This window comes from Tsukamurella hominis (genome assembly GCF_965137015.1).
Taxonomy (GTDB): domain Bacteria; phylum Actinomycetota; class Actinomycetes; order Mycobacteriales; family Mycobacteriaceae; genus Tsukamurella; species Tsukamurella hominis.
In genome coordinates this window covers 110948-224411 of record NZ_CBCRZG010000005.1, presented here as the reverse complement: position 1 = coordinate 224411, position 113464 = coordinate 110948, and the positions used below count along the sequence as shown (strand labels likewise).

Sequence of the window (113464 nt, the reverse complement as noted above, 5' to 3'; positions counted from 1 at the left end):
ACAGCTACGCCGCGGACGGGTGGGGCGGCGAGGCCACGCGGATCACCGTGCCGACCGCGATGGCGATCTACCCGCGCGAGGCCCAGTCGCCCCGCAGCTGGTGCGAGCGGGCCGCGAACGTGGTCCAGTACACGACGATGCCGCGCGGCGGCCACTTCGCGGCCCTGGAGGTGCCGCAGGACTACGCCGGCGACCTCCTCGCGTTCGTCGAGGAGCTCGGCTAGGAACGACGAACGGCCCGGCGGGGAACCGCCGGGCCGTTCGGTCTCGTCGCCTAGTCCAGGTAGTCGCGCAGGACCTGCGAGCGCGACGGATGCCGCAGCTTGCTCATCGTCTTCGACTCGATCTGGCGGATGCGCTCGCGCGTCACGCCGTAGACCTGGCCGATCTCGTCCAGGGTGCGCGGCTGGCCGTCGGTGAGGCCGAACCGCAGGCGGACCACGCCGGCCTCGCGCTCGGACAGCGTGTCGAGGACCGACTGGAGCTGGTCCTGGAGCAGCGTGAAGGACACCGCGTCGACCGCGACGACGGCCTCCGAGTCCTCGATGAAGTCGCCGAGCTGGCTGTCGCCCTCGTCGCCGATGGTCTGGTCCAGCGAGATCGGCTCACGCGCGTACTGCTGGATCTCCAGCACCTTCTCCGGCGTGATGTCCATCTCCTTCGCCAGCTCCTCCGGGGTGGGCTCGCGGCCCAGATCCTGGAGCAGCTCGCGCTGGATGCGGCCGAGCTTGTTGATGACCTCCACCATGTGCACCGGGATGCGGATGGTGCGGGCCTGATCGGCCATGGCGCGGGTGATGGCCTGGCGGATCCACCAGGTGGCGTACGTGGAGAACTTGTAGCCCTTGGTGTAGTCGAACTTCTCCACCGCGCGGATCAGGCCGAGGTTGCCCTCCTGGATCAGGTCCAGGAACGCCATGCCGCGGCCGGTGTAGCGCTTGGCCAGCGAGACCACGAGGCGCAGGTTGGCCTCGAGGAGGTGGTTCTTGGCGCGGTTGCCGTCGCGGGCGATCCAGTTCATGTCGCGCCGGATGCCGATCGCGGGCTTCTCGCCGCGCTCGAGCCAGCGGTTGATCTGCTGCTCGGCGAACAGGCCGGCCTCGATCCGCTTGGCGAGCTCGACCTCCTCCTCGGCGTTGAGCAGCGCGACCTTGCCGATCTGCTTGAGGTAGGCGCGCACGGAGTCCGCCGAGGCGGTGAGCTCGGCGTCCTTGCGGGCCTGCCGCAGCGCCTCGGACTCCTCCTCGTCCCACACGAAGTCGCCGGAGGCCTTGTCCTGCTCGGACGGCTCCTCGTCCTCCGCGTCCGCCGGGGCGGGCTTGGTGACGGCGCTCTTGCCCTTCGTCTCCGGGGTGTCGTCCGCGGTGTCGTCCGCGTCGAGCGTGACGTCCTCGTCCGCGAGCTCCGTGGGATCGGGATCGCCGTCGAGCTCGGGATCGACCTCGTCCTCGGCGCCGCTCTCGGCACCGGCGGCAGAGGCGTCCTTCTTACCGGCGGCCTTCTTCGCCGTGCGCTTCGCCGGTCCGGCGGCCGCCTTCTTGGCCGGTGCCTTCTTGGCGGGGGCCTTCTTCGCCGCCGCCTTCTTGGCCGGCGCCTTCTTGGCGGGGGCCTTCTTCGCGGGTGCCTTCTTGGCGGTGGTCTTCTTGGCGGGGGTCTCCGCCGAGGTGGCCGAACCGTCCACGCCGTCTGCCGACGGTGCGCTGGAGCTGGTCTGCGTCGCTGCCACGTACGCCCTTTCCTACTGTGCCTGCGTGCGCCGGAACCGCTTCCCGGGCGCGACAACAGCACCGGTTCCGAGCCGTGCGCGGCGTCGGTGGTGGCTGAGGCGTCCGGAGGCGAGGGAGTCCGGCGTCTGTTCCGGCGTTTCGACGCCGGCACCCCATTGTAACGATTCGGTCGCTCCGCCCGCATTCACCTGCGGTCAAAGCGCCCGAACCGGACGGCTCAGTCGCGTTGCGATGCCATCGCCGCGCCCACGATGCCCGCGGTGTTCAGCAGCTTCGCGGGAATCACCGGTGTCTTCACCTCGAGCAGCGGCACCCACTTGTCGGCCTTGCGGCTCACGCCGCCGCCCACGATGATCAGGTCCGGCCACAGCAGCTTCTCGTACTCGCGGAAGACGCGGCTGACCTGACCGGCCCACTTCTCGTAACTCCACCCGCGGCGGTCCTTCACCGAGCTGGCCGCGCGGTGTTCGGCCTCCTTGCCCTCCACCTCGATGTGCCCGAACTCGGTGTTGGGCACCAGGGTCCCGCGATAGATGAGCGCCGAACCGATGCCCGTGCCCAGCGTCAGGAGCAGGATCACCCCGTCGAAGTCGCGGCCCGCTCCGTACCGGTCCTCGGCGAGGCCGGCCGCGTCCGCGTCGTTGAGCACCGTCACGGGGCGGTTCAGCGTGGAGGTGAAGAGCTCGCTCGCGTCGGTCCCGATCCAGCCCGCATCGATGTTCGCCGCACTGCGGACCGTGCCCTTCGTCACCACCGCCGGGACGGTGATCCCGACGGGGCCCTCCCAGTCGAAGTGCCCGATCACTTCGCGGACCGCCCCCGCGCACGCACCCGGCGTGGACGGTTGCGGCGTGGGCACCTTGTACCGCTCGCCGATCAGTTCGCCCGTGTCCATGTCGACGACGCCGCCCTTGATCCCGCTGCCGCCGATGTCGACACCGAACCCCAGATTCTCCGCCATTCCCGCTCCGCATTCCTCGACGTGCCGGACAGTGATCCTCCGCCCGGGTGCCCTCGGCGCTGTCAAAGTACCGCGGATTGTGGTTCTGTGGAGGACGTGCAACTTAACCGATGGGAGTTGTCCGAGATCGCCGTCACCGTCGTCGCGGAGGCCGCGCAGCGCGTCGCGGCGCGCCGGGCGGAGGTCTTCGGCGCCAATGCATTCGACGGTGCCGACGGGACGCGTCCGGAGGGTGTGACCACGAAGTCGACGCCGACCGACCCGGTCACCGTGGTCGACACCGAGACCGAGCGCTTCGTCCGGGAGCGGCTCGCCGAGCTCCGGCCGGACGACACCGTCCTCGGCGAGGAGTTCGGCGGTGACCAGGGGGAGCGCGGCGCGGTCCGGTGGGTGGTCGACCCCATCGACGGCACCGTCAACTTCCTCTACGGCGTGCCCGCCTACGCGGTCTCCCTCGGCGCCCAGGTCGACGGCGTGTCCGTGGCCGGGGCCGTCGCCGACGTGGTGCACGGCACCGTCTACGCCGCCGCCCTCGGTGAGGGGGCGCGCGAGATCGCGCCCGACGGCACCGTCCGCGAGCTCCGCGCGAACCCCATCACCGATCCCGCCCTGGCCCTGGTCGCGACCGGCTTCGGGTACGCCCGCGAGCGCCGCGAGAAGCAGGGCCGCGTCCTCGCGCAGCTGCTACCGGCCGTCCGCGACGTCCGGCGCATCGGCTCCGCCGCCCTCGACCTGTGCATGGTGGCGGCCGGCCGCGCCGACGCGCACTTCGAACACGGCCTGAGCCCGTGGGACTGGGCCGCCGGCGCCCTGATCGCGCAGGAGGCCGGAGCGGTCGTCATCGTGCCCGCCCCGGACTCCACGAGCGACGACGGTGCACTGACCCTCGCTGCGGCGCCGGGGATCGCCGACGACCTGATCGCGCTACTGCGGGCGGCGGGAGGGCTCGAGGCGCTCTAGGCCGGCGTCGCCCGTTCCGGGCTGCTCAGCGGTTGCAGGACTGACTGTGGACCGCCGAGACCAGGGCGGGGTTCGCCCCGCCGTCCGCCGCGCCGGACGGGGCCGCGCGCAGGATGCGCAGGATCTCCTGCGCATCGGTGCTGGGCTCGAGATCGGTGAAGAAGGTCCCCAGGACGAGATCGACCGAGTTGTCGCGACGCCCGTCGTTGACCAGTTCGGCGCACGGAGCGATGATCCAGGCCGCCGCGGCCGCCGCCGTCCCCGAGTCGCCGAACCGGAGCTGCGCCTGGCAGGCCATCTCCGGGTACACCGGATCGTTGCCGTACGCGCCCGTGGTGGGCGCGCCGAAGCCGTAGTCGGCGAGCTTGTTCAACGTCGTTTCCGCGCGGCCCGCTTGGCCCGAGGCGTTCAGCACGCGCACGGTCGACGCGGCGAGCGGTGCGGGCCGGACGGAGACCAGGTCGTCGGGGGAGACGACCTCGAACTTCCCCGGCGCGGGCGCCGGCGCGGTGGCACCCGCGCGCGCCGCGGCACCGGTCGTCGCGGTCGCCGACGCCGACGGCGCGGGCGGCGGCGGGCAGGACACGGGCGCGGCGGTCTCCTCCTGCGAGGACATGGCGCGGGCCCAGGTCGCGATGGCGACCACGGCGAGGACGGCGATCACGATGAGGATCGGGAGCGTGTTGCGCCGCCGGAACGGTTCACCGTTCCGGTCGAATCGCCGGCCCGTGCCGGTGAGCTGGGAAACCACGGCCCCGACTGTACGGGAGCGCGCAGCCACGGCAGGGGAGGCGGCGCGGGAGTCGTCGCGGGAAACTCGTCGGGAGCCGCGGGAATCATCTGGCCCCATCGCGCGTTGGAGGGGCAACGAGCGGTGGTATCGGCAACCGTCCCGGAAAGTCCGTGACAACCGATTTCGAGTGCGCTACACTCTGGCCGCTCGCGCGGGACACAACGCGCCCGGCGGTCTCGGAAACCCCGAGGCCGGGGGCACGAGCAAGGATGGGGATGACACGGCATGGCAACTGATTACGACGCTCCACGGCGCTCCGAGGCGGACGAGATCTCGGAGGATTCGCTGGAGGAGCTGAAGGCCCGTCGCAACGAGGGCCAGTCCGGCACGGTGGACGTGGACGAGGGCGAGACCGCCGAGTCCTTCGAGCTCCCCGGTGCCGACCTGTCGGGCGAGGAGCTCAGCGTCCGGGTGGTGCCGAAGCAGGCTGACGAGTTCACCTGTACCAGCTGCTTCCTGGTGTACCACCGCAGCCGGCTCGCCGATCCCGACGGCAGCGAGCTGATCTGCATCGACTGCGCCTGACGGCGATCTCTCCGCGGCGGCCCGCTCGTTATCCGAGCGTGGTCGCGGCGGGGATCAGCGCGAGCATCTTCTCCGGGCGCCGGGTGGAGACCATCCAGTACGGCGTCGGGTCATCGGGATCGTCGAGGACCACAACGATCATCGTCTTGATCCATCCCTTGTGGTACACGAACGCCGCGGGATCGAGCTGGCGGCCCAGCGCCGCGCTCTTCGCCTCCGCCGGCACGGCCGCGGCGCGGGAGATCAGCTCCAGCGGCAGGTGGGCGTTGCCCGCCCAAAGCTCACCGTCGCGCACGCCCACGCTGCCGCGGCCCATGGACCAGAGCAGGACCGCGATCACGGCGACGATCAGCACGAACGCGCCGATCATCCAGTCGCCCCAGCTGGCGGCGAGAGTCACCTCGAAGCAGAGCAGACCCGCCACGACCGCTCCCGCGAGCCACCAGTACCACGGCACCGTCAGCCTCTCGGTGTAGCCGTTCTCCGGCTTCGAGGTCTTCACTGTTCGATCGTCCGACACGGCTTCAGCGTAGTCTGCATCCCATGGTGAGCCAGATACCCCTACTGCGGCTCGACGAGGGCCTCCCACTCCCCAAGCGCGCACACCCCGGCGACGCGGGCGTGGACCTGTACTCGACGACCGACGTGCGGATCGAACCGGGCGCCCGCACGCTCGTCGCCACGGGCGTGGCGATCGCGCTGCCCCACGGCACCGTCGGACTGATCCACCCCCGGTCCGGCCTCGCCGCGAAACATGGTCTCACCGTGGTCAATACGCCCGGCACCATCGACGCCGGCTACCGCGGCGAGATCAAGGTGTGCCTGCTCAACACCGACCGCGAGACGGCCGTCGACATCAAGCGCGGCGACCGCATCGCCCAGTTGCTCGTGCAGCGCGTCGAACTGCCCGACTTCAAGGAGGTCTCGTTCCTCGACGAGACGGTCCGCGGCGCCGGCGGCTACGGCTCGTCGGGCGGGCACGCCAGCCTCGAGTCCTCCCACTGACCTCCCCCCCGAACCCTCGAAGAACCAAGGAGCACCGTTCATGGCCCTCGGCCGCCGCAAGTCCAAGCAGCGCAGCACCGCGAGCGTCGACCCGTACGCCACGATCGGGCAGCCCGAGCACCACACGGTGCCGGTCCCCGCGGACGACGACGAGGTGCAGGAGCTCGGCACCGGCGCCGGCCCCTACGACCTCAACTCCCTGGAGAGCACCGAGGGCCTCGACGACGGCCGCCTCGACCTCGGCTCGATCATCCTGGCCATGCCGGCGGAGTCGCAGCTGCAGGTCGAGATGAGCCCGGAGGGCGTCCCCGTCGGCGTGCACCTCGATACCCCGGTCGGCCGCATCACCCCGGGCGTCTTCGCGGCGCCCAAGTCGGGCGGGCAGTGGCGCGAGGTCGTCACCGAGCTGGCGGATTCGCTCCGCGAGAACGGCGCCCAGGTCACGATCGAGGACGGCCACTGGGGCCGCGAGGTCGTCGGCACCCAGCCCGACGGCGTGCTCCGCTTCATCGGCGTCGACGGCCCGCGGTGGATGGTGCGGATCGTCGTCGCCGCGCCGCTCGAGAACGCCGATCAGGCCGCGCAGCTCGCGCGCGCCATGCTCGCCGAGACGGTGGTGCGCCGCGGTACCGATCCGCGCCCCGCCCGCGACCACCTGGAGATCGAGCTCCCCGCCGAGCTTGTGCAGCAGCTGCAGGAGGCCATGGCCGCGCAGCAGGCGCAGCAGGAGCAGGCCGCCGCGGCCATCGCGGCGCAGGTGGCGCAGCGCGCCGCCGCCGAGGGCCCCGCCGCCCTGCGGCAGAGCAATCAGGACCGGCTCACCCAGGGGTCCGCGCTGACCCGGCTCAACAACCAGCAGTAAGGCCGTCGAGCCCCGCCCGGCCCAGGACGGCAGGGTCGGGGCCGAGGTCCGCGAGATCGACCACGACGCCGGTGGCGTCCGGGATCGCCGACGCCCAGGCGCGCGCCGTGGCGACGGGGTGGATCAGGTCGCCCTCGGCGCCGACCACGACGGTGCGCGCGCCCAGCCCGCCGAGCGCGGACTCCGTCGGAGCGGCGAACCCCGCCGCCTCCCGCAGGGCGGGTGCGAGGAAATCGCCGTGCGCGGCCCACGAGCGGCTCAGCTCCCGCGCCAGCCACGGCGGGCTGCCCGCCCGCATCCGGGCGATCGCCTCGGCCGAGCCCACCTCGTCGACGGTGTCCGCCGTGACCCGCGCCGACATCGCCGCGGGGACCTCCGGCCCGGCCGCGCCGCACCACGGCGGCAGGGTGAGCACCAGCGTTACCTCCGCGTCCGGGTGTTCCAGCGCCCAGTCCGCGGCGACCGCCGACCCCAGCGAGACGCCGCAGACCAGCACCGGACCATCGGCGGCGGCCGCGTCCAGCGCCGCGCGGTAGCCGGCCACCACCGACGGCGGCGTCGCGTCGACCGCCACGGTGTGCGCGCACAGCGCGGTGAGCGGCGCGAACGCACGGAGGACGAAATCGGCGTCCGAGCCCGAGCCCGGCAACAGGACGGCGGTGGTGTGCGCGGGGAACTGCATGCGCCGAGCATGCCAGGGGCCGTCCCGGCCGCGATGGCGGCATCGGACGCCGGATCGCGGCCCGGCCCGGCCACGTACTGTGTTCCTGTGACGGATGGTGCTGAGCAGGAGCCGGCGACGGCGGAGCAGGAGGCCCCCGAGCCCTCGATCAAGGATCAGGTGCTCGAGCAGATGGGCGGCTGGCAGGGGATGGTGTACTCCACCCTGCCCGTCGTCGTCTTCGTCCCGGTGAACGCCGTGTGGGGCCTGTGGCCCGCGGCCGGCGCCGCCCTCGGCGCCGCCCTGCTGATCCTGGTGGTCCGATTGGCCACCCGGACGAGTGTGCAGCCCGCGATCTCCGGATTCATCGGAGTCGCTGCCTGCGTCGCCATCGCGCTGATACTGGGCGGACGCTGGTACTTCCTGTACGGCATCGTCAGCCAGGCCGCGTTCGCGCTGGCGTTCGCCGTCTCGATCGTGATCGGGCGACCGCTGGTCGGTGTGCTGTGGCACTTCTTCCGTGGAGGCGAGGGGCCGACGTCCGACTGGCGGAACATTCCCGTCGAGAAGCGCATGTTCACTTGGCTGACCGTCCTGTGGATGCTCCTGTTCCTGGCGCGCTTCATCGTGAAGGGGGCGCTCTTCCTCAAGGACGACGTGAACTGGTTGGGTGTCGCGACGATCGTGATGGGCTGGCCGATGTTCGCCGCAGTGCTGCTGCTCACCTTCCTCGGCGTCCGGCGCGTCGAGGCGACCACGAACGCCGCCGCGCCCGCGACCACCGCGGACGGCGGCACTCGGGCGGACGAGGCATGAGCGCGCTCAGCATCGGGGACGAGCTGGAACTGACGTGCGGGGCACCGGGGCACGGCGGGTTCGTCATCGCCCGGCACGAGGGCTGCGCCGTGTTCGTGCGCGGAGCGCTCCCGGGGGAGACCGTGCGCGCCCGGGTCACCGAGGTCAAGAAGTCCTACGCCCGCGCGAGCACCGTCGAGGTCCTCGTGGCCTCGCCGTACCGCGTGCCCGAGGCGTGCGCCGCGGCCGCCGCCGGCGCCGGGTGCTGCGACCTGACGTTCGCCGACCCCTCCTACCAGCGTGAGCTCAAGGCCGGCGTCCTGCACGACCTCCTCGTGCGGTTCGGAGGATTCGATCCCGACGCCTTCGAGCCCGCCGTCGAGCCGATGCCCGGCGCCCCGGTCGCCGGCTGGCGGCACCGCGCCCGCCTCGTTGCCGACGGCGCCGGTGCGCTCGGACAGCACGCGCATCGCAGCGACGCCGTGGTCGTCGCGCCGTGCGCGCAGCTGCCCGACGTGCTGACCGACCTCGCGGCGGGACTGCGCGCCGAGCCCGGCACCGAGGTCGCGCTCGTGCTCGACGACGCCGGTGCCGCGCACGCGGCGGTGCCCGCTCGCCGCGGCCGGGCGGCGCAGATCCTCGCCGGCGATGCGCTCGCCGAGTACCGCGTGGGCGGACGGTCCTGGAGGATCCCCGTCGGCGGCTTCTGGCAGGCGCATCGCGACGCGGCGCCCCGATACGCGCAGCGGGTCGCGGCGTACACCGGAAGGTACGGGGGAGAGCCCGGCCGGGCCTGGGACCTGTACGGCGGCGCGGGTGTCCTCGCCGGTGCGCTGGTCGACGAGGGCTTCGCGGTCGATGTGGTCGAGACCTCCGGCGGAGCGATCGCGGCGGGCAAGCAGTCCTTCGCGGACGAGCCCGTCGCCTTCCACCGCGGGGACGTGGCCTCCCGCCTCAAGGGGCTCCCGGCGCCGTCGGTCGTGGTGCTCGATCCGCCGCGCGCGGGCGCCGGCGCGGCCGTCATGGCGGCGATCGCGGCGGCCGGGCCGCGCGCGATCGTGCACGTCGGTTGCGATCCGGCGGCGTTCGCACGCGACCTCGGCGTCGCCTGCGAGAACGGTTACCGCGTCGCTGAGCTGGACGCATGCGACGCCTTCCCCGGGACGCACCACCTCGAGGCGTTCGCGGTGCTGGTGCCCGGACGCGAAGACCGTCGCGGCCGGTAAAGTGGCAAAGGCACCTCTCACGGGAGTAGACACGAGGGATATGAACCTGCTGCGCACCATCGAGTCCCCACGCGACCTGCGTCGGCTGGATCAGGATCAGCTCACCGAGCTGGCCGCGGAGATCCGTGACTTCCTCGTGGAGAAGGTCTCGGCGACAGGTGGGCACCTCGGCCCGAACCTGGGCGTCGTCGAGCTGACGATGGCGATCCACCGCGTCTTCGACTCACCGACCGACCCGGTGCTCTTCGACACGGGCCATCAGGCCTACGTGCACAAGATCCTCACCGGCCGACGCGACGGCTTCGACACCCTGCGCCAGGCCGGCGGCCTGTCCGGGTACCCGTGCCGTGCCGAGTCCGAGCACGACTGGGTCGAGTCCTCGCACGCGTCGGCGGCGTTGAGCTACGCCGACGGCCTGGCGAAGGCCTTCGCCCTCAAGGGTGAGCAGCGCACCGTCGTCGCCGTCGTCGGCGACGGCGCCCTCACCGGCGGCATGTGCTGGGAGGCGCTCAACAACATCGCGGCGTCGGACCGCCCCGTCGTCATCGTGGTCAACGACAACGGCCGCTCCTACGCGCCCACGATCGGTGGCCTCGCGACGCACCTGTCGGGCCTGCGCACGCAGCCGGAGTACGAGCGACTGCTCGGCGAGGCGCGGGCGCGACTGCGGAAGATGCCGGTGGTCGGCGAGCCCGCGTACTCCTTCCTGCACGGCATGAAGGCCGGCATCAAGGACATGGTGAGCCCGCAGGCGCTGTTCGCGGACCTCGGCCTCAAGTACGTCGGCCCCATCGACGGGCACGACGAGCTGGCGCTCGAGGCGGCCCTGCGCCGCGCCAAGGACTTCGGCGGCCCCGTCGTGGTGCACGCGCTCACCCGCAAGGGCAACGGCTACGAGCACGCCGAGAATCACGAGGCCGACCAGATGCACGGCATCGGCGTGATCGACCCCGCCACGGGCCTTCCGGTCGGGGGTGCCGGCGGCGCCCGCGACTGGACCTCGGTGTTCGCGGAGGAGCTGGTCGCGCACGGCGAGCGGCGCGACGACCTGGTCGCCATCACGGGCGCGATGGCCGAGCCGACGGGCGTGGCCGACTTCGGGCGCAAGTTCCCCGACCGCATGTACGACGTGGGCATCGCCGAGCAGCACGCCCTGACCTCCGCCGCCGGCCTCGCGCTGGGCGGCATGCACCCCGTCGTGGCCCTGTACGCCACCTTCCTCAACCGCGCCTTCGACCAGTTGCTCATGGACGTCGCGCTTCTCGGCCAGGGCGTCACCGTCGTCCTGGACCGCTCCGGCGTCACCGGTCCGGACGGCGCGAGCCACCACGGCATGTGGGACCTTTCGCTCGCCGCGATCGTCCCGGGCCTGCGCGCTGCGGTGCCGCGCGACGCGGCCCGCCTCCGCGAGGAGTTCGCCGAGGCCCTCGCCGTCGACGACGCGCCGACCCTGATCCGCTACGGCAAGGGCGCGGTGCCCGCGGACCTGGAGGCGGTGCGCCGCCTGCCCGACGGTGTCGACGTGCTCGTCGAGGACGGGCCCGGCGCCGCGGACGTGCTGATCGTGGCGGTCGGGGCGTTCGCGCACGTCGCGGTCGACGTGGCCGCGCGGCTGCGCGGCCAGGGCATCTCGGCGACCGTCGTGGATCCGCGCTGGGTACTGCCGGTGCCGGCGTCGATCGTCGACCTGGCGCGCACCCACCAGCTGGTCGTCACGCTCGAGGACAACGGCGTGGCGGGTGGCATCGGTGCCTCCGTGACCGCCGCACTGCAGCGCGCCGAGGTCGACGTGCCGACGCGCGTCCTCGGGATCGAGCAGGCCTTCCTCGATCACGCCTCCCGCGGCGAGATCCTCACCGACCTGGGGCTCACCCCGTCGGAGATCGCGTTCCGGATCACCGGCTGGGCCACCGCGTGCGCCCACGTCGCCGTCCCCGTGGAGAAGTCGCCGGCCACGCCCGAACAGGTCCGCTGAGCGGGACCCGGATCGGTCTCAGGCGGAGGCGAGCGCGGCGGCGACGGCGGTGACCGTCAGACGTCGCTGCCAGTCCCGGGCGCCCGAGGCGGCGAGGGCGTCGTCGACGGCGTCGGCGCCGCGGGCCGTGCCGTCCCAGCACAACTGACGGACGGCGTCGGTCGGGAGCAGGTTCTCCACCGGCACCGCCACCTCGTCCGAGATCTCGGCCAGCGCCGCGCGCACCGCGGCGAGGCGCTCGGCGGCCTCGGGGTTCGACTTGGCCCAGCGATTGTTCGCGGGCACCCCGTTGCGCGGGCCGTGCAGCGGGGGGAGCGCGGCGTCGGAGAGGGCGTTGGCCCGGTGGATCGCCCCGAGCCAGCGCTTCGCCGACCGTCGCATCCGGGGGCCGCCGAACACGGGCAGCGCGGTGAGCTCGGCCTCGGTGGTGGGGTTCTTCGCGGCGGCGTTGACGATCGCGGCGTCCGGGAGGGTGCGCCCCGGCGCGACGTTGCGCTGCTCGGCCATCTCGTCGCGGGCCATCCAGAGTTCCCGCGCGCGGGCCAGCTGGCGCCGGTTGCGCAGGGTGCTCAGGCCGGAGAGACGGCGCCACGGATCGGGTTTGGGCGCTGGGTCCGGGCGGGTGCGCTCGTACTCGAACTCCTCGAGCGCCCACTCCAGCTTCCCGGCGTCCTCCAGCCGCTCGTAGGCCTCGTCACGCAGGTCGACGAGCACCTCGACGTCCAGTGCCGCGTAGTTGAGCCAGTCGTGCGGCAGGGGCCGGGTGCTCCAGTCGGCGGCGCCGTGCCCCTTCGCCAGCGCGTAGCCGGTGTACTCGGAGGTCATCGCCGCGAGGTTCACCCGCGGCGCGCCCAGCAGGCGGCCGGCGAGCTCCGTGTCGAACAACTCGTCGCACTCGAAGCCGTCGTCCCGCAGGCACGGCAGGTCCTGGTCGGCGGCGTGCAGCACCCACTCGACGCCGCGCATCGCCTCGATCACCGGCGCCAGGCCCTCCGGCTCGTGGATCGGGTCCAGCAGGAACAGCCCGGATCCCGTCCGCTTGATCTGGATCAGGTACGCGCGGGAGGAGTACGTGAAGCCCGACGCCCGCTCGGTGTCGACGGCGATGGGGCCGGTGCCGCGGCGCAGCGCCGCCGCGCACGCCGCGAACTCCTCGACGGTGGTGAGTGGCTCCGGAACGCCCTCGGCGGGTTCGGTGAGCGGAATGCCGGGGACCGGTTCCGATGAGGCCTTGCCCACGGCGGTGCCTACGCCGAGCCGAGCCGGGTGATACCGGCCGGGGGGAGTCCGGCGGCTGTCTCGAGCACCGCGCAGAACGCCTCGACGTGCCCGGACAGGTCGTCGCCCAGCGGCGTCCACGACGCTCGCAACTCGAGCTGGTGGGCACGAGGGGGGCCGGCGATGTCGCCGTAGCGCACCGACGCGGTCGCTGTGACGGTGCCGCCCAGCGCGGTCACCTCCTGGCCCCGCTCGGCGAGCGCGTCGGTCAGCCAGCTCCAGGCCACCTCGGGGAGGAGCGGATCGGACGCCAGGGACTCGTCGACCTCGGACTGGACGTAGGCGACCAGCCTCATCAGGCCGTTCCACGCCTCGTGTCCGTGCGGATCGTGGAGCAGGATCAGGCGCCCGAAGGTCTCGCCGTCGGAGTGCTCGGGCACCACGTCAGATTCGGGGTCGCGCACCTCGGCGCCGAGCGCGTAGCTGTACGGAGCGAGTCGTTGCGGCGGCCGGATGCTGCCGATCTCGATCTCGGGGCGGACCGTCGCCGTGTGCAGGGACTCGACGGCGACGCGGAAGGACTCCGGCTCGGCGCCGCGCGTTCCCGCACCGCCTGCCGCTTCGTCACCCGTTCCTGGTTGGCTCACAAACCGTGACCGTAGCCGCTCGGAGGGCCCCGCAGGCGGAGGCGCGCCGCAGGCCTCGGCCTACGGGCGCGGAGGTCATGACATGATCGTTGACGATGAGTAACGAGGATCGATCGACGACGGCCGCGGCGACGGCGTACCCGCTGCTCGACGCGGCGGCGGGGCGCGCTCCGGAGCACCGCCCGGTGTGGTTCATGCGGCAGGCCGGGCGCTCGCTGCCCGAGTACCGGAAGGTGCGCGAGGGGATCGGCATGCTCCAGTCGTGCTTCCGCCCCGACCTGGTGTGCGAGATCACCCTGCAGCCGGTGCGCAGGCATCGCACCGACGCCGCGATCCTGTTCTCCGACATCGTGGTCCCGCTCAAGGCGGCCGGGATCGATCTCGACATCGTGAGCGGGATCGGGCCCGTCATCGAGCAGCCGGTCCGGGACGCCGCCGCCGTCGCGGCCATGTCGAAGCTCGACGCGGCCCAGGTGGAGCCGATCGCCGAGGCGGTGCGGTTGCTGCGCGGCGAGCTGCCCGCGGGCGTCGCGCTCATCGGCTTCTCGGGCGCTCCGTTCACGCTGGCCTCGTACCTCGTGGAGGGCGGTCCCAGCCGGAACCACGAGCGCACCAAGGCGCTGATGTACACGCAGCCCGACACCTGGCACGCGCTGCTCGATGCGCTGGCCGACATCGCGATCACCTTCCTGCGGGTGCAGGCCGACGCGGGCGCGCAGGCGTTCCAGCTCTTCGACTCCTGGGCCGGCGCGCTCTCCCTCGCCGACTACCGGCAGTACGTCCAGCCGCACTCCGCCCGGGTCTTCGCGGCGCTCCGCGAGAGCGCTCCGGACCTGCCCGCCTTCCACTTCGGCGTGGGCACGGGCGAACTGCTCGGCGCCATGGGCGAGGCCGGCGCCGACGTCGTGGGCGTCGACTGGCGCGTCCCGCTCGACGTGGCCGCGGGTCGCGTCGGCAGGAAGGCGCTGCAGGGGAACCTGGACCCGGCCACCCTGATGGCCGACCGCGACACCGTCGACGCGCACGTCCGGCGGGTCGTCGCGGATGCCGACGCCGCACTCGCCGCGGGCGCCACGGGGCATGTCTTCAACCTCGGTCACGGGGTGCTGCCGTCGACCGATCCGGACGCGCTCACCCGCGTCGTCGACCTGGTGCACGCGCTATGAGCAACGTCGCCGTCGTCGGGGCGGGTATCTCAGGACTGGTCGCCGCGCTGCGGCTGCAGCAGGCGGGCGCGCGCGTCACCGTGTTCGAATCGGGCAACCGCGTGGGCGGCAAGCTCCGGTCGGAGACCATCGGCGGCGAGCGCCTCGACGTGGGCGCCGAGGCCTTCGTGCGCCGCCGCCCCGAGGTGATCGACCTCGCGACCGAGCTCGGTCTCGCCGACCAGCTCGTCGAGCCCGCCGGTCGCCGCCCCGCCCTGTTCGCCGACGGTGCGCTCCGCGGCGGCTTCGGCCGCACGGTGATGGGCATCCCGGGCGACGCCGACGAGGTGCGGATCCCGTTGCGCTGGAATCCCGGCGCCGACGCGTCGATCGGCGCACTGGTCCGCTCCCGGCTCGGCGACGAGGTTGTGGAGCGCAGCGTCGACCCGATGGTGGCGGGCGTCTTCGCCGCGCACGCCGACGACGTCTCCGTGCGGGCCGCGCTGCCCGCGCTCGCCGCCCGCCTGGATGCGGGGGCGGCGTCGCTCGGCGAGGCCGTGCGCGACGTGCTGGGCGAACCCGACGACAGCCCCGTCTTCGGCGCCTTCCGCGGCGGGTACCAGCAGCTGCTCGATGCGCTCGCCGAGCGGCTCGGCGACCGGATCATGCTCGGCGCACCCGTGCCCGAGGTGCGGCCCGGGTGGAGCCTGCGCGGCTCGATGTTCGACGCCGTCGTGCTCGCGGTGCCCGCGCCGCAGGTGGGTCGCCTCGTCGGGCTGAGCCTGCCCGAGCTCGGCACCGCCGTCGGCACGATCCCGGCGGCCAGCTCCGCCCTGGTGACGATGCGTTTGCCGGAGGACGTCGAGCTGCCCGACCTTTCGGGCGTGCTCGTCGCGAGCCGCGAGCAGGTCAGCGCCAAGGCGCTGACGCTCTCCGGCCGCAAGTGGGAGCACCTGCCCGGCGGCACGGTGCGCCTGTCGTTCGGGCGCCTCGGCGTCAGCAGGATCGTCGACGACGTCGACGCGGGCCTGGTGGCCGCCGCGCGGGACGACCTCGCGAACGTGCTGGGGATCACGACCGAGCCGACCGTCACGCACGTGCAGCGCTGGTACGAGGGCATCCCCGTCTACCTGCCGGGCCACCGCGACACCCTCGCGGCGATCGAGGCGGCCACGCCGAAGGGCCTGGCCCTCGCGGGGCCCTACTTCGACGGTGTCGGGGTGCCCGCGTGCATCGCCCGCGCGGAGGCGGCGGCGCAGCGGGTGCTGGCCGACCTGTCCTGAGCCGGTCCCGCGCGCGGGACTACGATCGAGGCCATGGCCAAACTGGATTACGCGGAGCTCAATTCGACCGTCCGATACCTCATGTTCTCGGTGTTCTCGATCTCGCCGGGGGAGCTGGGCGACGACGAGCAGCGGGCCGCGGCGGCCACGGAGGCCGAGGCCTTCCTGGCGAAGATCCAGGAGGGCGACCTGGTGGTGCGCGGCGTCTACAACGTCGCCGGTATGCGCGCCGACGCCGACTTCATGATCTGGTGGCACGCCGAGAAGCTCGAGGACCTACAGGCCGCGTACAACGACTTCCGGCGCAGCACCGCGCTGGGCCGCGCGAGCGACCCGGTGTGGTCGAGCACCGCGCTGCATCGTCCCGCGGAGTTCAACAAGAGCCACATCCCCGCGTTCCTCGCGGGGGAGGACCCCGGCGCGTACATCTGCGTGTACCCGTTCGTGCGCAGCCTCGAGTGGTACCTGCTGCCCGACGACGAGCGCCGCAAGATGCTCGCCGACCACGGCCGCGCCGCGCGCGGCTACCCGGACGTGCGCGCGAACACCGTGCCCGCGTTCGCCCTCGGCGACTACGAGTGGCTGCTCGCCTTCGAGGCCCCCGAGATGCACCGCATCGTCGACCTCATGCGCGACCTGCGCGCCACCGATGCGCGCCGGCACACCCGCGAGGAGACGCCGTTCTTCTCCGGTCCGCGCACGGACGTCCGCGCGCTCGTCACCGTCCTACCGTGACGGCGGGCCGGGCGGGGTTCAGGCCTCGTCCGGCTCCAGGCGCATGGAGATGCTGTTGATGCAGTAGCGGAGGTCGGTGGGGGTGTCGTAGCCCTCGCCCTCGAAGACGTGGCCGAGGTGGCTGCCGCAATTGGCGCACAGCACCTCGACGCGACGCATGCCGAGCGAGGTATCCACCCGCTCGATGATCTTGTCGCCCGCCAGCGGCGAGAAGAACGACGGCCAGCCGCAGTGCGACTCGAACTTCGCGTCCGACCGGAACAGCTCCTCGCCGCAGGCGCGGCAGCGGTAGACGCCCGACGTCTTCGTGTCGGTGTACTCGCCGGTGAACGGCGCCTCGGTGCCCGCCTGCCGCAGGACGCGGAACTCGGGCGCCGTGAGGCGCTGCCGCCACTCCGAATCGCTCAGCTGCAGTTTGGGCTTGGGGGCACTGGCCTCACTCATACCTCCACGCTAACCGCGCGCGGCGGATGGTGCCAGCTCGTGCTTGCCGGGCTCCTCCTCGGGCGGGATCGGCCGGTCGATGCCCTCCTCGAGCCGGTTCTCGGCTTTCGCGTCGAGATACCGGAACAACAGCACGCAGAACGGCACGACGATGAGCAGCGACCAGCCGAGGGTGCACTTGAGGTACGCCAGCGATCGCCCGAACGCCGGCCACTTGCCGGACAGCCAGTTGTCGTAACTGAGGAAGCCGTACACCGCGACCCAGGACACCCAGTTTCCCATCACCGAGCTGCGGTAGACCACCGTCATCAGCATCGGGAACAGCAGCATCGAGTAGTAGCCCTGACCCAGCGAGCCGACGAGCCACGACATCGTCAGCAGAGTGCCGGTGGAGGTCGCCAGCCACAGCAGCTCGTTGCTCGTGCGGTAGTACTTCCAGAGCAGCCACAGCGTGACCGCGGCCATCACGACCACGGCCGCGCGGAGGAAGTAGTCCAGCCACGGGGGCAGCCCGAAGTACTGCGCGTTCCCGGCGATCGAGCTGTTGTAATAGTCGCGCGCACCGCTGAGGTACGGCAGCGTCTTGTGGAAGAACTCCGTGCGGTCCGCGGAGAGCGCCATGCCCGCGCCCATCAGGACGATGGGGATGCCGATCGCCGTGATCAGTGTCTTCCACTGTCGGTTGACGACGATCAGGACGAGCATGACCGCGAGCAGCGGCTTCACCGCGAAGGACAGCCCGAGCGGGACGCCCGCCCAGAGGTCCTTCCGCTTGAGCAGCAGCGCCATCGCGGCCACCTCGGCGAGCAGGACGAAGCAGTTGAAGTTCGTGTAGACCAGCGTGCTGGTCACGGCCTCGGTCGTCACCGCGAAGAACAGCACCACCGGCGCGACCACGGAGTTCAGGCCGTAGCCGAACATCCGCAGCAGGATGTACAGCGCGAGCAGCAGCGCGACGGCGCTCAGCCCGACGAAGATGTAGCGCGCGGTCTCCGGATCGAAGTACCCGAACGGCGCCATGAGCAGCGTGCCCGACGGCGGGTACAGGTAGTGCGGATCCACCGTGTCGTAGTTCTCGGTGTACACCGCCTCGTGGCGCAGGAAGCGCACCGCGGCCGCGTAGACGGTGGTGAAGTCGTCGGTCTTGTTCCCGTTCGGGACCAGGACGATCAGCCGCTGCAGCAGCGTGAGCAGGGCGAGCGGCCACAGGATGGCCTTGACCACGAGACCGGGATCGGACTTCATCCGCGCGAGGGCTACTGACGACACGGCTAAACCGTACCCAACGGGCCCGCGGGCGCAGGGAGGCCCGCCCGCCACGCGCGGGCCGGGCCGGGACCGGTCACGCGGGGCAGGCTCGCGTCGACGGGGCGTCGAGCTTGTCCAGGTACCCGATCAGCGACTTCTGCACGCACGACGACCGGATCGCGGCACCGTCGCCGATCCCGGCCCACGTGACGGCGGAGGGCTGCGCCCCGACGACGGTGAGCTGCCCCGTCAGGGTGTCGAGCGCGGTGCGGGCGGTGAGCGGGTCGGCGGCGGAGGTGGCGACGACCGACTTCACCCCGAGGTCGGTGAGCTTCGGGGGTGCGGCCATCGTCGGCCACGCGGCGCAGGTACCGAGGTCGAGGGCGGTGGCCGCGCCGAGCCGGAACTCCGGGCCCCACTTCCGGGCGGACGCGAGGATCTGGTCGGGGGAGGCCTTGGTGACGGCGTCCGAGCACCGCCCGACGAACTGGCCGTCGGTGCCGAGGGCCTCGTCGGCCGTGCGGAGCAGGGCCCGTAGCGGCGCGGCGTCGCCGGACCGGGCGCCCTGCAGGGCGGTCGCGAGCCGGGTGATGCGCGCGTCCCGGTCGCCGGGGCCGATGCCGAGGGTGACCACCACGGCCCGTCGGATGTCGGAGTCCGTGAACGAGCCCAACCGCCCCGTGGCCGCGTCGTCGATGATCCCGCGCACGGCGCCGGCGGGGTCGGTGCCGAGGGCGCACGAGGGGCCGCACTGCGCGGCGAAGGCGTCGACGGTGGCGGACGTGCCGCGCGCGGCGTCCTCGGCGCGCTGGAGCTCGGTGCCGCCGTAGCGGACGGGGGAGTCGAGGACGAGGCGCGCGACCTGCTTCGGGTGCTCGGCCGCGTACGCGAGGGCGGTGGTGGAGCCGTCGCCGACGGCGAGCAGGCCCAGGGCGGGAACGTTCCAGGTGGTGCGGAGCTTCTCGAGATCGTCGGCCGCGGCGGGCGCGGTGAAGTCGGAGATCGCGTCGGCGTACGCGTCGCCGCACGTCGTGGCGGCCTTCTGCGCGGACTCGCCGACCTTCGCCACCCGCGTCTCGAGGCTCTGCCCCGCCGCGCCGCCGCTGCGGAGAACGGCCTGATCGGCGGCGGTGCGGCAGGTGAGCGCGCCCGACGTGCCGATTCCCCTGCGCTCGACGGTGACCACGGGCCGGGCCGCCAGCACGGGGCTGTCGGCGGAGGCGAGGGTCGCCAGGGCGCGCTGGCCGGTGAACTCCGTCCCGCCCACCAGCACGAGCGGTGCGGCGGTGTCGGGGGTGCCCGGCACTGTCGCCCGCGTGACGGAGAGCTTCAGGGGCGCCTCCGCCTGGCCGACGCCGACGGTGAGTGTCGCGCACTCCAGGGTGGCGTTCGCCGCGGGCGGGGTGCCGTACCGCGCGGCGATCCGGCTCGTGCAGTCCTGCCAGGCGAGCGGATCCTTCGCGGATGCCTTCCACTCCGGGCCCTGAGGCGTGGTGTTCGCGGAGGCCGACGGGGCGCCGCCGCCCTTCCCGAAGTCCGTGACGTAGTCGGGGGTCGGCGCCGGGACCGGTGCGCACGCGGAGACGGCGACGATGGCGCCGACGGCGATCCCGGCGGCGGCGAGGGCTCGGGTGCGCGCGGAGGGCATGCCGTTCACAGTAACCAGATCGCTGAGCCCGGGGCGTCAGCGCGCCCAGCGCGTGTAGAGGTAGCCCTCGTCGTCGCCGAGGACCGGGCCGCGTCGCCAGTGGTCGAGCGGAAGGTCGGGTCCCCGGACGATCCGCGCGCCGTCGCCGCCCGCGAGCACGGGCGCGACGGTCAAGCACAGCTCGTCCACGAGGCCCGCGGCGAGCAGCGCGCCGAGGACCCCCGGGCCGCCCTCCGCGAGCACCCGGCGGTGGCCGCGCGCGTACAGATCGTCGAGCACGGCACGCAGGTCGACGGATTCGCCGTGGCCCGAGTAGACGATCGGTTCCGCGCCGCCCGCCGGATACAGGCGATCGGTGCGCGGCATGCTCCCGCGCGTCACGATCGCCAGCGCGGGGTGCGCGGGCGTGCCGTAGTCCTCGTCGCGCACCGTCGCCGCGCCCACGAGGACGACGTCGGCGGCGGCGCGGAGTGCCCCGAACACCCGACGGTCGCCGTCGCCGCCCAGCCCGCCCGACCTGCCCGCCGCGGTGGACGATCCGTCGAGCGAGCTGATCATGTTGGCGCGCACGTACGGTCGGCCCTCCGCGAGCGGGTGCGCGTAGGCCAGGGCGAGGGCGGCGTCGTCCGCGGGTAGTGAGTCGATCACGTCACGACCGTAGCGCGGGATTTTTCGACCGCGCCGACCAGCGGATATGATCACGACTCATGACGCTGCATCTCGTGGATCGCAACCCGACGGTGACGCCGGAGCAGATGGTGGAGCAGCTCGTTCCGCCGGAGATGTTCAGCGAGGTCAGCTTCGACAGTTACATCCCGGACCCGAACGAGCCCACCCAGGCCGCCGCGGTCCAGACGGGTCGCGCCTTCGTCGCGGACGTCGTCAAGCTCACCAAGCAGCGGAACAAGAAGGGCCTGTTCGGCCGGAAGAGCACGCCGCCGCACGGCGTGGGCCTCTACCTCGACGGCGGCTTCGGCGTCGGCAAGACACACCTCCTGGCGTCGATCTTCCACAGCGTCCCGTCGCCGAAGTCCTTCGGCACGTTCGTCGAGTACACCCACCTCGTGGGGGCGCTCGGCTTCAACCAGTGCGTCGAGTACCTGGCGAACCACAGCGTGATCTGCATCGACGAGTTCGAGCTCGACGATCCGGGCGACACGATGGTGATGTCGCGGCTGCTCACCGAGCTGGCCGCGCGCGGGGTGTCGATCGTCGCCACGTCGAACACCCTGCCCGGTCAGCTGGGCGAGGGCCGATTCGCCGCGCAGGACTTCCTCCGCGAGATCAACAAGCTCAGCTCGGTGTTCCAGTCCGTGCGCGTCGACGGTCCCGACTACCGCCACCGCGATCTGCCGCCCGCGCCGGACCCGCTCACCGACGAGGAGCTCGTCGCGGTCGCCGAGTCCGACCCCACGGCCACCCTCGACGACTTCGACGCGCTGTCCGAGCACCTGTCCAAGCTGCACCCGTCGCGGTACAAGCAGCTGGTCGAGGGGATCTCCAAGGTCTGCATCCGCGGGGTGCATCCGGCCGACAACCAGACCGTCGCGCTGCGCATCGTCGTGCTCGCGGACCGGCTCTACGACGCCGGGATCCCGGTGCTCGTCTCGGGCGCGAAACTCGACGAGATCTTCACCCCGGAGATGCTCGCCGGCGGCTACCGCAAGAAGTACCTGCGCGCCACGTCGCGCCTGCTGGCGCTGTCGCGGTTCGCCTCCGCCGACGCGCGGTAGCCCGAAGCCGACGCGCGGTCGCTCGAACACACCAACACCCGCCCGGTGATGTGTGGGACCGGGCGGGTGCATGGGTGAGGGTGCCGGAGTGTGAGACGCGTCTCACTTCGCTGACACGTGCCACTGTACGGGAACGCTCTGCGCCGGGGAAGTCGGTTCGCACATTCCGACGGGCGGAAATGTGACTCCGCAACTGCGCGAGTGGTTCAGCGGGTGAACCGGGCGATCGCGTCCGTCGCCTCCTTGAGCTTGGCCGCGGTCTCCGCCTCGTCGCCCGAGCGGGCCGCGTCGACGACGCAGTGGCTCATGTGATCCTCGAGGAGGCCGAGCCCCACGGCCTGGAGCGCCTTGGTCATGGCGGAGACCTGCGTGAGGATGTCGATGCAGTACTTCTCCTCCTCGACCATCCGCTGCAGGCCCCGGGCCTGCCCCTCGATGCGGCGGAGCCGCTTGAGGTACTCGTCCTTGTCGGACATGTAGCCGTGGTGCGCGTGGCCGGCGTCGGTGGTCATGGGGATCAGTATCCCTTCTGGGGTCGGAAACTCCGCAGCCGCAGGCTGTTGCTGACCACGAAGACGGAGGACAGCGCCATCGCGGCGCCGGCGAGCATGGGATTGAGCAGCCCGGCCGCGGCCAGCGGGAGCGCCGCCACGTTGTAGGCGAAGGCCCAGAACAGGTTGGCCTTGATCGTGCTCAGCGTGCGGCGCGAGAGCTTGATCGCGTCGACGACGGTGCTCAGGTCGCCGCTGACCAGGGTGAGGTCGGCCGCCTCGATCGCGGCGTCGGTGCCCGTGCCCATGGCGATGCCCAGGTCGGCGGTCGCGAGGGCCGCAGCGTCGTTGACGCCGTCGCCGACCATCGCCACCGCACGGCCGTCGGCCTGGAGGTGGCGGACCGCGTCGACCTTCTGCGCCGGCAGCACGTCGGCGATCACCTCGTCGATGCCGACCTGTGCCGCGACGAACCGCGCCGCGTGCTCGTTGTCGCCCGTGAGCATGATCGGGCGCAGCCCCAGGTCGCGGAGCCGCGCGATCGCCTCACAGGACGTGGGCTTGACCTCGTCGGAGACCACGAGTACGCCGCGGGCGGCCCCGTCCCAACCGACCGCGATCGGGGTCTGCCCCCGGTGTTGGGCCTCGGCGAGCGCCGCCCGCAGCTCGTCGGGCAGGGGCATCGCCGCCTCGTCGAGCAGGCTCGGGCGCCCGACGGTGACGGCGCGCCCGCCGACGACCCCGCGCACGCCGAGCCCGGGCACGGCGGCGAAGTCGTCCACGGCGCCGACGGGCGCGGGGGCGGCCCGGACGACGGCGCGGGCGATCGGGTGTTCGGAGGCCGCCTCGAGCGCGGCGGCGACGGCGAGCACCTCGTCGTCGGTCTCGCCGGGGGGGACGTGCACGGCCTGCAGGGTCATGACGCCGGTGGTGACGGTCCCGGTCTTGTCGAGCACGACGGTGTCGACTGCGCGGGTGTGCTCCAGCGCCTCGGGGCCCTTGATGAGGATGCCGAGCTGGGCGCCGCGGCCCGTGCCGACGAGCAGGGCCGTCGGCGTGGCCAGGCCGAGGGCGCAGGGGCACGCGATGATGAGCACGGAGACGGCGGCCGTGAGCGCCATCGACGCGGGCTGCCCGGTCCCGAGCCAGAACCCCAGCGAGCCGACCGCGATCGCGATGACGATCGGCACGAAGACGCCGGAGATCCGGTCGGCGAGTCGCTGGGCCTTGGCCTTCCCCGCCTGCGCGTCCTCGACGAGACGACCGATCCGCGCGAGCCGGGTGTCCGCGCCGACGCGGGTGGCGCGTACCACGAGTCGGCCGCCGGCGTTGACCGTCGCGCCGGTCACCGGATCGCCGGCGCGCACCTCGACGGGCGTCGCCTCGCCGGTGAGCATCGAGGCGTCGACGGCGGACCGGCCGGCGACGACGATCCCGTCGGTCGCGACCTTCTCGCCCGGCCGCACGACGAACTCGTCGCCCACCGTGAGCGCATCGATGGGGACCAGCGTCTCGACGCCGTCCCGGAGCACCGTCGCGTCCTTGGCGCCGAGCTCCAGCAGGGCGCGCAGCGCCGCCCCGGCCTGCCGCTTGCTCCTCGCCTCGAAGTAGCGCCCGGCCAGGATGAACGTGGTGACGCCGGCTGCCGCCTCCAGGTAGATGTTCGCGGTGCCGTCCATCCGCTCGATGGTGAACGTGAAGGGGTGCGTCATGCCGGTGACCCCGGCGGCGCCCCAGAACAGCGCGTAGATAGACCAGCCGAACGCGGCCAGGACGCCGATCGACACGAGCGTGTCCATGGTGGCGGTGCCGTGCTTGAGGTTGGCCCATGCGGCCCGGTGGAACGGGAGCGCGCCCCACACGACCACCGGCGAGGCCAGCGTCAGCGAGAGCCACTGCCAGTAGTCGAACTGCAGCGCGGGGACCATCGCCATGGCGATCACGGGGACGGTGAGCGCGACGCTGATTAGCAGGCGCCGGCGCAGCGCGTCGGTGGGCTCATGGGTGCGCCCGGCGGGTTCGTCCTCGGTGTCGCCGCCCGGGGGAGCCGGCAGGTGCGCGGCGTACCCCGCCTGCTCGACGGTGTCGATGAGGACGGCGGCATCGGTGCCGGCGGGCGCGAGCACGTGCGCCTTCTCCGTGGCGAAGTTGACCGTGGCGGTGACCCCGTCGAGCTTGTTCAGTTTGCGTTCGATGCGGTTCGCGCAGGACGCGCAGGTCATGCCCTCGATCGCGAGGTCGACCGCGGTCTCGGACGGTCGGGCCTCAGTGGCCACCGTGGCCTCCCTCCGCCGTCGACGGTGCGCCGGCGTGCGGCCCGGGCCCCTCGGCCGGCGGCCCGACGGCGGCTCCCACGGCGAACGCGGCGGCGAAGACGACGGCCAGGCCGGCCGCGAACGCGCCTATCGTCACCAGGGGATTCATCGTCTCGCCCGCCTTTCGCATCGGTACACCCTACTATACCCCCCTAGGGTACGAGCGACATGGTCGCGCGGGCGCCGGCGATGTAATGGTTGAAACGTCGAATGAGCCGGTCGCACGCTGAACGGCATGAACGAGAACGAGACGCAGATCCACGCCTGGGAGACCGAATCCCACCACCCGACCAGCGAGGGGGTCGTGATGTACCAGCGCTGCGCCTGCGGCGCGTGGCGGATCAAACTGGTCGGCCGGACCGCCGAGGTGCCCGTGTCGCGGCCCGAGATCACCGCCCGAGCGGGATGATCGACGCGTGCAGTTCGACCACGACAACATGACCGGAGTACGGCTCTCCGTCGACCTGGTGAATCTTCGGGCCGACGGCGAGTGGACCCAGGACGCTGTCGCCGCCGTGCTGCGCGACCACGAGATCCGCCGGATCGAGCTGGACGACGGCGCGGTGCGCGGCCTCCACGACTGGGCCGAGCTGCTGCGCCCGCCCTTCCTCACGACGACCGTCGACGAGCGGTGCGCCGCGGTGAACCGGCTCCTCGCGGACGGGACCGCGGGCATTTACCTCACCGCCCACGACGACTGGCGGCCGCACCTGCACTTCACCCCGGAGACCGAGTCCCTGCTGAGCCGCGTCAAGGCCGTCACCGCCGGCGGCCTCGCCGTCTTCACCACCGAGGCGGAGGGGGCGCGACTGGGCGCGTGCGCGCGCGAGGGCTGCCCGAAGGTGTTCGCCGACACCAGCCGTGGCGGTCGGCAGTCCTACTGCTCGCCGCGCTGCGCCAACACCGACGCGGTGCGCCGGCACCGTCGGGCCTAGCCGATCGCTAGATGGGCGAGATCGACCGCCGCTTCTGCGGCACCCGCGGCGGCCGGCGGCGCACCCGCCCCAGCGCCTCCGCGAGCATCGGCCGCGTGGCCGACGGGAGCACCACGTCGTCGATGCCGAAGCCGTCGGCCGCGAGCAGCGGGTCGACGTTCGCCTGGAACAGGGTGATGAGGTCGCCGCGCGCCTTCGCCGGGTCGGGCGCGGCCTCGTACTGCGAGCGGAAGGCGAGGTCGACGGCGCTCTCGATGGGGATCGCGCAGATCTCCGCGGTCGGCCAGGCGAGCGAGAGATCGGCCTCGATGCTGCGGCCGCCGCCCATCGCGATGTACGCGGCGCCGTAGGCCTTGCGGGTCACGATCACGAAGCGCGGCACCGTCGCCGCGGCCAGCTCGTAGCCGAGCCGCGCGCTGCGCCGCACCAGGTTCGTCTCCTCGGCGCCCGCGCCGACGAGGAAGCCCGGCAGGTCGATGAGGATCAGCAGCGGCAGCCCGAAGGTGTCGCACACCGCGATGAAGTGCGCCGCCTTCTCGCAGGCGTTGGCGTCGAGCGCGCCCGCGTGGAAGCGCGGCTGGTTCGCGACCACGCCCACCGCGCGGCCGTCGATCCGCGCGAGGGCGGTCACGATGTTCGGCGCGTGCAGCCGCTTGAGCTCGAAGACGGTGTCGATGTCGGCGATCGCCTCGATCACCTCCACCACGTCGTAGGCCTGGCGCATCGACGACGGGACCAGCGTGTCCAGTCCGTCGGCCGTGTCGCCGGGCTCGTGCGGGCCGGGCGCGACCAGTGGCTCGTCGGCCGCGGAGGCGGGGAGGTAGCTGAGGAAGGCGCGGATCGCGTCGACCGACTCCTGCTCGGTATCGGTGACCACGTCGACCACGCCGCGCTCCGCCTGGAGGTCGGCGCCGCCGATCTCGTCGTTGGTGAGGTTCTCGCCCGTCGCCGCCTGCACGAGCGGCGCCGAGGAGATGCCGATGGTGCCCATGCCCCGGACGATCGTGACGAAATCGCAGCACGCCGAGATGTTCGCGGGCGCACCGAATCCGGGGCCCATCATCGCGGCGACCAGCGGCACGTGGCCGGAGAGGTCGGCCAGGCGCAGCAGAAGCCGCGACCCCGGGGCGGCGAGGCGGGAGTCCAGGGCCTCCTGCATCCGGTGGCCACCGCCGTCCATGAGCATGATCAGCGGGATCCCGTCGAGCAGCGCGCGCTCGGCGCACCGGTCCAGCTTCGCCATGCCGGTGGCGCCGTTGCTGCCGCCGAGCACGGTGAAGTCGAACGCCGCGATCGCCGCCGGCCGGCCGTCGATGTACCCGACGCCGGTCACGACGCCGTCGCCCGGCGCGACGAGGGGAGCGGCGCCCTGCTGCGCGGGGCCCGGGCCGGCGAGCGCGCCGAACTCGTGGAATCCGCCGTTCGCGAGGAGTGCGACCCGCTCGCGGGCGGTCATCTTGCCGCGGGCGTGCTGCTTGGCCACCTTCTCGGCGCGCGCCTCGTCCGAGACCGCCCGGTAGGCGGCGCGCACGCGGTCGTTCAGGGCCTGTTCCGGCGTGGGTTCACTCACAGTCGGAAGCTAGCAGGTGTCCGCGCGACGGTGGACAGCCGGCCGTGTTCCGTCCATTCCCGCCGGTCCGGGAGTCGCGATCGTCAACCCGGCAGGGAGTCCCCGGGGAAGCTCATGCACGGGTACACCTCGCTGAGCATCATTCCCGCCTGCACGCACGGGTCCTCGGCGATGATCTCCTCGGCCCGGTCGGTGGGCACCGTCATGACCGCCATGCCGGCCATGGCGTCGTCGAGGATCGGGCAGAGGATCGCGATCACGCCGTCGGCCCGCAGCGACACCATGCGCCGCTGGTGTTCGAGCTCGATCGCGCCGGCGCCGGCCTGGTCGCGCCGCGGACCCCAGCGGAGGATCAGCAGGCTGAACGGCTGCGCGGTCCTCACGAGGTCCTGAATCTGTTCGTCCGTCACCGTCGTGCCCACGGTCGCTCCTGTGCTGGTCGGATGCCCCCGCCCTCACGCTACTGCGCGCGCCGCGCGCGACTCGTCCCTTTCCAACACGCGATGCGTCAGATGCTGTTGGCCGTAGGTCCACAGGTTGTTGGCCACCCAGTACAGCAGGATCGCGACCGGTAGCACCGGCCCGGCGACGATGCTGCCCACCGGCATCACCCACAGCAGGAGCTTGCGCATGACGTCGGCCTGCAGCGCGTTCCCCGGATCGGTGACCTGGTGGCTCAGTGAGAAGCGGGCGTTGACGTGCGTGGCGAGGCACGCGATGAGCATCAGCGGGATGGCGACGGCGGCGATCGAGGCGACGCTCGGCACGCCGCCGAACTGCGCGAACGAGGCGAGCACGGTGTCGGAGCTCGACATGGACACCGAGATGGGCGCCCCGAACAGGCGGGCACTGAGGAACGACTGGACGTCGTGCGCGGAGAAGAGGTAATTCGCGGTGGTCGCGTTCTGCTCCGGCGTGAGACCGAGCTGGCCGAGCCCGGTTCCGGTGCGGTTGAACGAGCGGAGCACGTGGTACAGGCCGAAGAAGACGGGGATCTGCACCAGCGCGGGGAGGCAGCCGACTAGCGGGCGTACCCCGTGCTCGCGCTGGAGCTTCTGCGTCTCCAGGGCCAGCTTCCGGTTGTCCTTCCCGTGGTTGCGGCGCAGCGCATCGAGCTGCGGGCGCAGCTTCTGCAGGCGGCGCCCGGTCCGCGCGGAGACGATGCCGGGCCACAGCAGCAGCGCGCGGACGGTGAAGACCAGGAAGATCACGGACAGTGCCCAGGCGAGGCCGCTGTCCGCGCCGAGGACCGCGCCGAAGACGCGGTGCCAGGCCCAGAGGACGGCGGAGATCGGGTAATAGACGACATCGAGCATGAGAAGAAGCACCTCACAGGCAGGTACGCGCGCGAGTGACCGCGACGCGCAGAGGAAGGGGATCTGCGTGTGCGGCGTGTGCCGGGAGGGAAGGGCTACGCCGCGGAGGCGGCGAAGCCGGGTGCTCGTGGTCGACGGGGCCGCCCGGCCCCGTTGGGCATGGAGCTGCGGCGATAGGCGCCGCGGAGTCGTTGGTCCGGTTCGCGTCCGGTTCTCGGGCCCGACGGGGCGCGCTCGTCCCGGCCCGCGGCCGCACGACAGAGCGCGGCGACAGCGATCGCGAGGGCGATGCCGACGAGGGCGGCGGCACCGTCGGACAGGGCGACGCCGGCGACGAACAGCGCGACCACCGCGATCCACGGCGCGGAGAGGTCGCCCCAGCGGGGGAGTCTCCTCAGCAGGTCGGCGGTCATGCCAGCCACAGTACGGGAGAAATGGCTGAAGCCCCGGCCGCGTACGCGGCCGGGGCTCCTTGAGCGGATGACGGGATTCGAACCCGCGACCCTCACCTTGGCAAGGTGATGCGCTACCAACTGCGCTACATCCGCGTGCCCATCGGGCGAGCAACAAGTTACACGAAGGTTGCGCCCGGGCGCGAATCGGCTGGTGGCGTCAGGCTTCCCGCGGCAGGAGCAGGACCTTGCCGACGGAGTCCTTCGATTCGAGGAGGGCCTGTCCCTGCTCGGCATCGGCGAGGGGCAGGCGCGCGGAGATCACCGGCGCGATGAGGCCGCGCTCGACGAACGGCCACTCGTCCGCCGCCACTGCGGCGACGATCTCCGCCTTGGATCCGGGCCCGGTCAGCGGCCGGTTCCGCACGTTGAGCCCGATGATGCGGGCCCGCTTGCCGATGAGCGCGCCGACGTTCACCTCGCCGGTGAAGCCGCCCTGCATCCCGATGATCACGAGGCGCCCGCCGACGCCCAGCGCGTCGATGTTCCGCGGGAGGTAGCTGCCGCCCATGATGTCGAGGATCACATCGACCTGGCCGGCGAGCTCGGCCGCGAAGTCGTGCTCGCGGTAGTTGATCACGATGTCGGCGCCGAGTTCCCGGCAGCGTTGCGCCTTGCCCTCCGAGCCGACCGTGACGGCCACCCGTGCACCGAGCGCCTTCGCCACCTGGATCGCGTGGGTGCCGATGCCGCTGCCGCCGCCGTGCACGAGCAGGAGATCGCCCGCCTGGAGGCCGGCGTCCATGACGATCGTGGACCACACGGTGCTCGCGACCTCCGGCAGTGCGGCCGCGTCGATGAGCGAGATGCCGGCGGGGACGGGCAGCAACTGCGCGGCCGGCACGACGGCGTACTCGGCGTAGCCGCCGCCGGCCATCAGTGCGCACACCTCGTCGCCCACGGCGGGGCCGTCGACCTCGGGGCCCAGCGCGACGACGGTGCCCGAGACCTCCATGCCCATGACGTCGGTGATGCCGGGCGGCGGCGGGTAGAGGCCCTGGCGCTGCATCAGGTCAGCGCGGTTGATCCCGGCGGCCTCGATGCGGACGAGGACCTCGCCGGCGGCCGGGACCGGGGTGGGGATCTCGTCGACGACGAGGTTCTTCTCGTCGTCGACGACGATCGCGCGCATGGTCGTGGGGGTGGAGGTCATGTCGGGAGCCTTTCGGTCGGGTGCGACGGTCAGCGGACGGAGATCGGGACGGGCATGTGCAGGGCCGCCTGTGCTCCAGTGTTCACGTCGAGCTGGACGGCGCGGATGGGGTTGAGCGAACGCAGGTCGTCGGACATCCGGCCCTCGCCGAGCGTGAGATCGAATCCGCGCGGAAACAGCGAGGTCCCGCTCGCGAGCACGTTCGTCTGGTTCAGCGTCGAGAACCAGGCTCCCTCGCGCCGCGTGTACGACGTGAGGGTCGAGACCTTCGCGCCGCTCGGGTGCCCCTTCTGTCGCGGGGTGCGGGCCGCGAAGGCGACGTCGACGCCACCGTCGGCGTTGGCGACCCGGGCCGAGGCGTTCTCGGCCGTGATGTCGACGTCGAGCTCGGTGACCCACTTGGGGAAGCCGTAGCCGTCGTGCCCGCGAACCTGCGCGATCTCGGTGTTGACGGGGAGCGAGAGGACGTAGGAGTGCAGGTGGTCGCCGCCGAGGGCGGACGCGAGATCCGCGATCCCCGGGCCGCCGTGGCGGGCAGGTCGGACCGCGACCCCGACGGCGGCCTCGGTGTAGAAGTCGATGTCGCACACGTCGTAGCGGAAGAAGACGACCGATGCGAGGCCCAGGCCGGGCGCGACCTCCAGCGGGGCCAGCTCCTCGGGGAGCCGGCGGCGGATGGCGCGGGTCGGGGCGAGCATGGTGAGGCGCGCGGAGGACATCGCGTAGTAGAAGTTCGGCGTGCGGGTGGCGCCGATGGGGGAGTCGACCCGCGTTTTGGGGAGCGTGCGGAAGAAGTCGACGCCCGGGACGCGCGGGTCGGCGGCGACCTCGTCGAGTGGGGTGTCCATCCGGTACCGGTCGTAGAGACCGTCTTTGGGGACGGTGACGGTGCGCCCGCCCAGGTCGACCTGGACGCCGTCGGTTGCTGCTGCGGTCATGTGAGCGATCCTCGCCTCGTTGATGTGTGCGGTGCTTACATACGAGGGTATGGCGCGATGTAAGCAGTGTCAACAAGGCGGGTGTGCCCGGCTACTTCCTGGGGTGTCCGAGATTGCGTCGGGCGTCGGCGAGGGCGCTCGAATGGAGGAATCGCTGGACCACGTCGGCGGACAGCAGGACTCGGTACGGCACCCCGAGTCGAGTGGCGAGGAGCCGGATCGGGTCGGATCCGCCGACCGACTGGCGGGCCGCCCAGATCAGCGCCGCCTGGATGCTCGGGAAGCCGGCGGGGCGGGCCCACGTGTCCCACTTGGGTGCCGCCACGGCGCCCGTGCGCGCGCGACGGGGATTGCGGGGACGTCGGGGCGTTTCGTCGCTTTGGTCCGGTGTTCGCATTTGCATTCTCCCTCAACCTCTTTCACGACCCGACGGGTCGCCGCTGCTGAATATCCACTCGCGCGAGGGGCGGCAGGCCGTTTTCCCGGGGTTGCGCGGGGTTGCATCCCGCCGTAGAGCTGCGCGTCGTGCGGTGGTCACGTGCGGTTGTAGCGCAAGGTGTTTCGTGGCGATGATCGTGTGATCGCAAAGGTATGCTGCGCCCGGTCCGCTGGGCGGAACGATCGATAGTGCTGCGGCGCAGGCTGGTTCGCGCTCAGGGTGTGCAAGCTCGGGTGTCATGGTGGGGCTAACCGGCTAGGATGGCGGTGCGCATCATGTCCGGCCGGAGATGGTGTCGATCAGATCGAACGTCGTTCCAGGGGCTGCAGCAGCTCGGCCCGTCGTGCACTGAGTGACCGGTGGGAGTGCCCGTGTCGACTCGAATCCCCTCGCGTACACCTGATCGAGCCCTGCGCTGGAACGGGGCGTGCATTGCGCTGATCGTCGCGGCGATCGCCACCGGGTTCATCGACGCGATCCCGGTCGAGGTGACGATAGGGCTGTGCGCCCTCGGCGTGGTGGCGGGCCTGGTCGGGGTCCTGCTGTACAGCGCTCACATCCTCGCGGGTTGGCGCACCTCGAGCTCGTCGAAGGGGGTGGATTCGACCGTCGCCCCGGATGCCGGGCGGGCGGATGCAGATGCGAGCGCCCCAGAGCCTGCCGCGGAGCCTGTCGCGGTGCAGGCTCGTCCCGAGCCCGAGCCCGAGCCCGAGGGCGTGGAGGGTGCTGCAGGATCCAAAGAATCTGCTGACTCGACAGCGGCGCCGACTGCCCGGTGCTCGTGCCACGGGCTGCCCGTCACGGGCTGACTCGGTGTCAGGCGGTGGTAAGAGGTCCGGACAACGCAAGAAACCCCCTGCGAACAGGGGGTTTCTTGGTGGTGCGCGATACTGGGATTGAACCAGTGACCTCTTCCGTGTCAGGGAAGCGCTCTCCCACTGAGCTAATCGCGCTTGCATGAAGTGGTGCTCAGCCGCTCCGTTGCGGAGTGGCTGAGCGTGTTGGAGGCGGCGACGGGAATCGAACCCGTGTGCACGGCTTTGCAGGCCGTTGCCTCACCACTCGGCCACACCGCCACGGTAAGCCCACTTCGAGCGGATGACGGGATTCGAACCCGCGACCCTCACCTTGGCAAGGTGATGCGCTACCAACTGCGCTACATCCGCATTCGTCCGGACCGGCGCTCTTGAAGCGCCTTTCCGGTGCGAGAGAGAACACTACGTGAACATCGAGCGCTCTGCCAAATCGCCTGGTCACCCAGTGTTTCGTGCGCAGTCGGCGTGGTGGGGCGCACCCCGGAACAGCGTCGACTTACGCGTTCGGACAGTAGTCGCAGGTGGGATACCCGATTACCCTTTCGCTCACCCGTCGTGTTAGTGTTCTCTCTCGTTCGCCTCCCTGGTAACACGGAGACGCACACGAGTTCGGTCCTATGGCTCAGTGGGAGAGCGTCCCCTTCACACGGGGAAGGTCGCTGGTTCGATCCCAGCTAGGACCACCGAGAAACCGCCTGGTGACAGGCGGTTTTTCTCGTTTCGGGTGAGAGTGACCCGCTTGTGACCACCGACGAGCGCCGGCCTGCGCACTTCCTTCGCGAAGTCGGGGTGGACCTCCTCGCCGGCACCTGGCGATGGCGCCGGGGCGCTGCCGGCGATCGAGCCGGGCCGTGCGTGCACATCTGCGAACACGGGGCCCCGACGTCGCGCTGCAGGACGCGCTGGTGGACGCGGACGGCGACGAACTCCGGGAAGCTGTGGGGTCGGGTCAGGCGGGGCTCGCCTCGGCCCAGAGCCCGGACTTCTCGAGCATCGCGATCACGTGGTCGGCGCTGTCCACGAGGTGCGCCTCCATGACTTTGCGTGCACTCTTCGCGTCCCTCGCCTCCACAGCGTCGAGAATGTCACGGTGTTGCGTACGAGCAGCCGCGACGTGCGCCTCGATGGAGGCGTAGAACTGGCTCGGCAGGTGATTGACCACCCCGGCGAGGACTCGCGCGAGCCGGTCGGAGTCCGCCGCCACGTTGATCTCCCGGTGGAAGGAATGGCTCAGATCGGCCACTCTCTCAGTGTCGCCGGCGGCCGCGGCCTCCATCGTTGCGGCATCGATCTCCCTGAGCCTGTCCACGAGCTCAGGGGTCGCCTTCTTCGCGGTGCGGGCAGCGAGTTCTCCTGCCATACGGCTCTGTGCCCAGAACAGGTCGCGCACGTCCTGCCGGGTGAACTTCGCCACCTGGAAACCGCGGCGCGGAACGAGAGTGACGAAACCTTCGCTGCGCAGCGTCAGCAACCCCTCGCGCACCGGCGTGATGGAGACCCCAACCGCCTCGGCGATCGGTTCCATCCGGAGGAAGTCGCCGGGCCGCATGATCCCGGACATGATCTGCTCGCGTACGTAGCTGGCCACCTCGTCGGGCAGCTGGCGCCGCTTCGGACGCCCGCGCGTGGGGATGTCGTTCATCGGGGCCACACCAGCCTCCTACTGTCGCTACTGTCGCCATCGACCGTGAAACTTAAAAGATAATATCGCGACGCAGGCCACGGTGGCCGGAGCGGACGGGCGTAGGGGCGATATTGGTGCCGCACCGCTCCCGGGCCGGGACGGATCATTGCCGGGAGCAACTTGTCGCACCGTCGTGAGACGGTGACCGCATGACATTCGACCGGCAGGGCGTTCTCTGGGACGCGATCAACGGAAAGACCCCGCCGTCACCGGCGGCGGCGCTCATGGGGTGGACGTTCCGGGCGGTCGATCCGGACGAGGGGACATTGGAGATCGGGTTCGCGCTCGACGAGCGCTTCACCAACCCCGTGGGGTCGATCCAGGGAGGCTTCGTCGCCGCGATGCTCGACGACACCCTGGGGCCGGCCCTGGTCGCGACGCTGGCGCCGGATCAGTTCGCGCCGACGGTGTCCCTGACGGTGCAGTACCTGGCGCCGGCACTGCCCGGCACGTTCGTCGGCCACGGGCGGGTCGTGAAGAGGGGACGGGAGATCGCCTTCCTCGAAGGACATCTCGTCGATGCCCAGGGAACGACAGTGGCGACGGCCACCGCGACGAGCGTCATCCGCACCCTGCGGTGATTGGTCGCCCTACGAGGTGAACCGCATCCGCTCAGCGGGGACGACGACGATCGAGCGCCCGGGGTAGTCGAGACGGGCGAAGGTCTCGTTGTAGTGCGCGATCACATCCGGAGCCGCTACCGGATCCGTTCCACGGTCGATCGTCGTCGTGTGGCAGTCCGATACGAGGACGACGTCGAGGCCCCGGGACAGCGCGCTCCTCGCAGTCGAGTCGACGCACGCTCTGTCGCGAACCCGGCGACGAGCGCAGTTCGCGACCCGCTGAGTCGGTGCTCGACATCCATCCTGGTGAGCTTGCCATGTCACCTGCGGTGGGCGCCGACGATCGATAGCCTCGGAAACATGGCCATCAAACTCGAGAACGTCGCGATCGCGGTGCGCGACTTGGAAGCGACGATCGCGTTCTTCACCGATCTCGGACTCACGGTGATCGGTCGCCAGACGGTCAGCGGAGAGTGGACGGACACCGCCGTCGGCCTCGACGGGAACCACGCCAAGATCGCCATGCTGCAGACCCCGGACGGCCAGGGGCGGATCGAGCTGTTCGAGTACATCCACCCGGACGCGATCGAGACGGAGCCGACGCTGCCCAACGAGATCGGCATGCACCGTGTCGCGTTCTCGGTCGACGATCTGGACGAGGCCCTGGCGATCGCGGCCAAGCACGGCTGCCACCCGCTGCGTGGCGTCGGCGTCTACGAGGACATCTACAAGCTCACGTACGTCCGCGGTCCGAGCGGCATCATCGTCATGCTCGCCGAGGAGATCCAGAAGACGTAGTGGTGCGCCGATCCGTGGGTCAGGACCGGTTCAGCGCCCCTGCGCGAGTGATCAGATCGCGGAAGGCGTTCTCGTCGAGCACGTCGGACTCCGTGATGTCGACGGCTCGGCGGGTGCCGGCCGTGAGGCTCGCGTTGAACAGCCCCGCGGGATCGTCGATCGAGGCCCCCTTGGCGAAGGTCACCTTGACCTTGTCCTTGTAGGTCTCGACGGTGCACAGCAGGCCGCCGAGCGAGAACGTCGGCACGCCGTCGGGGTTGGACGGCTTGCGCCACTTCACTTCTTCGACGGTGTCCGGCTCGGCCTCCAGGATCAGGCTGCGGATCTGCTCGACGGTGCGCTCTCGCCAGTCGGTGGTCATGATCGAAAGGTACGCCGACGGCGGCCGGGGCGTGAACGCCCCGGCCGCCGCGCGGTCGTCATGCCGGTATCAGTGCACGTCCACCGAGGGGGTGTCGGTGACGCTGACGCCGCTGGAGCTCGCCGTGGCCGAGCCGGTGTCGGCCTCGACGCCGTGGTTGCCCGCGGCCGTGCTCGTCTCGACACCGCCCGACGGGCCGGTCACCGACGCCGAGCCTGTGCTCGGGCTCACCGTCGCGCTGCCGGTCTCCACGTGGCCGCTCGCGCTGCCGGCGGGCGTGGTGACGTTGCCCGTGGCCTTGGGGCCGGTCACGGTGGTATCGCCGTTCGTTGCGACGGTGGCCGAACCCGTCGAAACGGCGGCTCCGCCGCTGACCCCGACAGGGGTGGTGACCGAGCCGCTCGCGGCGGGGCCGGTCACCGAGACGCCGTTCGAGCCCGCCGAGGCGCTGCCCGTGCTGGCCGCGACGGTGCCGCTGCCGACCGGCGTCGAGACGCTGCCGGTTCCCGACGGCCCGGTGACCGAGACGCCGGCCGGGGTGATGCTGCCGCCGCCACCGTTGACGGCGACGTTGGCAGTCACGGTGTTCAGCACATTGGCGGTGGCGGTGAGATCCGGTGCGTCGACGGTGAGCCCGCCGGTTCCGACGGTGATCGTGCCCGGCGTCACGCCGACGGTGCCGCCGCCGAGCGGAGTGGTGATCGCGCCGGAGATGCTCGGGGTGACGAGAACGAGCTGGCCGTTCTGGAACCCGATGCTGCCGAGGTTCAGAACGAGGTTGCCGCCGCCCAGGGGAGTGGTGAGACCCAGGTTGATGGCGGGGAGACCCACGATGAAGGTGTTGGAACCGTAGGTCACCTTGACCGGCACGATGGTCGCGGACGCGCTGCCGAGGCCCAGCGGCGCGGTGGCGTTGAGGCCGAGGGACGGCGTCCACGTGGTGAGACCGCCCGCGGTGATGGCGCTGAGCGAGGTGTTCAGGCCCAGCGAGCTGCCCAGCGGGCCGTTGATGTTGGTGATATTGCCGCCGACGCTGCCGACTCCGAGCCCGGGGCCGAGGCCGACGAGTCCGTACGTGGTGCTGGTGAGGCCGCCGAGGCCCAGCGGCGCACCGACGGTGAAGGTGTCCTGCTGGCCGAGGCCGAGCCAACCCGCCGGGGCGCCCGGCACCTGAGCGGTCGAGACGATGGGGCCCGACGTGTTGCTCACCGGAATCAGGCCGCTGAGAACGGGGATCTGGTTCCAGGCGGCGACGCCCTGGTTGATCTGCGGCGCGATGATCGGGATCGTCGCCAGCGGAATGCCGCCGGGGAGGAGCGGGGCGGCAGCGAGGATCGCGTCGACCTGCGGATTACCGGTGGGTGCGGCGTTCGCGGTCGCCGGGGTGGCGACGGTCAGCGTTGCGGCGGCCGCGACGGCCGTGGCAGCAACGGCGCTGCGGCGCACCGTCTTCCGGGCATGCTTGGGAGAGGTAGGGGACATGGGAGGACCTCCGGTTCATGAAGGTTCGGCACGCTCGATCGAGCGCGCCGGTCGGTAGGGATGTGGACCCAGCAGAAAATAGAGGCGTCTGCGCTCGGTGTGAGTGCCTGAAGCGGCGCCTGTGCATCTCCTGGGAGTTCTGAAGTTATCAGTATTTCCACGGTTTCCCAATAGCTTTCGAAGCTATTCGTTCAAGGCGATTTCAGCTACTACGCAGTAGCGAAATGCCAAGAGTTCTAACAGAACCCGTTCCACTCTTTTGCGATCGAACGCCGCTGGGCAATCGGTGTATTCGTAACCGCCGGAAGGTGCCATGAATGGCGATCGCAAGCGCAATCAATGTACGTATAGCGGCACTAAAGACCGCATTCGCACAAGCGGATGTGCGAGTCTCCGCCGCTGTTTCGCGTGACCGTGATCAGCCCGCTATCGTGAACGTCATGTTCACCGCGATGCAACGACAGGATGTCGGAAATCGACTCATCGCCGCAGGTCAGGCGACCGAGGGGGTCACCGCGGGGGCCGTCGTGGGCTCCGCCGCGACGGGCGCGCTCGACGCGTGGACCGGCATAGACCTGATGTTCGCCGCCGCACCGGATCTCGCGACCGATGACCTCCGTGATCGGTGGAGCGAGCAGATGTACCGCGATTTCGGTGCGATCCATCACACCGCGGACGCGGCCGGCCTCGTCTACCTGCTCCCGGACCTGCTCACCGCGCGGATCGCGATCGTGCCCGCGGCTCGGTTCGGGCCGCGGCCGGGTGTGCCGTTCCATCAGGTCTTCGGCCCTGTCGGGACTCCTGCCGCCGATGCCCTCGGAGCGCCGGATCTGGTGGGGCCCGCGTGGCTCGCCGCCCTGCACACCCGCACCGCGCTGCTCCGCGGCGACGGGCCGTCCGCGGCGCTCGCCCTCGACGGGCTGCGGGATGCCCTCATCGCCCTCGCGGGCGCCCGCACCGGCGCCCCGCCCGGATACCTCGAGCCCGCGGACCGCGATCGGATCCGAGCCACCGAGACCGGATCTCGCGATGTCGGCGCCGTCGCGAAGGCTTTCGGCGTGGCGGTGCAGATCCTCGACGCCGAGCTGCAGGCCGTCGCGCCGGTGGTCGCGGACGCGGTCGCACTCCCGCTGCTCGAGGAGGTCGCCGGCTGACGCCGGTACCGTGGAACCATGCATGACCAGCAGGAGGAGTCGCGGCGGACCGGTCCGCGCGCGTGGCGCGCGAAGATCAAGGCGTCGCGGCACGGCGCACTCGCGTGGCGGGTGTGCGTCGGCGTCATCGGCGGCCTCGTGCTCATCGCCGGCATCATCGCGATCCCGTACCCGGGACCGGGCTGGCTGATCGTCTTCGCCGGGCTCGGCATTCTCGCCACGGAATTCGAGTGGGCGCACCGGCTTCTGCGGTTCGCCCGCGAACGCTACGACCGCTTCGCCGCGTGGCTCTCCCGGCAGAACATCGTCGTCAAGGGGGCCTTCGGGATCGGCACCTGCCTCATCGTGCTGGCCACCGTGTGGCTGCTGGGTGCGGCCGCCATGATCGGCGGCTGGTTCGGCATCCACTGGCCCTGGCTCGCCAGCCCGATCTTCGGGTGATCGCGGAACTCCGGCGTTCGGTCGCCGCCCCCGACGACCGCGTCGCCGGAGTCCTGTACTGGTACGCCCTGTCGGGAGCGCTCGCCCGCGTGGCCGTCGCCGGCCGGGACGCCGGGTCGGCGGTCGTCCGTTCCGGGCCCGGAGGCTGGCCCGAGGTGGGGGAGACGGCACCGTCGGACGACCCCGGCGGCGGTCTCGCGCGCGCCTGCCGCCGCCTGATCCCCGAGATCGCCCGCGAGTCGGGCGCCTCGCAGCGGTCCCTCTGGGCCATCGCGACCGACTCGATCGCCTCCGCATCGCTCGATACGGCGGATCCGCGGACCGTCGCCGACGGCCTGCTGCGCGCCTGCGGCCCCGACGCCCCTCCCGCTCGGTTCGAGGAGGTGCCAGCGCGCGGCACCGTCGTCCGGCGGGGCTCGTGCTGCCTGCTCTACCTGTGCCCCGGCATGGCGAAGTGTCTCAGCTGCCCCCGGCAGACACCGGACGAGCGCCGCGCGCGGCTCGCCTGAGCGTCGCCTCGGACGCGTCACGTCGGCGGTGACCGATAGGATCGGACCCACTGACAACCGCGCGCGGCCAGGTATGCCGCCCGCTACATGACTAGGAGCACTGTGAGCACCACCTTCGTCGTCCCGGCAGGAATCGCCGCCGGGGCAGCCATGCGCGATCTGGACCTCCCGAACAAGGGCCCCGAGGCCGTCGTCGTCGTCAAGACCACGGACGGCACCCTCAAGGACCTGAGCTGGATCCCCGAGACCGACACCGAGGTCGAGGCCGTCGCGGCGAACACGGAGGACGGGCGCAGCGTGATCCGCCACTCGGCGGCGCACGTCCTCGCGCAGGCCGTGCAGGACGGTTTCCCCGGCACCAAGCTGGGCATCGGCCCGCCGATCAAGGACGGCTTCTACTACGACTTCGACGTCGCCGAGCCCTTCACTCCCGAGGACCTCAAGAGCCTCGAGAAGAAGATGAAGCAGATCATCAAGGCCGGGCAGAAGTTCAGCCGCCGCGTCTACGCGAGCAAGGACGAGGCCCGCGCCGAGCTGGCGAACGAGCCCTACAAGCTCGAGCTCATCGACGACAAGGGCGCGGCCGACGACAGCGAGGTCATGGAGGTCGGCGGCGCCGAGCTCACCGCCTACGACAACCTCAATCCCCGCACCGGCGAGCGGATCTGGGGCGACCTGTGCCGCGGCCCGCACGTGCCCACCACCAAGTACATCCCCGCGGTCAAGCTCACCCGCAGCTCCGCCGCGTACTGGCGCGGCGACCAGAACAACGCGGACCTTCAGCGCGTCTACGGCACCGCGTGGGAGTCGCCCGAGGCGATGGACGAGTACCTCGAGCTGCTCGCCGAGGCGGAGAAGCGCGACCACCGCAAGCTCGGCGCCGAGCTGGACCTGTTCAGCTTCCCGGACGAGTTGGGCTCCGGCCTGCCGGTCTTCCACCCCAAGGGCGGCATCATCCGCAAGGAGCTGGAGGAGTACTCGCGGCAGCGGCACATCGACGCCGGCTACGACTTCGTCAACACCCCGCACCTCACCAAGAGCACGCTCTACGAGGTCTCGGGCCACCTGGATTGGTACAAGGACGGGATGTTCCCGGCCATGCACCTCGACGCCGAGTACGACGACGAGGGCAACGTCACCAAGCCCGGCCAGGACTACTACGTCAAGCCGATGAACTGCCCGATGCACAACCTGATCTTCGACGCCCGAGGGCGCTCGTACCGCGAGCTTCCGCTGCGGCTCTTCGAGTTCGGCTCCGTGTACCGGTACGAGAAGTCCGGCGTGATCCACGGCCTGACCCGCGTCCGCGGCATGACGCAGGACGACGCCCACATCTACTGCACCAAGGAGCAGATGCACGAGGAGCTGACCACGACCCTCGAGTTCGTGCTCTCGCTCCTCAAGGACTACGGCCTCGACGACTTCTACCTCGAGCTCTCCACCAAGGATCCGGAGAAGTACGTGGGCTCCGACGAGGTGTGGGAGGAGGCGACCAAGACTCTGCAGCAGGTCGCCGAGGCCTCGGGCCTCGACCTGGTCCCCGACCCGGGCGGCGCGGCCTTCTACGGCCCGAAGATCTCCGTCCAGGCGAAGGACGCGCTGGGCCGCACGTGGCAGATGTCCACCATCCAGCTGGACTTCAATCTGCCCGAGCGGTTCGAGCTCGAGTACACCGCGCCCGACGGCACGAAGCAGCGCCCCGTGATGATCCACCGCGCGCTGTTCGGTTCGATCGAGCGCTTCTTCGGTGTGCTCACCGAGCACTACGCTGGCGCCTTCCCCGCGTGGCTGGCGCCCCAGCAGGTGGTCGGCATCCCCGTTGCCGAGCAGTTCGGGGACCACCTCGAGACGGTGATCCGCGAACTCAAGAAGCACGGGATCCGCGCCGAGGTCGACCACAGCGACGACCGGATGCAGAAGAAGATCCGCAACCACACCACGCAGAAGGTGCCGTTCATGCTGCTCGCGGGCGAGACCGACCGCGACGCCGGCGCGGTCAGCTTCCGCTTCCGCGACGGCACCCAGGTCAACCAGGTGCCCGTCGACGATGCGGTGCAGCGGATCGTCCACTGGGTCCACTCGCGCCGCAACGAGTCCCCGACCGCCGAGCTGCTGGGCCCGGCGGAGGCCACCGTCGGCATCGCCTGACCGGGACGCAGGGACGACAGGGGAGAGGAATCGATGACGGACGCCACGGACGGCGACGCGCGCGGCGCGCACACCGACTTCGGGGTCGGCGACGGTGACGAGAGCATCGAGCGGCTCTGGACGCCGTACCGGATGCGCTACCTCGTCGATTCCCCTCCCGTCCCGGAGGGCAGCACCGCCTTCCTCGAGATCCCCAAGCTCGCCGACGAGGACGGGCTCATCGTGGCCCGGGGTGAGCACTGCTACGTGGTGCTCAACCTGTTCCCGTACAACCCGGGCCACTGCATGGTGGTGCCGTACCGGCAGGTGGCCGAGCTGGAGGACCTGACCGACGACGAGGCCTTCGAGCTGATCAAACTCACCCAGAAGACCATCCGTGTGATCAAGCGGATCTCGCGGCCCGCGGCGTTCAACGTGGGCTTCAACCTGGGCCGGTCGGGTGGCGGTTCGATCGCCGAACACCTGCACCAGCACATCGTGCCGCGCTGGCCCGGCGATGCGAACTACATCACGGTGCTCTCGGGCACTAAGGTGATGCCGCAGCTCCTCGGACAGACCCGGGCGCTGATGGCCAAGGCCTGGGAGGAGGTCTAGGAGTGTCGTCGATCTTCAGTCGTGAGGCGGTCTCCAAGGTCACCCACCCGATCGCGAAGGTGCTGATCCGGACCGGGTTGACGCCGGACGCCGTGACGCTCTTCGGCACCGCCTGCTCCGTGACCGCGGCCCTGTGGCTCTTCCCGACGGACCACCTGTTCGTCGGCACGTTGATCATCTGGTTCTTCGTGATGTTCGACATGCTCGACGGTGCCATGGCCAGGGTGCGAGGCGGCGGCACCCGGTTCGGGGCCTGGCTCGACGCCACCTGCGACCGCGTGGCCGACGGTGCGATCTTCGCCGGCCTGGCCTGGTGGGCCGTGTTCACCGAGGACAACCGCTACAACCTGCTGATCGCCACGCTGATCTGCCTGGTCACCTCGCAGGTGATCAGCTACGCCAAGGCCCGGGCCGAGGCGTCGGGCCTCAAGGGCGACGGTGGCTGGATCGAGCGCCCGGAGCGCCTCATCATCGTGCTCGTGGGCGCCGGCTTCACCGGCCTGGGGCTCTGGTGGGCGATCCACGTCGCGATGTGGCTGCTCGCCGTGACCAGCATCGTCACCGTGCTCCAGCGGGCCCTGACGGTGCGCCGCTCGCCCGGCGCCACCGACCTGCTGCCCCTGCCGCAGGCGGCCGCGCAGCACGAGGAGGACCAGGCGTGATCGACCCGCGCGAGGAGGTCGCCGACCTCGCCTACCGCACCGGCTGGGCCGTGACCAAGCGCATGCCCGAGTTCGCCGCCAAGTTCCTCATCGACGACGTGGGCGGGCGGATCGGTGCCCGGGGGGAGAACACGCAGCTGCGCAAGAACCTCGCCCGCGTGCTCGGCACGACCCCGGACGCGGTGCCGCAGAGCCTGATCGAGGAGTCCTCGCGGTCGTACGCGCGGTACTGGCGAGAGTCCTTCCGGCTGCCGTCGATGGACCTGGTCGAGCTCGGCGCGCGACTCGACCAGTACGTGGACGTGCCGAGCCTGCACGAGGCGATGGACGCGGGCACCGGCGCGGTGCTCGCGCTGCCGCACAGCGGGAACTGGGACATGGCCGGGGTGTGGCTGGCGCAGAAGTACGGGCGGTTCGCCACCGTCGCCGAGCGGCTCAAGCCCGAGTCGCTGTTCCGGAGGTTCGTCGAGTACCGCGAATCGCTGGGGTTCGAGATCTTCCCCCTCTCCGGTGGCGAGCAGCCACCGATGCAGGCGCTGGCGCAGCGCCTGCGGGAGGGCCGCCCGATCTGCCTGCTGGGCGAGCGGGACCTCGCGCGGCACGGCGTCCCCGTCACGTTCTTCGGTGAGCGCACCCGGATGCCCGCGGGCCCCGCGAAGCTCGCCATCGACACCGGCGCGCCGCTGCTGCCGGTGCACTGCTGGTTCGAGGGCGACGCCTGGGGGTTCAAGGCCGAGGCCCCCATCGACGTCTCCGGTGGCATCGAGAGCGCCACGCAGAATCTCGCGCACGCCTTCGAGCGCAACATCGCCGAGCACCCCGCCGACTGGCACATGCTCCAGCCCCTGTGGGAGGCCGACTGGTCGCAGGCGCGGCGCGACCGGATCCTCGGCACCGACACGGGGCCCGAGGTGGGCTGATGCGGATCGGGATGATCTGCCCGTACTCCTTCGACGTGGCGGGCGGGGTGCAGGCGCACGTCGTGGACCTGGCCCGCGTGCTCATCGAGCGCGGCCACGAGGTCTCGGTGCTCACCCCGTCGTCGAAGGAGACGGTGCTGCCCGACTTCGCCGTCTCGTCCGGCAAGGCCGTCGCGATCCCGTACAACGGCTCCGTCTCCCGGCTGTCCTTCGGGCCCAAGGCCTTCGGCCGGCTGCGGAAGTGGATCCGCAAGGGCGAGTTCGACGTCCTCCACGTGCACGAGCCGAACGCGCCGAGTCTCGGCATGCTCGCGCTCGCGATCGCCGACGGGCCGATCGTCGCGACCTTCCACACCTCCACCGAGAAGTCGCTGGTGCTCTCGGTCTTCCAGAGCGTCCTGCGCCCGTCGCACGAGAAGATCCGCGGCAAGATCGCGGTCTCCGAACTGGCCCGTCGCTGGCAGATGGAGTCGCTCGGCTCCGACGCCATCGAGATCCCCAACGGCGTCGACGTGCGCGCCTTCGCCGACGGAGGCCCCCTGCCCGGCTACCCCCGGCCGGGCAAGACGGTGCTGTTCCTCGGCCGGTACGACGAGCCGCGCAAGGGGATGGCCGTCTTCCTCGAGGCGCTGCCGGCCATCGTGGCGGCGCAACCCGACGTCGAGGTGCTGGTGATCGGCCGCGGCGACGAGGAGAAGCTTTTGCGGGAGGCCGGCCCGTACGCGAAGCATCTGCGGCTCATGGGCGCGGTCACCGATGAGGAGAAGGCCGCCGCGCTCCGCTCCGCCGACATCTACGTCGCGCCCAACCTCGGCGGCGAGAGCTTCGGCATCGTCCTCGTCGAGGCCATGGCGGCCGGGACCGCCGTGGTCGCGAGCGACCTCAACGCCTTTGAGCGCGTCCTCGACGGGGGCGAGGCCGGCCGCCTGTTCCCGGTGGGCGACGGTGCGGCTCTGGGCCGCGCGATCGTCGAGCTGCTGGACGACGACTTCCGGCGCGCCGAGCTGGTCACCCACGCCTCCGAGGTGGTGTGGAGGTTCGACTGGTCCGTCGTGGCCGAGCAGGTCATCCGCGTGTACGAGACCGTCGCCGTGCCCGGCGTGGTCGTGTCGATCGACGACTGAAGGGGGCCGCAGTGCTGAATCTGACCGCCACCACCGTGCTCGTCATCGGCCTGATCGTGATGGCCGTGCTGATCGTCGCGGCCCTGGCGTACCAGACCGCGCACCGTCTGGACCGGTTGCACGTGCGGGTCGACCTCTCGCTCGCCGCGCTCGACGCCGCCCTCGCCCGACGGTCCGCCGTCGCCCGGGCGGTCGCTGCGACGCTGCCGCCCGAGCAGGGGCAGGCGCTGCGCGCCGCCGCCGACCGCGCCGAGAACGCCGCTCCCGAGGACCGGATGCCGATGGAGAACCGGCTCTCCGCCGCGATCGGCGCCATTGACATCGAGACCCTGCCGCGATCGCTCGTCGCCGAGATCGCGGACGCCGACACCCGTGTGACCATGGCCCGCCGCTTCCACAACGACGCCGTCCGCGACACCCGGGCCCTGCGCGGCCGCCGGTTCGTGCGCTGGCTGTACCTCGGCGGCACGGCACCCATGCCCCAGTACTTCGACATCGTCGACCGCGGCGGGATCCTCCCGGCGGCCCTGCTCGCCGCGAACGACGAGCGTCGCGTCTCCGCGCGGGTCATCGTCGTGGACCCCGACGGTGCCGTGCTCGTCGTTCGCGGTCACGAGCCCGTCCCGGAGGGGACGCGTCCCGCCGGCCACTGGTGGTTCACCGTGGGCGGGGGAGTCGAGCGCGGCGAGGATCTGCGCGCCGCCGCCGCCCGCGAGCTGCGGGAGGAGACGGGCCGCGTGCTCGCGCCCTCGGCGTTCGTCGGCCCGCTCTTCCGCCGCGAGGCGGTCTTCTCCTTCGACGGTGACGTGATCGACTCCGTCGAGTACTTCTTCGCCGTCGAGTGCGAGCGGTTCGATCCGGCACCGTCGGGCTGGACCGACCTCGAGCGCCGGACCCTCGACGAGATGCGCTGGTGCACCCCCGACGAGATCCGCGTGCTCGCGGACCCCGTCTACCCCGCGACGCTCGCCGACCTCATCCCTGACGTGCAGAACGCGTTCGCGTCCGGGGAGGTGCCGGGCGAGCCGGTCGCGATCGAATAAGGAGGCGCGATGCAACCGAAGGAGATCTCCGGATACCGGGTGGTGCGCCGCCTCGGTGCCGGCGGCATGGGGGAGGTCTTCCTCGTCCAGCACCCGCGGCTGCCGCGCCAGGACGCGCTGAAACTGCTCGGACCTCAGCTGGGTGACGACCCGAGCTTCGCCGCGCGGTTCCTCCGCGAGGCCGACATCCTGGCGGGCCTGCGGCACCCGAACATCGTCATGATCCACGACCGCGGCGAGTACGACGGACGGCTGTGGCTCGCCATGGAGTACGTCGAGGGCGAGGACGCGGCGCAGTACCTGCGGACGCGCGGCCCGCTGCCGCCCGCGATGGTCGCCGACGTGATCGAGCAGGTCGGCAGTGCGTTGGACTGGGCGTGGAGCGAGCGCCGCCTGACCCACCGCGACGTCAAACCCGGCAACATCCTGCTCGCGCCCGTGCGGCCGGGGCGGCCCGTCGCCGTGAAACTGGTCGACTTCGGCATCGCCAAGGCGACCGACGACGCGAGCTCCCTCACCGAGACCGGCGTCGCGGTCGGGACGATGGCCTACCTCGCGCCCGAGGTGATCGAGGGCAACCCCCTCGACAACCGGGCCGACGAGTACTCGCTCGCCTGCGCTGCGTTCGAACTGCTCACCGGCACGCCGCCGTACGGCCCCGGCTCGCCGAGCTCCATGCTGATGGCGCACCTGCAGGCGCCGGTGCCCGACCCCGCGACGAGGGCGGCGGGCATCCCGCCCGGGCTCGCCCGCGTCTTCGAACGGGCGCTGGCCAAGCAGCCGCGCGACCGGTTCCCCGACAACGCCGCGTTCGCCCGGGCGTTCCGGGCCGCGCTGACCGCTCCGTCTTCGGCGCCGGCGCCGGCGCCGCACGTGGGGGCCGGGCCCACCGTGATCCGGCCGACCCCGCCGCCCACTCCGCCTCCGGTGTACACGCACGCCGCGCCTCCCGTGCCGGCCCAGGGGCTCGCGGGGACGCCGGTGCCCGCGTCGACGGCCGTCGGTGGCCCGGGCGCAGGGACGGCTCCGGCGCGCAACGGCCGCGTGTGGGCCTTAGCGGCCCTGGTGGCGGTGCTGGTGATCGCGCTCCTGGCCGTCGGCTACCTGGCATTCGGCCGGGATGGGGAGGCCGCGTCGGCCGATCCGACGGGCACGCCTGTCCCGTCGGGCACTACCGCGCCGGCGGAGACGTCTGCGCAACCCACGTCGGCGCCGACGGGGGCATCGGAATCGGCTTCGGCGCCGACGGTCCCGGGCACGGACGCCTACGGTTTCGTCGGGAGCCCGGCGCGGTGTGCGGGCGGCGAGACCCTGCAGCTGGCGCTCCTCACGTCGAAAGCCAACGGCGGCGGCTCCCGGGTCGTGATCTGCGGTTCCGCCGGTGAGTTCACCTACCGCGGCGCGCAGATCTCCGGGGACAACAGCGGCATCACGCTCACCGCGACCCGCAACGGCGCCGGCGGCTTCCGCGCGATCAACCGCGACGCCAAGGGCAAGGACAAGGACGACACCATTTACACCGTGAGTTCCGGCGGCCTGGTGATCACCCGCGGCGACGGCCGCGCCGTCTCCTCGGAGCCCGCCCGCTCCGTCTGGTCGCGCTGACGCGCGCTCCCGCGGGGACTTTCCACCGATCATCGGGTTGCAACCACCGCTCCGGTTAACAACCCTCGCGGGAGACTCGGGCGTCGCCGAACCCGCCCGCGCGGAGCACCCGTCGGGGACGATGGTCGGGTCGGCGTGGGGGCACCGGGGCAGGGGTGCATCCGTGTCCGATGGAGACTCGGTTCTACGCAAGCACAGGCTCGAGATGCTGGCGACGGGGTCGACCGATCGCCAGATCCGCCGGTGGGTTGACGACGGACGAATGACCCGCGTCTGGCGGGGTAGCTATCACCAGGGGACGAAGCTCGAGCCCTGGGTGGAACTCGCGCTGTCCGCGAGGTCCGCGGCGGAACGCTCCGCCGCCGGCCTGGTCCTGAGCCATGCCGCGGCTGCCGCAGTGCACGGCATGGAGGTTCTGACGTTAGATTGGCGCACCGTCGAATTCACCCGCGATGGTCGGCGAGGAGGAGGCAGGGACGGGCGACGTCGCGTGCACATTCGTCGGCTCGACGGGGAGGACACCACGGTCGTCGACGGTCTCGCGGTGACGACGGTGGCCCGGACCGCACTGGATTTGGCGCTGGCAGGCACCTTCGAGCAGGCGGTCTGTGCCCTGGACGCTGCGCTGCGGATGGGCGTGGCCCTCGACGAGCTGCATGCGGCGACGGATCGGCTCGGCCGGCGGCGCGGTATCGCCATGCTTCGGTCGGCGATGCCGGAGGCGGACGGGAGGTCGGAGTCCGTCGGCGAGTCGCGGAGTCGTGCCCTCATGCTCACCTGGCCGGAGATTCCCCGCCCGGACCTCCAGCGGGAGTTCTTCAATCGCGCCGGCGCGCTCGAGGCCCGGGTGGACTTCCTGTTCGGGGAGGTCGTGGTCGGGGAGTTCGACGGGGCGGACAAGCGGAAGAAGGGCTTCGACGCCGACGCCCGACTGAAGCGCGACACCCTTCTCATGGAGCGCTGTCTGTGGCCTACGCACTGGGGGTGGAAGGATTGCACGGAGCCGGACCGCCTCCGGACCAGGCTTCGCGATGCCCTCCGTCCTCACGGGCTGCTACTCGACAGCTCCTCCCGCGGGACGTCTTCACCCGCGCGTGGGTTGTAACCCGGTGACGAGTGAGAACTCCCCGCGGGAAACGCGGATCGGCGTTGGTAGTGCTTAGGGGGGCAATCGCGTAACGCCCCCGTCACTCGGAGCGGACGACCGGGCCGTTCGTGCTCACTTCTATGGACACGATCCGGCCGTCACGGTGTGCAGCGGTGAGTACGCCGCCGGTGTCGCGCACGGCCCAGTTCTCCGCCCAGTACGTGATCCCAGTCTCGACTTCTCGGGGCGGCTTACCCCAGATCGCGTGGTCCGGGACCGTTTGTACCTCGATCTCGTCGTCGTGGAGCATCACCAGCCAGCCGTTCCAGCGGACCTCGGGCGAGTAGTCGCGCATCGGCCGGTGGACCAGGACGGGAATCCCGGCGATGCCGTTCCGAACGTCCCAGATGCCGGGTGGGGTGCGGGGTGATTCCCATACCTGTCGCGCCTGTGCGGCGTCACGGACGACGAACACCGTCAAGCCCTCCTCGCCGTCGACGTCCAGCCATCCGGGATCGCAGGAGATCAGGACGCCGCTGGAGTAATCGAAGAAGGCGCCGCCGATGGTGAGCATCCAGTCGAATGCCAGCTCGATTTCGTCGCGGGTGGGGCGAGTGATCGACAGACAGTCGGTGTCGGCGGTGATGCGGGGCAACATCGAGGCGCTGATGTCTTCGGCGGTGAGGTACGTGCCGGGGGAGTCGGGGACGGCGGTGAGCGACCACCGCGCCACGAACTGCTCGACCGCTCGGCTGTCGAAACCCGGGCCCACCGTGAGGTCGGCCGCGGGAACAAAGGGATGCACGGCAACGGTGATGCCCATGCAGTCAGTGTATGTCGCGGCGCACGTGCGATCGGGACGCCTGCAGGGAGGCACCGTCGGACCCGGCCCGGCGACCCGGGCTGGGAAGCGCGCACCGTCATCGGGAATACTGGAGCCCCACACGTCCCAGCTACGAGGAGACCCATCAGTGACCACTGATCCCCAGACCGCACCCGTCACCGGCACCGCACGCGTCAAGCGCGGCATGGCCGAGATGCTCAAGGGCGGCGTGATCATGGACGTGGTGACCCCCGAGCAGGCGAAGATCGCCGAGGACGCCGGTGCGGTCGCGGTCATGGCGCTCGAGCGCGTGCCCGCCGACATCCGCGCGCAGGGCGGCGTCAGCCGGATGTCGGATCCGGACATGATCGACGGCATCATCGAGGCCGTCAGCATCCCGGTCATGGCGAAGGCCCGCATCGGCCACTTCGTCGAGGCGCAGATCCTGCAGGCGCTCGGCGTGGACTACATCGACGAATCCGAGGTGCTGACCCCGGCCGACTACGCCAACCACATCGACAAGTTCGCCTTCACCGTCCCCTTCGTGTGCGGCGCGACCAACCTCGGTGAGGCCCTGCGCCGCATCACCGAGGGCGCGGCGATGATCCGCAGCAAGGGCGAGGCCGGCACCGGCGACGTCTCGAACGCGACCACGCACATGCGCAAGATCCGCGACGAGATCCGCCGCCTGACCTCGCTGCCCGAGGACGAGCTGTACGTCGCGGCCAAGGAGCTGCAGGCACCGTACGACCTGGTGGTCGAGGTCGCCAAGAACGGCAAGCTGCCGGTCACCCTGTTCACCGCGGGCGGCATCGCCACCCCGGCCGACGCGGCGATGATGATGCAGCTCGGCGCCGAGGGCGTGTTCGTGGGCTCCGGCATCTTCAAGTCGGGCAACCCCGAGCAGCGTGCCAAGGCGATCGTCGCGGCGACGACCTTCTACGACGACCCCGGCAAGCTCGCCGAGGTCTCGCGCGGGCTCGGCGAGGCGATGGTCGGAATCAACGTCGATGACATCCCGCAGCCGCATCGTCTGGCGGAACGCGGCTGGTAACGGCATGTCGCCCGCCGGTGTCCGACGATTCGCGCTAGCGTCGAGGCTACGCGTGTCGGGCAGACGCGGGTTGTGAAGTGGAAGCAGTGAGGCGGAGGATGTCAGACCAAGCAACGGCCAGGGCCACCCAGGAGTACGGGGCCCAGACGTCCCTGGGTGGATCGCAGGTGGAGGCGGCGCTCAACGTGTTGCGCGTACTCGCGTACATCGCGGACCTGTGTCTCGCGTCGACGGTGGTCGCCCTCGCCCTGATCGTCAACGTCGTCGCCGGGCTCGAGCTCGGGTGGGTGTTCCTCGGCATCGGCGCCGCGGTCGCGATCATCGCGTCGATCGTGCTGCACGGCGTGTACGGCGCCAGCCCCGGCAAGCTGCTTGCGGGCCTCAAGGTGGTCGACGCGGACTCGCACCGGCCGATCGGCTTCCCGTCGTCCGCGATCCGCTCGGTCGTCTTCAACGTCCTCGCGCCGCTCGTCTACCTCCCGGCCTGGTCGATCCTCGCCGATGGTGCTCGCCGCGGCGTGCACGAGAAGGCCTCCACGTCCACGGTGGTCGACGACGCCGACGTCGCGGCCCCGTCCCGCGCGCAGGCGCCGGCACCGTCGGGCCCGCTCGGCGGCCTGGTGACGGGCGAGTCCGACAACACCCTGCAGCGCATCCCGACCCCCCTGCCGGAGGAGACCCGCGTCGACGCGGTCGCCGCCGGCGCGGCCACCGAGGTCGTCGAGACCGGGGAGCCGCGCGAGCGGCTGCAGCCCCCGTCGCTCCCGCCGCTGCCCGACGACGTTCCCGGCCTGCGCCCGATCCCGCCGCGGTTCGGCCCGCCGCCCACCGACAGCGACGAGTCGACGACCGGTCTGCCGCCGGCCGCCGCCTTCGCGCCTCCGCCGGCGCAGGCGTCGCAGCAGCCGCAGGCGCCCCAGCAGTTCGCGCCGCGTCCCCCCGGGCCCACCGGCCCCAGCGGCCAGCCCCGCGGTCCGGTGCAGGGTCCCGGCCAGCCGCCGGTCCCGCCCGCGGGTCCGCCCGCCGGCAGGCCGCTCGCGTCGCAGGGCGGTCAGCCGCCCCAGGGGCAGCCGCAGCAGCCGCGTCCGGCCGCCCCGGCCCCGACGGGCGGCGCGCCGATCGTGCTGCGCTTCGACGACGGTCACTCGGTCGACGTCCGCGGCGACGGCATCATCGGCCGCGAGCCGGTCCTGCCCCAGGGCACGGATCCGGCCAAGATCACCAAGCACGTGCTGGTCGACGACACCGCCTCGGTGTCGAAGACACACTTGCTGTTCGGCATCACCCGCGGTGAACTGTGGGTGGAGGACGTGGGCTCGACCAACGGATCCGCGATCGCGTTCGGCGACTCGTGGACCGAGCTCACCAAGGGAGTCAGGTACGCCGTGGAGAAGGGCAGCGTCGTGCACATGGGTCAGCGCAGTTTCAAGGTGTTCGGCGGATGACGGCAGAAGCGGGGGAGGCGCGCTCCGAGATCGTCTACGGAGTGCAGGGCGGCGTGTCCATGAAATGGGTCGCCATCAGCAATCCCGGTCGGGTGCGCCTGACCAACGAGGACGGGGCGCTCACCGGCCCCGGCATGTTCCTCCTCGCCGACGGCATGGGCGGCCACGACGCCGGCGAGGTGGCCTCGGCCGCCGCGCTCGAGGCGCTGGCCGAGGTCTTCGGGCCCGAGCCGGCGGACGCGCAGGTCGTGATGGAGCAGGTCGTCGACCGGCTGCGCGACGCGCACGCCGCGATCGAGGCCATCGACTCGGAGACCGGCAAGCGCGCGGGCACCACGGTGACCGGCGTCCTGCTCACCACCTACGAGGGCGTGCCGCACTGGCTGGTGGTCAACATCGGCGACTCGCGCACCTACCGGCTCGCGGAGGGCTACTTCGAGCAGCTCACCGTCGACCACTCGCAGGTCCAGGAGCTCATCAACGGCGGCTTCCTCAGCCCCGAGCAGGCCCGCGTCGACCCGCGCCGCAACGTCATCACCCGCGCGCTGGGTGCCGGGATGGAGCCCGACGCGGACTTCTGGATCGTGCCGGCGCAGCCCCGCGAGAAGCTGCTGGTGTGCTCCGACGGCCTCAACGGCGAGCTCACCGACGACGAGATCCGTCAGATCCTCGAGAGCGACGTGCCGATCGACGAGTGCGCCGATCAGCTCGTGGCCGCGGCCCTCAACGCCGGCGGCCGCGACAACGTCACGGTGATCGTGGTGGACGCCACCACGGAACCGACCGATCCGGACTGGTGACCTGAGTAGAGTCGTCCCTCGTGGCTGACATCGAAGCGCTGCTGAGTCTCGAGCAGATCGACCGCGACATCTTCCGCGGCATTCACGCACCGTCGGTGCTGGTCCGGACCTTCGGCGGCCAGGTGGCCGGCCAGGCCCTGCGGTCGGCGATCGAGACCGTCCCGGACACCATGCAGGTGCACTCGCTGCACGGGTACTTCCTCCGCCCGGGCAACCCGGACGCCGACACCGTGTTCCTCGTGGACCGCATCCGCGACGGGCGCTCGTTCTGCACCCGCCGCGTCAACGGCGTGCAGAACGGCGAGGCGATCTTCTCCATGTCGGCGTCCTTCCAGCTGCCCGGCCAGGAGGGCATCGAGCACGCCGACGAGATGCCGCCGACGCGGGATCCCGAGACGGTGCTCAGCCCGCGGGAGGACCCCAACGCCACCCGGGAGAGCCTCGGGCTGTTCGAGGAGTGGAGCGACTGGGACATCCGGATCGTGCCGCAGGACGAGACGGTCCCGTACGTGGGCCGGGCGGTGCACCAGCAGGTCTGGTTCCGGCACATCAAACGCCTGCCGGACGATCTGAACATCCATGTCAGCGCCCTGGCGTACATGAGCGACATGACGTTGCTCGGCTCGGCCCGGGTGGCGCACCCGGGCGTTGACACCCAGGTGGCCTCACTCGACCACGCCATGTGGTTCTTGCGGCCCTTCCGCGCCGACGAGTGGCTGCTCTACGACCAGACGTCCCCGTCGGCGGGCGGCGGACGCGCCCTCACGGCCGGCCGGATCTTCGCCCAGGACGGCACGCTCGTCGCCGTCGTCATCCAGGAGGGCCTGCACCGCTTCCGGGCGTGACCGCGCCGCCGTTTAGGCTGGCTCCCCGTGACTGTTCGGATCGGAGTCCTCGCTCTCCAGGGTGACGTGCGCGAGCATCGCCACGCGCTCGAGGCGGCGGGGGCCGCCACGACCACGGTGCGGACGGCGGCGGACCTCGCCGCCGTCGACGGCATCGTCATCCCCGGTGGGGAGTCGACCACCATCAGCCGCCTGCTCGGCGTCTTCGACCTGTTCGACCCGCTCCGGGAGGCGCTCGTCGGCGGGCTCCCGGCCTACGGCTCGTGCGCGGGCATGATCCTGCTCGCCTCGGAGGTGCTCGACACCCGTCCGGACGCCCGGTGCCTCGGCGCGATCGACGTGACGGTGCGTCGGAACGCCTTCGGCCGGCAGGTGGACTCGTTCGAGACCGACCTCGAGGTCGAGGGCGTCGACGGTGATCCCGTGCGTGCGGTGTTCATCCGCGCGCCGTGGGTGGAGCGGGTCGGCGAGGGCGTCGAGGTGCTGGCGAGGGTGCCCGCGGAGGCCGGCCCGACGGCGGGTACGGTGGTCGCTGTTCGACAGGGTGTGACGATGGCCACATCCTTCCATCCCGAGGTCACGGGCGATCTGCGGATCCACCGACGCTTCGTGGACATCGTCCGGCGGGCATGACACCGCCGCTGTAGAGGGGGAGTGGCGTCGTGAGCTACATGCCGGTGACCGATTCGATGTTCCTGATGGCGGAGTCCCGCGAGCATCCGATGCACGTCGGCGGGCTGCAGCTGTTCACGCCGCCCGAGGGCGCGGGACCCGATTTCGTGCGCTCCGTGGTCGAGACGATGCGCTCGCACGTCGCCGTGAGCGAGAAGTTCGGTCGACGGCCCGCCGATCCCGTCGGGATCCTCGGGAACACCTGGTGGTCCGAGGTCGACTCCATCGACCTGGAATACCACGTCCGGCACTCCGCCCTGCCCCAGCCGGGCCGCATCCGCGAGCTCTTCCAGCAGGTCTCGCTGTGGCACGAGACCCTCCTGGACCGGCACCGTCCGATGTGGGAGGTGCACGTCATCGAGGGTCTCGAGGACGGCCGGTTCGCGGTCTACTCGAAGGTGCACCACTCGCTGGTCGACGGGGTCTCCGCCCTGCGGTACATGACCCTGGCCCTCTCTCCCGATCCGGACGACCGCGAGGGCCGCGTCGTCTGGCAGCCCGGTCTCGGACGCCGCCGGAAGGCGGAATCGGCACCGGCACCGTCGAAGGGCGGCCTGCCGTTCAACCCGCTCAGCACCGCGAAGCAGATCGGCGGCCTCACCGGGGAGGTGCTGGGCATGCTCCCGGCCTCGATGAAGGTCGCGGGCACCTCGATCCGCGACCACGACTACAAGGCGCCCTTCCAGGCCCCGCACACCATCTTCAACGTGCCGATCGGCGGGGCGCGACGGTTCGTCGCGCAGTCGTACTCGCTCGACCGGATCGACGCGGTCCGGCAGAAGGCCGGCGCCACCGTCAACGACATCGTGCTCGCCATGTGCGGCGCGGCTCTCCGCGCCTACCTGCTCGAGCTGAACGAGCTGCCCGACCGCTCCCTGACGGCGATGGTGCCCGTATCGCTGCACAAGGAGGGCTCCGAGTCCTCGTCGAACGCCGTCGGCGCCGTGATCTCGACGCTGGCGACCGACCTCACGGACCCGGCCGCCCGGGTCACCGCGATCCAGGACTCCGTCCGGGCCGCGCGCAAGGTCATGGGCGAGCTGTCGCCGCTGCAGGTGCTCGCGCTCAGCGCGGCCAACATCGCGGGCCTCGCGCCGGGCATGCTGCCCGGGTACCGGGGCGTCGCGCGGCCGCCGTTCAACCTGGTCATCTCGAACGTGCCCGGGCCGCGCGAGGCCATGTACTGGAACGGCGCGCACCTCGACGGCGTCTACCCGGCGTCCATCCCGTGGGAGGGCCAGGCGGTGAACATCACCATCTGCACGAACAACCGCAATCTGGAGTTCGGGATCACCGCGTGCCGGACCTCCGTCCCGCACGTGCAGCGCCTCATTCACCACCTCGAGGACGCGTTGTCGGAGCTGGAGAAGGCTTTCACGTAAACTCGCAGGGTTGAGACAGCGCACCCGAACGGAATCGAGGGATCGATGAGCGGCCATTCCAAATGGGCCACCACCAAGCACAAGAAGGCGGCGATCGACGCCAAGCGCGGCAAGCTGTTCGCCAAGCTGATCAAGAACATCGAGGTCGCGGCCCGGACCGGTGGTAGCGATCCCGACGGCAACCCGACGCTCTACGACGCCATCCAGAAGGCGAAGAAGACCTCGGTCCCCAACGACAACATCGAGCGGGCCCGCAAGCGCGGCGGTGGCGAAGAGGCCGGCGGCGCCGACTGGCAGACCATCATGTACGAGGGCTACGGCCCCAACGGCGTGGCAGTGCTGATCGAATGCCTCACCGACAACCGCAACCGCGCCGCCGGCGAGGTCCGGGTGGCGATGACGCGCAACGGCGGCAACATGGCCGACCCGGGCTCGGTGTCGTACCTGTTCACCCGCAAGGGCATCGTCACCCTGGACAAGAACGACCAGGCCGAGGACGACGTGCTCATGGCCGTGCTCGACGCGGGCGCCGAGGAGATCAGCGACCTGGGCGACCAGTTCGAGATCATCTCCGAGCCCACCGATCTCGTCGCGGTGCGCAGCGCGCTGCAGGAGGCCGGGATCGACTACGAGTCGGCGGAGTCCGGCTTCCGCGCGTCGGTCGAGGTCCCCGTCGACGCCGACGGTGCGCGCAAGGTGTTCAAGCTGGTCGACGCGCTGGAGGACAGCGACGACGTGCAGAACGTGTACACCAACGTCGACATCTCCGACGAGGTCCTCGCGGAGCTCGACGAGGACTGAGTGCCCTGAGATTGCCGTATCGCATCGCCCCTACTGTGCGGTAATAATGCGTCAGGATATTCTCAGGTTGTGACTTCCACCCGAACAGCGCTGCGGCGCGCCCCGGCCCTGGCTCTGGTGGCGGCCCTGCTGCTCGGGGCCGGCGGTGCCGCCGTCTGGGAGTCGGGGCGCGCCGAGACCGTCCACGGGGCCACCGCGGTGGGCGTGGAGTTCGGGGCGCTGGGACGCGACGATGCGACCCACCGCCTCGACGGCGCCGCCAAGCGGGTGGACGCGGAGCCGATCACGCTCCGCACCGCCAAGGGCGAGGTCCGGCTCCAGCCCGCACAGCTGGGGCTGACCATGGACGTGCCGGGCACCGTGCAGCGCGCGATCGACGAGCGCTCGCCGCTGCGCGATCTGATCGGCCTGGTCAGCGACCGGCACGTGCACCCCGCGTCCTCGCTGAACCGGCAGGTCTTCGATGCGGCGATCACGAAGGCCGCCGGCGCGTTGACCTCCGAGGCCGGCGATGGTGCCGTGATCTACCGGGGCGGCAAGCCGGTGGCGGTCGAGCCCAAGGCCGGCGACAGGATCGACTTGGGCAAGGCGGCCGAGGCCGTCGCCGCAGCCTGGCCCGATTCCACCGACATCACGGTCCCGACGGAGGCCGTAACGCCCACCGTGTCCGCGGACGTGGTGCGCAGCGTCGCCGCCGGGGCCGCCGCGCAGGCGGTCGCGACCGACGTCGTCCTGCGTCGCGACGCCGCGGGGCAGGTGGCCGCGGGCACCGTCGGCCGGGTCTCCGGGGCCGATATCGGCACGTTCCTGTCGTTCCAGCCCGACGGTGCCGGCAACCTCGCGCCCAAGGTCGACCGGGAAGCCGCGAAGAAGGTCCTCGGCACGCGGCTCGAATCCGCCATCGCCAAGCCCAAGGACGCGAGCTTCGACCTCTCGGGCGGCACCCCGACGGTGACCGAGGCCGTCCCGGGCCGCGAGGTCGTGTGGGACCCGACGATCGACGCCGTCACCAAGGCCGTCACCGAGCAGTCCACCCAGGGCCGCACCGCGACCGCGCAGTTCAAGGCCGTCGAGCCCAAGGTCTCGACCGCGAAGGCCAAGGAGCTCGGCGTGCGCGAGGTGGTCAGCGAGTTCTCCACGGGCGGCTTCAGCGACGCCTCGGGCGTGAACATCCGCCGCGTCGCGCAGCAGGTGAACGGCGCCGTGGTGCTGCCCGGTGAGACCTTCTCGCTCAACGGCTACACCGGCCCCCGCGGCACCGCGCAGGGCTACGTCGAGTCCGGCATCATCAACAACGGTCGTCCCGATAAGGCCGTCGGCGGCGGCATCTCGCAGTTCGCCACCACGCTCTACAACGCCGCGTACTTCGCCGGCCTCGAGGACGCGGGCCACACCGAGCACAGCTACTACATCTCGCGATACCCCGAGGCGCGCGAGGCCACCGTCTACGAGGGCGCGATCGACCTGCAGTTCCGCAACGACACCCCCTACGGCATCGTCATCGAGTCCAGCGCGGGCTCGTCGTCGGTGTCGGTGCGGATGTGGAGCACCAAGACGCGCGAGGTCTCGTCGAGCACCGGATCCCGCAGCCTGCCGACGCAGCCGTCGACCATCCGGCTCGCGAAAGGCCCGCACTGCGTCGCCAGCACCGGCCAGCCCGGCTTCACCACCAGCAACACCCGCACGATCACCGACGCCAAGACCGGTAGCGTCATCTCCCGCCACACCCGCACCGTGAAGTACGACCCGGTGCCCACCGTCATCTGCGAGTAGCGGGCGCGTCGCTGCCTCCCGGCGTCGGGCCGGGCGGGTATGCTCTCGAACAAAGGTTTGACTGTTCGACGGTGCGCGGAGGTACGGCGATGCGGGTGATGGGGGTGGACCCCGGGCTCACGCGTTGCGGCCTGTCGGTGGTCGAGACGGGCGCGGGCCGCAGGGTCACGGCGCTCGACGTCGACGTCGTCCGCACGCCCGCGACGATGCCGCTCGCGGAGCGGCTGCTAGCGGTGTGGACCGCGGCGGAGTACTGGATGGACACCCACGAACCCGACGTGATCGCGGTCGAGCGGGTCTTCGCGCAGCACAACGTCTCCACGGCGATGGGCACCGCGCAGGCGGGCGGCGTCGTCGCGCTGGCCGCCGCGCGCCGCGGCATTGACGTGCACTTCCACACCCCGTCGGAGGTCAAGGCCGCGGTCACGGGCAACGGGAACGCGGGCAAGGCGCAGGTGACCGCGATGATCACCCGGATCCTCGGGCTGCAGAAGGCGCCCGAGCCCGCGGACGCGGCGGACGCCCTCGCCCTGGCCGTCTGCCACAGCTGGCGGGCGCCGATGATCGCGCGGATGGCCGAGGCGGAACGCCGCGCGGCGGAACAGAAGAAGGTCTTCGAGCAACGGCTCGCGGCGCAGCGCCGCGCGGCGAAGAAGGTGACGGGGGGAGTGCGATGATCGCGTCGCTGCGCGGCGAGGTACGGCACATCGGTCTGGATCACGTGGTGATCGAGTGCGGCGGCGTGGGCTACAAGGTGCTGGTGGCACCGAACACCGCGGGCGCGCTCACCCGGGGCGCCGAGGGCTTCCTGCTCACCTCGATGGTCGTGCGCGAGGACTCTCAGACGCTCTACGGCTTCACCGATGGACCCCAGCAGGAGCTGTTCCACCTGGTGCAGACGGTGCAGGGCGTGGGTCCCCGGCTCGCCATGGCGGCGATCGCGGTCCTCGATCCCGCGCAGATGCAGACGGCGATCGCCGCGGGCGACCTCAAGACCCTGTGCCTGATCCCCGGGATCGGCAAGCGGGTCGCCGAGCGCATGCACGTCGAGCTCAAGGACAAGGTCTCGGCCGCGCCGTCCGACGGCGGCGGCGCTGCCGGGTCGACGGTGCCGGCGGGCGGCGTCTCCCAGCAGCTCCTCGACGCCCTGGAGGGCCTGGGGTTCACCGCGAAGCAGGCCGAACCGGCGGTCGCCGCGGCCGTGGAGGCCGGGCCCGACAAGTCCGTCTCCGAACTGCTGCGCGACGCCCTGAAGTCCCTGGGACGCGGGTAGATGCACTACGACGACGAGGTGGGCAGCGAGTTCGACGAGGCCGAGGGCATCATGGGCCCGGCGGCACTCACGGGCGACGACACCGAGTCGCTGCGCCCGAAGTCGCTCGACGAGTTCATCGGGCAGCCCAAGGTCCGCGAGCAGCTGCAGCTGGTCCTGCGCGGCGCGAAACTCCGCGGCGGCACGCCCGACCACATCCTGCTCTCCGGCCCGCCCGGCCTGGGCAAGACCAGCCTCGCGATGATCATCGCGGGCGAGCTGGGCACGGCGCTGCGCGTCACCTCCGGCCCCGCACTCGAGCGCGCGGGCGACCTGGCGGCGATGCTGTCGAACCTCGTCGAGGGCGACGTGCTGTTCATCGACGAGATCCACCGCATGGCCCGCCCCGCGGAGGAGATGCTCTACCTCGCCATGGAGGACTTCCGGGTCGACGTGGTGGTCGGCAAGGGGCCCGGTGCCACCTCCATCCCGCTCGACGTGGCGCCGTTCACCCTGGTCGGGGCCACCACCCGATCCGGCGCGCTCACGGGCCCGCTGCGCGACCGGTTCGGCTTCACCGCACACATGGACTTCTACGAGACGGCCGACCTGGTCCAGGTCATCGAACGCAGCGCGAAGATCCTCGGCATCACCATCGACCGGGAGGCGGCCGCGGAGATCGGCAGCCGCAGCCGCGGCACGCCCCGCATCGCCAACCGCCTGCTCCGGCGCGTCCGCGACTTCGCCGACGTCCGCGCCGACGGGACGGTCACCGTCGACGTGGCGCGCGGTGCGCTCAAGGTCTACGACGTCGACGAGCTCGGCCTCGATCGCCTCGACCGCGCCGTGCTCGGGGCCCTGATCCGCAGCTTCGGGGGCGGCCCCGTGGGCGTCTCGACGCTGGCCGTGGCCGTCGGCGAGGAACCCGGCACCGTCGAGGAGGTGTGCGAGCCCTTCCTCGTGCGCGCCGGCATGCTCGCCCGCACGCCGCGCGGTCGTGTCGCGACGATGGCGGCGTGGCATCACCTCGGGCTCGAACCGCCCGCGGGTGCGCTCGCCTCGGGCATCGAGGTGCGGGGCGACTTCGACCCCGACGACCGCCTGTTCTGAGCCGGCCGCGCGCTGCGGGCGCCGGCCTCACGGAGTAGACAGGAACCGTGGGCCCGGTCGGGAAAGGACTGCGCGGCCGCGTGGCGGTGGTCGCGGGGGCGACACGCGGCGCCGGCCGCGGCATCGCCGCCGGCCTGGCGGAACAGGGCGCCGTCGTCGTGTGCACCGGCCGCAGCAGCCGCGCCGGCGACCCGGCGATCACCTCCGATTACCCGCGGCCGGAAACGATCGAGGAGACGGCCGAGATCGTGGACGCCCTCGGCGGCACCGGCGTCGCCGTCCAGGTCGACCACCTCGATCCCGAGCAGGTCTCGCGCCTCGCGGACCGGCTCCGCGCCGAGTACGGGCGGATCGACGTGCTCGTCAACGACATCTGGGGCGGCGAGCTGCTCAAGGGTCCGCCGCCGACGTGGAACACGCCGCTGTGGCGGCAGGACCTCGATGCCGGGTTGCGCCTGCTCCGCCTCGCCGTCGAGACGCACCTCGTGACCGCCCACTTCCTCACCCCGCTGCTGATCGAGCGTCCGGGCGGGCTGCTCGCCGAGATCACCGACGGCACTGCGGACTTCAATGCCGAAACCTACCGGATCTCGGTCTTCTACGACCTCGCCAAGGCGTCGATCAACAGGATCGCCTTCTCGCAGGGGCACGAGCTCGCCGAGTACGGCGCGACCGCCGTCGCGGTGACCCCGGGGTGGCTGCGCTCCGAGATGATGCTCGACGCCTACGGGGTGACCGAGGAGGACTGGCGAGCCGCCCTCACCGCGCGGCCGGGCCGACCCACCGCGCCGCCGGGCTTCGGCCACTCCGAATCGCCCCGCTTCGTCGGCCGCGGGATCGCCGCGCTCGCGGCGGATCCCGGCCGCGAGCGCTGGAACCAGCGGTCCGTCAGCTCCGCGGAGCTCGCCGCCGCCTACGGGGTCACCGACGTCGACGGCACCCGGCCCGATAGCTGGGCCGGGCGCCGCGACTGATCACCCCGTCGGCGCGGTGAGGTCGTAGACCGCGACCCCGTCGACGGTCCGCGACGGATAAGTCTTCTCCACCCACGACCGGATCTCCGCCGCGGTCCCGGATCCGCCGAATCCGCCGAATCCGCCGCCCGATTCGGCGAGGAAGTAGTGGATCCTGCCGTCCCGCACGTACTGCTGGAACTGCGCGAGCGTGGGGGAGGGATCGGTGCCGTTGAAGCCGCCGATGGGCATCACCGGCTTCTCCGTGGCGAGCTGGTAACCCGCCGCGGCGTTCGCTCCGATCGTCGCCGCGACCCAGGTGTAGCGGTCCGCGTCGGCGAGCAGGAGCGCGGTCACCTCGGGGCCGGCCGTACTGCCCATCAGGAACGACGGTCCGCCGCCCCGCTCGTCCCCGCCCGGCCCACCGGCGCGGGTACCGTCGGGCCGCGCGCCGCCGCCGACACCGATGGGCCGCTCCATGCGGCCCTTGCCCCCGCCGGGTCCGAAGCCGTGCCCGCTCGACGGGCCCGCCGAGACGATGGCGCCCTGCCGCGGCGTCGCGATGGTCTCGATCGTGAACGCCACCTGCCCGGCGAGCGCGGTGAACAACGCCGTCCCGACGATCACCCCGCCGAGACGCCGTGCCCGGCCCACCGTCGGTAGCAGGGTCGCGAGGATCGCCACCGTCGACACGGCGGCCGCCGCGGCGATCGCCCAGCGCAGCCACGGGTTCCAATCCGGTGTCTGCGCGAGGATGTACCAGGCCGTCGCGCCCGTCGCGGCGACGGCGAGGGCCGCGACCGCGCGGACCCATGCCCGGTCACGCTCCCGCCAGCCCACGGCCGCCCCGATCGCGACCAGTGCCGCGATCGCGGGCGCGAGTGCCACGGTGTAGTACGCGTGGAAGATGCCCGCCATGAAGCTGAACGTGATCCCGGTGACGAGCAGCCATCCGCCCCAGGCGATCACGGCGGCGCGATCGCCGTCCGTGCGCGGGGAACGCCCGCGCAGGATCACCACCGTGATGATCGCGATCAACGCCGCGGGGAGCAGCCAGGCGATCTGCCCGGCCTGCTCGGGCTGGAACATGCGCAGGACGCCGGCGTCGCCGAACATCCCGCCGCCGCGCCGCCCCGGCATCTCCATGCCGGCGGGGAGCTCGAAGCCCGCGGGCAGCTCCATGCCGCCGCGGCCCGGCCCGACACTGCCTTTCTCGTTGCCGTTGAGCCGGCCGAGGCCGTTGTAGCCCAGCGTCAGCTCGAGGATCGAGTTGTTCTGCGAGCCGCCGATCCACGGCCGCGACGCGTCCGGCCACAGCTCGACGGTGAGCAGCCACCACCCGGCCGCGACGACCATCGCGGCGCCCGCGGCGAACAACTGCGCGATGCGCTTGCCGATCTTCGGCGGCCCCGCGACCAGGTAGGCCAGCGCCAGCCCGGGGACGATGAGCATCACAGCCAGCTGCTTGGTCAGGAAACCCAGGCCGACGAAGGCGCCGCACGCGACGAGCCACCGCCACCGGCCGTCCTCGACGGCGCGCAGCATCGCCCAGGTCGCGGCGATCATCAGCAGGACGAGCAGGGCATCCGGGTTGTTGAACCGGAACATCATGGCGGCCACCGGCGTGACGGCGAGGAGCAGGCCGGCGAGGAGGCCGGCGGCGGGGCCGAAGCGGCGGCGCACCGTCGCGTACAGGAGCGCGACGGATGCCACCCCGAGGAGCGCCTGCGGAATCAGCATCGCCCAGGAGTTCACGCCGAACAGGCGGGTGGAGAGTTCCATCACCCACAGCGAGGCGGGCGGTTTGTCGACGGTGATCGAGTTCGCGCCGTCCGAGCTGCCGAAGAACATCGCCTTCCAGCTGACGGTGCCGGCCTGGACGGCGGCCGAGTAGAAGGCGTTGGCCCACCCCGCCCGCCCGAGCGCCCAGAGGTAGGCGATCGCCGTCCCCACCAGGAGGACGGCGACCGCGATGCGTTCGCGGCTCTTGGTCACTGGAGCCCGGCCTTCTCGGAGGTCGCCGAGCGGAAGATCAGGCGCAGCCCCAGGAACCGCGTCACGGTGGCGACCAGGTTGGCCACCACGAGCACCGCGAGTTGGATCCCACGCCCGGCGTCCGGTGCGACGTGTGCGAGGGCGGTGAGGCTGCCGGACGTGAGCGCCCAGGTGAGGAGGAAGACGACCAGTCCCTGCAGGTGGTGCCGGGCCGCGCCCTCGCGCCCCCGCACGCCGAAGGTGAACGAGCGGTTCGCGGCGATGTTGCCGACCGCCGTGATGAGGAGGGCGGCGAAGTTCGCGCCCTGCGCCCCGATCAGCGGGTGCAGCATCAGGTAGAGGATCGCGTAGGCCACGGTGCTGGCCACGCCGACCGCGGCGAACCGGGCGAGCTGTCCGACCATGTTGCGCGGCACGCCCGCCAGCTGCGGCTCCTCGCGGCCCAGGGCTCGGCGGACGTCGTCGAGGGGGAGGGCACCCCGGCCGAGCGCCCGCCCGACCCGGATCACGCCCTTGAGGTCCTTCTTCACGGTGTCGACGATGTCGACGCGGCTGTCGGGGTCGTCGGTCCAGTCGACCGGGACCTCGTGGATCCGCAGACCGGCGCGCTCGGCGAGCACGAGCAGCTCGGTGTCGAAGAACCACTCGCCGTCCTCGACCAGTGGCAGCAGCTCATGCGCGACGTCCGTGCGGATGGCCTTGAACCCGCACTGCGCGTCCGAGAAGCGCACGCGCAGGGCGGTGTGCAGCAGCAGGTTGTAGCCGCGGGAGATGAACTCGCGCTTCGGCCCGCGGACCACGTTCGCGCCGCGGCCCAGGCGGGTGCCGATCGCGAGATCGCTGTGGCCGGACAGCAGCGGCGCGACCAGGGGGTGCAGCGCCTTGAGGTCCGTCGAGAGGTCCACGTCCATGTACACCAGGACGCGCGCATCGGAGTCCGCCCAGACGCGGCGCAGGGCGCGGCCGCGGCCCTTGGCGTCGAGGTGCACGACGCGCACGCCGTCGATCGCGGCGGCGAGCGAATGCGCCACCCGCAGGGTGTCGTCCGTGCTGGCGTTGTCGGCGATGGTGATCCGGGCCGGGATGGCGAGGGAGGTGTCGAGGTACTCGCGGAGCGTCTCCACGCAGCGCGCGATCGTGTGGGCCTCGTTGTAGACGGGGATCACGATGTCGAGGACGGGGGTGGTTCCGGAGCGACCGGGCAGCGCGGCTCCGGTCTCGACCGTGCGGTCGGGTGCGGTCTCGGTTGTCATGGCAGCAACCCTCGGTCGCTGCGCTGGGGCTACCCTGCGGCCTGTCTGTGCACCTGCTGGGAGACGTCGTTCACCGGTCGCCGCCCGCAGCGGCGGTGCGCCATTGCCGGGGCGTGGTGTCGAACCGGCCGCGGAACCAGCGGGAGAAGTTCGACGGGCTGGAGAACGCCAGGATGCCGGCGATCTCGGCGAACGAGTAGGTGCGTCCGGCGACCAGGTGCCGGGCCAGCGCCGCGCGGGCGTCGTCGACGACCTCGGTGAAGGTCGTGTCCTCGGCCGCGAGCCGCCGGTGGACGGTGCGCCGGTCCACTCCGAGGCTGCGCGCCACCTGCTCGGCGGAACACCGGCCGGTGGGGAGCAGCAGGTCGACGAGCTCGCGGATGCGGGCCGTCGCGTCGCGCCCGCGGGCGTCGTCGCCGTCGAGAAGCCTGCGGGTGTACTCCCGCAGCTGTGGGTCCGAGGTCGCGGTCGCGCGGTCGAGATCGTCCGCGGGAAAACGGATCCCGTTGTGGTCGGCGTCGAAGTGCAGGGCGCCGCCGAACATCCGTCGCGCGGTCTCGACCCGCACCGGCGGTGGATGGCCGAAGGACACCGACAGGGGAGTCCAGTCCCGGCCGAGCAGCTCGCGCAGCACGCCGTACACCACGCCGACGGCGAGGTCGACGGCCTGCCGGTCGGGTGCGGGGCGCTCGAGGTCGAGTTCGACGCGCACGGTGGCGATCCCGTCGGCGACGGACAACCGGGTGTGCAGTGCCTCGTTGTACATCCGTTCGTGCCGGATCAGGACCTGCAGCGCGCTGCGGACGTCCGGCTCCTCCCGCAGCACCAGGCTGAGCGGGCCGAGGTGCGACAGTCGCCGCAGCTCCGCGAGGCGCAGCCCCAGGTCGTCCCGCCCGGTGACCGCCGCGGTGCGTTCGAGCAGGTCGTTCACCGCGTCCGCCGGGATCCACCGGTCCTGGACCGTGACGCCGCTCGGGTCCAGCCCGCTCGCGCGGAGCAGCAGACGCGGGTCGGCGCCCAGGGTGCGCGTGAGCTCGGAGAAGTTGGCCAGTGACGCGTAGCGCGCCAGGGGTCGCTTGGCTGTGACCACCATCACCTCCATGTCCCGATGTGAATAGTCATCCGTCCCGTAGGGAACAGTTTACGCCGAACTCCGCTCGTACTGTCATCTGCATCACATCCCGAGAACCGCTCCGGCGAGAGGAATCCACGACATGGCGAACGCGATCCGCTTCCACGAGACCGGCGGACCCGACGTGCTGCGGCTCGAAGACATCGAGGTGGGCGCACCCGGTGCCGGCGAGGTGCGCGTGCGGCACCACGCCATCGGCCTGAACTTCGCGGACATCTACTACCGCACCGGCCTGTACCCGGTGCCCCTGCCGAACGGCATGGGCGTCGAGGCGTCGGGCGTCGTGGAGGAGGTGGGGCCGGGCGTCGAGGGCTTCGCTCCCGGCGACCGCGTGACCTACACCTACACCGGCACCCCCCTCGGCGCGTACAGCACCGAGTTCGTGCTCCCGGCCCGGCACCTGATCCACCTGCCCGACGGCGTGGACTTCACCACCGCCGCCGCCTGCACGATGCGCGGCCTCACCGCGGCGTACCTGATGCGGCGCATCCACCCGTACCGCGAGGGCGACACGATCCTGCTGCACGCGGCCGCCGGCGGCGTCGGGCTGATCGTCGCGCAGTGGGCGAAGCTGCTGGGCCTGACCGTGATCGGCACCGTCTCCACCGAGGAGAAGGCCGAGGTCGCCCGCGCGAACGGCGTGGACCACATCATCTACTACCGCCGCGAGGACACCGCGCAGCGCGTCCGCGAGCTGACCGGCGGGGCGGGCGTCCCCGTCGTGCTGGACAGCATCGGCGCGGCCACCGTCGAGGCGTCCCTGAACAGCCTCGCCAAGCGCGGCCTGCTCGTCTGCTTCGGGACGTCGTCGGGGCCGATCCCGCCGATCGACCCGATGCAGCTCGCCATCAAGGGCTCGCTGTTCGTCACGCGGCCGGGACTCGCCGACTACATCGCCGATCCCGCCGAGCGGGCCGACCTGGCGGGCGAGCTGTTCGGCCACATCGCGGCCGGCCGCATCACGATCCAGGTGGGACAGACCTACCCGCTGGCCGACGCCGCCCGCGCGCACAAGGAGCTCGAGTCCGGAGCTCTCACCGGATCGTCGATCCTCCTTCCCTGAACCCGACCACCGAGAATGAGAAACCAGGCAGCACCATGACCGTCACCTCCGCCCCCCGGACCACCGGAACCATGCGCGCCCAGCGCCTCACCGCCCACATCGGTGCCGAAGTCACCGGCGTGGACCTCGGCGAGGTGGCGCACGACGAAGCCCGGTTCGCCGAGCTGCGCGCCCTCCTCGTCGAGCACAAGGTCCTGTTCTTCCGCGATCAACCGATCAGCCGCGCCGACCACGTCGCCCTCGCCCGCCGCTTCGGCGAGCTCGAGGATCACCCCGTGCTGGGCAGTGACCCCGAGCACCCCGGCCTCGTCCGCATCTACAAGGACCTCGACAGCGACCGCGAGGCGTACGAGAACTCCTTCCACTGCGACGCCACCTGGCGCGAGTGCCCGCCCTTCGGGTCGGTCCTGCGCTGCGTCGAGGGCCCCGAGGTGGGCGGCGACACCATCTGGGTCGACATGGTCGCCGCGTACAACGCCCTCCCGGCCGAGGTCAAGGAGCGGATCGACGGCCTGCGCGCACGGCATTCCCTCGAATCCAGCTTCGGGGCGCGCATGCCGATCGAGCAACGACACGCCCTGCACGCGACGTTCCCGGACGCCGAGCACCCCGTCGTGCGCACGCACCCGGAGACCGGCGAGAAGATCCTGTTCGTCAACTCCTTCGCGACCCACTTCACGAACTTCCACAACGACGCGAACGTCCGCTTCGGCTTCGACTACGCGCCCGGCGCCGGCGAGCTCCTGCAGTACCTGCAGCGCCAGGCCGCCGTGCCCGAGTTCCAGGTGCGCTGGCGCTGGACCCCGGACAGCTTCGCGATCTGGGACAACCGCTGCACCCAGCACTACGCCGTCCAGGACTACTGGCCGGCCGTGCGCCGGATGGAGCGCGCCGGCATCGTCGGCGACCGCCCGTACTGACCCCCACACACCGAGACACCCAGCCCCACAACCACGCACGAGGAGAACCATCATGCATTTCCACGACGACGCCCTGTTCCCCGAGGTCCAGGAGAAGCAGGTCATCACCGTCGCGCCGTACGGCCCCGAATGGGAGCTCGACGACTTCCGCGAGGACCTGCCGCTCACCATGGAGCAGCACGTCCAGCAGGCCGTCGACTGCTACGAGGCCGGCGCCACCGTCCTGCACATCCACGTCCGCGAGGAGGACGGCCACGGCTCCAAGCGGCTGTCCAAGTTCAACGAGCTGCTCTCCGGCCTGCGCGAGGCCGTGCCGGAAATGATCCTGCAGGTCGGCGGCTCGATCTCCTTCGCCCCCGAGGGCGAGGGCGCCGACGCCAAATGGCTCTCCGACGACACCCGGCACATGCTGGCCGAGCTCGATCCCAAGCCCGACCAGGTCACCATTGCCATCAACACCAGCCAGATGAACATCATGGAGCTGATGACCGAGGCCGACATCGAGGGCACGTCCATGCAGCGCCCCGAGCTGTACGACACGTACCGCGAGATGACGGTGCCCGCCGGCCCCGAGTGGGTCGAGGAGCACCTGCGCCGTTTGACCGCCAACGGCATTCAGCCGCACTTCCAGCTCAGCTCGATCCCGCAACTGGAGACCGTGGAGCGCCTGATCCGCCGCGGCAAGTACATGGGCCCGCTCAACCTCACCTGGGTCGGCATCGGCGGCGGTTTCGACGGCCCGAACCCGTACAACATCATGAACTTCATCAGCCGTGTCCCCGACGGCGCGATCCTCACCCTCGAGACCCTGATGCGCTCGGTGCTCCCCGTGAACACCATGGCCATCGCGATGGGCCTGCACACCCGGTGCGGCAACGAGGACACCATCTGGGGCCGTCCCGGCGAGAAGATCAAGTCCGTCGACCAGGTCAAGCAGCTGGTGCGGATCAGCCACGAGCTCGGCCGCGACGTGGCGACCGGCAAGGAGGCCCGCGACATCTACCGCATCGGCGAGCAGTACGGCTCCGTCGACGAGACCCTCGCCAAGCTGGGCTACGCGCCGAACCGGCAGGCCGGTCAGCTCGGATTCACGCAGCACGCCTGAACGGATGAATGACAATGGCCCTCATGACCACCCGCACGGGTGACATCGAGGACGCCGACGGTGCGCCGACGGGACCCGCGCGGTCCCGTCGGCGGATCTACCCGTGGGTGGTCTTCGCGCTCGCATTCGCACTGCTCCTGTCCGACTACATGTCCCGCCAGGTGCTCGCCGCGGTCTTCGTCCCGCTGGGGCAGGAACTGCACCTCGACAAGGCCCAGCAGGGATCGCTCATCTCCGTGGTCGCCCTCATGGTGGGCCTGTTGACCCTGCCGGTGTCGATCCTGGCCGACCGCTGGGGCCGCGTCCGCAGCCTCGTCCTCATGGCCGTGCTCTGGTCCGTCGCCACGCTGGCCTGCGCGTTCGCGCAGAACTACGAGCAACTGCTGGCCGCCCGATTCGTCGTCGGCGTCGGCGAGGCCGCGTACGGCAGCGTCGGTATCGCGTTGGTGCTCAGCCTGTTCGCGCCCCGCGTGCACGCCGCGCTCTCCGCGTCCTTCATGGCCGGCGGCTCCTTCGGCACCATGGTCGGCACCGGACTCGGCGGCCTCATCGCCGTCCACTTCGGCTGGCGCTGGTCGCTCGGCGCGATGGCCGTGCTCGGCCTGCTGCTCGTCGCCGTGTTCAAGCTCGTGGTCACCGAGGCCCGCGTCAAGCGGAACCAGGTCGACGAGGCCGGTGCGGCACCGTCGTGGGCGAACGCGGAGCCGATCCGCGTGGCCCGCGCACCCCTGTCGAGCCTCTTCACGAACTCGCCCGTCGTCTGCGCCTACATCGGCAGCGGCCTGCAGATGTTCATGGCCGCGGTCATGCTCACGTGGCTGCCGACCTACTTCAAAGAGGCCTATCACCTCTCCGTCGACAAGGCGGGCGGCGCGGCGGCGATGTTCGTGCTGCTGGTGGGGTCCGGAATGATCGTGTGCGGCTTCCTCGCCGACCGCTACAGCCTCAGTGACGGCACGCGGAAGTGGACGGCGGGCATCGCCTACTGCGTGATCGCCTTCGTCGCCCTGATGATCGCCTTCCGGATGCCCACGGGCACCGCGCAGCTCGCGCTCCTCGGTATCGGCGCCTTCTTCGCCGCGGGCAGCTCCGGCACGGCGGCCGCCATGGTCGCCTCACTCACGCACCTCTCGGTGCAGGCCTCGGCGATGGGCACGCTCACGCTGGCGAACAACCTGCTCGGTCTCGCCTTGGCGCCCATCCTCATCGGCGCGCTCGCGGACCGGCTGGGTCTCCTGGGCGCGCTGCAACTCGCCCCGCTCGTCTACGTCCCCGCGGTGCTGTTCATGGTCTTCGGCAAGCGGCTGCATCCACGCGGCCTGGCCAAGCTGCAGGCGCTCAACGCGGAGCCGGCGCGGTGACCGCGCCCGTGCCGGTGATCGTCCCGGGCCTGCGGGGGAGCGCACCGTCGCACTGGCAGGAGCTGTACGCCGCCCGGACCGACGGCGCCGTCACGGTGCCCTTCCCGGCCGAGGCGGACTGGCACTCGATCGGCGAGCGGACCCGGCTGCTGGGGGAGACCGTCGCCGCGGTCGACGGACCGGTCGTCCTGGTGGCGCACAGCGCCGGAGTGCTCGCCGCGGTGCGCTGGATCCGCTCCCTGCCCGACGGTGCGCCCGAGCTCGGCCGGGTGGTGGGCGCGGTGCTCGCGACGCCTCCCGACTTCGGGGTCGACTGGCCGGAACCGCACCCGCGCCCCGCGGAGCTCGCCGCGGTCGGGTGGGAGCCGATCCCGCGGCGGCGCTTGCCGTTCCCGTCGATCGTCGCCGCCAGCCGGACCGACCCGCTGGCGCGGTACCGGGTGACGTCCGGGCTGGCCGAGGCGTGGGGGAGCCGGATCGTCGACCTCGGCGACGCCGGGCACCTCAACCCCGCGGCGGGGTTCGGGGAGTGGCACCTGATCGACGAGCTGGTCGCGGAGCTGGCCGCCGCCGGGAGCCGGTCGTGACGGAGTCGGTGGTCGGCGCCATGCGCGACGCCGGCCACTGGAACCCGATGTGGGACGGCGTCGCCGAGCTCGACCCGGAGTGGACGGAGTCCTTCATGCGGACCACGATGAGCACCTACCGGGGCGGGGTTCTCACCCCGCAGGTGGTGGAGCTGTTGTGCATCGCGGTCGACGCCGCCTGCACGCACCTCTACGCGCCGGGCGTCCGCCGGCACATGCGGGCGGCGCTCGACCTGGGCGTCGAGCCGCGCGAGATCCTCGAGGTGCTCAAGCTCGCGACCACGGTGGGTGTGCACTCGATCAACGTCGGCGCACCGATCCTCATGGAGGAGTTGGAGGCACGGGAGCGCGCCTCCGGCGACCACGGAGCGGCCCCGGACGGCGAATAGGCTGATCGCGTCGCTGCGGGGCCGCCGCGGCGGCGCGTGTCGGTGGGTCCGTCTAGCCTCGGGGTGCAACCGATCAGGGGAGTCGCGGCGATGACGGAACGAATGCTCACGGGAGAGCGGGCCGAGCGCGCCCGGCGGGTGATCGAGGCCCTCGCCGGGCCCGGCGCCGCGCTGCGGGACGACCAGGAGACCGCGGTCGCCGCGCTGCTCGAGCCCGCGGCGCGCGTGCTCGTGGTGCAGGCCACGGGCTGGGGAAAGTCCGCCGTGTACTGGGTGGCAACCGCGTTGCGCCGGGCCGAAGGGGCGGGCCCCGCGCTCATCGTCTCGCCCCTGCTCTCGCTCATGCGCGATCAGGTCGCCGCCGCCGAGCGCGCCGGCCTGCGCGCAGCCACCCTGAACTCGTCCAACTTCGAGGAGTGGAACGCGATCGAGGCGGCGCTCGCCGCCGGCGAGATCGACGTGCTGCTCGTCTCGCCGGAACGGCTCGCCAACCCGTCCTTCGGGCGGCGCGTGCTCGACGCGCTCGAGGGCTCGCTCGGCCTGCTCGTGATCGACGAGGCGCACGCCGTCTCGGACTGGGGCCACGACTTCCGTCCCGACTACCGCCGCGTCTCCGACGTGCTCACCCGGCTCCACCCGCAGACCCCGGTGCTGGCCACGACGGCGACCGCGAACGCCCGCGTCACCGACGACGTGGCCGCCCAGCTCGGCGACGCCACGCTGGTGTTGCGGGGGCCGCTGGCGCGCCGGTCGCTGCAGCTCAACGTGCTGCCGGCGCTCGCGCCGATCACCCGGTACGCATGGGTCGCCCGGCACCTGCCGGACCTGCCCGGCTCGGGCATCGTCTACGCGCTGACGGTGGCCGACGCGGAGCGGCTGGTCGACGGGATCCGCGCGGTGCACGGCCCCGGGTACCCGGTGGCCGCGTACACCGGCAAGCTCGACCCGGATACCCGCGCCCGCCTCGAGGACGCCCTGCGCGCCAACGAGATCAAGGCGCTCGTCGCCACCTCCGCGCTCGGCATGGGCTTCGACAAGCCCGACCTGGGCTTCGTCGTGCACGTCGGCTCGCCGCCCTCTCCCGTCTCGTACTACCAGCAGGTCGGCCGTGCGGGCCGCGCCATCGACCACGCCGTCGTCGCGCTGCTGCCGTCGGAGTCCGACGCGGGCGTGTGGGACTACTTCGCCACGGCGACCATCCCCGATCCGCAGCAGATGGACCGCGTGCTCGCGGCTCTCGCCGACGACGAGACGGGGGGAGGGCAGTCCGCCATCGCGCTCGAGGCCTCGACCGGCATCCGCCGCACCCGGATCGACCTCATGCTCAAGCAGCTCGCGGTCGACGGTGCCGTGGAGCGGGTGGAGGGCGGCTACCGCGCCACCGGCGCGCCCTGGCACTACGACGGTGCCCACTACGACGGGATCGTCGCCACCCGCCGCCGCGAGGCGGACATCATGCGGGCCTACACGCGCGGCGAGCGCTGCCTGATGCAGCTGCTCACCGAGTCACTGGACGATCCCGAGGCCGCGCCCTGCGGCCGCTGCTCGGTCTGCCTCGGGCACGTCCCCGACGGCCTCGGCGAGCCCGTCCCGCCGGAGACCGCCCGGGCGGTCGCGGGGGCGCTGCGCTCCCAGAGCCAGGTGCTCGAACCGCGCAAGATGTGGCCCGGCGGCGTCGCCGGCCGCAAGGGGCGGATCCAGCCCGACCTCGCGGCCGAGCCCGGCCGGGTGTTGGTCTTCGCCGACGCCCCGGAGTGGACGGGCACCGTCGGGGCGGCTCGCTCCGGCGATTCCCAGGCGATCGCCGACCTGGCGGACGCCGCCGTCGCGGCGCTCTCGCGGTGGCGCGACCAGTGGCGTGCCCGGCCCGAGGTCGTCGCCTCCCTGCAGCTGACCGACCGCCCGGCGCCCGTCGAGCCGGTTGCCGACCGCATCGCCGAGGTGGGCCGACTGGACCGCGTGAGCCTGCCGGTGCCGCGCGGGCCGGCGCCCGGTCGCGACGCCTCCGGTGCGCAGGAGGCGGCGCACTGGCTGGATTCGATCGACGCCGGCCCCGCCGCGGAGGCCGTCCGCGGCCGATCCGTGCTGCTCGTGGTCGACGAGTCCGGCACGGGCTGGGCCGTGACCGTCGCGGCGGCCCGGCTCCGGGAGGCCGGAGCTGCCGTGGTGTTGCCGCTGGTGGTGCACCGTCCCGCCTGACCCGCGCGAGATGTGGAACACTGGAACACCGAGTGCTGCCTAAGACCCGGGCGGCGAGGCTGCGGAGCGTCCGCGGCCACACCACCGAGGAGAACCATGCCGAACCTGATCCTGCCCCTGCTGCTCGTCCTGATGCTCGTCTTCATGTTCTTCCAGTTCCGGAAGCAGAAGAAGCAGATGAACGAGACCATGGAGATGCAGGCCGCCCTCACCGTGGGCACCAAGGTCATGACCAGCACGGGCCTCTACGGCACCGTGGTCGGCCTCGGCGAGGACACCATCGATCTGGAGATCGCCCCCGGCATCACCACCACCTGGGTGCGCCGCGCCGTCGCGAAGGTCCTGACCCCGGAGGAGCTCGGCGCCCCGTCGATCGAGACCATCACCGAGGACGAGGGCCGGATCGACCTGGACAAGCGCTCCGAGGACCGCTGACCCGCATCACCGTCACCACCGACGAACTTCTCCGGCGGACCTCCGCCGGGGAAGTTCTCCACGCCGAGGAGTCGTAACCGCCCGTGGCCAGGAAAACATCGAGTAGCGACCGCACCGAGTCGCGGCTCCTCATCGCCTTCGGGCTGATCTTGCTCGCGGTGTTCGGGCTGGTGTTCTTCACCGGTGACCGGGAGCCGAAGCCCAAGCTCGGCATCGACCTGCAGGGCGGCACGTCCGTCGTGCTGCAGGCCGTCACGCCGGACGGGAAGGCCCCCGAAGCCGACAAGATGGAGCAGGCGCGCGACATCATCAACAAGCGCGTCAACGGTCTCGGCGTCTCCGGCTCCGAGGTCAAGATCAGCGGGCGGAACCTGATCATCACGGTGCCCGGCTCCGACGGAGACCAGGCCCGCACCCTGGGCCAGACGGCCCAGCTCAAGGTGCGCCCCGTGCTGGCGACGCAGGCGGCTCCCGCGGTCAACACGCCCGCGCCCGACCTGACCGACCCGGCGGCCGCGAAGAAGGCGATCGACGAGGCGCGCGCCACGCGCCAGTCGACCGACCCCGCGGTGCAGAAGAAGGCGATCGAGACCCTCAACTGCAACGCCCCGTCGGACCCGCTGGCCGGCAACGACGACCCGTCGAAGCCCCTCATCACCTGCGACCGGCCCGACGAGCGCAAGGCGGGTCAGCCGAGCTCGGTCTACACGCTGGGCCCCGCGATCATCGACGGGCAGTCGATCAAGAACGCCTCCTCGGGTATCCCGCAGAACCAGGTCCAGTACGTCGTGACCCTCGAGTTCACCGGCGAGGCCTCCCGGGTGTGGGCGGACTTCACCTCGAAGAACGTCGGCAAGCAGGCCGCCTTCGTCCTCGACTCGCAGGTCATCACCGCGCCGAACATCAACGGCCCGATCACCGGCGGCCAGACCCAGATCACGGGCGACTTCAACCAGCAGACCGCCGGCGACCTGGCGGGCGTGCTCAAGTACGGCTCGCTGCCGCTCTCGTTCAAGCCCGGCACCGCGCAGACCGTGAGCGCGACGCTCGGCTTCGAGTCCCTCAAGGCCGGCCTCATCGCCGGCGCGATCGGCCTGGTCCTCGTGCTCATCTACGCGCTGGCCTACTACCGCGCCCTCGGCGTGCTCGTGGCCCTGTCGCTGGCGCTGTCGATCGCCCTGCTCTACGGCCTGTTGGTGCTGCTGGGCCGGTGGATCGGCTACTCGCTCGACCTCGCGGGCATCGCCGGCATCATCATCGGCATCGGCATGACCGCCGACTCCTTCGTCGTGTACTTCGAGCGCATCAAGGACGAGATACGCGAAGGCCGCAGTTTCCGGTCCGCGGTCCCGCGTGGCTGGGCGAGCGCCCGCCGCACCATCTGGACCGGCAACGCGGTGTCGCTGCTCTCGGCCGTCGTGCTGTACGTGCTGGCCGTGGGCGACGTGCAGGGCTTCGCGTTCACGCTCGGCCTGTCGACCATCCTCGACGTCGTCATCGTCTTCCTCGTGACGCACCCGCTGGTGTACTTCGCGTCGAAGACCGAGTTCTTCGCCAAGCCGTCGATGAACGGCCTCGGCGCCGTGGCCGCGATCGGCCGTGAGCGCAAGCGCGCCGCAGCTACCACCGGGGAGGCGTCCGCATGACCGACACCAGCATCGAGAGCGAGAAGAAGGCCTCCTTCTTCACCAAGCTCTACACCGGTACCGGCGCCTTCGACATCGTCGGCAAGCGCAACCGGTACTACATCGCGACCGGCGTCATCATCGTGATCGCCATCCTGGGCATCCTGATCCCCGGCTTCAAGTTCAGCATCGACTTCGAGGGCGGCACGCAGATCTCGTTCCCCGTGGGGAGCGCCCAGGTCGATACGGCGAAGGTCCGCGAGACGGTGCGTTCGGCGACGGGCGTCGAGCCCTCGGCCGTGCAGACGGCCGGCACCGGCGCGGCGCAGACCTACCAGGTGGCGCTGTCCGAGCTCGACAACAACCAGATCACGCGGGCGCGCGATGCCCTGTTCGAGACCTTCCACCCGCCCGCGCAGGACGGCAAGCCGGCTGAGAACACGATCAGCTTCTCGGGCGTGAGCTCGACCTGGGGCGATCAGATCACCCAGCGCGGCCTGCTCGCGCTCGCGGTCTTCCTCGTGCTGGTCACGGTGTACATCGCGGTCCGCTTCCGCGAGTGGGACATGGCGCTCGCCGCGCTCGCGTCGCTGTTCTTCGACGTGGTGGTGACAGCCGGCGTGTACGCCTGGTCCGGTTTCGAGGTCAGCCCGGCCACGGTGATCGGCCTGCTCACGATCCTCGGCTTCTCGCTGTACGACACGGTCGTCGTCTTCGACAAGGTCGAGGAGAACGTGCGCGGCGTGCTCAACACCAGCAGACGGACGTACGCCGAGCAGGCGAACCTCGCGATCAACCAGACGCTCATGCGCTCGATCAACACGACCGTGATCTCGGCGCTGCCGATCATCGCGCTCATGGTCGTCGCCGCCGGCATGCTCGGCGTCGGCACGCTCATGGACCTCGGCCTGATCCAGTTGGTCGGCGTCGTGGTCGGCACCTACTCGTCGGTCTTCTTCGCGGCGCCGCTGCTGGTCACGCTCAAGGAGCGCCGCCCGCAGTACAAGGCGCACAACGAGAAGGTGCTGGCCCGCCGGGCGCGCGCCGAGGCGGGGGAGACCGCCGACGCGGTGGCCGCGACGGATGCGGGCTCGGTGCAGCTCGACAAGGCGCCGGCCCGCCCGCAGACCAAGCGCAGCCGTCGTCGTGACTGACGCGGCCCGCGCGGCCGTCGCCGCGCACACGCGGCACGTCGCCGGCTTCCCGGAGCCGGGGGTGGTCTTCGCGGACCTCACGCCGGTCTTCGCCGATGGTGCCGCACTCGCCGCCGTCATCGACGGGCTCGCCGCAGCCGGCCGCGGACCGGACGGCGACGTCGCCGTCGACCTCGTGGCGGGGCTGGACGCGCGGGGCTTCCTCCTGGGTTCCGGCGTGGCCCTGCGCCTGGGCGTGGGCACCCTCGCGGTGCGGAAGGCCGGCAAGCTGCCGCCGCCCGTGCTGCGTGAGGAGTACCAGCTCGAATACGGCTCCGCGGCACTGGAGATCCCCGCGGAGGGCATCGCGCTGGAGGGCAGGCGGATCCTCATCGTCGACGACGTGCTCGCCACCGGCGGCACCGTCTCGGCGGCGGTCGCGCTGCTGCGCCGCGCGGGCGCGATCGTCGACCGCGTCTCGGTCGTCCTCGAGCTCGAGGTGCTCGGGGGACGGGCGCGACTGCGGGAATTGCCCGGCGGTGCCGTCGCGGTGTCGGCGATCTCGGTAGGCTGAATCCCTAGTCCAGTCACGTCGTCCGGGCGGGGAGGCACCATGTCGCTGCAGTCTCAGGGTTCCGGCGCCGCGGGCACGCCCGCCGCGGCGTCGCAAACGGCCCCGCCCAACCTGGAGACCACGGGGTCCACCACGCGTCGCGTGCGGGCGCGCCTGGCCCGCCGGATGACGGGCACCCGCAACCACGTCCGGCCGGTCCTCGAGCCGCTGGTGGCGCTGCACCGCGAGGTGTACCCCAAGGCCGACGTCGCGCTGATCGAGCGCGCCTATGACGTCGCGGAACAGCGGCACGCCAGCCAGATGCGGAAGTCGGGCGACCCGTACATCACCCACCCGCTCGCCGTGGCGACCATCCTCGCCGAGCTGGGCATGGACACCACGACGCTGGTCGCGGCGCTCCTGCACGACACCGTCGAGGACACCGGGTACACGCTCGAGCAGCTCACCGCCGAGTTCGGCTCCGAGGTGGCGCACCTCGTGGACGGCGTCACCAAGCTCGACAAGGTGGCCCTCGGCAACGCCGCCGAGGCCGAGACCATCCGCAAGATGATCATCGCCATGGCCCGCGACCCGCGGGTGCTCGTGATCAAGGTCGCGGACCGGCTGCACAACATGCGCACGATGCGCTTCCTGCCGCCGGAGAAGCAGGCCCGCAAGGCGCGCGAGACCCTCGAGGTGATCGCGCCCCTCGCGCACCGCCTGGGCATGGCGACGGTGAAGTGGGAGCTGGAGGACCTGGCCTTCGCCATCCTCCACCCCAAGAAGTACGACGAGATCGTGCGGCTCGTGGCCGACCGCGCACCGTCGCGCGACACCTACCTGGCGTCCGTGCGCGCAGAGATCAACGGCGCCCTGGCGGCGCAGCGGATCGTCGCCGACGTGCAGGGACGGCCCAAGCACTACTGGTCGATCTACCAGAAGATGATCGTCAAGGGCCGCGACTTCGACGACATCCACGACCTGGTCGGCGTGCGGATCCTGTGCGACGAGGTGCGCGACTGCTACGCCGCCGTCGGCGTCGTGCACTCGCTGTGGCAGCCCATGGCCGGGCGGTTCAAGGACTACATCGCGCAGCCGCGCTACGGCGTGTACCAGTCGCTGCACACCACGGTGATCGGCCCGGAGGGCAAGCCGCTCGAGGTGCAGATCCGCACCCGGGAGATGCACCGCACGGCCGAGTTCGGCATCGCCGCGCACTGGCGGTACAAGGAGACCAAGGGGCGTGCCGGCGCCAAGGGCTCGGACCTGACCGAGGTCGACGACATGGCGTGGATGCGTCAGCTCCTCGACTGGCAGCGGGAGGCCGCGGACCCGGGGGAGTTCCTCGAATCGCTCCGCTACGACCTGGCGGTCAAGGAGATCTTCGTCTTCACCCCCAAGGGTGACGTGATCACGCTGCCCGCGGGCAGCACCCCGGTGGACTTCGCGTACGCCGTGCACACCGAGGTCGGCCACCGGTGCATCGGCGCCCGCGTGAACGGCCGGCTCGTGGCGCTCGAGCGCAAGCTCGAGAACGGCGAGGTCGTCGAGGTGTTCACCAGCAAGGCCGAGAACGCGGGCCCGTCGCGCGACTGGCAGACGTTCGTGGTCTCCCCGCGGGCCAAGGCCAAGATCCGGCAGTGGTTCGCCAAGGAGCGCCGCGAGGAGGCGCTGGAGAACGGGCGCGACGCCATCGCCAAGGAGGTGCGCCGATCGGGCCTCCCGCTGCAGCGCCTGACGAACGCGGAGTCGATGGCCGGGATCGCCAAGGAGCTGCGCTACGCGGACGTCTCCGCGCTGTACACGGCCGTGGGCGAGCATCAGGTGTCGGCGCACACCGTCGTGCAGCGGATGGTCGAGCAGTTGGGCGGCATCGAGGAGGCCACGGAGGAGCTCGCGGAGCGCAGCACCCCGTCGACCATCTCCGGCCCCACGGCGACGACCGACGTGGGCGTGCTCGTGACCGGGCAGCCGGGCGTGCTCGCGAAGCTCGCCAAGTGCTGCACCCCGGTGCCGGGCGACGAGATCGTCGGCTTCGTCACGCGCGGCGGCGGCGTCAGCGTGCACCGCACCGACTGCACCAACGTCGCCGAACTCCGCAAGGAGCCGGAGCGTTTCCTCGACGTGAAATGGGCGCCGTCCGCGTCGTCGGTGTTCCTGGTCGCGATCCAGGTCGAGGCGCTCGACCGGCATCGGCTGCTCTCGGACGTGACGAAGGTGCTCGCCGACGAGAAGGTCAACATCCTCTCCGCGTCGGTGACCACGTCGCGCGATCGGGTCGCGGTGTCGCGCTTCACCTTCGAGATGGGAGACCCGAAGCACCTCGGGCACGTGCTCAACGTGGTGCGCAACGTGGAGGGCGTCTACGACGTCTACCGCGTGACCTCCGCGCAGTAGTCCGCCGGGCCCTGTCGCGGCGCCCACGCATGACGAAGGCCCCCGCTGCAGCAGGGGCCTTCCTCGTGCGTCGGCTACTGGCCGGCGAGGGCCATGGTGGTGATGTTCACCGGATCCTTCGGCTTGCCGTCGGTGACGGGGGTGCCCGGCTTCGGGGCCGGGTCGCCCGGCTTCGGGACGATGCCCTTCTTGGCGATCATCTGCAGCACGGTCAGCCCCGCGTCGTCGGTCTTGCCGATGACCGAGTAGTTCGCGGGCAGCGTGGTGTCCTTGTAGACGAGGAAGAACTGGCTCGAGCCGGTGTTGTACGTGCCCTCCTGGCCCGTCTGCGGGTTCGACTGCTGGTTCGCGTTCGCGACGGCGATCGTCCCGGCCGGGTAGATCACGTTCTGCGAGGCCGCCATCGGGTTGGCCTCCGCGGTCGCGGGCTTGAGGAACTTCGGCGCTTCGTCGGGCGAGGTCCAGCTCGGGCCGCCGAGGCCGGTGGCCGACGGGTCGCCGCACTGCAGCACGTAGAGGCCGCTCTTCTTGTCGGCGGCTTCGCTGGCCGTCTCGCGGTGGCAGGTCGTGGCGTCGAAGAACTTGGCCTGCATCAGCGCGACGAAGGTCTCCACGTTGCACGGCGCCTTCGAGCGATCGAGCTCGAAGCCGATCGGGCCGGCGTTCGTCGTGATGGTGCCCGTCATGGTGCCGGTGTTCGGAACGTCCTTGCCCTCGGGCTTGGTGAGCGACTTGTTGCGCTCGGCGAGCTTGTCCAGCTGCGGCAGCTGCTTCTCCGCCTCGGCGATCGTCTTCTCCGAGGCGTCGGTCTGCTCGATCGCCGCGTCGATCTGCTGCTTGAAGGAGGCCTGCTGATCCGCCGGCATCGTCGGCAGGCGCTTCTGCGCGTCGGCGATCTGGGTGCGCATCGTCGCGATCTGCTTCTTCTGCGAGTCGATGTTCTTGCGCGCGTCGGCGGCCGGATCCCGGTCGCCGAAGTCACAGGTCACGTGGAGCGACTTGAACTTGTTCTCCGCTGCGACGCGCAACGGCGCCCGCGGGCCCGCCGGGACCCAGATGTAGGCGGCGACGACAGCGGCCACCGCCACCACGGCGACACCCGCCCCGATGGCCTTCACCTTGCGCTTGCGCGCGTCGGCCTCACGCCGCTCGTTCTGCTTGGCCAGCTTCTCGCGGGCTGCCTGGCGGCGTTCCTCATTGCTCGGCACGGTGTGACGACCTCCTCATTACCGACATCCGGCGGGCACAACTGATCGCCAAGTCTGCCAGCTAAACCTGATAGACGCCGTCACCGGGTCTGGTGCCACAATGGTCGGATGCTGATCACCGGATTCCCCGCGGGGGTGTTCCAGACCAATTGCTACGTCGTCGCAGCCGGTCCGGGCTCCGACGCCGTCGTCATCGACCCCGGTCAGGACGCCGTCGAGCCCCTCAAGCAGCTGCTGGCCGAGCATCGCCTGAACCCGGTCGCGGTCCTGCTCACCCACGGTCACCTCGACCACACGTGGACCGCGCAGCCCTTCGCCGACGAGTACGGCATCCCCGTGCACATCCACGAAGCCGACCGCCCGATGCTCGCGGACCCCGCCGTCGGGATCGGCGCCGCGCTCGGCGCGATGATCGGCGACCAGGTCTTCGTCGAGCCGCAGAAGGTCATCGACCTCGTCGACGGCGAGCCCATCACCCTCGCCGGGATCACCTTCGGCGTCGACCACGCGCCCGGCCATTCCGCGGGCTCGATCGTCTTCACCGTCGAGGCCCCCGCGGTCGACGGTGCCGGTGCGCCCGTCGAGGGGGAGACGGTCACCGTCGCCTTCGACGGCGACGTGCTGTTCCAGGGCTCGATCGGCCGCACCGACCTGCCGGGCGGCAGCCACGAGCGGCTCCTCGAATCCATCGCGGCGACGCTGCTGCCCCTGCGGGACGACACCGTCGTCCTGCCCGGGCACGGACCCGCCACCACCATCGGACGGGAGCGGGCGTCGAACCCGTTCCTGCAGGGCCTCACCGGCACCCAGACGCCGGGTGAGCGGAAAGGACGATTCGGACTGTGAGCGCCGGTAGCTTCCAGGCTCCCAAGGGCATTCCCGACTACATCCCGGTGCCGTCGGGGGAGAAGAACAGCTCCGCCGACTTCCTCGCCGTGCGCACCGCCCTGCTGCGGGCGACCGCCGAGGCGGGGTACGGCTACATCGAGCTGCCGATCTTCGAGGACACCACGCTGTTCGCGCGGGGAGTAGGCGAGTCGACGGACGTGGTCGCGAAGGAGATGTACACCTTCGCCGACCGCGGCGACCGCTCGGTGACGCTACGCCCCGAGGGCACCGCGGGCGTGGTCCGCGCGGTGCTGCAGCACGGCCTCGACCGTGGTCAGCTGCCGGTGAAGGCCGCCTACGCGGGCCCGTTCTTCCGGTACGAGCGTCCCCAGGAGGGGCGCTACCGGCAGCTGCAGCAGGTGGGTATGGAGGCCATCGGCGTGGACGACCCGGCGCTGGACGCCGAGGTGATCGCCGTGGCGGACCGGGCCTACCGCAGCGTCGGCCTCGACGGCTTCCGGCTGGAGGTCTCGAGCCTCGGCGACGCGACGTGCCGCCCGCAGTACCGCGCGAAACTCCAGGAGTTCCTCTTCGCGCTCGACCTCGACGAGGAGACCCGGCGGCGCGCCGAGATCAACCCGCTGCGGGTGCTCGACGACAAGCGGCCCGAGGTCAAGGCGATGACCGCCGACGCGCCGCTCATGATCGACAACCTCACGCCGGAGCCGAAGGAGCACTTCGAGAAGGTGCTGGGCTACCTCGACGCCCTGGGCGTGCCCTACGTCGTGAATCCCCGGCTGGTGCGCGGGCTCGACTACTACACCAAGACCTGCTTCGAGTTCGTCCACGACGGCCTCGGCGCCCAGTCGGGCATCGGCGGCGGCGGCCGCTACGACGGCCTCGTCGAGCAGCTCGGCGGCCGCGAGGGCGTCACCGGCGTCGGCTTCGGGCTCGGCGTCGACCGCACGCTCCTCGCGCTCACGGCGGAGGGCAAGCGCGCACCGGCGGCGCCCCGCGTGGTCGCCTTCGGAGTGCCGCTCGGGGACGCCGCGCGCGACGCCATGGTGCCGCTGCTCGGCCGCCTGCGCCTGGCAGGCGTCGCCTCCGACATGGCCTACGGCAACCGCGCCATGAAGGGCGCGATGAAGGCCGCGGACCGGTCGGGCGCCCGCTTCGCGCTGATCCTGGGGGACGCGGAGCTCGAGCAGGGCGTCGTCATGGTCAAGGATCTGGCGAAGGGGGAGCAGCGCGCGCTCCCGATCGATACCGTCGTGGACGTGATCGTGACCGAGAGCGCCGAGAGCGCAGGGTAGCCCGCGTGTCGTCCAGTCCCGCCGAGCCCGGCGCCCGCGATCCGCGGGAGCTGAGCGCGGAGGACGCCGTCGATGTGGATCTGATCCCGCCCCGCGTGGTGCTGCCGAAGGTGCGCCGCGCGGTGGCGGTGGGGCTGCTGGTGACCGTCGTGGTCGCCGTCGTCGTGGCCGTCGTGGCAGGGCCGGTGTGGGGCATCGCGGTACTGCTCGCCGGGGCCGCGCCGGGCCTGGGCGGGTACCTCGGCGTCGCGCGGCGGCGCGTGGTGCTCGACCACCGCGTGCTCACCCGGCGGACGCTCCGCACGCAGCGGGTGAACCTCATGGACGCCGACGAGGTCGACCTCGTCGCCGAGGTGGCGCGGTTCGCGCAGGTCTCGCTGCGCATCCGGCACGGGAGGACGACGGTGCGCCTCCCGGTCGCCCTGTACGAGGGACCCGGCCGGGGCCGGGTGCGCGGCCGCGAACTGCCGATGCTGGGCACCCGCCGGCTCGCGGAGGCGCTGGAGCGCAACCGGCGCGCGGGGGTACGCGACATCGGGCGGGTGCTCGCGGAGCAGTCGCGGTCGCAGGCCTCGTCGATGCCGATGCGCGACCGCCCGCTGTTCCGCGCGGCGGGGATCGCGCGGGAGGTCGGGGGCGCCGAGGAGCTGGTCTTCACGGCCGACGAGGTGGACGAGATCGCCCGGCCGCCGTGGTAGACGCGCGGTGTTCGAACGCTTGACTGTTCTCGAACAAAATGTTCGACTAGCGGTGTGCGATGGGACGGTCAGCTGCTGAGTGATGCCGGTTCGGGCGTGCGTGCGCTGCCCGGCCTCGAGGGCGTGGGGCGCACGGTCACGACGCCGGAGTTCGAGGGCATCACCTTTCACGAGGTGCTCTGCAAGAGCGCGCTGAACAAGCTTCCGGAGTCCTCGGCGATGCCCTTCTCCTGGACCGTCAATCCGTACCGCGGGTGCACCCACGCGTGCACGTACTGCTTCGCCCGGTCGAGCCACGAGTACCTCGAGTTCGACGCCGGCGGCGATTTCGACTCGCAGATCGTGGTGAAGACGAATCTCGTCTCGGTGCTCAAGAAGGAGCTGCGCCGCGCGTCGTGGAAGGGCGAGCCGGTGGCGCTCGGCACCAACACGGACCCGTACCAGCGCGCCGAGGGGCGGTACCGGCTCATGCCCGGCGTCATCGGGGCGCTGGCCGGCGCGGGCTCGCCGATCTCGATCCTCACCAAGGGCACGCTGCTGCGGCGCGACCTGCCGCTGCTCACCACGGCCGCGACGCGCGTGCCGGTGCAGCTGTCCGTGTCGCTTGCGCTGCTCGACGCGGAGCTGCAGCGCTCGCTCGAACCCGGGACGCCGAAGCCCGAGGCCCGGTTGGAGCTCATCCGGGCCATTGCGGACGCGGGCTTCGACTGTCACGTCATGGTCGCGCCGGTCGTGCCGTATCTCACCGACGACGCGGCTTCGCTGCGGGCGCTGATCGCGGCGCTCGCGGACGCCGGGGCGGCCAGCGCCTCGGTCATGGCGCTGAATCTCACGGGGCGGTACCGGGACTGGTTCCTCGGGTGGCTGTCGGAGAACCACCCGATGCTGGTGCGGCGCTACCGCCAGCTGTACGGCTCCGCCGGCCGGGTCTCGGCCGACTACCGCACGCACCTGCGCGCCCGCGTCACGCCGATGCTCGAGGAGTTCGGGCTGCTGCGCCTGGAGGATCCGTACGCGAGCCCGCCGCAGCGTGCCCCGCGCACCCCGCGGGTCCACGGCTCCGCCGCGCCGGACCTGCAGGAGTCGCTCTTCTAGACAGGTGCGTAACCAACGCGTTACGCTTCTGGGGTGAGCGTCTTCGCGGCCATTGCCGACCCGGTGCGACGCCGGATCGTGGTGCTGCTGAGTGCGTCTCCGATGACCGCGGGGCAGGTCGCCGCCGAGTTCGACATCAGCCGCCCGGCGGTCAGCCGGCATCTGCGCGTGCTCCGCGACGCGGGCGTCGTCGAGGGCGGACCGTCGGGCGAGGACGGGCGCGAGCGGACCTACGCGCTGCGGCTCGCCGCGCTCGACGAGGTCGACGGCTGGCTGGCGCGGGTCCGCGGCCCCGCCCGGCTCGCGGGCCTGCTCGCCTCGCCCGCGCTGGACACCGAGGTCCGCCGCACGCGGCGCGACACCGCCCGTGCGGCCGACGCTGCGGGTGAGATGGAGATCGACGGGACGCGAGAACGGGGAACGGCATGACCAAGCGGGCGACGGGGCGCGTGGAGCCGACGGACGGCGGGCGCGACCTGATTCTCGAGCGGTACTTCGACGCCGGCGTCGACGACGTCTGGGCCTCGATCACGGAGCCGGAGCGGACGGCGCGGTGGTTCGGCCCCTGGACGGGTGAGCCCGGCGTCGGATCCGTGGTTCAGGTGACGATGGGCTTCGAGGAGGGCGCCCCCGTCATGCTGATGACCATCACGGCGTGCGAGCCGCCCCGCCGGCTCGGCGTGCACGCCAAGGACGAGTACGGCGAGTGGAACCTCGAGGCGCTCGTCGAGCGGGACGGGGATCGGACTCGGCTCACCTTCGTCCATCACCTCGACGCCGCGGCCAATGCGGCCGAGGTCGGACCGGGCTGGGAGTACTACCTCGACGCCCTCGTCGCCGCCGAGACCGGCGGTGCGGCACCGGATTTCGAGGACCATTTCCCGGCGATGTCGGCGCACTACGGCGGCGAGTGACGGGGCCGCCCTCGCGCCACTAATGAAAACTATTACTATTAGTGGCATGACCGACTCAGCCCCACTGCCCGTCACCGTCCTCTCCGGCTTCCTCGGCGCCGGCAAGACCACGCTGCTCAACCACCTCCTGACCAATCGCGACGGCCTGCGCGTCGCGGTGATCGTCAACGACATGAGCGAGGTCAACGTCGACGCCGCCCTGGTCGATCTCGGCGGCTTCGATCGCACCGAGGAGAAGCTCGTCGAGCTCAGCAACGGGTGCATCTGCTGCACCCTGCGCGAGGACCTCGTCGACGCCGTCGGGGCGATCGCGCGGCAGCGCACCCCCGAGGGGGAGCCCCGCTTCGACCACCTCGTCATCGAATCCACCGGCATCTCCGAGCCGATGCCCGTGGCCGCGACGTTCGACTGGACCTTCGACGACGGCAGCCGCCTCGGCGACCTCGCCGTTCTCGACACGATGGTCACCGTGGTCGACGCCAGCACGTTCCTCGGCGAGATCGCCCGCGGTTCCAGTCTTGCGCAGCGCGGACTCGGCGCCGCCGAGGGCGACGAGCGCTCGATCGCCGACCTGCTCATCGACCAGGTCGAATTCGCCGACGTCGTGCTCATCAGCAAGCTGGATCTGGTGTCCGCCGCGGCCGGCGGCGCGGTCGAGGCGACCGTGCGGCGGCTCAATCCACGGGCGCGGGTGCGGCCGCTGCCGCGCGGCGAGATCGCGGTCGCCGAGGTGATCGGCACCGGCCTGTTCGATCACGAGGCCGCGTCGTCCGTCGCCGGATGGGACGACGAGGTGATCGGCGGCCACACGCCCGAGACGGAGGAGTACGGCATCTCCTCGACCGCCTACCGGGCCGACCGGCCGTTCCATCCGCAGCGGCTGCTCGAGTCGCTGGCGGAGGTGCGGGCGGTGCTCCGGAGCAAGGGCTTCTGCTGGATCGCGAGCCGTCCCGACCTGGTCGGCGTCTGGTCCCAGGCCGGGCCCAATCTCACCATCGAGCCCGCCGCCTACTGGTCCCAGGTCGACGGTGCGCCGCAGCAGGAGTTGGTCTTCATCGGCGTGCGCCTCGACGCCGAGCGGATGCGGGCCCTGCTCGACCGCGCGCTGCTCACCGACGACGAGGTCGCCGAGGGGCCCGCCGCTTGGATCGAGTACCCGGACCGGCTACCGGCGTGGAACGTTCCGGCGCACCGTCACTGAGCCGCGAGCGCGGCCTGCGCGGCGCCCGTGGCCGCCGCCGCGACCTCCGGGATGAGCGACAGGCGCGTGCGGCGCTCGAGCAGGTCCTCGGCGGTGATCGCGCCCTCGACGAGCGCGCCGAACGCCAATTCCGCGCCGGTGATCTCGGTACCGTCGGCGACCGGCGCGGCGAGCGCCGGATCGGCCGCGCCGAGCGCGACGACGACGGGGGCCTCGGCGCCGTAGGCGCGGACCAGCCGCTCCGGGGCGTCGACGCGCCGTAGGGCGTCCCGCGTCGCGGCGCCGACCAGCGGCAGGTCCCGGGTGACGCAGGGACCGGCGGTCAGGCCCGAGGTCGCCAGCGCGGCGTCGACCGCGTCCTCCGCCATCCGGCGGTACGTCGTGAGCTTGCCGCCGACGACGGTCACGAGGCCGTCGCCGCGGGTGAGCACCGCGTGCTTGCGGGAGACGTCGGCGGTCTGCCCGGCGCCGGAATCGAGCAGCGGGCGCAGGCCGGCGAAGGTTCCGACGACGTCGTCGCGGGTCAGCGGCGTGCCGAGGGCCAGATTCACCGTCGCGAGCAGGAAGTCGATCTCGTCGTCGGACGGCGTCGGCACGTCGGGGAGCGGGCCGTCGGCCTCCTCGTCCGTGAGGCCCACGTAGACCCGCCCGTCCGGCTGCGGCAGCGCGAAGACGTACCGGCCGAAGGCGCCGGGCACGGGCACCGTCAGGCCCGCGGTGAGCCCGCCGAAACTCTCCTGCCGGAACACGAGATGCGTGCCGCGGCTGGGCCGCAGCGTGATCGCCGGGTCGACGGTGCCCGACCACACGCCGGTCGCGTTGACCACGGCCTTCGCGCGGACGGTCACCGAGTGGCCGGTCAGCCCGTCGGTGATCGTGGCGGCGGTGCCCGTGACCTGCGAGGCGGCGCAGTGGGTGAGGATCGCCGCGCCGCGGCCCGCGGCGGTGCGGGCGATGCCCACGGTGAGCCGGGCGTCGTCGGTGAGCTGGCAGTCCCAGTTGAGGAGGCCGCCGCGCAGGCCCGCGCGACGCACCGTCGGGGCCATCGCGATGACCTCTCCTGCGGAGATGCGGCGCGACCGGGCCAGCTCGGACGACGGGGTGCGGGCGGCCAGGCGCAACGCGTCCCCGGCCAGGAAGCCGACGCGGGTGAGCGCGGCGTCGCGGCGACGGACATCGCCGAGCAGCGGCACGACCTGCGGGAGGGGGCGCGTGAGGTGCGGCGCGATGACCCGGATCAGGGCGTCGCGTTCCACGGCGCTCTCGTAGGCGATGCCGACGGCGCCGGACGCGAGGTAGCGCAGACCGCCGTGCACGAGCTTCGAGGACCAGCGGCTCGTGCCGAAGGCGAGGTCGTGCTTCTCGACGAGTGCGACGCGCAGCCCGCGGCTCGCCGCGTCGAGCGCGACGCCGGTGCCGGTGACGCCGCCGCCGATGACCAGCAGGTCGACGGAGGGATCGGCCGTCAGCGCGGAGAGGTCGGCGGAGCGGCGGGCCGCCGACAGGCGCGAGGCGGGATCGATCGACTCGACGGTCGCGGTCACGGCGCCAGGTACCGGTCGATGAGGTCGAACAGCTGGGCGTCGAGGAGATCGGCGGACTCGGTGAACACCGGGCCGGTGAGCGCGGACGACCAGGCGAGCTGGAGCACGACGGCCGCCAGCTCGGCGGGCTCCCCGGCGCGAACGCTGCCGTCGGCCTGCCCGGCGGCGATCCCGCCCGTGATGGCCTCCAGCTGGGCGCGCGAGGTGCGGCCGGTGCGGTGCAGCAGGTAGGGCATGAGGAACTCGGGATCGAGCTCGACGATGCGCCGCAGCAGCGGGTGCGAGCGCGCCGCGGCGGTCACGTGCACGACGGTCCGCGCGAGGGTCTCGCGGCCGGTGGCCCCGTCGAACAGACCCATCGACGAGAGGGCGGCGACGAACTCGCGGGTGGTGACCGCGGCGGCCAGGGCCTGCACGTTCGGGTAGCGGCGGTAGAGGGTGGCGCGGGAGACCTGCGCGGTGCGGGCGACGTCGGCCATGGTGGTGCGGCGGATCCCGATGGTGGACATCAGGTCGCGCGCGGCGTCGAGGATCAGCTCGTCGTCGACGGCGTTGGCGGGGCCGCGCGTCGACGCTCCCCGAGGATTGAGATCCTGCGACATCATGTGTACAAATGTATCATGACTTCGTCCGAGGTGGATCTGCCCGTCGTCGCTTTCGAGCCCGGCCGCTGGGGTGATCCCGCGAACCCCATGCACCTGTCCGACTCGGTGCTCGGCGCCCTCACGATGCTCGGCATCGAGGGCGGCCCCGGGGAGCCCGAGCAGCCCTTCCTCATGCCGTCGCGCGTCTCCGGCCGGGCCCTCGCGGCCCTGCAGAAGACGGGTGTGACGGTCGCCACCGACGACGCTACCCGGCTCGCGCACCTGCGCGGCTACTCCACGCCGGACCTGCTGAGGTTCCGTGCCGGCGACACCTCCGACGCGCCGGATGCGGTCGTGACCCCGTCGACGGCCGAGCAGGTCGCCGAGGTGCTCGCCGTCTGCGCCGCGAAGGACCTCACGCTCAGCCCGTTCGCGGGCGGCACGTCCGTCACGGGCGGCCTCGCGCCGGAGCGCACCCGCCCCGTCGTCGCGCTGGACCTCCGGGGCCTGTCCGGCCTGATCGAGCTCGACGCGGTCTCCCAGATCGCGACGCTCGCGGCCGGGACCCGCCTGCCCGAGGCTGAGCGCCTGCTCGCCGAGCACGGCTACGAGCTCGGCCACTTCCCGCAGTCCTACGAGGGCGCCACCGTCGGCGGCTGCGCCGTGACCCGCTCCGCCGGGCAGTCCTCGATCGGCTACGGCCGGTTCGACGAGATGGTCGTCGGGCTCACCGTCGCCACGCCGCAGGGCGTCGCCGAGATCGGCACCGCCCCCAAGTCCGCCGCCGGCCCCGACCTGCGGCAGCTCTTCCTCGGCTCCGAGGGCGCCTTCGGCGTCGTCACCGCCGTCCGCGTCCGGGTGCACCCCGTCCCGACGGTCCGCCGCTTCTACGGCTGGCGCTTCCCCGACTTCGCGACCGGCGCGAACGCGATGCGCGTGCTGGCCCAGAGCTCCGTCCGCCCGACGGTGCTGCGCCTGTCCGACGAGGCCGAGACCGGCCTCAACCTCGCGAATCCCGGCGCCGCCGGCCAGGCGGCCGTCGGCGGCTGCCTCATGGTCGTCGGCTTCGAGGGCGACGAGCCCGACGTCGACTGCCGCGACGGCCACGTCTCCGCGCGCCTGATCGAGCTGGGCGGCGAGTTCCTCGGCGAGGAGCCGGGGGAGGCGTGGCGCGCCGGGCGGTTCCGCGGCCCGTACCTGCGCGATCCGCTGCTCGACGCGGGCGCGCTCGTCGAGACGCTGGAGACGGTGACCTTCTGGTCGAACGTCGACCGGCTCAAGGCCGACGTCACCGCCGCGCTCACCACCGCCCTCGGTGAGCAGGGCACGCCGGCCGTCGTCATGTGCCACATCTCGCACGTGTACCCGACCGGGGCCTCGCTGTACTTCACCGTGATCGCGAAGGCGCTGGAGGATCCGCTCGCCCAGTGGGGCGCCGCGAAGGCCGCCGCCAACGCCGCGATCCGCGCCGCCGGCGCGTCCATCACGCATCACCACGCCGTCGGCACCGACCACCGCGCCACCTACCTGGAGGAGATCGGCGACGTGCAGGTGACCGCCCTGCGCGCGGTCAAGGACGCCCTCGACCCGCAGGGCGTGCTCAACCCCGGGATCCTGCTCCCGTGACCGCCACGGATGTCATCGCCGTCCTCAACCCGATCTCGGGCGGCGGGATCGCCCGGGTCCGGTGGGCCGCCGTCGCCGAGGAGCTCGCCCGTCGGGACGTCTCCACCGACGTCGTCGAGTCGACGTCGAGCACCGACGCCCGTCGGCTCGCCGAGGAGGCCGCCGCGTCGGGCGCGCTGACCGTCGCGGTCGGCGGCGACGGTCAGATCCGCGAGGTCGCCACCGGCGTCCTCCGCGTGCCGGGCGCGCCGATGGGCATCGTCACCGCGGGCCGCGGCAACGACATGGCCCGCCACCTGTGCATTCCCGACGAGCCGTCCGCCATCGCCGACGTTCTCGCCGACGGCCGCCGCAGGGATCTCGACGTGCTCACCGTCGGCGACGAGATCGCCGTCGGCAACGTCTACGTCGGCCTGGACTCGGTGGCCACCGAGCTGATCAACAAGCTGCGCTGGATGGGACCGCTCGCGTACCGCCTCGCCCCGGCGATCGCCGCGCTCCGTTGGAAGCCCGCCGGGTTCCGCATCGAGGTCGACGGTGCCGCCTACGAGGGCCCGGTGCACATGGTCGTCATCGCGAACTCCGGCTGGTACGGCAGTGGCTTGCACATGGTCCCCGCTGCGGCCTCCGACAACGGTCGCATCGAGGTGCTCGCCGTCGACGGTGGCGGGAACAAGCTGAAGCTCATCAGCGCGATGGGGGAGGCGAAGACCGGAGCGCACGTCGCGCGAGCCGAGGTGCTGACCTTCAGCGGCCAGGAAGTTCTCGTCAGCGCCGATCGCCCGATCCCCGTGCACGCCGACGGCGACTACCTGCAGGAGCTGCCCGTCACCGTCGGGATCCGGAAGGCCGTCCTGCCCGTTCTCGTGCCCCGCTGACGCTCAGACGATCGCGGCGCGGAGCGCGTCCAGGCCCATGCCGCCGAGCGCGAGGGCGTCGCGGTGGAAGTCCTTGAGCGTGGATCCGGGGTGGGCGGCGAGGTAGGCGTCGCGGGTCTGCTCCCACACCCGCTGGCCCACGGAGTACGACGGTGCCTGTCCCGGCCAGCCCAGGTAGCGGTGGTACTCGAAGCGCAGTTGCTCGTCGGACATGGCGACGTGCGAGCGGAGGAAGGCCCAGCCCTTGTCGTACGTCCACGCCCCGCCACCGACCTCGCCGGGCGCCTCGAAACCGCAGTGCACGCCGATGTCCAGCACCACCCGCGAGGCGCGGAGCCGCTGCGAGTCGAGCATGCCCATGAGGTCGCCGTCGTCGTCGAGGAAACCCAGGTCGCGCATGAGCCGCTCCGCATACAGCGCCCAGCCCTCGCCATGCCCGGAGACGAACGACGCGAGCTTGCGGAAGACGTTGAGCGGCGCGATCACCGACTGCCCGATCTGCAGGTGATGGCCGGGCACGCCCTCGTGGTAGACGGTGGTCTTCTCCTGCCAGGTGTGGAACTCGGTCACGCCGTCCGGCACCGACCACCACATCGCGCCCGCGCGCGACAGGTCGGCGGACGGCCCGGTGTAGTAGATGCCGCCCGAGTTGCTCGGCGCGATCTTGCAGTCGAGCCGGTGCAGCTCGGCGGGGATGTCGAAGTGGGTCCCGGCCAGGGCGGCGACGGCCTCGTCGGAGGTCTTCTGCATCCACTCCTGCAGCGCGTCGGTGCCGTGGAGCGTGTACCGCGGCTCGGTGTCGAGTCGAGCGAGGGCCCCGGCCACCGTGGCACCCGGGTAGAGGCGGTGTGCGACCTGCTCCTGCTCGGCGACGATGCCGGCGAGCAGCTCCTGCCCCCAGGCGTAGGTCTCCTCGAGATCGACGTCCGCGCCCAGGTACAGCCGCGAGTACAGCGGATAGACGTCGCGGCCCACGCCCAGCCCGCCGGGCTCGTCGAGCGCCTTCGCGGCGGGCAGGACTTCGGTCTCGAGGACGTCCGCGTACCCGGCGAACGCGGCCCGCACCCGGTCCTTCAGGTCCGACGGTGCCCCCTCGCCCAGCCGGTCGACGTTCGCCGCGACCTGGTCGCCGGCCTTGCGGGCCTGCTCCAGCACCTCCCGCACCTGCAGCTCGGCGAAGGGCCAGGCACCGTCGGCGAGGCGGACCCGCAGGCCCTCCACGGCGGAATCGACGGCGGACGGCACGGCCTCCAGCCGCGCGGTGAGCGTGGCGATCTCGTCCGGCGTGCCCGACGGGGTCAGGTCGAAGACGTCGCGGATGTCCTGCATCGGCGAGGCGATCACGTTCAGTTCGCCGACGGTGCGGCCGGCGTCGTGGATCGCGTCGTGCACGCCCAGCCGCTCGCGGAGGGTGGCGGCCGTGACGCGGTCGGCGTCGTTCTCCTCGGTGAGCCCGTCGAGCTGCGCCAGCGTCTCCCGCCCGACGGCGGCCTTCGCCTCCACGCCGGCGGGGGAGAAGTCGGTGAGCCTGTCGTTGAGCTCGGTGATCCCCGCGTGTGTCGCCAGGATCGGGTCCGTGGCCGCGACCCGCAGGGCGAGCGTGTTGGCGAGCTGGTCGATGGGCGTGTTCGCAGCGGCAGCGTCCGGCATGCGACCAGGGTATGCCGGGCCTACAGGCCGCGCGTGGCCCGGCCCGGCTTCTTCCAGGTGGCCGCGTTGGTCGTGGCCACACCGACCGCGGCGATCAGGACGAGGAGCCAGAATCCGGTCGCGCCCCAGTGGTGGTGATGGGCGAGCTCGTAGGTCTCCTTGATCGCGATGAGCGCCGCGCCGCAGGCCACGATCATCCACGCCCGGGCGACGGCGAAGAACCGCGCGAGCTTCGCCATCTGCGCGGTGTCGAGGCGATCACCGAGCGTGTTCAGGAACGCGGACTGGCGTCGCCGGGTGAGGAACATCGCGACCGGCGGCACGAGCCACCACCAGCGCGACAGGTGCGAGGGCGGCGCGGTGCTGCGGACGACCTCGCCGATGCCGCTCAGTTCGGTCGCCTCCGCCTCCAGCTCCAGTCGCGCCTGGATCATCGGCCCCGCGACGAGCAGCCACCCACCCAGGTATGCGGCCCAGCGGATCAGCGTTTCGAGCACCGGATCAGATGGTGCCGCTGAACGTGTCGCACTGCGCGGGAGCGCCGGTCCGGTAGCCCTGCGAGAACCACCGCACGCGCTGCTCCGACGTGCCGTGCGAGAAGGACTCGGGGTTGACGTTGCGCCCCGCGTTGCGCTGGATCGTGTCGTCGCCGATGGCCTGCGCGGTGGTGATCGCGTCCGAGATCTCCTGCTGCGTCAGCGGCTTGAGCATCGCGTCCGCGCCCTTGTCCGCGTGGGCCGCCCAGACGCCCGCATAGCAGTCGGCCTGCAGCTCCACGCGGACCGAGCCGCCCTGCGCGCCGCGGCCCTGCTGCGCCTTGTTGATGTCGCCGAGCAGGGTCTGCACGTGGTGCCCGAACTCGTGCGCGACGATGTACTCCTGCGAGAACGGCGCGTTGGTGCCGCCCATCTTCTTGATCACGCGGTCCATGAAGTCGAGTTGGAACACGGCGACCTGGTCGCTCGGGCAGTAGAACGGGCCGGTGTCGGCACCCGCCACGCCGCACGCGGTGTTGATGGACTGCGCGTTCACGGGCATGATCTTCGTCCCGCCGCGCGGGGGCTGGTAGCCGCGCAGGACCGTCGGCCACACCTTGTTCAGGGAGTTCGTCGTCGCGACGATGCGACACGCGGTGTCGGTGTTAGCCAGCTCGTAGGTGCAGCTCTTGAGATGCTGATCGAGTTGCTGGTCGGCTTGCGAGACCGCTCCGTTTCCCGCGCCCTGTGGGGACGGCGAGATCCCGCCGGTGCTGCCGGTGAGGAAGTAGATGAGCAGGCCGATGACGACCGTGCCGATGCCACCGCCGCCGATGATCATGCCGCGGCCCATGCCGCCACCGCCGCCTGCGCTGACGTTACTGGTGTCGAGCGGCCCGTTGCCCTGAAAGGTCATGCGCACAGCATTCCACGACAGGGGTGAGATCGTGAACCGGTTCGCCCCGTAGCATGACAGGCGCTCGAAGATTCCCCGTCGAAAGGACACCCCGAAAGTGCTGCGCACTCACCTGGCCGGATCGTTGCGTGCAGAGGATGCCGGCACCGTCGTCACCCTCGCGGGCTGGGTGGCGCGTCGGCGTGACCACGGCGGAGTGATCTTCATCGACCTGCGCGACAGCTCCGGCGTCGCCCAGGTCGTCTTCCGCGAGTCGGACGTCGCCGAGCAGGCGCACCGGCTGCGCTCCGAGTACTGCGTCCTGGTGACCGGCACCGTCGAGAAGCGGCCCGAGGGCAGCGAGAACCCGAACCTGCCGTCGGGCGCCATCGAGGTCAACGTGACCGAGCTGACCGTGCTCAACGAGTCGGCGCCGCTGCCCTTCCAGCTCGACGAGGAGCCGGGCGAGGAAGCGCGCCTGAAGTACCGCTACCTGGACCTGCGTCGCGAGGCCCCCGCCGCCGCGATCAAGCTGCGAAGCCAGGCCAACGCCGTGGCGCGCAACATCCTGGCGCTCAACGACTTCACCGAGATCGAGACGCCGACGCTGACCCGGTCCACCCCGGAGGGTGCCCGCGACTTCCTCGTGCCCGCGCGGCTGCGCCCCGGCACGTTCTACGCGCTGCCGCAGAGCCCGCAGCTGTTCAAGCAGCTGCTCATGGTCGCCGGCATGGAGCGGTACTACCAGATCGCGCGCTGCTACCGCGACGAGGACTTCCGCGCCGACCGGCAGCCCGAGTTCACCCAGCTCGACATCGAGATGAGCTTCGTGGACCAGGAGGACGTGATCGCCCTCGGCGAGCAGATCGTCAAGGCGCTCTGGTCGCTCATCGGCCACGAGATCCCCACGCCGATCCCGCGCCTGACCTACGCCGAGGCCATGCGCCGCTTCGGCTCCGACAAGCCGGACCTGCGCTTCGGTCTCGAGCTCGTCGAGTGCACCGAGTACTTCAAGGACACGCCGTTCCGCGTCTTCCAGGCGCCGTACGTCGGCGCGGTGGTCATGCCGGGCGGCGCGAGCCAGCCCCGTCGCCAGCTCGACGCGTGGCAGGAGTGGGCCAAGCAGCGCGGCGCCCGCGGCCTCGCGTACGTGCTGATCGGCGAGGACGGCGAGCTGACCGGCCCCGTCGCCAAGAACCTCTCGGACGACGAGCGCGCCGGCCTCGCGGCCCACGTGGGTGCCCAGCCGGGTGACTGCGTCTTCTTCGCCGCCGGCCCCACCAAGACGATGCGCGCCCTGCTCGGCGCGGCCCGCGGCGAGATCGCCGACAAGCTGGGCCTCATCAAGGACGGCGACTGGGCCTTCACCTGGGTCGTCGACGCGCCGCTGTTCGAGCCCGCCGACGACGCGACCGCCTCCGGCGACGTGGCCGTGGGCGACGGCGCCTGGACGGCGGTGCACCACGCCTTCACCAGCCCCAAGCCGGAGTCGATCGACACCTTCGACACCGACCCGGGCAGCGCCCTGGCCTACGCCTACGACATCGTCTGCAACGGCAACGAGATCGGCGGCGGCTCGATCCGTATCCACCGCAAGGACGTTCAGGAGCGCGTGTTCGCGATCATGGGCATCGACGAGGAGCAGGCCCGCGAGAAGTTCGGCTTCCTCCTCGACGCCTTCTCCTACGGCGCCCCGCCGCACGGCGGCATCGCCTTCGGCTGGGACCGTGTGGTCTCGCTGCTCGCCGGCGCGCCGTCGATCCGCGAGGTCATCGCCTTCCCGAAGTCGGGCGGCGGCGTCGACCCGCTCACCGACGCGCCCGCGGCCATCACGGTTCAGCAGCGCCGCGAGTCGGGCATGGACGCCAAGCCCAAGAAGCCGGAGCAGGCCGCGGCGGACCAGGGCGCCGAGCAGAAGTAGCCGCGTGCGCCACATCCGGGTGATCAGCCCGCCGGACCGGACCGACGCGGTACTCGCGCTGTTCCGGTCGCCGGGCGTCACGCACATCACGCTGGCGCCCGCCGCCGCGCTCGCCCCCGCGGGCGACGTGGTCGGCGCCGACGTCACCCGCGAGGCGGCGCACCGTGTGCTGCAGGGCCTCGAGGAGCTCGGCATCCCGGACGAGGGCGCCGTGACCGTCTCGACGCTGGACACGGTGCTCTCCGATGCCGCGGACGCCGCGGAGAAGGCGGTGCCCGGCGACCCGTCGGACGCCGTGGTCTGGGAGGAACTGACCGCCCGGACCCGCGAGGAATCGACGCTCAACTCGACCTTCCTGGCCTTCCTGGTGCTCGCGGTCCTGCTGGCCGCCGTCGGCGTGGTGACCAACTCGCCGGTCACGGTGGTCGGCGCGATGGTCGTGGGGCCGGAGTTCGGGCCGCTCGCCGCGATCGCGGTGGCGCTCGCCACCCGTCGTCTGCACTTCGCGGTGCGCCCGGTGATCGCGCTGTCCGTCGGCTTCCCCGTGGCGATGCTGTGCACCTGGCTGGGCGCGGAGGCCGCGCTCGCCGCGGACCTGTTCACCGTCGACGTCCTCGACTCCGCGGGCCAGGTCGACTTCATCTACCGCGTCGGGCCGTTCTCGCTCATCGTCGCGCTGCTCGCCGGTGCCGCCGGCATGATCTCGATGGTCACCGCGAAGTCGGCCGCCCTGGTGGGCGTCTTCATCTCCGTCACGACGGTGCCCGCCGCCGGATACGCCGTGGTCGCCGCGACGGTCGGGGAGTGGCATCGCGCCCTCGAATCGACGGGGCAGCTCGCGATCAACCTGGTCGGCATCGTCGTCGCGGGTGTCCTCGTGCTGGTCCTGCGCCCCGCGGCGTGGCGCGACATGCGGGAGCAGGTGGGCCTGTGAGCATCGACGCGCTCCGCGAGCTCGACGCGGCCGGCCTGCGGCGGTTGTCCGCCCGGGTCCGCGGCCTCATCGACGACGAGGGCATCACCTACAACGCCCTCGATGCGCTGCCCCCGGCCCACGACCCGGCCGTCCCCGGAGCGGCGACCGAGCCCGGGCCGTGGCGGCTCGACCCGTTGCCGGTGCTGCTCGGCGCGGAGGAGTGGGACGCCCTCGCCCGTGGCGTCGCACAGCGCTCGCTGCTGCTCGACGCGGTTCTCAAGGACTTCTACGGTGAGCAGCGCACCCTGCGCAGCGGCACCGTGCCGCCCGAGGTGCTGTTCGCGCACCCCGGCTTCATCCGGCGGGCGGTCGGCGTCCCGTCGCCCGGCCCGCGCTCGCTGTTCCTGCACGGCGTCGACCTCGGCGAGGCCGCCGGCGACGAGGTGACCGGGTACGTCGCGGTCGCGGACCGGACCCAGGCCCCGTCGGGCGTGGGCTACGCGCTCGCCGACCGCCGGGTGACCTCCCGCGCACTGCCGCGCGAGCTCCGGTCCGAGACGCCGCGTCCCGTCGCGTCCTTCGCGGCGGCCCTGCGTGTCCAGCTGGTCGAGGCGGCGCCGCCCGGCGTCGACGACCCGACCGTCGTCGTGCTCAGCCCCGGCTCGTTCTCCGAGACCGCCTTCGACCAGGCCTACCTCGCGTCCGTCCTCGGCTTCCCGCTCGTCGAGGCGTCCGACCTGACGGTCCGTGACGGGGGCGTGTTCATGCGCTCGCTCGGCCGGATGAAGCGCGTCCACGTGATCCTGCGCCGCGTCGACTCCGAGTTCTCCGACCCGCTCGACCTGCGCACCGACTCGCAGCTCGGCGTCGTCGGCCTGGTGGAGATGATGACCCGCGGGGCGGTCACCGTCGTCAACACGCTCGGCTCGGGCGTGCTCGAGAACCCCGCCCTGCACGCCTACCTGCCGCAGCTGTGCCGCGACCTGCTCGACGAGGATCTCCTGCTGCCGTCCACGCCGACGCTGCACGCCGCGACCCCGGCCGGCCGCGCCGCGGTCGACGGTCCGCTCGACGACCGGCTCGTGCTGAACTTCGCCACCGGCGAGCGCTTCGCGGGCGGGGCGCTCACCGTCGCCGCGGTTGACGAGCTGCGGCAGCGGATCGCCGCCGACCCGACGGCCTGGTGCGTCAAGACCCTCGTCCCGTTCACCGGCCGGCCCGCCGTCGAGCGCGGCGCCGTCACCGAGCGCGGATTCGCGCTGCGCGCCTTCGCCCTCGCGCAGGAGTCCGGGTACACCGTGCTGCCGGGCGGGCTCGGCCAGGTGCTCGTCGACGGTGCCGACGGCGCGCTGCTGCACTCGTCGGCCGCCCGCGACGTGTGGGTGCCCTCCTCGGAGGACCTGCGCGCACCCGCCCGGGTGGCGACCGCGCCCCGCTCGGGACGGATCGGCATCGCCGCGAGCGGGCCCGTCGCGACGCCGCGCGTGCTCTCGGACCAGTTCTGGATCGGCCGGTACGCCGAGCGCGCCGAGGCCACCGTCCGGATGCTGTCGATGGCCCACGACCGGAGCCGCGAGTTCCGTCACCGCCCGTGGCAGGCGGGCGCCGACGTCCTGCAGCCGCTGCTCGACGCGGTGGTCGCGGCCACCGTGACCGACCAGCTCGGCCCGATCGTCGTGGAGGGCACCGAGCAGACCGACGTGCTCGCGCGGCTGCGCCGCCTCACCCTCGACGTGGACGTGCCGGGCAGCGTCGCGCACTCCGGCGTGCGCCTGCGGGCGTGCCTGCGGGCGGTCCGCGACCAGATGTCCACCGACACCTGGCTGGTGCTCAGCGGCGCCGAGCGCTCGCTGGGGCGGCTCGCCGCCGACCGCGACGACGCTGGGGAGCAGCTCGACCAGACCCTCGGCGAGGTGCTGGTCTCGCTGCTGGCGTTCGCCGGCCTCGGCCGGGAGTCGCTGGTGCAGGACCCGGCGTGGCTCATGATGGACGCCGGCCGCCGCATCGAGCGGGCGCTGCAGCTCACTGCCGTGACCCGCGCGATGGTCGTCCCCGAGAACCCCGCCGAGATCGAGGCGGGCCTGCTCGAGGCGTACCTCGTGACCTGCGAGTCCGCCGTCACCTACCGGCGCCGGCACCGCGCCGTGCTCCGCGCGGGCGCCGCGGTCGACCTGATGTTCCTCGACGCGACGAATCCGCGCTCGCTCGTCGCCGCGCTCACGGCGCTCTCCGCCGATCTGGCGCAGCTGCCCGACGAGCTGCGCAGCGCGGCGTGCGAGCGCACCGTCGGCGAGGTCCTGGCGCAGCTGGGGCGTTTCGACCTCGACGACGCCGAGACGATCATCGACGGCCGCCGGTCGGAGATCGATGCCCTGCTGGACGCCGTCGACGAGGGCGTGCGGGAGGTCTCCGACGTGCTCGAGCGCACCCGATTCGCGCCGCCCGCGGCCGCCCGTCCGATCTGGGTGGGGGTGCAATCGTGGGGCTGAGCTTCTCCCGGCGCACCGAGGACTCCCGGACGCGCCGCTACCGTGTGGTGCACGAGACCACCTACACCTACGACGCGGAGGTCACCTCCAGCTTCGGCCGCTGCTACCTCTCGCCGCGGGAGCTGTCCGACCAGCGCGTCGACGAGCACGCCATCATCGTCGGGCCGGAGCCCTCGGACCGCTCGGAGGGGGTCGACGCTTACGGCAACACCGACACCTACTTCCACGTGACGTCGCCGCACACGCGGCTCCTGGTGCGCGGCGAGTCCGTCGTCGAGGTCGACCCGTTGGACCGCGCGATCACCGACGAGGGCCCGGCCCTCGCGCCCTGGGAGCTCGCCCGGCCCGTCGGCGAGACGGGTGCGCTCGCCGCGCAGTACCGCCTCGACCAGCGGCCGCCGGAGATCGACGACGCCGTGCGCGCGTACGCCGACGCGATCTTCACCCCCGGGAAACCGCTGGTGGAGGCCGTCGAGGAACTGACCACGCGGATCTACACGGACTTCGCCTACAGGTCGGGTGCGACGAACGTCTCGACCCGCGTCGGCACCGTCATGGAACGCCGCGAGGGCGTCTGCCAGGACTTCGCGCGCGTCGCCATCGCCTGCCTGCGGTCCAAGGGCCTTGGCGCGCGGTACGTCTCCGGCTACCTCGCGACCGAGCCGCCGCCCGGCCAGGACCGGGTCGTCGGCGCCGGCGCCACCCACGCCTGGGCGGCCGTGTGGCTGCCCGGCGACGCGTGGCTGCCGTTCGACCCCACCAACAACAAGTTCGTCGACGAGCGGCACGTGACCGTCGCCTGGGGGCGCGACTACGAGGACGTTCCGCCGCTGCGCGGCGTCATCTACACCGAATCGAAGGGATCGAAGATCCATGTCTCCGTGGACGTCGCGCCCCTGCCCGACTGAGGTAGGTTGGAAGTGATGGTCACCGCGCTGGGGTACGAGACGACGAGGGCGGCTCTCACCGCGGTGGAGGGCCTGCTGGGGCGCCGGGTCGGCGCCTCCGTCGAGCTGGGCGAACCCGAGGATCTGGGCGGCTCGGGCCGCACGCTGGTGATGCGCGTGCGGGTCCTGCACAACAACCCCCTGCTGCCGCGGTCCGTGGTCATCAAGCAGCTGCGCGCCGCCGACCACACCGACAAGGACCACTCGGAGGCCTTCGCCCGCGAGGGCGCCGCCTACAAGTTCGCCACCGCGCTGCCCGTCGACGCCCGGCCTGGCCCGCAGCTCCTCGCCTCCGACGCGGAGCAGCGCATCCTCGTGCTGCAGGACCTCGGCGAGGGCGAGACGATGGGCGACCTGCTGCGGCGCACGCCGTCGTCGGGCGCCGCCACGGTGCTCTCCGCCTGGGCGCAGGCCCTCGGCCGCATGCACGCCGGCACCTACGGCCGCGAGCGCGACCTGTCGGTGCTCGCCCGCCGCGAGCACACGGACTCGCGCCACGACCCGGTCGCCGGCGAGGCTGCCCGCGCCGCCGAGGCCGTGCCGGCCGCCGTCGGTGGGGTCGACGATGCCGCGCGCGCCGTGCTCGACGCCGCGGTCGCCCTCTTCACCGAGGGACCGTTCCGGGCGTTCAGCCCGTCCGACGTCGGTCCCGACAACACCCACGTCGTGGGCGGCGCCGTCCGCTTCCTCGACTACGAGTGGGCGGGCTTCCGCGACGGCGCGCTGGACGTGGCCTACGTGCTGCTGACCTACCCGGACTGCACCGAGGACGGCCACGACCCCGACCTGGACGTCGCGATCGTCGAGGCCTGGCGCTCCGAGGTCGTGCGCCTGTGGCCGCGCCTCGCCGACGACGTGGCGCTCCGCCGCCACGTGACCACCGCGAAGCTGGCCTGGCTCACCCTCGCCACCTACTGGGCACTCGGCCTCGATTCCGCGAGCCGCATCGACGCCGGACACCTCGACAGCCTGCCCGCCTGGTCGTACGACGACCTGGCCGCCCGCTGGGACCGCCTGGCCGTCGCCGACCCGCGCGTGCGCGATTTCGCCGTCGCGGCCGCCGCGGAGGTCCGCGCGCTATGACCCGCCCCGCGGAGGTCCGCGCCCGGTGACCGGTTCCCTGTTCGGCGACGACGGGGACCTCGGAGCGCCACCCGAAGCACCCCCGGCCCGGGGACCGGTCGAGTTCGTCCCCACCCACACGGGCACCCCGCTCGCGGTCCGCATGCGGCCCCGCGACCTCGACGAGGTGCTCGGCCAGGAGCACCTGCTCGGCCCCGGGACGCCGTTGCGCCGCCTCATCGACGGTGCCGGCGCGGCCAGCGTGATCCTCTACGGCCCGCCCGGCACCGGCAAGACGACCATCGCCTCGCTCATCTCGGGCGCGACGGGGCGCCGGTTCGAGGCGCTCTCCGCGCTGTCGGCGGGAGTCAAGGACGTGCGCGCCGTCATCGAGCTGGCGCGCCGCCGACTCCTCGTCGACGAGCAGACCGTGCTCTTCATCGACGAGGTCCACCGGTTCTCCAAGGCGCAGCAGGACGCGCTGCTCGCGGCCGTCGAGAACCGGGTCGTGCTGCTCGTCGCGGCCACCACCGAGAACCCCAGCTTCTCCGTGGTCTCGCCGCTGCTCTCGCGCTCGCTCATCCTGCAGCTGCGGCCGCTCGAGCCGTCGCACATCTCCGAGCTGATCGACCGGGCCCTCGCGGACCCGCGGGGCTACGACGGTGCGCTGACCATCGCCGACGAGGCCCGCGAGCACCTCGTGCGCCTGGCCGGCGGCGACGCCCGGCGCTCGCTCACCGCGCTCGAGGCGGCCGCGGACGTGACGCTGGGGGAGGGCGGCGACGAGATCACCCTGGAGGCCGTCGAGTCGTCGATCGACACCGCCGCCGTCCGCTACGACCGGGCGGGCGACCAGCACTACGACGTCATCAGCGCCTTCATCAAGTCGATCCGCGGCTCCGACGTGGACGCCGCCCTGCACTACCTGGCCCGGATGATCTCGGCGGGCGAGGATCCCCGGTTCATCGCCCGCCGTCTCGTGGTGCACGCCTCCGAGGACATCGGCATGGCCGATCCGCAGGCGCTGCTCGTCGCCACCGCGGCGGCGCAGGCCGTGCAGCTCATCGGGATGCCCGAGGCTCGGCTCGCGCTGGCCCAGGCCACGATCCACCTCGCCTCGGCGCCCAAGTCCGACGGGGTCGTCGCGGCGATCGGCGCCGCGATGGGCGACGTGGCCGCGGGCAAGGCGGGTGCGGTGCCGCCGCACCTGCGCGACGGCCACTACGCGGGGGCGGAGAAGCTGGGCAATGCGCAGGGCTACGTGTATCCGCACCACGTCCCCGGTGGGGTCGCGGCGCAGCAGTACCCGCCGGACGACCTGGTGGGCGTCGACTACTACACCCCCACCGACCACGGCTTCGAGCGAGAGATCGGCCCGCGGGTAACGCGGCTGCGCGGGATACTCCGGCGGAGATAGAGGGCACCGCGCGACGGTGGCCGAGGAAGCTGGGTGCGTGGGCACGTGGCGCGTCGGTAAGGTGGTCGGGTCGCTGTAACGCTCGATGACACAAGAACACGAAGGATCGTTGTGCAGACCCATGAGATTCGGAAGCGGTTCACGGACCACTTCGTCAAGGCCGGACACACCCAGGTGCCGAGTGCGTCGCTGGTCCTGAACGACCCGAATCAGCTGTTCGTCATCGCGGGCATGGTGCCCTTCGTGCCGTTCTTCCTGGGCCAGCAGACGCCGCCCTACGACCGCGCCACGTCGATCCAGAAGTGCGTCCGCACGCTGGACATCGAAGAGGTCGGCATCACCACCCGGCACAACACCTTCTTCCAGATGGCCGGCAACTTCAGCTTCGGCGACTACTTCAAGCGCGAGGCGATCCGGTTCGCCTGGTCGCTGCTGACGAACCCGGTCGACGAGGGTGGCTTCGGAATGGATCCCGAGCGCCTGTGGTCGACGGTCTACCTCGACGACGACGAGGCCCGCGACCTGTGGCTCGAGGTCGGCCAGGTCCCCGAGCGCATCCAGCGCCGCGGCATGAAGGACAACTACTGGTCGATGGGTATCCCCGGCCCGGCCGGCCCGTGCTCGGAGATCTTCTACGACCGCGGCCCCGAGTACGGCGTCGAGGGCGGCCCCGAGGCCGACGAGGACCGCTACATCGAGATCTGGAACCTCGTCTTCATGCAGAACGAGCGTGGCCAGGGCGGCGGCAAGGAGAACTTCGAGATCCTCGGCGAGCTGCCGAAGAAGAACATCGACACCGGTATGGGCGTCGAGCGCGTCGCCTTCCTGCTGCAGGGCGTCGACAACGTCTACGACACCGACCTGCTGCGTCCCGTGATCGACCGCGCGCAGGAGCTCACCGGCCAGCGGTACAACGCCGGCGACGCCGAGCACGACCGCCTCTTCCGCGTCATCGCCGACCACACCCGCACCGCCGTCATGCTCATCCAGGACGGCGTGAACCCCGGCAACGACGGCCGCGGCTACGTGCTGCGCCGCCTGCTCCGCCGCGTCGTCCGCTCGGCGCGCCTGCTCGGCGCCACGGGCGAGACCATGGGCGAGTTCGTGGACACCGTGATCTCGACGATGTCGCCGTCGTACCCCGAGCTGGCCGACGACGCGCAGCGCATCCGCACCGTCGCCACCGGCGAGGAGCAGGCCTTCCTCAAGACCCTCGAGCAGGGCACCACCCTGTTCGGCAACGCCGTCGACTCCACCAAGTCCTCCGGGCGGACGGTGCTCTCCGGCGACGACGCGTTCACCCTGCACGACACCTACGGCTTCCCGATCGACCTCACGTTGGAGATGGCCTCGGAGGCAGGCCTGACCGTCGACGAGGACGGCTTCCGCGCCCTCATGACCGAGCAGCGCCAGCGCGCGAAGGACGACGCGAACTCCCGCAAGTCGGCGCTCGCCGACCTCTCGGTGTTCCGCGAGTTCCTCGACCGCGGTCCCACCGAGTTCACCGGCTTCGACGAGTTGGTCTCCGACGCCCAGGTCCTCGGCCTGGTCAAGGACGGTGTCCGCGTGCCGGTCGTGCACCAGGGCGACGACGTGGAGATCGTGCTCGACCGGAGCCCCCTCTACGCCGAGGCGGGCGGCCAGCTCGCCGACATCGGCACCATCACCACCGCCGCCGGTGCGCAGATCGTCGTGACCGACGTGCAGCGCGTCGCCAAGACGCTGTGGCGGCACCAGGGCACCGTCGCCTCCGGCGAGGTCTCCGAGGGCGACACCGTGACCGTCGCGGTCGACGCGGGCCACCGACACGGCAGCACGCAGGGCCATTCCGGCACCCACCTCGTGCACGCCGCACTGCGCCAGGTGCTCGGCCCGAACGCCGTCCAGGCCGGTTCGCTCAACAAGCCCGGCTACCTGCGCTTCGACTTCCGCTGGTCGGGCGGCCTCACCGACGACCAGCGCGCCGACATCGAGCGCGTCACCAATGAGGCCGTGCAGGCCGACTACGCCGTGAACACGGAGGTCACCGACCTGGAGACCGCCAAGCAGCGCGGCGCGATGGCGCTGTTCGGCGAGAACTACGGCGACCGGGTCCGCGTCGTCGAGATCGGCGGCCCGTTCTCGATGGAGCTGTGCGGTGGCACGCACGTCGCCAGCTCGGGCCTCGTCGGCCCCGTCACCGTGCTCGGCGAGAGCTCCGTCGGCTCCGGCGTCCGCCGTGTCGAGGCCTACGTCGGCCTCGATTCGCAGCAGTACCTCGCGAAGGAGCACGCGCTGGTCTCCGCGTTGTCCAGCTCGCTCAAGGTGCCCTCCGAGGAGGTGCCCGCGCGCGTCGAGTCGCTGGTCAGCCGCCTCAAGGACGCCGAGAAGGAGCTCGAGAAGCTGCGTGCGCAGGCCGCCCTCGCGGCGCTGGCCGAGCTCGCCTCATCGCCCGAGCGCGTCGGCGCGGTCCGGCTCGTCGCCGCGAAGGCCCCGCAGGGCGTCACCGCCGGCGAGCTGCGCGGCCTCGTGACCCAGCTCAAGGGCCGCCTCGGCGCCGAGCCCGCCGTCATCGCCCTGTTCGCGGTCGACGGCGACAAGGTCCCCTTCGTGGTGGCCGCGAACGACGCCGCCCAGGACCTGGGCGTCAAGGCGGGCGATGTGGTCAAGGCCGCGGCCCCCTCGGTGGGCGGCCGCGGCGGCGGCAAGGCCGATATGGCGCAGGGCGCCGGATCGGACGCCTCCGGGATCGACGGTGCCCTCTCCGCGGTGCGGACCGAGGTCGCGCGGACGGTCGGCGCCTGACGGTGAGCGGCGCGGAGCCCGGCTGGGAGCGGGGCCGGCGGCTGGCCCTCGACGTGGGCAAGGCCCGCATCGGGGTGGCCGTCTGCGATCCCGAGGGGATCCTCGCGACACCGGTCGAGACGGTCCGTGCGGCGAAGGACGGATCCGACCTGCGCCGGATCGCGCAGCTCGTGACCGACTACGAACCCGTCGAGATCGTGATCGGCTTGCCGCGGACCCTCCGCGGTGAGCGCGGCGCGTCGGCGAAGATGGCCGAGGGCTTCGCCCGGCGGCTCGCCGGGGTTCTCGGTGCCACGAGTGCCACCCCGCCACGGGTATGTTTTTTCGATGAGCGCTTCACCACCGTCACGGCGCAGCGGGCGCTGCGCGAGAACGGGGTGCGGGCGAAGGAGCAGCGAGCGGTGATCGATCAGGCCGCCGCGGTGGCCATCCTGCAGGGGTGGCTCGACGAGCGGAGGCCGGTAGCCGGCCCCGAGGAGGTCGACGAGTGAGCGACGGGTGGAACAACGAGCGCGCCGATCCGGTGTCGATCGGTGGGCAGCGCACCACCCGCGCGGAACGGCGCCGCGCTGCGCAGCGGGAGCGGATCAAGCGCCGGCGCCGGGTGGCGCTGCTGTCACTGATCGTCGTCTTCCTGGTCGTCATCGGCGGTGTGCTGTGGACGGTGCGCGGCTCCCTGTTCGGCGGCGCGTCCGCCCCCGACGACTACGCCTCCGGCCAGGCCGGCCCCGAGGTGGTGGTCCACATCGTCGGCCAGAACAACTCCGACTTCGCACAGAACCTCGTCGACGCGGGCGTGGTGAAGTCCGTCGGCGCGTTCAACCAGGCGGCGGGCGACAAGCCGATCTCGGCGGGGTACTACGAGCTGCGCAAGTCGTTGCCCGCGTCCGAGGTCGTCACCATGCTGGTCGACCCGGCGCGCTCGCACCGGGTGGGCATGCTCAACGTCTCGGCCGGCGCGGTCCTCGACGACAAGCGCAGCAAGGACAACAAGGTCGCGCAGGGCATTTTCAGCCAGCTCTCCGCGGCCACCGCGCACACCGTCGACGGGGTGAAGAAGCAGACCCCGAAGGCCGATTTCGTCCGGGTCGCCTCCAGCGCGAGCGTCGCCGACCTCGGCGTCCCCGAGTGGGCCGCCGCCACCGTGACCCGGCTCAAGGGCGACCATCGCCGCATCGAGGGCCTCATCGCGCCCGGCGTGTGGGACCAGATCGACCCGTCGGGCACGCCCATCGGCATCCTCAAGCAGCTCATCACCGCGTCGGCGAAGCAGTACGAGGCGCAGGGCCTGCTCACCGCGAGCCGCAGCTCGCCGGCCAAGCTGGCGCCGTATCAGGTGCTGGTGTCGGCGTCGATCGTGGAGCGCGAGGTCAACCAGGCCGACGACTACCCGAAGGTCGCCCGGGTGATCCTCAACCGGCTCGCGAAGGACCAGAAGCTGGAGATGGACTCCACGGTCAACTACGGCGAGGCCGTGACCGGCATCGACGTCGCCGGAGAGAAGCTGCTCAAGAAGACCGAGTGGAACACGTACGCCAAGACGGGTCTGCCCGCGACGCCCATCGGCGCGGTCGGCACGGACGCCCTGGTGGCCACCGAGAACCCGGCGCCCGGGCCGTGGCTGTACTTCGTCACCGTCGACAGCAAGGGCACGACGCTCTTCACCGACGACTTCGCGCAGCACGAGCGGAACCGGCAGAAGGCGTGTGACACCAAGTTCCTGACGGTGGGCTGCGGCCCGTGACGAGGCGCGCCGCCGTCCTCGGGAAGCCGATCGCGCATTCGCTCTCGCCCGTTCTGCACGGGGCGGCGTTCGTCGCGCTCGGTCTCGACGACTGGACCTACGAGCGGATCGAGTGCGACGCCGACGCGCTGCCCGGGCTCGTCGGCGGTTTCGGCCCCGAGTGGGTCGGCGTCTCGGTGACGATGCCCGGGAAGTTCGCGGCGCTGGAGTTCGCGGACGAGCGCACCGACCGCGCCGTCACCGTCGGCTCGGCCAACACGCTGGTGCGCACCGAGGCGGGCTGGCTCGCGGACTGCACCGACGTCGACGGCGCCGACGGCCTCCTCGCGGAGTGCGGCGCGGCGGGGGAGTCGGCGGTCGTCGTCGGCGCGGGTGGCACGGCCCGCCCGGTGTTCGCCGCGCTCGCCGACCGGAGCTTCGTCCGCACGACGGTGCTCGCCCGCTCGGAGGAGCGGGCCCAGGGCGCGCTGGCGTGCGCCGAGGCCTTCGGGCTCAGCGCCGCCTGGGCGCCGCTCACCGCGGCCGCGGTGCCCCAGGCCGACGTCGTCGTCTCCACCCTGCCCGGCTCTGCCCAACCCGACGACTTCCCGCTGATGGATGCCCTCTCCTCGGCGGCGCCGGCCGTCGCCGATGTCGCCTACGACCCGTGGCCCACGCTGCTCGTGGCGGCCGCCGAGTCGAAGGGCGCGCGGACCGCCGGCGGCCTGACGATGCTGCTGCACCAGGCCTTCCGGCAGGCCGAGTGGTTCACCGGCAGGCCCGCGCCGCGCGAGGCGATGGCGGCGGCGCTGGCCACCGCGAGGGAGGCACGATGAGCACCGACTTCCGCTACCGCTTCCGGCCGCGCTACTACGAGATCGACCGCCAGGGCGTCATGTTCAACATGTGGTACCTCGGCTACGTCGACACGGCGATCGGCGAGTTCTACGCCGACCGCGGCACGCCGTACGAGGCGATGATCGCAGCGGGCTACGACTCGCAGGTTGTGCACGTCGAGCTCGACTACGCCGCGGGGCTGACCGACGAGGGCGACACCGAACTCGTCATGCGGACCGGGCGGATCGGCACGAAGAGCTTCACGATCGAGTTCGTCTTCGTCACGGACCTCGACGCCGACGAGCCGACCGAGGCCGTCGCCGGGCGGATCGTCTACGCCGTGATCGCCGCCGACGGCTCGGGCTCCATCCCGATTCCCGATGCGCTGCGCGAGGCCCTGCAGGCCTGACACACTGGGGCCGTGGAGTGGGGGCTCTTCGGGGGTGTCTTCCTGGCGTGGTGCGCGGCACTGTGCTGGTTCGACGTGCGCGAGCGGCGGCTGCTGAACGTCCTGACCCTGCCCGCGGCGTGCGTCGCCTTCGCCGGCGCGCTCTGGGCAGTGTTCGACGGTGCCCCCGCCCCGCTCGTCGGGGCTGCGCTCTGGACCGCGGTGAACGGCGCCGCCTTCCTCGCGCGCGGCATGGGTGCGGGTGATGTGAAGCTCGCGCCGACCCTCGGCGCCGCCGTCGCCTGGTCGGGTGGTATCCCCGCGGTGCTCCTCGCGATCCTCGGCGCGCAGCTGCTCACGCTGGTGTGGGCGCTCGTCGCGCGCGACCGCTCGGTACCCCATGGCCCACCGATGATCGCCGCGGCACTCGGCGCCGCGGCACTCGCCGGCTGACGATTCCCTTGGATCCACGGTGAGCGCAAGGGGTCACAGGCGAAACCGCGCGGCCTACCGTCGAATCCGTGACCGCACCGACCTCACGCCCTGTCCTCGGGATAGCCCTGGAGCCGTTCGGCTGGCATCCCGCAGCGTTCGCGGAGGTCGGCGCGGATCCACTGGAGGCCACCTCCGCGGAGCACTGGGTTGGGCTGGCCCGCTCCGCGGAGGTGGCCGCCGCCGACCTCGTGACCTTCGAGGACTCCTTCTCGCTCACCGCCCGCGACCGCCTCACCGGCCGGTTCGACGCCACCCTGCTCGCCGCCCGCGTGGCGCCCGCGGTCCCGCGGATCGGCCTGGTCCCCACGGTGACCGCCACCCATACCGAGCCCTTCCACGCCTCGAAGGCGATCGCGACGCTCGACTACGTCAGCGGCGGTCGCGCCGGCGTGCTCCCCGCCACCACGGGCGACGCGGGCGAGGCGGCCCTCTTCGGCCGGAAGGCGCCGCAGGACGCGGCGTCCCGTGCCGTCGAGGCCCGCGAGTACATCGAGGTGCTGCAGGACCTCTGGGACAGCTGGGAGGACGAGGCCATCGTCAAGGACGTCGCCACCGGGCGGTTCGTCGACCGGGACCGGCTGCACTACATCGACTTCCAGGGCGAGAACTTCTCCGTCAAGGGGCCGTCGATCACGCCGCGGCCCCCGCAGGGGCGGCCACCCGTGATCGTCCGCGTCACCGACGCCGCCTCCGAGTCCGTGGCCGCGGGCGCCGATGTCGCGATCGTCCCCGCGGCACCCGACGATCAGCTCGCCGAGACCGTCCGGCGGCTCCGCGCATCCGGGGTGCCGCTGCTGCTGGTGGACGTCACTGTCCACCTCGCCGACTCCGAGCGGACCGCGCTGCGCCGCATCGAGAAGCTGGACCGGCGCGAGCCCGCGGACGACGACACGAGCGTCTTCGCCGGGACGGGGGAGTCCCTGGCGCGCACCGTCTCCGGATGGCAGTCCCTCGGCTTCGACGGTGCCCGCCTGCGTCCCGGGGTCAACGCCGTCGACCTGCCCCGCCTGCGGTCCGCGTTCGCGCCGCTCCTCCCAGGAGCCCCGCGCACGGGGACACTCCGCGAGATCCTCGGCCTCGCACCCGCGGTCAACCGTTTCGCCGCTGTGAAGGGAGCCTGATGACCGGGCTGAACGTCCTCGACCTCGCGCCGATCCCGGACGGCGGCACGCCGTCGGACGCGCTGCGCAACACCCTGGACCTCGCGCGCCGCGCCGAGGACTGGGGCTACGGCAGGTACTGGGTCGCCGAGCACCACTTCGCGCACGTCGCGAGCGCCGCCCCGGCCGTGCTGATCGGTGAGATCCTGGCCCGCACGAGCCGGATCCGCGTCGGCTCGGCGGCGGTGCTCATCGGCTTCACCACCGCGCCCGCCGTCGCCGACTCCTTCGGCGTGCTGGCCGCGCTGCATCCCGGCCGGGTGGACATCGGCCTCGGGCGGACGGGGCAGCGCCTGCGGACGCCCCCGCCGGGAGCGCCCGCGCCGAACCCCGCGATCGTCGCCGGCTACGAGCAGCTCTACCACCCGAAGGCCGAGCCCCCGAGCTACACCCAGCAGGTCGAGGACGTCCTCGCCCTGGTCGGCGGCACGTTCACCGCCGACGGGCACGCGCTGCGCTCCCCGGTCGCGGAGGCGGCCCGGGACGCGCCCGTGTGGATCTTCGGCAGCAGTGCGGGGGAGAGCGCGCAGCTCGCCGGTGCCCGCGGTCTGCCCTTCGTGGCGAACTATCACGTCAGCCCTTCCAGCACCCTGGAGGCGGCGCGGGCCTACCGGGAGGCCTTCCGGCCCTCCGACCGCCTCGCGGCGCCGCACCTCGTGGTGAGCGCCGACGTGGTGGTCGGCGACACCGACGCCCAGGCACGGGAGCTCGCCGCCGGCTTCCCCGCCTGGGTGCACTCGATCCGCTACGGCAGCGGAGCGATCGCCTACCCGCGCGACAGCGCCGGCCTCACGGACGAGGAGCGCGCGCAGGTCGCCGACCGGACCGACACCCAGTTCGTCGGCGAGCCCGGCCGCGTCGCCGACGGGTTGCGTGCCCTCGTCGAGCGCACCGGCGCCGACGAGCTGGTGATCACCTCGGTCACGCACGATCACGCCGCGCGACTGCGCAGCCACGAACTCCTGGCCAAGGAATGGGGCCTCCTGTGACGATCGACCGCGCCGACGTCCCCGTGCGGGAGGGTGTGCACCGCAAGCCGATCCACCTCGCCGCGCACTTCCCCGGCGTCAATCACAACACCGTGTGGTCGGATCCCGCGGCCCGCAGCCAGGTGGAGTTCGACTCCTTCGTCCACCTCGCGCGCGCCGCCGAGCGCGCCAAGTTCGACTTCTTCTTCCTCGCCGAGGGGCTGCGGCTGCGCGAGCACCTCGGGCGCATCCACGACCTCGACGTGGTGGGCCGCCCCGACACGTTCACGGTGCTCGCGGCGCTGGCGGCCGTCACCGACCGGATCGGCCTCGCGGGCACCATCAACACGACCTTCAACGAGCCCTTCGACGTGGCGCGACAGTTCGGCACGCTCGATCACCTCAGTGGCGGCCGCGCGGCCTGGAACATGGTCACCAGTTCCGATGCGTTCACGGGCGAGAACTTCCGCCGCGGGGGATACCTCGCGCACGCGGACCGGTACCATCGCGCCGACGAGTTCGTGACCGTCGCGCGGAAGTTCTGGGACGGGTGGGGCGCGGGCGACGTCGTGCACCACGGGACGCAGTTCGACGTGCGCGGTTCGGCGCCGCTCCCGCCGTCGCCGCAGGGGCACCCCGTCCTGCTGCAGGCGGGGGACTCCGGCGAGGGACGCGACTTCGCCGCGGCGCAGGCCGACGCGATCTTCACCCGGCACGGCTCGCTCGAGAGCGGCCGCACCTTCTACGCCGACGTCAAACGGCGCGCGGCCGACCGCGGCCGGAACCCCGACCACCTCAAGGTCTTCCCGGGCGCGGCCGCCGTCGTCGGCGATACGCCGGACGAGGCGCAGGAGAAGGCGCGCGACATCCGGCGCCGGCAGGTCAGCCCGCAGACCGCGCTGAACTTCCTCGAGCAGGTGTGGGGCCGGGAACTGCAGTCCTTCGATCCCGACGGTCCGCTGCCCGACGTGGATCCGGTCTACGACGCCCCCGCGGTGCAGGGCCGCGTGCTGCACGCGGATCCCCGCGAGATCGTCGCGACCTACCGCGCCCGGGCCGAGGCCGGCGGCCTCTCCATCCGCGAGCTGGTCATCGAGCTCAACACCCGGCCGCAGTTCGTGGGGACGGCTCAGCAGGTGGCCGACGAGATCGATACCTACATCCAGGCCGACGCCGCCGACGGCTTCATCCTGGTTCCGCACCTCACGCCCACCGGGTTGGACGAGTTCATCGACGGCGTGGTCCCGCTGCTGCAGGAGCGCGGGGCCTTCCGCACCGAGTACGCGGGCACCACCCTCCGCGATCACCTCGGCCTGCCCGTCCCGGGGGCGGCGTCGGGAGCGCAGCGCGCCGGTTAGCGCCTCTTCACTGGATTGCCTCGCGCGCCCGGCTGGAACCGGTTACCGTGCGGCCATGAGCCGTGCGATGCGTCCCGATCTGTCCGGTGTCGACCCCCTCGTGGTGAACCTCACCCACCGCGTGTGCCTGGGCGACCTGCCCACCCGCGCCGCCCGCGCCTTCGGCGATCGCGTCGCGCTCGTCGACGGCGGCACGACGGTGACGTACCGCGAGCTGGAGAGCCGCTCGAACGCCCTGGCCCGGGGCCTGCAGGCGCGCGGGTACGTCCGCGGCGACGCGATCGCACTGCAGCTGCAGAACCGGTGGGAGTTCGTGGTCTCCCTGTTCGCGTGCGCGAAGCTCGGCGTCGTGGCGATGCCGCTGAACCTGCTGCTGGGGCCGGGCGACGTCGCGTACCAGCTCGGCGACAGCGGCGTGCGCGCCGTCATCACCGAGGACGTCTTCGCGCCCGCGCTCACCGCGGCCCTCGACGCCGCCGACCACGGGGTCGAGGCCGTCTACATCGTGGCCAACGGCGGCGGCGTGCTTCCCGCTGAGGTGGGCGGCGTCCCGTCGACCGCCTTCGCCGACCTGCCCGACGCGGACGACTCCGTCGTGGAGACGATCGTCGAGGACCGCGACATCTTGCACTGCCTGTACACCTCGGGGACCACGGCCCGCCCCAAGGGGGTGGTCACCAGCCATGTCGCCGTGCACATCTCGGCACTGTCCTCCGCGGTCGCGCTCGGCGTGCGGCCCGACGTGCAGCCGGCGGTGCAGCCGATCGCGCTGCCGCTCTTCCACGTCACCGCCCTCGACGCCCTGCTCATGCCCATGCTCGTCACCGGCGGCACCGCGGTCC

The 113464-nt window shown here is 71.8% G+C and carries 111 protein-coding genes and 5 tRNA genes (2 of these 116 cut by a window edge); 78 read left to right on the top strand and 38 right to left on the bottom strand.

Going from position 1 to position 113464, the window contains the following annotated elements; translation table 11 throughout:
• A protein-coding gene (locus ACM9LD_RS09540; protein WP_415676421.1) for an epoxide hydrolase family protein crosses the window boundary here: on the top strand, positions 1 to 224 show its 3' portion. It extends 862 nt beyond the left edge of the window; 224 of the gene's 1086 nt are visible here — the last part of the coding sequence; the start codon falls outside the window, past its left edge; it ends in the stop codon at positions 222 to 224.
• 50 nt (positions 225 to 274) lie between these two features.
• On the opposite strand, the gene ACM9LD_RS09535 is transcribed toward ACM9LD_RS09540, so the two are convergent.
• Positions 275 to 1726: an RNA polymerase sigma factor gene (locus ACM9LD_RS09535; protein WP_415676420.1), complete on the bottom strand. Its 1452-nt coding sequence runs from the start codon at positions 1724 to 1726 to the stop codon at positions 275 to 277.
• 218 nt (positions 1727 to 1944) lie between these two features.
• Positions 1945 to 2688: a polyphosphate--glucose phosphotransferase gene (ppgK, locus tag ACM9LD_RS09530; protein WP_415676419.1), complete on the bottom strand. Its 744-nt coding sequence runs from the start codon at positions 2686 to 2688 to the stop codon at positions 1945 to 1947.
• Between the two features lie 87 nt (positions 2689 to 2775).
• Here ppgK and ACM9LD_RS09525 point away from each other — a divergent pair, with 87 nt between their 5' ends.
• On the top strand, positions 2776 to 3648 hold the full coding sequence (locus ACM9LD_RS09525) for an inositol monophosphatase family protein (RefSeq protein ID WP_415676418.1): 873 nt from the start codon (positions 2776 to 2778) through the stop codon (positions 3646 to 3648).
• 25 nt (positions 3649 to 3673) lie between these two features.
• On the opposite strand, the gene cei is transcribed toward ACM9LD_RS09525, so the two are convergent.
• On the bottom strand, positions 3674 to 4399 hold the full coding sequence (gene cei, locus ACM9LD_RS09520) for an envelope integrity protein Cei (protein ID WP_415676417.1): 726 nt from the start codon (positions 4397 to 4399) through the stop codon (positions 3674 to 3676).
• 267 nt (positions 4400 to 4666) lie between these two features.
• Here cei and ACM9LD_RS09515 point away from each other — a divergent pair, with 267 nt between their 5' ends.
• Positions 4667 to 4966: a DUF4193 domain-containing protein gene (locus tag ACM9LD_RS09515; protein WP_146432631.1), complete on the top strand. Its 300-nt coding sequence runs from the start codon at positions 4667 to 4669 to the stop codon at positions 4964 to 4966.
• 28 nt (positions 4967 to 4994) lie between these two features.
• Here ACM9LD_RS09515 and ACM9LD_RS09510 read toward each other — a convergent pair whose 3' ends face one another.
• Positions 4995 to 5486, bottom strand: coding sequence for a DUF3093 domain-containing protein (locus ACM9LD_RS09510; protein ID WP_415676416.1), 492 nt, complete (start codon positions 5484 to 5486; stop codon positions 4995 to 4997).
• 23 nt (positions 5487 to 5509) lie between these two features.
• Between ACM9LD_RS09510 and dut the strand changes: the two genes are divergently transcribed.
• The gene (gene dut / locus ACM9LD_RS09505; protein ID WP_212553016.1) at positions 5510 to 5971 is read left to right on the top strand and encodes a dUTP diphosphatase; all 462 of its coding nucleotides are present in this window, start codon (positions 5510 to 5512) and stop codon (positions 5969 to 5971) included.
• A gap of 40 nt (positions 5972 to 6011) precedes the next feature.
• Positions 6012 to 6833, top strand: coding sequence for a DUF3710 domain-containing protein (locus ACM9LD_RS09500; protein ID WP_415676415.1), 822 nt, complete (start codon positions 6012 to 6014; stop codon positions 6831 to 6833).
• On the opposite strand, the gene ACM9LD_RS09495 is transcribed toward ACM9LD_RS09500, so the two are convergent.
• Positions 6817 to 7515, bottom strand: coding sequence for an alpha/beta fold hydrolase (locus ACM9LD_RS09495; RefSeq protein ID WP_415676414.1), 699 nt, complete (start codon positions 7513 to 7515; stop codon positions 6817 to 6819). The two genes, ACM9LD_RS09500 and ACM9LD_RS09495, sit on opposite strands and share 17 nt — an antisense overlap.
• A gap of 87 nt (positions 7516 to 7602) precedes the next feature.
• Between ACM9LD_RS09495 and ACM9LD_RS09490 the strand changes: the two genes are divergently transcribed.
• Genes ACM9LD_RS09490 through dxs form a run of 3 tightly spaced genes read left to right on the top strand, consistent with a single transcriptional unit; the run spans position 7603 to position 11490 of the window.
• Positions 7603 to 8310 (top strand): DUF3159 domain-containing protein, encoded by a 708-nt coding sequence (locus ACM9LD_RS09490; protein WP_415676413.1) that lies wholly within the window; start codon positions 7603 to 7605, stop codon positions 8308 to 8310.
• The gene (locus ACM9LD_RS09485; RefSeq protein ID WP_415676412.1) at positions 8307 to 9515 is read left to right on the top strand and encodes a class I SAM-dependent RNA methyltransferase; all 1209 of its coding nucleotides are present in this window, start codon (positions 8307 to 8309) and stop codon (positions 9513 to 9515) included. Before ACM9LD_RS09490 ends, ACM9LD_RS09485 begins: the two co-directional genes overlap by 4 nt.
• 40 nt (positions 9516 to 9555) lie before the next feature.
• The gene (gene dxs / locus ACM9LD_RS09480) at positions 9556 to 11490 is read left to right on the top strand and encodes a 1-deoxy-D-xylulose-5-phosphate synthase (protein WP_415676411.1); all 1935 of its coding nucleotides are present in this window, start codon (positions 9556 to 9558) and stop codon (positions 11488 to 11490) included.
• 18 nt (positions 11491 to 11508) lie between these two features.
• On the opposite strand, the gene ACM9LD_RS09475 is transcribed toward dxs, so the two are convergent.
• A complete protein-coding gene (locus ACM9LD_RS09475) occupies positions 11509 to 12729 on the bottom strand; it encodes an HRDC domain-containing protein (protein WP_415676410.1) in 1221 nt (406 codons plus the stop codon).
• Positions 12730 to 12737: 8 nt separating this feature from the next.
• Positions 12738 to 13355, bottom strand: coding sequence for a DUF3000 domain-containing protein (locus ACM9LD_RS09470; protein WP_415676409.1), 618 nt, complete (start codon positions 13353 to 13355; stop codon positions 12738 to 12740).
• A 95-nt stretch (positions 13356 to 13450) separates the two neighbouring features.
• Between ACM9LD_RS09470 and hemE the strand changes: the two genes are divergently transcribed.
• The 3 genes from hemE to hemQ are packed head-to-tail and all read left to right on the top strand — an operon-like array spanning position 13451 to position 16518.
• On the top strand, positions 13451 to 14521 hold the full coding sequence (gene hemE, locus ACM9LD_RS09465; protein ID WP_415676408.1) for a uroporphyrinogen decarboxylase: 1071 nt from the start codon (positions 13451 to 13453) through the stop codon (positions 14519 to 14521).
• On the top strand, positions 14518 to 15783 hold the full coding sequence (locus ACM9LD_RS09460; protein WP_415676407.1) for an FAD-dependent oxidoreductase: 1266 nt from the start codon (positions 14518 to 14520) through the stop codon (positions 15781 to 15783). Before hemE ends, ACM9LD_RS09460 begins: the two co-directional genes overlap by 4 nt.
• A gap of 33 nt (positions 15784 to 15816) precedes the next feature.
• Positions 15817 to 16518, top strand: coding sequence for a hydrogen peroxide-dependent heme synthase (hemQ, locus tag ACM9LD_RS09455; protein ID WP_415676406.1), 702 nt, complete (start codon positions 15817 to 15819; stop codon positions 16516 to 16518).
• 18 nt (positions 16519 to 16536) lie between these two features.
• Here the strand turns inward: hemQ and msrB are convergent, their stop codons facing one another.
• The 4 genes from msrB to ACM9LD_RS09435 all read right to left on the bottom strand — a co-directional run bounded on the left by msrB (position 16537) and on the right by ACM9LD_RS09435 (position 20506).
• Entirely contained in the window at positions 16537 to 16962 is a 426-nt protein-coding gene (msrB, locus tag ACM9LD_RS09450; RefSeq protein WP_415676405.1) for a peptide-methionine (R)-S-oxide reductase MsrB, read from the bottom strand.
• Positions 16963 to 16971: 9 nt separating this feature from the next.
• Positions 16972 to 18231, bottom strand: coding sequence for a glycosyltransferase family 87 protein (locus ACM9LD_RS09445; protein WP_415676404.1), 1260 nt, complete (start codon positions 18229 to 18231; stop codon positions 16972 to 16974).
• A 73-nt stretch (positions 18232 to 18304) separates the two neighbouring features.
• Positions 18305 to 19858, bottom strand: coding sequence for an alpha/beta hydrolase (locus ACM9LD_RS09440; RefSeq protein WP_415676403.1), 1554 nt, complete (start codon positions 19856 to 19858; stop codon positions 18305 to 18307).
• A 36-nt stretch (positions 19859 to 19894) separates the two neighbouring features.
• Complete coding sequence (locus ACM9LD_RS09435; protein WP_415676402.1) at positions 19895 to 20506, bottom strand: dihydrofolate reductase family protein; 612 nt, start codon at positions 20504 to 20506, stop codon at positions 19895 to 19897.
• A gap of 59 nt (positions 20507 to 20565) precedes the next feature.
• Here ACM9LD_RS09435 and zapE point away from each other — a divergent pair, with 59 nt between their 5' ends.
• Positions 20566 to 21591, top strand: a complete 1026-nt coding sequence (gene zapE, locus ACM9LD_RS09430; RefSeq protein ID WP_415676401.1) for a cell division protein ZapE — start codon at positions 20566 to 20568, stop codon at positions 21589 to 21591.
• Positions 21592 to 21797: 206 nt separating this feature from the next.
• Here zapE and ACM9LD_RS09425 read toward each other — a convergent pair whose 3' ends face one another.
• The 3 genes from ACM9LD_RS09425 to ACM9LD_RS09415 are packed head-to-tail and all read right to left on the bottom strand — an operon-like array spanning position 21798 to position 24527.
• Entirely contained in the window at positions 21798 to 22103 is a 306-nt protein-coding gene (locus ACM9LD_RS09425) for a metal-sensitive transcriptional regulator (protein ID WP_304941267.1), read from the bottom strand.
• A 5-nt stretch (positions 22104 to 22108) separates the two neighbouring features.
• A complete protein-coding gene (locus tag ACM9LD_RS09420) occupies positions 22109 to 24304 on the bottom strand; it encodes a heavy metal translocating P-type ATPase (protein WP_415676504.1) in 2196 nt (731 codons plus the stop codon).
• 43 nt (positions 24305 to 24347) lie between these two features.
• Positions 24348 to 24527: a hypothetical protein gene (locus ACM9LD_RS09415; RefSeq protein WP_415676400.1), complete on the bottom strand. Its 180-nt coding sequence runs from the start codon at positions 24525 to 24527 to the stop codon at positions 24348 to 24350.
• 105 nt (positions 24528 to 24632) lie between these two features.
• On the opposite strand from ACM9LD_RS09415, the gene ACM9LD_RS09410 reads away from it, so the two are divergent.
• Together ACM9LD_RS09410 and ACM9LD_RS09405 are read left to right on the top strand one after the other, a co-directional pair.
• On the top strand, positions 24633 to 24806 hold the full coding sequence (locus ACM9LD_RS09410) for a hypothetical protein (protein WP_415676399.1): 174 nt from the start codon (positions 24633 to 24635) through the stop codon (positions 24804 to 24806).
• Positions 24807 to 24813: 7 nt separating this feature from the next.
• Positions 24814 to 25332 (top strand): CGNR zinc finger domain-containing protein, encoded by a 519-nt coding sequence (locus tag ACM9LD_RS09405; protein ID WP_415676398.1) that lies wholly within the window; start codon positions 24814 to 24816, stop codon positions 25330 to 25332.
• Positions 25333 to 25339: 7 nt separating this feature from the next.
• On the opposite strand, the gene ACM9LD_RS09400 is transcribed toward ACM9LD_RS09405, so the two are convergent.
• The 8 genes from ACM9LD_RS09400 to ACM9LD_RS09365 all read right to left on the bottom strand — a co-directional run bounded on the left by ACM9LD_RS09400 (position 25340) and on the right by ACM9LD_RS09365 (position 31086).
• Positions 25340 to 26902, bottom strand: coding sequence for an acyl-CoA carboxylase subunit beta (locus ACM9LD_RS09400; protein ID WP_415676397.1), 1563 nt, complete (start codon positions 26900 to 26902; stop codon positions 25340 to 25342).
• A gap of 83 nt (positions 26903 to 26985) precedes the next feature.
• Positions 26986 to 27324 carry a YciI family protein gene (locus ACM9LD_RS09395; protein WP_415676396.1) on the bottom strand — a complete coding sequence of 113 codons (339 nt, stop codon included), beginning with the start codon at positions 27322 to 27324 and terminating at the stop codon, positions 26986 to 26988.
• Between the two features lie 33 nt (positions 27325 to 27357).
• A complete protein-coding gene (gene yidC / locus ACM9LD_RS09390; RefSeq protein ID WP_415676395.1) occupies positions 27358 to 28218 on the bottom strand; it encodes a membrane protein insertase YidC in 861 nt (286 codons plus the stop codon).
• A gap of 95 nt (positions 28219 to 28313) precedes the next feature.
• Positions 28314 to 28631 carry a DUF6412 domain-containing protein gene (locus ACM9LD_RS09385; protein ID WP_415676394.1) on the bottom strand — a complete coding sequence of 106 codons (318 nt, stop codon included), beginning with the start codon at positions 28629 to 28631 and terminating at the stop codon, positions 28314 to 28316.
• 62 nt (positions 28632 to 28693) lie between these two features.
• A tRNA-Gly gene (locus tag ACM9LD_RS09380) sits at positions 28694 to 28766 on the bottom strand.
• A 64-nt stretch (positions 28767 to 28830) separates the two neighbouring features.
• On the bottom strand, positions 28831 to 29802 hold the full coding sequence (locus ACM9LD_RS09375; RefSeq protein ID WP_415676503.1) for an NAD(P)H-quinone oxidoreductase: 972 nt from the start codon (positions 29800 to 29802) through the stop codon (positions 28831 to 28833).
• A 50-nt stretch (positions 29803 to 29852) separates the two neighbouring features.
• Positions 29853 to 30761 carry an acetoacetate decarboxylase family protein gene (locus ACM9LD_RS09370; RefSeq protein ID WP_415676393.1) on the bottom strand — a complete coding sequence of 303 codons (909 nt, stop codon included), beginning with the start codon at positions 30759 to 30761 and terminating at the stop codon, positions 29853 to 29855.
• Between the two features lie 91 nt (positions 30762 to 30852).
• Entirely contained in the window at positions 30853 to 31086 is a 234-nt protein-coding gene (locus ACM9LD_RS09365) for a hypothetical protein (protein WP_224645685.1), read from the bottom strand.
• A 485-nt stretch (positions 31087 to 31571) separates the two neighbouring features.
• Here ACM9LD_RS09365 and ACM9LD_RS09360 point away from each other — a divergent pair, with 485 nt between their 5' ends.
• Positions 31572 to 32009, top strand: a complete 438-nt coding sequence (locus tag ACM9LD_RS09360) for a hypothetical protein (protein WP_415676392.1) — start codon at positions 31572 to 31574, stop codon at positions 32007 to 32009.
• 69 nt (positions 32010 to 32078) lie between these two features.
• On the opposite strand, the gene ACM9LD_RS09355 is transcribed toward ACM9LD_RS09360, so the two are convergent.
• The 3 genes from ACM9LD_RS09355 to ACM9LD_RS09345 form a co-directional block, all read right to left on the bottom strand.
• Positions 32079 to 32153 (bottom strand) — tRNA-Val (locus tag ACM9LD_RS09355).
• 49 nt (positions 32154 to 32202) lie between these two features.
• A tRNA-Cys gene (locus ACM9LD_RS09350) sits at positions 32203 to 32276 on the bottom strand.
• A gap of 17 nt (positions 32277 to 32293) precedes the next feature.
• Positions 32294 to 32366, bottom strand: a tRNA-Gly gene (locus tag ACM9LD_RS09345).
• 260 nt (positions 32367 to 32626) lie between these two features.
• On the opposite strand from ACM9LD_RS09345, the gene ACM9LD_RS09340 reads away from it, so the two are divergent.
• A tRNA-Val gene (locus ACM9LD_RS09340) sits at positions 32627 to 32698 on the top strand.
• A gap of 266 nt (positions 32699 to 32964) precedes the next feature.
• On the opposite strand, the gene ACM9LD_RS09335 is transcribed toward ACM9LD_RS09340, so the two are convergent.
• Positions 32965 to 33657, bottom strand: a complete 693-nt coding sequence (locus ACM9LD_RS09335; protein ID WP_415676502.1) for a GntR family transcriptional regulator — start codon at positions 33655 to 33657, stop codon at positions 32965 to 32967.
• A gap of 191 nt (positions 33658 to 33848) precedes the next feature.
• Between ACM9LD_RS09335 and ACM9LD_RS09330 the strand changes: the two genes are divergently transcribed.
• Both ACM9LD_RS09330 and ACM9LD_RS09325 read left to right on the top strand, forming a co-directional pair.
• Positions 33849 to 34280, top strand: coding sequence for a PaaI family thioesterase (locus tag ACM9LD_RS09330; RefSeq protein ID WP_415676391.1), 432 nt, complete (start codon positions 33849 to 33851; stop codon positions 34278 to 34280).
• A 342-nt stretch (positions 34281 to 34622) separates the two neighbouring features.
• Positions 34623 to 35060: a VOC family protein gene (locus tag ACM9LD_RS09325; protein WP_415676390.1), complete on the top strand. Its 438-nt coding sequence runs from the start codon at positions 34623 to 34625 to the stop codon at positions 35058 to 35060.
• A gap of 19 nt (positions 35061 to 35079) precedes the next feature.
• Here ACM9LD_RS09325 and ACM9LD_RS09320 read toward each other — a convergent pair whose 3' ends face one another.
• Positions 35080 to 35421, bottom strand: coding sequence for a DUF1801 domain-containing protein (locus tag ACM9LD_RS09320; protein WP_415676389.1), 342 nt, complete (start codon positions 35419 to 35421; stop codon positions 35080 to 35082).
• 69 nt (positions 35422 to 35490) lie between these two features.
• On the bottom strand, positions 35491 to 36903 hold the full coding sequence (locus ACM9LD_RS09315) for a beta strand repeat-containing protein (protein WP_415676388.1): 1413 nt from the start codon (positions 36901 to 36903) through the stop codon (positions 35491 to 35493).
• 440 nt (positions 36904 to 37343) lie between these two features.
• Between ACM9LD_RS09315 and ACM9LD_RS09310 the strand changes: the two genes are divergently transcribed.
• The 11 genes from ACM9LD_RS09310 (at position 37344) to ACM9LD_RS09260 (ending at position 48208) form a co-directional block, all read left to right on the top strand.
• Positions 37344 to 38057, top strand: coding sequence for a hypothetical protein (locus ACM9LD_RS09310; protein ID WP_415676387.1), 714 nt, complete (start codon positions 37344 to 37346; stop codon positions 38055 to 38057).
• A gap of 18 nt (positions 38058 to 38075) precedes the next feature.
• Positions 38076 to 38498, top strand: coding sequence for a TIGR02611 family protein (locus ACM9LD_RS09305; RefSeq protein WP_415676386.1), 423 nt, complete (start codon positions 38076 to 38078; stop codon positions 38496 to 38498).
• Positions 38495 to 39007 carry a (2Fe-2S)-binding protein gene (locus tag ACM9LD_RS09300; protein ID WP_415676385.1) on the top strand — a complete coding sequence of 171 codons (513 nt, stop codon included), beginning with the start codon at positions 38495 to 38497 and terminating at the stop codon, positions 39005 to 39007. Before ACM9LD_RS09305 ends, ACM9LD_RS09300 begins: the two co-directional genes overlap by 4 nt.
• Before the next feature lie 150 nt (positions 39008 to 39157).
• A complete protein-coding gene (thrS, locus tag ACM9LD_RS09295; RefSeq protein ID WP_415676501.1) occupies positions 39158 to 41155 on the top strand; it encodes a threonine--tRNA ligase in 1998 nt (665 codons plus the stop codon).
• A 33-nt stretch (positions 41156 to 41188) separates the two neighbouring features.
• Positions 41189 to 41749: an HIT family protein gene (locus ACM9LD_RS09290; RefSeq protein WP_068525168.1), complete on the top strand. Its 561-nt coding sequence runs from the start codon at positions 41189 to 41191 to the stop codon at positions 41747 to 41749.
• A gap of 2 nt (positions 41750 to 41751) precedes the next feature.
• On the top strand, positions 41752 to 42411 hold the full coding sequence (gene pgsA, locus ACM9LD_RS09285; protein WP_224644966.1) for a phosphatidylinositol phosphate synthase: 660 nt from the start codon (positions 41752 to 41754) through the stop codon (positions 42409 to 42411).
• The gene (locus ACM9LD_RS09280; protein ID WP_415676500.1) at positions 42411 to 43331 is read left to right on the top strand and encodes a phosphatidylinositol mannoside acyltransferase; all 921 of its coding nucleotides are present in this window, start codon (positions 42411 to 42413) and stop codon (positions 43329 to 43331) included. Before pgsA ends, ACM9LD_RS09280 begins: the two co-directional genes overlap by 1 nt.
• The gene (locus tag ACM9LD_RS09275; protein ID WP_415676384.1) at positions 43331 to 44455 is read left to right on the top strand and encodes a glycosyltransferase family 4 protein; all 1125 of its coding nucleotides are present in this window, start codon (positions 43331 to 43333) and stop codon (positions 44453 to 44455) included. Before ACM9LD_RS09280 ends, ACM9LD_RS09275 begins: the two co-directional genes overlap by 1 nt.
• A 14-nt stretch (positions 44456 to 44469) precedes the next feature.
• Complete coding sequence (locus tag ACM9LD_RS09270) at positions 44470 to 45498, top strand: NUDIX hydrolase (protein WP_415676499.1); 1029 nt, start codon at positions 44470 to 44472, stop codon at positions 45496 to 45498.
• 9 nt (positions 45499 to 45507) lie between these two features.
• Entirely contained in the window at positions 45508 to 47103 is a 1596-nt protein-coding gene (locus ACM9LD_RS09265; RefSeq protein WP_415676383.1) for a serine/threonine-protein kinase, read from the top strand.
• 262 nt (positions 47104 to 47365) lie between these two features.
• Entirely contained in the window at positions 47366 to 48208 is an 843-nt protein-coding gene (locus tag ACM9LD_RS09260; RefSeq protein WP_415676382.1) for a hypothetical protein, read from the top strand.
• A gap of 82 nt (positions 48209 to 48290) precedes the next feature.
• Here the strand turns inward: ACM9LD_RS09260 and ACM9LD_RS09255 are convergent, their stop codons facing one another.
• Positions 48291 to 49013, bottom strand: a complete 723-nt coding sequence (locus tag ACM9LD_RS09255) for a hypothetical protein (protein ID WP_415676381.1) — start codon at positions 49011 to 49013, stop codon at positions 48291 to 48293.
• Between the two features lie 205 nt (positions 49014 to 49218).
• On the opposite strand from ACM9LD_RS09255, the gene pdxS reads away from it, so the two are divergent.
• From pdxS to ACM9LD_RS09195, 12 genes are all read left to right on the top strand, one after another.
• Positions 49219 to 50067, top strand: a complete 849-nt coding sequence (gene pdxS / locus ACM9LD_RS09250; RefSeq protein ID WP_415676498.1) for a pyridoxal 5'-phosphate synthase lyase subunit PdxS — start codon at positions 49219 to 49221, stop codon at positions 50065 to 50067.
• 98 nt (positions 50068 to 50165) lie between these two features.
• On the top strand, positions 50166 to 51512 hold the full coding sequence (locus tag ACM9LD_RS09245; RefSeq protein ID WP_415676380.1) for an RDD family protein: 1347 nt from the start codon (positions 50166 to 50168) through the stop codon (positions 51510 to 51512).
• Complete coding sequence (locus tag ACM9LD_RS09240; RefSeq protein ID WP_415676379.1) at positions 51509 to 52312, top strand: PP2C family protein-serine/threonine phosphatase; 804 nt, start codon at positions 51509 to 51511, stop codon at positions 52310 to 52312. Before ACM9LD_RS09245 ends, ACM9LD_RS09240 begins: the two co-directional genes overlap by 4 nt.
• 20 nt (positions 52313 to 52332) lie before the next feature.
• Positions 52333 to 53157, top strand: coding sequence for an acyl-CoA thioesterase (locus ACM9LD_RS09235; RefSeq protein WP_415676378.1), 825 nt, complete (start codon positions 52333 to 52335; stop codon positions 53155 to 53157).
• 27 nt (positions 53158 to 53184) lie between these two features.
• On the top strand, positions 53185 to 53790 hold the full coding sequence (gene pdxT / locus ACM9LD_RS09230; RefSeq protein ID WP_415676377.1) for a pyridoxal 5'-phosphate synthase glutaminase subunit PdxT: 606 nt from the start codon (positions 53185 to 53187) through the stop codon (positions 53788 to 53790).
• Between the two features lie 38 nt (positions 53791 to 53828).
• Positions 53829 to 55211, top strand: a complete 1383-nt coding sequence (locus ACM9LD_RS09225; protein WP_415676497.1) for a WS/DGAT/MGAT family O-acyltransferase — start codon at positions 53829 to 53831, stop codon at positions 55209 to 55211.
• A gap of 45 nt (positions 55212 to 55256) precedes the next feature.
• On the top strand, positions 55257 to 56012 hold the full coding sequence (locus ACM9LD_RS09220; protein ID WP_224644976.1) for a YebC/PmpR family DNA-binding transcriptional regulator: 756 nt from the start codon (positions 55257 to 55259) through the stop codon (positions 56010 to 56012).
• Between the two features lie 69 nt (positions 56013 to 56081).
• Positions 56082 to 57785 (top strand): VanW family protein, encoded by a 1704-nt coding sequence (locus tag ACM9LD_RS09215; RefSeq protein WP_415676376.1) that lies wholly within the window; start codon positions 56082 to 56084, stop codon positions 57783 to 57785.
• A gap of 89 nt (positions 57786 to 57874) precedes the next feature.
• On the top strand, positions 57875 to 58462 hold the full coding sequence (gene ruvC / locus ACM9LD_RS09210; protein ID WP_415676496.1) for a crossover junction endodeoxyribonuclease RuvC: 588 nt from the start codon (positions 57875 to 57877) through the stop codon (positions 58460 to 58462).
• On the top strand, positions 58459 to 59058 hold the full coding sequence (gene ruvA / locus ACM9LD_RS09205; RefSeq protein ID WP_415676375.1) for a Holliday junction branch migration protein RuvA: 600 nt from the start codon (positions 58459 to 58461) through the stop codon (positions 59056 to 59058). The genes ruvC and ruvA overlap by 4 nt, the downstream gene beginning before the upstream one ends.
• Entirely contained in the window at positions 59059 to 60147 is a 1089-nt protein-coding gene (gene ruvB, locus ACM9LD_RS09200) for a Holliday junction branch migration DNA helicase RuvB (protein ID WP_415676374.1), read from the top strand.
• A 47-nt stretch (positions 60148 to 60194) separates the two neighbouring features.
• A complete protein-coding gene (locus tag ACM9LD_RS09195; RefSeq protein ID WP_415676373.1) occupies positions 60195 to 61121 on the top strand; it encodes an SDR family oxidoreductase in 927 nt (308 codons plus the stop codon).
• Here the strand turns inward: ACM9LD_RS09195 and ACM9LD_RS09190 are convergent, their stop codons facing one another.
• From ACM9LD_RS09190 to ACM9LD_RS09180, 3 genes are all read right to left on the bottom strand, one after another.
• Positions 61122 to 63095: a glycosyltransferase family 39 protein gene (locus ACM9LD_RS09190; protein WP_415676372.1), complete on the bottom strand. Its 1974-nt coding sequence runs from the start codon at positions 63093 to 63095 to the stop codon at positions 61122 to 61124.
• On the bottom strand, positions 63092 to 64348 hold the full coding sequence (locus tag ACM9LD_RS09185) for a bifunctional glycosyltransferase family 2/GtrA family protein (RefSeq protein WP_415676371.1): 1257 nt from the start codon (positions 64346 to 64348) through the stop codon (positions 63092 to 63094). Before ACM9LD_RS09185 ends, ACM9LD_RS09190 begins: the two co-directional genes overlap by 4 nt.
• A 70-nt stretch (positions 64349 to 64418) precedes the next feature.
• A complete protein-coding gene (locus ACM9LD_RS09180) occupies positions 64419 to 65450 on the bottom strand; it encodes an AraC family transcriptional regulator (protein WP_415676370.1) in 1032 nt (343 codons plus the stop codon).
• Between the two features lie 112 nt (positions 65451 to 65562).
• Between ACM9LD_RS09180 and ACM9LD_RS09175 the strand changes: the two genes are divergently transcribed.
• From ACM9LD_RS09175 to ACM9LD_RS09120, 12 genes are all read left to right on the top strand, one after another.
• A complete protein-coding gene (locus tag ACM9LD_RS09175) occupies positions 65563 to 66543 on the top strand; it encodes a quinone oxidoreductase family protein (protein ID WP_415676369.1) in 981 nt (326 codons plus the stop codon).
• Positions 66544 to 66578: 35 nt separating this feature from the next.
• Positions 66579 to 67463, top strand: a complete 885-nt coding sequence (locus tag ACM9LD_RS09170) for a TauD/TfdA dioxygenase family protein (protein ID WP_415676368.1) — start codon at positions 66579 to 66581, stop codon at positions 67461 to 67463.
• 52 nt (positions 67464 to 67515) lie between these two features.
• Positions 67516 to 68568: a beta-keto acid cleavage family enzyme gene (locus ACM9LD_RS09165; RefSeq protein WP_415676367.1), complete on the top strand. Its 1053-nt coding sequence runs from the start codon at positions 67516 to 67518 to the stop codon at positions 68566 to 68568.
• Between the two features lie 14 nt (positions 68569 to 68582).
• Positions 68583 to 69929, top strand: a complete 1347-nt coding sequence (locus ACM9LD_RS09160; protein ID WP_415676366.1) for an MFS transporter — start codon at positions 68583 to 68585, stop codon at positions 69927 to 69929.
• Positions 69926 to 70516, top strand: a complete 591-nt coding sequence (locus ACM9LD_RS09155; RefSeq protein ID WP_415676365.1) for an RBBP9/YdeN family alpha/beta hydrolase — start codon at positions 69926 to 69928, stop codon at positions 70514 to 70516. The genes ACM9LD_RS09160 and ACM9LD_RS09155 overlap by 4 nt, the downstream gene beginning before the upstream one ends.
• Before the next feature lie 20 nt (positions 70517 to 70536).
• Complete coding sequence (locus tag ACM9LD_RS09150; RefSeq protein ID WP_415676495.1) at positions 70537 to 70905, top strand: carboxymuconolactone decarboxylase family protein; 369 nt, start codon at positions 70537 to 70539, stop codon at positions 70903 to 70905.
• 90 nt (positions 70906 to 70995) lie between these two features.
• On the top strand, positions 70996 to 73104 hold the full coding sequence (locus ACM9LD_RS09145) for a RecQ family ATP-dependent DNA helicase (protein WP_415676364.1): 2109 nt from the start codon (positions 70996 to 70998) through the stop codon (positions 73102 to 73104).
• A gap of 96 nt (positions 73105 to 73200) precedes the next feature.
• Positions 73201 to 73539, top strand: coding sequence for a preprotein translocase subunit YajC (gene yajC / locus ACM9LD_RS09140; RefSeq protein WP_415676363.1), 339 nt, complete (start codon positions 73201 to 73203; stop codon positions 73537 to 73539).
• A gap of 83 nt (positions 73540 to 73622) precedes the next feature.
• Entirely contained in the window at positions 73623 to 75185 is a 1563-nt protein-coding gene (secD, locus tag ACM9LD_RS09135) for a protein translocase subunit SecD (protein ID WP_415676362.1), read from the top strand.
• On the top strand, positions 75182 to 76318 hold the full coding sequence (gene secF, locus ACM9LD_RS09130) for a protein translocase subunit SecF (RefSeq protein WP_415676361.1): 1137 nt from the start codon (positions 75182 to 75184) through the stop codon (positions 76316 to 76318). Before secD ends, secF begins: the two co-directional genes overlap by 4 nt.
• Positions 76311 to 76871: an adenine phosphoribosyltransferase gene (locus ACM9LD_RS09125; protein WP_415676360.1), complete on the top strand. Its 561-nt coding sequence runs from the start codon at positions 76311 to 76313 to the stop codon at positions 76869 to 76871. Before secF ends, ACM9LD_RS09125 begins: the two co-directional genes overlap by 8 nt.
• Before the next feature lie 39 nt (positions 76872 to 76910).
• On the top strand, positions 76911 to 79247 hold the full coding sequence (locus ACM9LD_RS09120; RefSeq protein WP_415676359.1) for a RelA/SpoT family protein: 2337 nt from the start codon (positions 76911 to 76913) through the stop codon (positions 79245 to 79247).
• 74 nt (positions 79248 to 79321) lie between these two features.
• Here ACM9LD_RS09120 and ACM9LD_RS09115 read toward each other — a convergent pair whose 3' ends face one another.
• On the bottom strand, positions 79322 to 80455 hold the full coding sequence (locus ACM9LD_RS09115; RefSeq protein ID WP_415676358.1) for a peptidylprolyl isomerase: 1134 nt from the start codon (positions 80453 to 80455) through the stop codon (positions 79322 to 79324).
• Between the two features lie 108 nt (positions 80456 to 80563).
• Here ACM9LD_RS09115 and ACM9LD_RS09110 point away from each other — a divergent pair, with 108 nt between their 5' ends.
• Genes ACM9LD_RS09110 through ACM9LD_RS09080 form a run of 7 tightly spaced genes read left to right on the top strand, consistent with a single transcriptional unit; the run spans position 80564 to position 86504 of the window.
• The gene (locus ACM9LD_RS09110) at positions 80564 to 81301 is read left to right on the top strand and encodes an MBL fold metallo-hydrolase (RefSeq protein ID WP_415676357.1); all 738 of its coding nucleotides are present in this window, start codon (positions 80564 to 80566) and stop codon (positions 81299 to 81301) included.
• Complete coding sequence (gene hisS / locus ACM9LD_RS09105; RefSeq protein ID WP_415676356.1) at positions 81298 to 82596, top strand: histidine--tRNA ligase; 1299 nt, start codon at positions 81298 to 81300, stop codon at positions 82594 to 82596. The genes ACM9LD_RS09110 and hisS overlap by 4 nt, the downstream gene beginning before the upstream one ends.
• Positions 82597 to 82601: 5 nt before the next feature.
• Positions 82602 to 83294 (top strand): hypothetical protein, encoded by a 693-nt coding sequence (locus ACM9LD_RS09100; RefSeq protein ID WP_415676355.1) that lies wholly within the window; start codon positions 82602 to 82604, stop codon positions 83292 to 83294.
• 54 nt (positions 83295 to 83348) lie between these two features.
• Positions 83349 to 84389 carry an Rv2578c family radical SAM protein gene (locus ACM9LD_RS09095; RefSeq protein WP_415676354.1) on the top strand — a complete coding sequence of 347 codons (1041 nt, stop codon included), beginning with the start codon at positions 83349 to 83351 and terminating at the stop codon, positions 84387 to 84389.
• Positions 84390 to 84422: 33 nt separating this feature from the next.
• Positions 84423 to 84818 carry an ArsR/SmtB family transcription factor gene (locus tag ACM9LD_RS09090; RefSeq protein ID WP_415676353.1) on the top strand — a complete coding sequence of 132 codons (396 nt, stop codon included), beginning with the start codon at positions 84423 to 84425 and terminating at the stop codon, positions 84816 to 84818.
• Positions 84815 to 85303: an SRPBCC family protein gene (locus ACM9LD_RS09085; RefSeq protein ID WP_415676352.1), complete on the top strand. Its 489-nt coding sequence runs from the start codon at positions 84815 to 84817 to the stop codon at positions 85301 to 85303. The genes ACM9LD_RS09090 and ACM9LD_RS09085 overlap by 4 nt, the downstream gene beginning before the upstream one ends.
• Positions 85304 to 85349: 46 nt before the next feature.
• Positions 85350 to 86504: a GTP-binding protein gene (locus tag ACM9LD_RS09080; protein ID WP_415676351.1), complete on the top strand. Its 1155-nt coding sequence runs from the start codon at positions 85350 to 85352 to the stop codon at positions 86502 to 86504.
• Here ACM9LD_RS09080 and ACM9LD_RS09075 read toward each other — a convergent pair.
• Positions 86498 to 88048: a glycerol-3-phosphate dehydrogenase/oxidase gene (locus ACM9LD_RS09075; protein ID WP_415676350.1), complete on the bottom strand. Its 1551-nt coding sequence runs from the start codon at positions 88046 to 88048 to the stop codon at positions 86498 to 86500. The genes ACM9LD_RS09080 and ACM9LD_RS09075 overlap by 7 nt on opposite strands.
• Positions 88045 to 88653, bottom strand: coding sequence for a TetR/AcrR family transcriptional regulator (locus ACM9LD_RS09070; protein WP_415676349.1), 609 nt, complete (start codon positions 88651 to 88653; stop codon positions 88045 to 88047). The genes ACM9LD_RS09075 and ACM9LD_RS09070 overlap by 4 nt, the downstream gene beginning before the upstream one ends.
• A gap of 15 nt (positions 88654 to 88668) precedes the next feature.
• Here ACM9LD_RS09070 and ACM9LD_RS09065 point away from each other — a divergent pair, with 15 nt between their 5' ends.
• Both ACM9LD_RS09065 and ACM9LD_RS09060 read left to right on the top strand, forming a co-directional pair.
• Positions 88669 to 90258, top strand: a complete 1590-nt coding sequence (locus ACM9LD_RS09065) for an FAD-binding oxidoreductase (RefSeq protein ID WP_415676348.1) — start codon at positions 88669 to 88671, stop codon at positions 90256 to 90258.
• Positions 90255 to 91136: a diacylglycerol/lipid kinase family protein gene (locus ACM9LD_RS09060; protein WP_415676347.1), complete on the top strand. Its 882-nt coding sequence runs from the start codon at positions 90255 to 90257 to the stop codon at positions 91134 to 91136. Before ACM9LD_RS09065 ends, ACM9LD_RS09060 begins: the two co-directional genes overlap by 4 nt.
• A gap of 3 nt (positions 91137 to 91139) precedes the next feature.
• On the opposite strand, the gene ACM9LD_RS09055 is transcribed toward ACM9LD_RS09060, so the two are convergent.
• From ACM9LD_RS09055 to ypfJ, 3 genes are read right to left on the bottom strand one after another with little or no spacing between them, the layout of a single operon-like run.
• Positions 91140 to 92786: a DUF885 domain-containing protein gene (locus tag ACM9LD_RS09055; RefSeq protein ID WP_415676346.1), complete on the bottom strand. Its 1647-nt coding sequence runs from the start codon at positions 92784 to 92786 to the stop codon at positions 91140 to 91142.
• Between the two features lie 20 nt (positions 92787 to 92806).
• Entirely contained in the window at positions 92807 to 93283 is a 477-nt protein-coding gene (locus tag ACM9LD_RS09050) for a hypothetical protein (RefSeq protein WP_415676345.1), read from the bottom strand.
• Positions 93284 to 93287: 4 nt separating this feature from the next.
• A complete protein-coding gene (ypfJ, locus tag ACM9LD_RS09045) occupies positions 93288 to 94178 on the bottom strand; it encodes a KPN_02809 family neutral zinc metallopeptidase (protein WP_415676344.1) in 891 nt (296 codons plus the stop codon).
• A 97-nt stretch (positions 94179 to 94275) separates the two neighbouring features.
• Between ypfJ and aspS the strand changes: the two genes are divergently transcribed.
• From aspS to ACM9LD_RS08965, 16 genes are all read left to right on the top strand, one after another.
• On the top strand, positions 94276 to 96078 hold the full coding sequence (gene aspS / locus ACM9LD_RS09040) for an aspartate--tRNA ligase (RefSeq protein ID WP_114514548.1): 1803 nt from the start codon (positions 94276 to 94278) through the stop codon (positions 96076 to 96078).
• Positions 96079 to 96082: 4 nt separating this feature from the next.
• A complete protein-coding gene (locus ACM9LD_RS09035) occupies positions 96083 to 97012 on the top strand; it encodes a DUF389 domain-containing protein (protein WP_415676343.1) in 930 nt (309 codons plus the stop codon).
• Positions 97009 to 99483, top strand: a complete 2475-nt coding sequence (locus ACM9LD_RS09030; RefSeq protein ID WP_415676342.1) for a circularly permuted type 2 ATP-grasp protein — start codon at positions 97009 to 97011, stop codon at positions 99481 to 99483. The genes ACM9LD_RS09035 and ACM9LD_RS09030 overlap by 4 nt, the downstream gene beginning before the upstream one ends.
• Positions 99474 to 100391, top strand: a complete 918-nt coding sequence (locus tag ACM9LD_RS09025; RefSeq protein ID WP_415676341.1) for a transglutaminase family protein — start codon at positions 99474 to 99476, stop codon at positions 100389 to 100391. Before ACM9LD_RS09030 ends, ACM9LD_RS09025 begins: the two co-directional genes overlap by 10 nt.
• Positions 100392 to 100406: 15 nt before the next feature.
• Positions 100407 to 101513 (top strand): hypothetical protein, encoded by a 1107-nt coding sequence (locus ACM9LD_RS09020; protein ID WP_415676340.1) that lies wholly within the window; start codon positions 100407 to 100409, stop codon positions 101511 to 101513.
• A 25-nt stretch (positions 101514 to 101538) separates the two neighbouring features.
• The gene (locus ACM9LD_RS09015) at positions 101539 to 102909 is read left to right on the top strand and encodes a replication-associated recombination protein A (RefSeq protein WP_415676339.1); all 1371 of its coding nucleotides are present in this window, start codon (positions 101539 to 101541) and stop codon (positions 102907 to 102909) included.
• 111 nt (positions 102910 to 103020) lie between these two features.
• Complete coding sequence (alaS, locus tag ACM9LD_RS09010; RefSeq protein WP_415676338.1) at positions 103021 to 105693, top strand: alanine--tRNA ligase; 2673 nt, start codon at positions 103021 to 103023, stop codon at positions 105691 to 105693.
• 2 nt (positions 105694 to 105695) lie between these two features.
• Positions 105696 to 106184 carry a Holliday junction resolvase RuvX gene (gene ruvX / locus ACM9LD_RS09005; RefSeq protein WP_415676337.1) on the top strand — a complete coding sequence of 163 codons (489 nt, stop codon included), beginning with the start codon at positions 105696 to 105698 and terminating at the stop codon, positions 106182 to 106184.
• Positions 106181 to 107437 carry an endolytic transglycosylase MltG gene (locus ACM9LD_RS09000; protein ID WP_415676336.1) on the top strand — a complete coding sequence of 419 codons (1257 nt, stop codon included), beginning with the start codon at positions 106181 to 106183 and terminating at the stop codon, positions 107435 to 107437. Before ruvX ends, ACM9LD_RS09000 begins: the two co-directional genes overlap by 4 nt.
• On the top strand, positions 107434 to 108252 hold the full coding sequence (locus tag ACM9LD_RS08995) for a shikimate dehydrogenase (RefSeq protein WP_415676335.1): 819 nt from the start codon (positions 107434 to 107436) through the stop codon (positions 108250 to 108252). Before ACM9LD_RS09000 ends, ACM9LD_RS08995 begins: the two co-directional genes overlap by 4 nt.
• A complete protein-coding gene (locus ACM9LD_RS08990; RefSeq protein ID WP_415676334.1) occupies positions 108249 to 108662 on the top strand; it encodes an acyl-CoA thioesterase in 414 nt (137 codons plus the stop codon). Before ACM9LD_RS08995 ends, ACM9LD_RS08990 begins: the two co-directional genes overlap by 4 nt.
• A gap of 12 nt (positions 108663 to 108674) precedes the next feature.
• A complete protein-coding gene (locus ACM9LD_RS08985) occupies positions 108675 to 109094 on the top strand; it encodes a prepilin peptidase (RefSeq protein ID WP_415676333.1) in 420 nt (139 codons plus the stop codon).
• A gap of 68 nt (positions 109095 to 109162) precedes the next feature.
• Positions 109163 to 110257: an LLM class flavin-dependent oxidoreductase gene (locus tag ACM9LD_RS08980; protein ID WP_415676332.1), complete on the top strand. Its 1095-nt coding sequence runs from the start codon at positions 109163 to 109165 to the stop codon at positions 110255 to 110257.
• On the top strand, positions 110257 to 111285 hold the full coding sequence (locus tag ACM9LD_RS08975) for an MsnO8 family LLM class oxidoreductase (protein ID WP_415676331.1): 1029 nt from the start codon (positions 110257 to 110259) through the stop codon (positions 111283 to 111285). The genes ACM9LD_RS08980 and ACM9LD_RS08975 overlap by 1 nt, the downstream gene beginning before the upstream one ends.
• A complete protein-coding gene (locus tag ACM9LD_RS08970) occupies positions 111270 to 112622 on the top strand; it encodes an LLM class flavin-dependent oxidoreductase (RefSeq protein ID WP_415676330.1) in 1353 nt (450 codons plus the stop codon). The genes ACM9LD_RS08975 and ACM9LD_RS08970 overlap by 16 nt, the downstream gene beginning before the upstream one ends.
• A gap of 55 nt (positions 112623 to 112677) precedes the next feature.
• A protein-coding gene (locus ACM9LD_RS08965) for a class I adenylate-forming enzyme family protein (RefSeq protein WP_415676329.1) crosses the window boundary here: on the top strand, positions 112678 to 113464 show its 5' end (the start). Its footprint extends 839 nt past the window's final position; the window shows 787 of its 1626 coding nt (coding positions 1-787); the start codon lies at positions 112678 to 112680; its stop codon lies off the right edge, out of view.

Coding starts and splice junctions, on each gene's coding strand:
- ACM9LD_RS09495 (WP_415676414.1), bottom strand. CDS start 7,515: ATGCAGTTCCCCGCGCACACCACCGCCGTCCTGTTGCCGGGCTCGGGC.
- ACM9LD_RS09150 (WP_415676495.1), top strand. CDS start 70,537: ATGCGCGACGCCGGCCACTGGAACCCGATGTGGGACGGCGTCGCCGAG.
- ACM9LD_RS09330 (WP_415676391.1), top strand. CDS start 33,849: ATGACATTCGACCGGCAGGGCGTTCTCTGGGACGCGATCAACGGAAAG.
- ypfJ (WP_415676344.1), bottom strand. CDS start 94,178: ATGACCTTTCAGGGCAACGGGCCGCTCGACACCAGTAACGTCAGCGCA.
- ACM9LD_RS09440 (WP_415676403.1), bottom strand. CDS start 19,858: ATGCCCTCCGCGCGCACCCGAGCCCTCGCCGCCGCCGGGATCGCCGTC.
- ACM9LD_RS09070 (WP_415676349.1), bottom strand. CDS start 88,653: ATGATGTCGCAGGATCTCAATCCTCGGGGAGCGTCGACGCGCGGCCCC.
- ACM9LD_RS09065 (WP_415676348.1), top strand. CDS start 88,669: ATGACTTCGTCCGAGGTGGATCTGCCCGTCGTCGCTTTCGAGCCCGGC.
- ACM9LD_RS09080 (WP_415676351.1), top strand. CDS start 85,350: ATGACCGACTCAGCCCCACTGCCCGTCACCGTCCTCTCCGGCTTCCTC.
- ACM9LD_RS09245 (WP_415676380.1), top strand. CDS start 50,166: ATGTCAGACCAAGCAACGGCCAGGGCCACCCAGGAGTACGGGGCCCAG.
- ruvA (WP_415676375.1), top strand. CDS start 58,459: ATGATCGCGTCGCTGCGCGGCGAGGTACGGCACATCGGTCTGGATCAC.
- ACM9LD_RS09255 (WP_415676381.1), bottom strand. CDS start 49,013: ATGGGCATCACCGTTGCCGTGCATCCCTTTGTTCCCGCGGCCGACCTC.
- ACM9LD_RS09055 (WP_415676346.1), bottom strand. CDS start 92,786: ATGCCGGACGCTGCCGCTGCGAACACGCCCATCGACCAGCTCGCCAAC.
- ACM9LD_RS09220 (WP_224644976.1), top strand. CDS start 55,257: ATGAGCGGCCATTCCAAATGGGCCACCACCAAGCACAAGAAGGCGGCG.
- ACM9LD_RS09225 (WP_415676497.1), top strand. CDS start 53,829: ATGCCGGTGACCGATTCGATGTTCCTGATGGCGGAGTCCCGCGAGCAT.
- ACM9LD_RS09305 (WP_415676386.1), top strand. CDS start 38,076: ATGCATGACCAGCAGGAGGAGTCGCGGCGGACCGGTCCGCGCGCGTGG.
- ACM9LD_RS09425 (WP_304941267.1), bottom strand. CDS start 22,103: ATGACCACCGACGCCGGCCACGCGCACCACGGCTACATGTCCGACAAG.
- dxs (WP_415676411.1), top strand. CDS start 9,556: ATGAACCTGCTGCGCACCATCGAGTCCCCACGCGACCTGCGTCGGCTG.
- hemQ (WP_415676406.1), top strand. CDS start 15,817: ATGGCCAAACTGGATTACGCGGAGCTCAATTCGACCGTCCGATACCTC.
- ACM9LD_RS09160 (WP_415676366.1), top strand. CDS start 68,583: ATGGCCCTCATGACCACCCGCACGGGTGACATCGAGGACGCCGACGGT.
- ACM9LD_RS09265 (WP_415676383.1), top strand. CDS start 45,508: ATGCAACCGAAGGAGATCTCCGGATACCGGGTGGTGCGCCGCCTCGGT.
- ACM9LD_RS09185 (WP_415676371.1), bottom strand. CDS start 64,348: ATGACAACCGAGACCGCACCCGACCGCACGGTCGAGACCGGAGCCGCG.
- ACM9LD_RS09085 (WP_415676352.1), top strand. CDS start 84,815: ATGACCAAGCGGGCGACGGGGCGCGTGGAGCCGACGGACGGCGGGCGC.
- pdxS (WP_415676498.1), top strand. CDS start 49,219: ATGGCCGAGATGCTCAAGGGCGGCGTGATCATGGACGTGGTGACCCCC.
- ACM9LD_RS09260 (WP_415676382.1), top strand. CDS start 47,366: ATGACCCGCGTCTGGCGGGGTAGCTATCACCAGGGGACGAAGCTCGAG.
- ACM9LD_RS09375 (WP_415676503.1), bottom strand. CDS start 29,802: ATGCGCGCGATCGTCGTCGACGACGAGAAGAACCTCGTCGTCGACGAG.
- ACM9LD_RS09145 (WP_415676364.1), top strand. CDS start 70,996: ATGACGGAACGAATGCTCACGGGAGAGCGGGCCGAGCGCGCCCGGCGG.
- ACM9LD_RS09415 (WP_415676400.1), bottom strand. CDS start 24,527: ATGCGAAAGGCGGGCGAGACGATGAATCCCCTGGTGACGATAGGCGCG.
- ACM9LD_RS09315 (WP_415676388.1), bottom strand. CDS start 36,903: ATGTCCCCTACCTCTCCCAAGCATGCCCGGAAGACGGTGCGCCGCAGC.
- ACM9LD_RS08975 (WP_415676331.1), top strand. CDS start 110,257: ATGACCGGGCTGAACGTCCTCGACCTCGCGCCGATCCCGGACGGCGGC.
- ACM9LD_RS09485 (WP_415676412.1), top strand. CDS start 8,307: ATGAGCGCGCTCAGCATCGGGGACGAGCTGGAACTGACGTGCGGGGCA.
- ACM9LD_RS09180 (WP_415676370.1), bottom strand. CDS start 65,450: ATGGAGGTGATGGTGGTCACAGCCAAGCGACCCCTGGCGCGCTACGCG.
- ACM9LD_RS09515 (WP_146432631.1), top strand. CDS start 4,667: ATGGCAACTGATTACGACGCTCCACGGCGCTCCGAGGCGGACGAGATC.
- ACM9LD_RS09165 (WP_415676367.1), top strand. CDS start 67,516: ATGCATTTCCACGACGACGCCCTGTTCCCCGAGGTCCAGGAGAAGCAG.
- ACM9LD_RS09335 (WP_415676502.1), bottom strand. CDS start 33,657: ATGAACGACATCCCCACGCGCGGGCGTCCGAAGCGGCGCCAGCTGCCC.
- ruvC (WP_415676496.1), top strand. CDS start 57,875: ATGCGGGTGATGGGGGTGGACCCCGGGCTCACGCGTTGCGGCCTGTCG.
- ppgK (WP_415676419.1), bottom strand. CDS start 2,688: ATGGCGGAGAATCTGGGGTTCGGTGTCGACATCGGCGGCAGCGGGATC.
- ACM9LD_RS09370 (WP_415676393.1), bottom strand. CDS start 30,761: ATGACCGCAGCAGCAACCGACGGCGTCCAGGTCGACCTGGGCGGGCGC.
- ACM9LD_RS09120 (WP_415676359.1), top strand. CDS start 76,911: ATGTCGCTGCAGTCTCAGGGTTCCGGCGCCGCGGGCACGCCCGCCGCG.
- hemE (WP_415676408.1), top strand. CDS start 13,451: ATGAGTAACGAGGATCGATCGACGACGGCCGCGGCGACGGCGTACCCG.
- ACM9LD_RS09460 (WP_415676407.1), top strand. CDS start 14,518: ATGAGCAACGTCGCCGTCGTCGGGGCGGGTATCTCAGGACTGGTCGCC.
- zapE (WP_415676401.1), top strand. CDS start 20,566: ATGACGCTGCATCTCGTGGATCGCAACCCGACGGTGACGCCGGAGCAG.
- ACM9LD_RS09240 (WP_415676379.1), top strand. CDS start 51,509: ATGACGGCAGAAGCGGGGGAGGCGCGCTCCGAGATCGTCTACGGAGTG.
- ACM9LD_RS09170 (WP_415676368.1), top strand. CDS start 66,579: ATGACCGTCACCTCCGCCCCCCGGACCACCGGAACCATGCGCGCCCAG.
- ACM9LD_RS09420 (WP_415676504.1), bottom strand. CDS start 24,304: ATGACCTGCGCGTCCTGCGCGAACCGCATCGAACGCAAACTGAACAAG.
- ACM9LD_RS08970 (WP_415676330.1), top strand. CDS start 111,270: ATGGGGCCTCCTGTGACGATCGACCGCGCCGACGTCCCCGTGCGGGAG.
- ACM9LD_RS09020 (WP_415676340.1), top strand. CDS start 100,407: ATGGTCACCGCGCTGGGGTACGAGACGACGAGGGCGGCTCTCACCGCG.
- ACM9LD_RS09275 (WP_415676384.1), top strand. CDS start 43,331: ATGCGGATCGGGATGATCTGCCCGTACTCCTTCGACGTGGCGGGCGGG.
- ACM9LD_RS09320 (WP_415676389.1), bottom strand. CDS start 35,421: ATGACCACCGACTGGCGAGAGCGCACCGTCGAGCAGATCCGCAGCCTG.
- ACM9LD_RS09500 (WP_415676415.1), top strand. CDS start 6,012: ATGGCCCTCGGCCGCCGCAAGTCCAAGCAGCGCAGCACCGCGAGCGTC.
- yajC (WP_415676363.1), top strand. CDS start 73,201: ATGCCGAACCTGATCCTGCCCCTGCTGCTCGTCCTGATGCTCGTCTTC.
- ACM9LD_RS09385 (WP_415676394.1), bottom strand. CDS start 28,631: ATGACCGCCGACCTGCTGAGGAGACTCCCCCGCTGGGGCGACCTCTCC.
- ACM9LD_RS08990 (WP_415676334.1), top strand. CDS start 108,249: ATGAGCACCGACTTCCGCTACCGCTTCCGGCCGCGCTACTACGAGATC.
- ACM9LD_RS09310 (WP_415676387.1), top strand. CDS start 37,344: ATGTTCACCGCGATGCAACGACAGGATGTCGGAAATCGACTCATCGCC.
- ACM9LD_RS09325 (WP_415676390.1), top strand. CDS start 34,623: ATGGCCATCAAACTCGAGAACGTCGCGATCGCGGTGCGCGACTTGGAA.
- ACM9LD_RS09175 (WP_415676369.1), top strand. CDS start 65,563: ATGGCGAACGCGATCCGCTTCCACGAGACCGGCGGACCCGACGTGCTG.
- ruvB (WP_415676374.1), top strand. CDS start 59,059: ATGCACTACGACGACGAGGTGGGCAGCGAGTTCGACGAGGCCGAGGGC.
- ACM9LD_RS09410 (WP_415676399.1), top strand. CDS start 24,633: ATGAACGAGAACGAGACGCAGATCCACGCCTGGGAGACCGAATCCCAC.
- secF (WP_415676361.1), top strand. CDS start 75,182: ATGACCGACACCAGCATCGAGAGCGAGAAGAAGGCCTCCTTCTTCACC.
- ACM9LD_RS09290 (WP_068525168.1), top strand. CDS start 41,189: ATGACGGACGCCACGGACGGCGACGCGCGCGGCGCGCACACCGACTTC.
- dut (WP_212553016.1), top strand. CDS start 5,510: ATGGTGAGCCAGATACCCCTACTGCGGCTCGACGAGGGCCTCCCACTC.
- msrB (WP_415676405.1), bottom strand. CDS start 16,962: ATGAGTGAGGCCAGTGCCCCCAAGCCCAAACTGCAGCTGAGCGATTCG.
- thrS (WP_415676501.1), top strand. CDS start 39,158: ATGCGCGATCTGGACCTCCCGAACAAGGGCCCCGAGGCCGTCGTCGTC.
- yidC (WP_415676395.1), bottom strand. CDS start 28,218: ATGCTCGATGTCGTCTATTACCCGATCTCCGCCGTCCTCTGGGCCTGG.
- ACM9LD_RS09110 (WP_415676357.1), top strand. CDS start 80,564: ATGCTGATCACCGGATTCCCCGCGGGGGTGTTCCAGACCAATTGCTAC.